Origin of the sequence: Klebsiella sp. HC6, from assembly GCF_022605325.1 — a bacterium.
Lineage (GTDB): Bacteria > Pseudomonadota > Gammaproteobacteria > Enterobacterales > Enterobacteriaceae > Klebsiella > Klebsiella terrigena.
Genome location: NZ_CP093276.1, coordinates 3,237,551 through 3,352,893 on the forward strand (window position 1 = coordinate 3,237,551; position 115,343 = coordinate 3,352,893).

At 59.4% G+C, this 115,343-nt stretch carries 102 protein-coding genes and 1 pseudogene; 48 read left to right on the plus strand and 55 right to left on the minus strand.

Going from position 1 to position 115,343, the window contains the following annotated elements:
• Positions 1-78: 78 nt before the first annotated feature.
• Positions 79-627, minus strand: a complete 549-nt coding sequence (locus MMW58_RS15730; RefSeq protein WP_133599920.1) for a helix-turn-helix domain-containing protein — start codon at positions 625-627, stop codon at positions 79-81.
• A 259-nt stretch (positions 628-886) separates the two neighbouring features.
• Here MMW58_RS15730 and MMW58_RS15735 point away from each other — a divergent pair, with 259 nt between their 5' ends.
• Positions 887-2,053 (plus strand): benzoate/H(+) symporter BenE family transporter, encoded by a 1,167-nt coding sequence (locus MMW58_RS15735; protein WP_241721574.1) that lies wholly within the window; start codon positions 887-889, stop codon positions 2,051-2,053.
• Here the strand turns inward: MMW58_RS15735 and MMW58_RS15740 are convergent.
• Positions 2,030-2,899 carry a helix-turn-helix domain-containing protein gene (locus tag MMW58_RS15740; protein ID WP_133600010.1) on the minus strand — a complete coding sequence of 290 codons (870 nt, stop codon included), beginning with the start codon at positions 2,897-2,899 and terminating at the stop codon, positions 2,030-2,032. The genes MMW58_RS15735 and MMW58_RS15740 overlap by 24 nt on opposite strands.
• 182 nt (positions 2,900-3,081) lie before the next feature.
• Between MMW58_RS15740 and MMW58_RS15745 the strand changes: the two genes are divergently transcribed.
• Positions 3,082-3,978, plus strand: a complete 897-nt coding sequence (locus MMW58_RS15745) for a DMT family transporter (protein WP_133599922.1) — start codon at positions 3,082-3,084, stop codon at positions 3,976-3,978.
• Positions 3,979-4,063: 85 nt separating this feature from the next.
• Here the strand turns inward: MMW58_RS15745 and MMW58_RS15750 are convergent, their stop codons facing one another.
• A complete protein-coding gene (locus MMW58_RS15750) occupies positions 4,064-4,732 on the minus strand; it encodes a DUF3313 domain-containing protein (RefSeq protein ID WP_241721575.1) in 669 nt (222 codons plus the stop codon).
• A gap of 134 nt (positions 4,733-4,866) precedes the next feature.
• Positions 4,867-6,459 (minus strand): ABC transporter substrate-binding protein, encoded by a 1,593-nt coding sequence (locus MMW58_RS15755; protein ID WP_133599924.1) that lies wholly within the window; start codon positions 6,457-6,459, stop codon positions 4,867-4,869.
• Positions 6,460-6,571: 112 nt separating this feature from the next.
• Between MMW58_RS15755 and pepT the strand changes: the two genes are divergently transcribed.
• Positions 6,572-7,801 carry a peptidase T gene (gene pepT, locus MMW58_RS15760; RefSeq protein WP_241721576.1) on the plus strand — a complete coding sequence of 410 codons (1,230 nt, stop codon included), beginning with the start codon at positions 6,572-6,574 and terminating at the stop codon, positions 7,799-7,801.
• Here pepT and tehB read toward each other — a convergent pair.
• On the minus strand, positions 7,798-8,394 hold the full coding sequence (gene tehB, locus MMW58_RS15765) for a tellurite resistance methyltransferase TehB (protein WP_241721577.1): 597 nt from the start codon (positions 8,392-8,394) through the stop codon (positions 7,798-7,800). The two genes, pepT and tehB, sit on opposite strands and share 4 nt — an antisense overlap.
• Before the next feature lie 2 nt (positions 8,395-8,396).
• The gene (gene tehA, locus MMW58_RS15770) at positions 8,397-9,395 is read right to left on the minus strand and encodes a dicarboxylate transporter/tellurite-resistance protein TehA (protein WP_241721578.1); all 999 of its coding nucleotides are present in this window, start codon (positions 9,393-9,395) and stop codon (positions 8,397-8,399) included.
• 111 nt (positions 9,396-9,506) lie between these two features.
• On the opposite strand from tehA, the gene ydcK reads away from it, so the two are divergent.
• Complete coding sequence (gene ydcK / locus MMW58_RS15775; RefSeq protein ID WP_241721579.1) at positions 9,507-10,493, plus strand: YdcK family protein; 987 nt, start codon at positions 9,507-9,509, stop codon at positions 10,491-10,493.
• A gap of 1 nt (position 10,494) precedes the next feature.
• Here the strand turns inward: ydcK and rimL are convergent, their stop codons facing one another.
• The 5 genes from rimL to ycaC form a co-directional block, all read right to left on the minus strand.
• A complete protein-coding gene (gene rimL / locus MMW58_RS15780) occupies positions 10,495-11,067 on the minus strand; it encodes a 50S ribosomal protein L7/L12-serine acetyltransferase (RefSeq protein ID WP_133599929.1) in 573 nt (190 codons plus the stop codon).
• 63 nt (positions 11,068-11,130) lie between these two features.
• Positions 11,131-12,786, minus strand: a complete 1,656-nt coding sequence (locus MMW58_RS15785; RefSeq protein ID WP_241721580.1) for a glucan biosynthesis protein D — start codon at positions 12,784-12,786, stop codon at positions 11,131-11,133.
• Between the two features lie 189 nt (positions 12,787-12,975).
• Entirely contained in the window at positions 12,976-13,749 is a 774-nt protein-coding gene (locus MMW58_RS15790; RefSeq protein ID WP_045855191.1) for a transporter substrate-binding domain-containing protein, read from the minus strand.
• A gap of 11 nt (positions 13,750-13,760) precedes the next feature.
• A complete protein-coding gene (locus MMW58_RS15795; RefSeq protein WP_133599932.1) occupies positions 13,761-14,930 on the minus strand; it encodes a pyridoxal phosphate-dependent aminotransferase in 1,170 nt (389 codons plus the stop codon).
• Between the two features lie 144 nt (positions 14,931-15,074).
• Positions 15,075-15,698 carry an isochorismate family cysteine hydrolase YcaC gene (gene ycaC / locus MMW58_RS15800; protein ID WP_041145330.1) on the minus strand — a complete coding sequence of 208 codons (624 nt, stop codon included), beginning with the start codon at positions 15,696-15,698 and terminating at the stop codon, positions 15,075-15,077.
• A gap of 189 nt (positions 15,699-15,887) precedes the next feature.
• Here ycaC and MMW58_RS15805 point away from each other — a divergent pair, with 189 nt between their 5' ends.
• Positions 15,888-16,784 (plus strand): LysR family transcriptional regulator, encoded by an 897-nt coding sequence (locus tag MMW58_RS15805; protein WP_159237317.1) that lies wholly within the window; start codon positions 15,888-15,890, stop codon positions 16,782-16,784.
• Here the strand turns inward: MMW58_RS15805 and MMW58_RS15810 are convergent.
• Both MMW58_RS15810 and hglS read right to left on the minus strand, forming a co-directional pair.
• On the minus strand, positions 16,723-18,240 hold the full coding sequence (locus MMW58_RS15810; RefSeq protein WP_241721581.1) for a carboxylesterase/lipase family protein: 1,518 nt from the start codon (positions 18,238-18,240) through the stop codon (positions 16,723-16,725). The genes MMW58_RS15805 and MMW58_RS15810 overlap by 62 nt on opposite strands.
• A gap of 42 nt (positions 18,241-18,282) precedes the next feature.
• Complete coding sequence (gene hglS, locus MMW58_RS15815; protein ID WP_241721582.1) at positions 18,283-19,626, minus strand: 2-oxoadipate dioxygenase/decarboxylase HglS; 1,344 nt, start codon at positions 19,624-19,626, stop codon at positions 18,283-18,285.
• Positions 19,627-19,868: 242 nt separating this feature from the next.
• Here hglS and pcaH point away from each other — a divergent pair, with 242 nt between their 5' ends.
• The 4 genes from pcaH (at position 19,869) to MMW58_RS15835 (ending at position 25,056) form a co-directional block, all read left to right on the plus strand.
• Positions 19,869-20,609: a protocatechuate 3,4-dioxygenase subunit beta gene (gene pcaH / locus MMW58_RS15820; protein WP_241721583.1), complete on the plus strand. Its 741-nt coding sequence runs from the start codon at positions 19,869-19,871 to the stop codon at positions 20,607-20,609.
• A complete protein-coding gene (gene pcaG / locus MMW58_RS15825) occupies positions 20,606-21,226 on the plus strand; it encodes a protocatechuate 3,4-dioxygenase subunit alpha (RefSeq protein ID WP_133599937.1) in 621 nt (206 codons plus the stop codon). The genes pcaH and pcaG overlap by 4 nt, the downstream gene beginning before the upstream one ends.
• 170 nt (positions 21,227-21,396) lie before the next feature.
• Positions 21,397-22,320, plus strand: a complete 924-nt coding sequence (locus tag MMW58_RS15830; protein ID WP_041145324.1) for a LysR substrate-binding domain-containing protein — start codon at positions 21,397-21,399, stop codon at positions 22,318-22,320.
• A gap of 363 nt (positions 22,321-22,683) precedes the next feature.
• On the plus strand, positions 22,684-25,056 hold the full coding sequence (locus tag MMW58_RS15835; RefSeq protein WP_241721584.1) for a membrane-bound PQQ-dependent dehydrogenase, glucose/quinate/shikimate family: 2,373 nt from the start codon (positions 22,684-22,686) through the stop codon (positions 25,054-25,056).
• A 76-nt stretch (positions 25,057-25,132) separates the two neighbouring features.
• Here MMW58_RS15835 and MMW58_RS15840 read toward each other — a convergent pair whose 3' ends face one another.
• The 4 genes from MMW58_RS15840 to cybB all read right to left on the minus strand — a co-directional run bounded on the left by MMW58_RS15840 (position 25,133) and on the right by cybB (position 27,767).
• Positions 25,133-26,251: an S-(hydroxymethyl)glutathione dehydrogenase/class III alcohol dehydrogenase gene (locus MMW58_RS15840; protein ID WP_041145321.1), complete on the minus strand. Its 1,119-nt coding sequence runs from the start codon at positions 26,249-26,251 to the stop codon at positions 25,133-25,135.
• A gap of 24 nt (positions 26,252-26,275) precedes the next feature.
• Complete coding sequence (locus MMW58_RS15845) at positions 26,276-26,551, minus strand: metal/formaldehyde-sensitive transcriptional repressor (protein WP_041147608.1); 276 nt, start codon at positions 26,549-26,551, stop codon at positions 26,276-26,278.
• Positions 26,552-26,655: 104 nt separating this feature from the next.
• A complete protein-coding gene (locus MMW58_RS15850; RefSeq protein WP_133599939.1) occupies positions 26,656-27,129 on the minus strand; it encodes a GNAT family N-acetyltransferase in 474 nt (157 codons plus the stop codon).
• 110 nt (positions 27,130-27,239) lie between these two features.
• Positions 27,240-27,767, minus strand: coding sequence for a cytochrome b561 (gene cybB / locus MMW58_RS15855; RefSeq protein WP_045855179.1), 528 nt, complete (start codon positions 27,765-27,767; stop codon positions 27,240-27,242).
• A 436-nt stretch (positions 27,768-28,203) separates the two neighbouring features.
• Between cybB and MMW58_RS15860 the strand changes: the two genes are divergently transcribed.
• Both MMW58_RS15860 and MMW58_RS15865 read left to right on the plus strand, forming a co-directional pair.
• A complete protein-coding gene (locus MMW58_RS15860; RefSeq protein ID WP_241721585.1) occupies positions 28,204-28,599 on the plus strand; it encodes a hypothetical protein in 396 nt (131 codons plus the stop codon).
• Between the two features lie 235 nt (positions 28,600-28,834).
• Complete coding sequence (locus MMW58_RS15865; RefSeq protein ID WP_159237324.1) at positions 28,835-29,266, plus strand: hypothetical protein; 432 nt, start codon at positions 28,835-28,837, stop codon at positions 29,264-29,266.
• 100 nt (positions 29,267-29,366) lie between these two features.
• Here the strand turns inward: MMW58_RS15865 and MMW58_RS15870 are convergent, their stop codons facing one another.
• Entirely contained in the window at positions 29,367-29,960 is a 594-nt protein-coding gene (locus MMW58_RS15870; protein WP_241721586.1) for a TetR/AcrR family transcriptional regulator, read from the minus strand.
• 141 nt (positions 29,961-30,101) lie between these two features.
• On the opposite strand from MMW58_RS15870, the gene MMW58_RS15875 reads away from it, so the two are divergent.
• The 3 genes from MMW58_RS15875 to MMW58_RS15885 are packed head-to-tail and all read left to right on the plus strand — an operon-like array spanning position 30,102 to position 32,977.
• On the plus strand, positions 30,102-31,157 hold the full coding sequence (locus MMW58_RS15875; protein WP_241721587.1) for a sugar phosphate isomerase/epimerase family protein: 1,056 nt from the start codon (positions 30,102-30,104) through the stop codon (positions 31,155-31,157).
• Positions 31,158-31,182: 25 nt separating this feature from the next.
• Entirely contained in the window at positions 31,183-32,079 is an 897-nt protein-coding gene (locus MMW58_RS15880) for an alpha/beta fold hydrolase (RefSeq protein WP_241721588.1), read from the plus strand.
• Complete coding sequence (locus tag MMW58_RS15885) at positions 32,069-32,977, plus strand: alpha/beta hydrolase (RefSeq protein ID WP_241721589.1); 909 nt, start codon at positions 32,069-32,071, stop codon at positions 32,975-32,977. The genes MMW58_RS15880 and MMW58_RS15885 overlap by 11 nt, the downstream gene beginning before the upstream one ends.
• Before the next feature lie 256 nt (positions 32,978-33,233).
• Here the strand turns inward: MMW58_RS15885 and MMW58_RS15890 are convergent, their stop codons facing one another.
• Together MMW58_RS15890 and MMW58_RS15895 are read right to left on the minus strand one after the other, a co-directional pair.
• Entirely contained in the window at positions 33,234-33,740 is a 507-nt protein-coding gene (locus tag MMW58_RS15890) for a GNAT family N-acetyltransferase (RefSeq protein ID WP_241721590.1), read from the minus strand.
• A 149-nt stretch (positions 33,741-33,889) separates the two neighbouring features.
• Positions 33,890-34,435 carry a cysteine hydrolase family protein gene (locus MMW58_RS15895; RefSeq protein ID WP_241721591.1) on the minus strand — a complete coding sequence of 182 codons (546 nt, stop codon included), beginning with the start codon at positions 34,433-34,435 and terminating at the stop codon, positions 33,890-33,892.
• Positions 34,436-34,929: 494 nt separating this feature from the next.
• Here MMW58_RS15895 and MMW58_RS15900 point away from each other — a divergent pair, with 494 nt between their 5' ends.
• On the plus strand, positions 34,930-35,826 hold the full coding sequence (locus MMW58_RS15900) for an ATP-grasp fold amidoligase family protein (RefSeq protein ID WP_241721592.1): 897 nt from the start codon (positions 34,930-34,932) through the stop codon (positions 35,824-35,826).
• Positions 35,827-35,852: 26 nt separating this feature from the next.
• On the opposite strand, the gene MMW58_RS15905 is transcribed toward MMW58_RS15900, so the two are convergent.
• Entirely contained in the window at positions 35,853-36,935 is a 1,083-nt protein-coding gene (locus tag MMW58_RS15905; protein ID WP_241721593.1) for an ATP-binding protein, read from the minus strand.
• Positions 36,932-37,636, minus strand: coding sequence for a response regulator (locus MMW58_RS15910; RefSeq protein ID WP_045855167.1), 705 nt, complete (start codon positions 37,634-37,636; stop codon positions 36,932-36,934). Before MMW58_RS15910 ends, MMW58_RS15905 begins: the two co-directional genes overlap by 4 nt.
• Before the next feature lie 444 nt (positions 37,637-38,080).
• On the opposite strand from MMW58_RS15910, the gene crrC reads away from it, so the two are divergent.
• The 7 genes from crrC to gap all read left to right on the plus strand — a co-directional run bounded on the left by crrC (position 38,081) and on the right by gap (position 47,106).
• Positions 38,081-38,395, plus strand: coding sequence for a colistin resistant protein CrrC (gene crrC / locus MMW58_RS30450; protein WP_463351434.1), 315 nt, complete (start codon positions 38,081-38,083; stop codon positions 38,393-38,395).
• A 257-nt stretch (positions 38,396-38,652) separates the two neighbouring features.
• Positions 38,653-39,567: an ABC transporter six-transmembrane domain-containing protein gene (locus tag MMW58_RS15915; RefSeq protein WP_241721594.1), complete on the plus strand. Its 915-nt coding sequence runs from the start codon at positions 38,653-38,655 to the stop codon at positions 39,565-39,567.
• 40 nt (positions 39,568-39,607) lie between these two features.
• The gene (locus MMW58_RS15920; RefSeq protein WP_241721595.1) at positions 39,608-42,703 is read left to right on the plus strand and encodes a multidrug efflux RND transporter permease subunit; all 3,096 of its coding nucleotides are present in this window, start codon (positions 39,608-39,610) and stop codon (positions 42,701-42,703) included.
• Between the two features lie 82 nt (positions 42,704-42,785).
• Positions 42,786-43,322, plus strand: coding sequence for a GNAT family N-acetyltransferase (locus tag MMW58_RS15925; RefSeq protein WP_241721596.1), 537 nt, complete (start codon positions 42,786-42,788; stop codon positions 43,320-43,322).
• Positions 43,323-43,446: 124 nt separating this feature from the next.
• Complete coding sequence (locus tag MMW58_RS15930; RefSeq protein ID WP_241721597.1) at positions 43,447-44,019, plus strand: hypothetical protein; 573 nt, start codon at positions 43,447-43,449, stop codon at positions 44,017-44,019.
• Between the two features lie 179 nt (positions 44,020-44,198).
• Positions 44,199-45,770, plus strand: a complete 1,572-nt coding sequence (locus tag MMW58_RS15935; protein ID WP_241721598.1) for a sensor domain-containing diguanylate cyclase — start codon at positions 44,199-44,201, stop codon at positions 45,768-45,770.
• Between the two features lie 337 nt (positions 45,771-46,107).
• Positions 46,108-47,106, plus strand: a complete 999-nt coding sequence (gene gap / locus MMW58_RS15940; RefSeq protein ID WP_241721599.1) for a type I glyceraldehyde-3-phosphate dehydrogenase — start codon at positions 46,108-46,110, stop codon at positions 47,104-47,106.
• Positions 47,107-47,157: 51 nt separating this feature from the next.
• Here gap and aldA read toward each other — a convergent pair whose 3' ends face one another.
• The 8 genes from aldA to MMW58_RS15980 form a co-directional block, all read right to left on the minus strand.
• Complete coding sequence (gene aldA, locus MMW58_RS15945; protein ID WP_241721600.1) at positions 47,158-48,597, minus strand: aldehyde dehydrogenase; 1,440 nt, start codon at positions 48,595-48,597, stop codon at positions 47,158-47,160.
• 201 nt (positions 48,598-48,798) lie between these two features.
• Positions 48,799-49,602: a YdcF family protein gene (locus MMW58_RS15950; protein WP_241721601.1), complete on the minus strand. Its 804-nt coding sequence runs from the start codon at positions 49,600-49,602 to the stop codon at positions 48,799-48,801.
• A gap of 77 nt (positions 49,603-49,679) precedes the next feature.
• On the minus strand, positions 49,680-51,116 hold the full coding sequence (locus MMW58_RS15955; protein WP_241721602.1) for an amino acid permease: 1,437 nt from the start codon (positions 51,114-51,116) through the stop codon (positions 49,680-49,682).
• A gap of 10 nt (positions 51,117-51,126) precedes the next feature.
• A complete protein-coding gene (gene astE, locus MMW58_RS15960) occupies positions 51,127-52,122 on the minus strand; it encodes a succinylglutamate desuccinylase (protein WP_241723736.1) in 996 nt (331 codons plus the stop codon).
• Positions 52,123-52,132: 10 nt separating this feature from the next.
• Positions 52,133-53,473 (minus strand): N-succinylarginine dihydrolase, encoded by a 1,341-nt coding sequence (astB, locus tag MMW58_RS15965; RefSeq protein WP_241721603.1) that lies wholly within the window; start codon positions 53,471-53,473, stop codon positions 52,133-52,135.
• A 22-nt stretch (positions 53,474-53,495) separates the two neighbouring features.
• Complete coding sequence (astD, locus tag MMW58_RS15970; protein ID WP_241721604.1) at positions 53,496-54,962, minus strand: succinylglutamate-semialdehyde dehydrogenase; 1,467 nt, start codon at positions 54,960-54,962, stop codon at positions 53,496-53,498.
• A complete protein-coding gene (gene astA, locus MMW58_RS15975) occupies positions 54,953-55,975 on the minus strand; it encodes an arginine N-succinyltransferase (RefSeq protein WP_166646191.1) in 1,023 nt (340 codons plus the stop codon). The genes astD and astA overlap by 10 nt, the downstream gene beginning before the upstream one ends.
• An 18-nt stretch (positions 55,976-55,993) precedes the next feature.
• On the minus strand, positions 55,994-57,199 hold the full coding sequence (locus MMW58_RS15980; protein WP_241721605.1) for a bifunctional succinylornithine transaminase/acetylornithine transaminase: 1,206 nt from the start codon (positions 57,197-57,199) through the stop codon (positions 55,994-55,996).
• Positions 57,200-57,433: 234 nt separating this feature from the next.
• On the opposite strand from MMW58_RS15980, the gene MMW58_RS30320 reads away from it, so the two are divergent.
• The 7 genes from MMW58_RS30320 to MMW58_RS16010 all read left to right on the plus strand — a co-directional run bounded on the left by MMW58_RS30320 (position 57,434) and on the right by MMW58_RS16010 (position 64,428).
• Entirely contained in the window at positions 57,434-57,520 is an 87-nt protein-coding gene (locus MMW58_RS30320) for a hypothetical protein (RefSeq protein WP_306463078.1), read from the plus strand.
• A gap of 206 nt (positions 57,521-57,726) precedes the next feature.
• Positions 57,727-59,001 carry a Glu/Leu/Phe/Val family dehydrogenase gene (locus MMW58_RS15985; protein WP_241721606.1) on the plus strand — a complete coding sequence of 425 codons (1,275 nt, stop codon included), beginning with the start codon at positions 57,727-57,729 and terminating at the stop codon, positions 58,999-59,001.
• Positions 59,002-59,174: 173 nt separating this feature from the next.
• Complete coding sequence (locus MMW58_RS15990; protein ID WP_041145284.1) at positions 59,175-59,606, plus strand: MarR family winged helix-turn-helix transcriptional regulator; 432 nt, start codon at positions 59,175-59,177, stop codon at positions 59,604-59,606.
• Entirely contained in the window at positions 59,606-61,258 is a 1,653-nt protein-coding gene (locus MMW58_RS15995; RefSeq protein WP_241721607.1) for an MFS transporter, read from the plus strand. Before MMW58_RS15990 ends, MMW58_RS15995 begins: the two co-directional genes overlap by 1 nt.
• Before the next feature lie 28 nt (positions 61,259-61,286).
• The gene (locus tag MMW58_RS16000; RefSeq protein WP_241721608.1) at positions 61,287-62,372 is read left to right on the plus strand and encodes an HlyD family secretion protein; all 1,086 of its coding nucleotides are present in this window, start codon (positions 61,287-61,289) and stop codon (positions 62,370-62,372) included.
• Complete coding sequence (locus tag MMW58_RS16005) at positions 62,369-63,754, plus strand: efflux transporter outer membrane subunit (protein WP_241721609.1); 1,386 nt, start codon at positions 62,369-62,371, stop codon at positions 63,752-63,754. The genes MMW58_RS16000 and MMW58_RS16005 overlap by 4 nt, the downstream gene beginning before the upstream one ends.
• A gap of 14 nt (positions 63,755-63,768) precedes the next feature.
• Positions 63,769-64,428 carry an O-methyltransferase gene (locus MMW58_RS16010; RefSeq protein ID WP_371822939.1) on the plus strand — a complete coding sequence of 220 codons (660 nt, stop codon included), beginning with the start codon at positions 63,769-63,771 and terminating at the stop codon, positions 64,426-64,428.
• A gap of 603 nt (positions 64,429-65,031) precedes the next feature.
• Here the strand turns inward: MMW58_RS16010 and hrpA are convergent.
• Positions 65,032-68,877: an ATP-dependent RNA helicase HrpA gene (gene hrpA, locus MMW58_RS16015; RefSeq protein WP_241723738.1), complete on the minus strand. Its 3,846-nt coding sequence runs from the start codon at positions 68,875-68,877 to the stop codon at positions 65,032-65,034.
• Between the two features lie 258 nt (positions 68,878-69,135).
• On the opposite strand from hrpA, the gene azoR reads away from it, so the two are divergent.
• The 3 genes from azoR (at position 69,136) to nadS (ending at position 70,603) form a co-directional block, all read left to right on the plus strand.
• On the plus strand, positions 69,136-69,741 hold the full coding sequence (gene azoR / locus MMW58_RS16020; RefSeq protein WP_133599964.1) for an FMN-dependent NADH-azoreductase: 606 nt from the start codon (positions 69,136-69,138) through the stop codon (positions 69,739-69,741).
• A 243-nt stretch (positions 69,742-69,984) separates the two neighbouring features.
• Positions 69,985-70,317 (plus strand): type II toxin-antitoxin system RelE/ParE family toxin, encoded by a 333-nt coding sequence (locus MMW58_RS16025; RefSeq protein ID WP_159237347.1) that lies wholly within the window; start codon positions 69,985-69,987, stop codon positions 70,315-70,317.
• 1 nt (position 70,318) lies between these two features.
• Complete coding sequence (gene nadS / locus MMW58_RS16030; protein WP_159237348.1) at positions 70,319-70,603, plus strand: NadS family protein; 285 nt, start codon at positions 70,319-70,321, stop codon at positions 70,601-70,603.
• A 33-nt stretch (positions 70,604-70,636) separates the two neighbouring features.
• On the opposite strand, the gene paaY is transcribed toward nadS, so the two are convergent.
• The 13 genes from paaY to paaA form a co-directional block, all read right to left on the minus strand.
• On the minus strand, positions 70,637-71,233 hold the full coding sequence (gene paaY, locus MMW58_RS16035; protein ID WP_045855144.1) for a phenylacetic acid degradation protein PaaY: 597 nt from the start codon (positions 71,231-71,233) through the stop codon (positions 70,637-70,639).
• A 9-nt stretch (positions 71,234-71,242) separates the two neighbouring features.
• Positions 71,243-72,169 carry a phenylacetic acid degradation operon negative regulatory protein PaaX gene (paaX, locus tag MMW58_RS16040; RefSeq protein ID WP_241721610.1) on the minus strand — a complete coding sequence of 309 codons (927 nt, stop codon included), beginning with the start codon at positions 72,167-72,169 and terminating at the stop codon, positions 71,243-71,245.
• Between the two features lie 117 nt (positions 72,170-72,286).
• Positions 72,287-73,603: a phenylacetate--CoA ligase PaaK gene (gene paaK / locus MMW58_RS16045; protein WP_128878324.1), complete on the minus strand. Its 1,317-nt coding sequence runs from the start codon at positions 73,601-73,603 to the stop codon at positions 72,287-72,289.
• 26 nt (positions 73,604-73,629) lie between these two features.
• Entirely contained in the window at positions 73,630-74,835 is a 1,206-nt protein-coding gene (gene pcaF, locus MMW58_RS16050) for a 3-oxoadipyl-CoA thiolase (protein ID WP_241721611.1), read from the minus strand.
• The gene (gene paaI, locus MMW58_RS16055) at positions 74,835-75,257 is read right to left on the minus strand and encodes a hydroxyphenylacetyl-CoA thioesterase PaaI (protein ID WP_123707723.1); all 423 of its coding nucleotides are present in this window, start codon (positions 75,255-75,257) and stop codon (positions 74,835-74,837) included. The genes pcaF and paaI overlap by 1 nt, the downstream gene beginning before the upstream one ends.
• Entirely contained in the window at positions 75,247-76,674 is a 1,428-nt protein-coding gene (paaH, locus tag MMW58_RS16060; protein WP_241721612.1) for a 3-hydroxyacyl-CoA dehydrogenase PaaH, read from the minus strand. Before paaH ends, paaI begins: the two co-directional genes overlap by 11 nt.
• 3 nt (positions 76,675-76,677) lie before the next feature.
• Positions 76,678-77,466, minus strand: a complete 789-nt coding sequence (gene paaG, locus MMW58_RS16065) for a 2-(1,2-epoxy-1,2-dihydrophenyl)acetyl-CoA isomerase PaaG (RefSeq protein WP_371823013.1) — start codon at positions 77,464-77,466, stop codon at positions 76,678-76,680.
• Positions 77,467-77,468: 2 nt separating this feature from the next.
• On the minus strand, positions 77,469-78,236 hold the full coding sequence (gene paaF, locus MMW58_RS16070) for a 2,3-dehydroadipyl-CoA hydratase PaaF (RefSeq protein ID WP_241721614.1): 768 nt from the start codon (positions 78,234-78,236) through the stop codon (positions 77,469-77,471).
• Entirely contained in the window at positions 78,233-79,303 is a 1,071-nt protein-coding gene (gene paaE, locus MMW58_RS16075; RefSeq protein WP_241721615.1) for a 1,2-phenylacetyl-CoA epoxidase subunit PaaE, read from the minus strand. Before paaE ends, paaF begins: the two co-directional genes overlap by 4 nt.
• Positions 79,304-79,310: 7 nt before the next feature.
• Positions 79,311-79,808, minus strand: a complete 498-nt coding sequence (gene paaD, locus MMW58_RS16080; protein ID WP_045855137.1) for a 1,2-phenylacetyl-CoA epoxidase subunit PaaD — start codon at positions 79,806-79,808, stop codon at positions 79,311-79,313.
• 12 nt (positions 79,809-79,820) lie between these two features.
• Positions 79,821-80,576 (minus strand): 1,2-phenylacetyl-CoA epoxidase subunit PaaC, encoded by a 756-nt coding sequence (paaC, locus tag MMW58_RS16085; protein WP_241721616.1) that lies wholly within the window; start codon positions 80,574-80,576, stop codon positions 79,821-79,823.
• A 7-nt stretch (positions 80,577-80,583) separates the two neighbouring features.
• The gene (gene paaB, locus MMW58_RS16090; protein ID WP_041145265.1) at positions 80,584-80,871 is read right to left on the minus strand and encodes a 1,2-phenylacetyl-CoA epoxidase subunit PaaB; all 288 of its coding nucleotides are present in this window, start codon (positions 80,869-80,871) and stop codon (positions 80,584-80,586) included.
• 11 nt (positions 80,872-80,882) lie between these two features.
• A complete protein-coding gene (gene paaA, locus MMW58_RS16095) occupies positions 80,883-81,812 on the minus strand; it encodes a 1,2-phenylacetyl-CoA epoxidase subunit PaaA (protein WP_241721617.1) in 930 nt (309 codons plus the stop codon).
• A gap of 285 nt (positions 81,813-82,097) precedes the next feature.
• Between paaA and paaZ the strand changes: the two genes are divergently transcribed.
• Together paaZ and tynA are read left to right on the plus strand one after the other, a co-directional pair.
• Entirely contained in the window at positions 82,098-84,143 is a 2,046-nt protein-coding gene (paaZ, locus tag MMW58_RS16100; protein ID WP_241721618.1) for a phenylacetic acid degradation bifunctional protein PaaZ, read from the plus strand.
• Between the two features lie 187 nt (positions 84,144-84,330).
• A complete protein-coding gene (tynA, locus tag MMW58_RS16105; RefSeq protein ID WP_045855134.1) occupies positions 84,331-86,598 on the plus strand; it encodes a primary-amine oxidase in 2,268 nt (755 codons plus the stop codon).
• Between the two features lie 65 nt (positions 86,599-86,663).
• Here the strand turns inward: tynA and MMW58_RS16110 are convergent, their stop codons facing one another.
• From MMW58_RS16110 to MMW58_RS16120, 3 genes are all read right to left on the minus strand, one after another.
• A complete protein-coding gene (locus MMW58_RS16110) occupies positions 86,664-87,623 on the minus strand; it encodes a zinc-dependent alcohol dehydrogenase family protein (RefSeq protein WP_241721619.1) in 960 nt (319 codons plus the stop codon).
• 72 nt (positions 87,624-87,695) lie between these two features.
• Positions 87,696-88,586: an oxidoreductase gene (locus MMW58_RS16115; RefSeq protein WP_133599977.1), complete on the minus strand. Its 891-nt coding sequence runs from the start codon at positions 88,584-88,586 to the stop codon at positions 87,696-87,698.
• 127 nt (positions 88,587-88,713) lie between these two features.
• Positions 88,714-90,243 (minus strand): DUF2235 domain-containing protein, encoded by a 1,530-nt coding sequence (locus MMW58_RS16120; RefSeq protein WP_241721620.1) that lies wholly within the window; start codon positions 90,241-90,243, stop codon positions 88,714-88,716.
• Between the two features lie 184 nt (positions 90,244-90,427).
• On the opposite strand from MMW58_RS16120, the gene MMW58_RS16125 reads away from it, so the two are divergent.
• Complete coding sequence (locus MMW58_RS16125) at positions 90,428-91,132, plus strand: SLATT domain-containing protein (RefSeq protein ID WP_241721621.1); 705 nt, start codon at positions 90,428-90,430, stop codon at positions 91,130-91,132.
• Here the strand turns inward: MMW58_RS16125 and MMW58_RS16130 are convergent.
• The gene (locus tag MMW58_RS16130) at positions 91,129-92,628 is read right to left on the minus strand and encodes an aldehyde dehydrogenase family protein (RefSeq protein ID WP_133599980.1); all 1,500 of its coding nucleotides are present in this window, start codon (positions 92,626-92,628) and stop codon (positions 91,129-91,131) included. The two genes, MMW58_RS16125 and MMW58_RS16130, sit on opposite strands and share 4 nt — an antisense overlap.
• 234 nt (positions 92,629-92,862) lie before the next feature.
• Between MMW58_RS16130 and feaR the strand changes: the two genes are divergently transcribed.
• Entirely contained in the window at positions 92,863-93,771 is a 909-nt protein-coding gene (feaR, locus tag MMW58_RS16135) for a transcriptional regulator FeaR (RefSeq protein WP_133597928.1), read from the plus strand.
• On the opposite strand, the gene MMW58_RS16140 is transcribed toward feaR, so the two are convergent.
• The 3 genes from MMW58_RS16140 to MMW58_RS16150 are packed head-to-tail and all read right to left on the minus strand — an operon-like array spanning position 93,772 to position 96,948.
• Positions 93,772-94,095, minus strand: coding sequence for a YdbL family probable chaperone protein (locus tag MMW58_RS16140; protein ID WP_241721622.1), 324 nt, complete (start codon positions 94,093-94,095; stop codon positions 93,772-93,774).
• A gap of 7 nt (positions 94,096-94,102) precedes the next feature.
• On the minus strand, positions 94,103-94,273 hold the full coding sequence (locus MMW58_RS16145; RefSeq protein WP_370461201.1) for a YnbE family lipoprotein: 171 nt from the start codon (positions 94,271-94,273) through the stop codon (positions 94,103-94,105).
• 14 nt (positions 94,274-94,287) lie between these two features.
• Entirely contained in the window at positions 94,288-96,948 is a 2,661-nt protein-coding gene (locus MMW58_RS16150; protein ID WP_133597924.1) for a YdbH family protein, read from the minus strand.
• Positions 96,949-97,162: 214 nt separating this feature from the next.
• Between MMW58_RS16150 and MMW58_RS16155 the strand changes: the two genes are divergently transcribed.
• The 3 genes from MMW58_RS16155 (at position 97,163) to hslJ (ending at position 99,345) form a co-directional block, all read left to right on the plus strand.
• Positions 97,163-97,663, plus strand: coding sequence for a DedA family protein (locus tag MMW58_RS16155; protein WP_241721623.1), 501 nt, complete (start codon positions 97,163-97,165; stop codon positions 97,661-97,663).
• 147 nt (positions 97,664-97,810) lie between these two features.
• Positions 97,811-98,800, plus strand: coding sequence for a 2-hydroxyacid dehydrogenase (locus tag MMW58_RS16160; protein ID WP_133597920.1), 990 nt, complete (start codon positions 97,811-97,813; stop codon positions 98,798-98,800).
• A 122-nt stretch (positions 98,801-98,922) separates the two neighbouring features.
• Positions 98,923-99,345, plus strand: a complete 423-nt coding sequence (gene hslJ, locus MMW58_RS16165; RefSeq protein WP_133597918.1) for a heat shock protein HslJ — start codon at positions 98,923-98,925, stop codon at positions 99,343-99,345.
• An 85-nt stretch (positions 99,346-99,430) separates the two neighbouring features.
• On the opposite strand, the gene MMW58_RS16170 is transcribed toward hslJ, so the two are convergent.
• Complete coding sequence (locus MMW58_RS16170) at positions 99,431-99,697, minus strand: putative hemolysin (RefSeq protein ID WP_041145253.1); 267 nt, start codon at positions 99,695-99,697, stop codon at positions 99,431-99,433.
• 300 nt (positions 99,698-99,997) lie between these two features.
• On the opposite strand from MMW58_RS16170, the gene MMW58_RS16175 reads away from it, so the two are divergent.
• From MMW58_RS16175 to ttcA, 9 genes and pseudogenes are all read left to right on the plus strand, one after another.
• Positions 99,998-100,996, plus strand: a complete 999-nt coding sequence (locus MMW58_RS16175; RefSeq protein WP_133597916.1) for a LacI family DNA-binding transcriptional regulator — start codon at positions 99,998-100,000, stop codon at positions 100,994-100,996.
• 45 nt (positions 100,997-101,041) lie between these two features.
• On the plus strand, positions 101,042-102,727 hold the full coding sequence (locus tag MMW58_RS16180; RefSeq protein ID WP_241721624.1) for a glycoside hydrolase family 13 protein: 1,686 nt from the start codon (positions 101,042-101,044) through the stop codon (positions 102,725-102,727).
• Positions 102,714-104,111, plus strand: a complete 1,398-nt coding sequence (locus MMW58_RS16185) for a PTS transporter subunit EIIC (RefSeq protein ID WP_241721625.1) — start codon at positions 102,714-102,716, stop codon at positions 104,109-104,111. The genes MMW58_RS16180 and MMW58_RS16185 overlap by 14 nt, the downstream gene beginning before the upstream one ends.
• A gap of 124 nt (positions 104,112-104,235) precedes the next feature.
• Positions 104,236-105,795 carry a carbohydrate porin gene (locus MMW58_RS16190; RefSeq protein WP_241721626.1) on the plus strand — a complete coding sequence of 520 codons (1,560 nt, stop codon included), beginning with the start codon at positions 104,236-104,238 and terminating at the stop codon, positions 105,793-105,795.
• Between the two features lie 253 nt (positions 105,796-106,048).
• On the plus strand, positions 106,049-109,576 hold the full coding sequence (nifJ, locus tag MMW58_RS16195) for a pyruvate:ferredoxin (flavodoxin) oxidoreductase (RefSeq protein WP_241721627.1): 3,528 nt from the start codon (positions 106,049-106,051) through the stop codon (positions 109,574-109,576).
• Positions 109,577-109,957: 381 nt separating this feature from the next.
• Positions 109,958-110,381, plus strand: a pseudogene (locus MMW58_RS30240) (porin); the annotation flags it as partial.
• 147 nt (positions 110,382-110,528) lie between these two features.
• Positions 110,529-110,741, plus strand: coding sequence for a KTSC domain-containing protein (locus tag MMW58_RS16210; RefSeq protein WP_133597903.1), 213 nt, complete (start codon positions 110,529-110,531; stop codon positions 110,739-110,741).
• Between the two features lie 81 nt (positions 110,742-110,822).
• The gene (gene uspF, locus MMW58_RS16215; RefSeq protein ID WP_045855116.1) at positions 110,823-111,257 is read left to right on the plus strand and encodes a universal stress protein UspF; all 435 of its coding nucleotides are present in this window, start codon (positions 110,823-110,825) and stop codon (positions 111,255-111,257) included.
• Between the two features lie 205 nt (positions 111,258-111,462).
• On the plus strand, positions 111,463-112,398 hold the full coding sequence (gene ttcA, locus MMW58_RS16220; RefSeq protein WP_241721629.1) for a tRNA 2-thiocytidine(32) synthetase TtcA: 936 nt from the start codon (positions 111,463-111,465) through the stop codon (positions 112,396-112,398).
• 48 nt (positions 112,399-112,446) lie between these two features.
• On the opposite strand, the gene dbpA is transcribed toward ttcA, so the two are convergent.
• The 3 genes from dbpA to zntB form a co-directional block, all read right to left on the minus strand.
• Positions 112,447-113,820: an ATP-dependent RNA helicase DbpA gene (gene dbpA / locus MMW58_RS16225; RefSeq protein ID WP_045855114.1), complete on the minus strand. Its 1,374-nt coding sequence runs from the start codon at positions 113,818-113,820 to the stop codon at positions 112,447-112,449.
• A 14-nt stretch (positions 113,821-113,834) separates the two neighbouring features.
• Positions 113,835-114,020, minus strand: a complete 186-nt coding sequence (gene ynaL / locus MMW58_RS30325; protein ID WP_071844916.1) for a proline-rich small protein YnaL — start codon at positions 114,018-114,020, stop codon at positions 113,835-113,837.
• Between the two features lie 282 nt (positions 114,021-114,302).
• On the minus strand, positions 114,303-115,286 hold the full coding sequence (zntB, locus tag MMW58_RS16230) for a zinc transporter ZntB (RefSeq protein WP_045855113.1): 984 nt from the start codon (positions 115,284-115,286) through the stop codon (positions 114,303-114,305).
• Positions 115,287-115,343 lie beyond the last annotated feature (57 nt).

Consider the following 115,343-nt stretch of genomic DNA (forward strand, 5'->3'; position numbering starts at 1 on the left):
TAAAGTCACCTCGTATTCCGGATTTTCCTCGTCACGTTGTGGATTGTTTTATCATCAGTCATCTTGATTGGCCGCCGGCTAACCCCCGGCGGCTTTTTCTTTGGGGTAGTGAATGAGCGAATGAAAATGGGCCGTCTGCGCGCCGCCGTTGCGATAGGCGTGCGCCAGGTCGCCGGCAAAGCGCCGCCCTTCCCCCGCCTGCAGGGTGTGCCACTGCCCCTCAAGGCACAGCTCCAGCGCTCCGCTTATTACCACCACGTGCTCGATCACCCCTTTTTCATGCGGCGTTGACTCGCTGAGCGCGCCGGGAGCGAGGGTGATAGAAAAATGGTCAAAGCGCAGCTGCGGATCCCACGGAAAAACGGGCGTCACCACCATCGCCTGCTGCTGCGGGTCGAAGGCGGCCGGCGCGTCGGAATCATCGGCGACGATAAACGTCGAGAAGGCTACGTTCAGCCCGGTGGCAATTTTCCACAGCGTCGCCACGGTCGGGCTGGATTCGTTGCGCTCAATCTGCCCGAGCATCGCCTTCGACACCCCGGTCTCCTCCGCCAGGCGCGACAGGCTCCAGCCGCGCTGTTGACGCAGCGTTTTCAGGGTTGCCGCAAGATGTTGCGCAATATTCATTCCACCTCCTGATTTTCTCAGCGGAAATTATACGCGTATTAATATGATTCTACAGGGCGTTTAATTACCGGAAACATATCGCACAATCTTGAGAAGCGGATGAAATTAGCTGCTGGCAACATAGAGCAATCTGCTATCGCCGCCGGGAGTCGATAGCGATCGCCTTTCTGCAGCGGCAGGCAGTGCCGATCGCCCCCCTTGTGCGCTATAGCGCACGGTGATACATTTTACCGGATGTTATAACGCACAAGAGGTGATCATGCGCCCTTTCTCCCTCCCGCTGCCGACGCTGCTCGCCGGCTTTATCGCGGTGCTGGTCGGCTATGCCAGCTCTGCGGCCATTATCTGGCAGGCTGCCGCCGCCGCGGGGGCCGATGCCGGACAAATCGCCGGCTGGATGACGGCGCTGGGTTTGGCTATGGGGGTCAGCACCCTCGCGCTGACCCTGTGGCGTAAGGTGCCGATCCTCACCGCGTGGTCCACCCCCGGCGCGGCGCTGCTGGTCAGCGGGCTGCAGGGCGTGACGCTGGAGCAGGCGGTCGGGGTGTTTGTTTTCGCCAACGCCCTGATCGTGCTCTGCGGGGTGACCGGTCTGTTTGCCCGCCTGATGAAAATCGTGCCCCACTCGCTGGCGGCGGCGATGCTGGCCGGAATTTTGCTGCGTTTTGGCCTGCAGGCCTTCTCCAGCCTGCAGGGTAATCTGCTCCTCTGCGGCGGCATGCTCGGCGCCTGGCTAATCTGCAAGGCCCTGCTCCCGCGCTTCGCGGTCGTGGCCGCCCTGCTGGTGGGGGGCGCTATCGCCTGGGCCAGCGGCGAGGTGAGCGCTGAACATCTCAGCCTCTCGTTCGCAGCGCCGACGTTTATCGCCCCGCAGTTTACCCCGTCCCTGCTGCTCAGCGTCGGGCTGCCGTTTTTCCTCGTCACCATGGCGTCGCAAAACGCCCCCGGCTTCGCCACGCTGCAGGCCTCCGGCTATCCGGTGCCGGTGTCGCCGCTTATCGTGGCGACCGGCGGCCTGGCGCTGCTGCTGTCGCCGTTTGGCGTCTACTCCATCTGTATTGCCGCGATCACCGCCGCGATCTGTCAAAGTCCGGACGCCCATCCCGACCCTCAGCGCCGCTGGCTTGCGGCGGCGGCGGCCGGCGGTTTTTATCTGCTGGCGGGCATTTTTGGCGGGTCGATCACCGCGCTGATGTCGGCCCTGCCAGCTGCGTGGATCCAGATGCTCGCCGGGCTGGCGCTGCTGGGTACCCTCGGCGGGAGCCTGTTTCAGGCGCTGAATCATGAGAGCGAGCGCGATGCGGCGGTGGTGACCTTTCTGGTCACCGCCAGCGGGGTGACGCTGGCGGGCATTGGTTCCGCCTTCTGGGGGCTGCTGCTGGGCGGAGTGAGCTTCGCACTGCTATCGGCGCTGCGCCGCGCGTAGCTGCGACGGCGTCAGCCCGGTGGCGCTTTTAACGCGGTTGCTGAAATGGCTGGCGGAGCTAAAGCCGCAGGCCAGCGCAATGTCGGTCAGCGAACGGGCGCTGTGGCAGATAAGTTCCTGCGCGCGAACCATACGGCGCTGCATCACGTACTGATGCGGCGCCATTTTCATCGACTGGCGGAACATGCGCGCAAAGTGATATTCGCTGAGCGCCGTCTCCTGCGCCAGATCGGCCAGCGTCAGCGGCTGGTCAAGATTCTCTTCGATCCACGCCAAAAGCGTGCGCAGAACGTGCGGCGCCAGGCCGCCGGTGACCGTCGGTAAGCGCCACTGGACGTTCGAATAGTGCTGGATCAGGTGGGTCAGCAACAGCGTGCTGGCGGAGCTCAGGGTCAGCTGGTTGGCCTGCTGCTGCCAGTCGTAGTCGAGGAGAAACTGACGATAGACCGCGGTGATTTTATCATCCTGGGAAAAGGTTTGTTCCTGCAGGCTAAACGAGGCCGGGCTGCGGTCCCAGATCTGCTCCCCGACGCGTCGCAAATGCGCATCGGTGCAGTAAAGGTGGACAAAAGAGAGGTCGCCGCGGATATCCCAGGTACTCTCCGCCCCTTTTGGCATCAGGCAGAAGCGATCCGGCCCGCCGCCGTTTTTCCAGCCCTGCGGCGTTTTCTGATAGCTTTCGTAACCGTCGGCAACGTACAGGCTCAGCGTGTGGTGGTCGCTACGTACCGTCACCGTATCGAGGTTGTTGTACCACGCCGCCAGCTGAATGCCGGAGTTCAGCTCCACCGTTTCCCGCAGCACGGCTTTTTGTCGACGTAATGTTTCGAAAGTCCCGTAAGCCATAGCCTTCACAAATCAGATTCCGCAAACCCGTAGTCTATGAAGAGTCGACGGTGGATACCAGACCTCCCGCCCTCTTAAAGCAAAATAAGCGCAAGAATTTGCAAGTCCGTAACAAGATGGTGACAGCGGCGCGCGCGATAAGCCGTCACACTGCCCGGGAGTGTTCTTACGGGAGAGATATTTTGAACGCATTACTCTATGGGCTGGTCGTCGTTATCTGGGGCACCACGTGGATTGCCATTTTTCTGCAGCAGGGGCCGGTTGCCGCGCCGGTATCGATTTTTTGGCGCTTCGCCGTTGCCAGCCTCACCATGCTGGCGATTCTGCTGGTTACCCGCCGCCTGCGCCCGCTGGCGTGGCGCGATCATCTGTTCTGCATCCTGCAGGGCTGCTGCGTGTTCTGCTTTAATTTCTGGTGCTTTTACACCGCAGCAGCGCATATCAACACCGGGCTGGAATCGGTGATTTTTTCTATGGCGGTGCTGTTTAACGCCGTTAACGGCTTTATTTTCTTCCGCCAGCAGCCGCCGGGTCGTTTCTGGCTCGCCGCCGCGCTGGGCCTGGCCGGGATCGTGACGCTGTTCTGGGACGATCTGCTGCAAAACGGCCTGAACGCCTCCCTGCTGTGGGGAATTGGCCTTAGCGCGCTGGGGACCTACGGCTTTTCGCTGGGGAATATGCTCAGCATCCGCCACCAGCGCCGGGGTCTGGAAACGCTGACCACCAACAGCTGGGCGATGCTCTACGGAACCCTGGTGATGGGTGCCATCGCCCTGATACGCGGCGACGATTTTTCTCCACAGTGGACGCTGAGCTACATGGGCGCGCTGCTCTATCTGGCCCTCTTCGGTTCCGTTATCGCCTTCGGCGCCTACTTCACGCTGGTCGGGCGAATCGGCGCCAGCAAGGCGGCCTACAGCACCCTGCTGTTCCCGCTGGTTGCGCTGACCATCTCGACCTTTTATGAAGGCTACGTCTGGCACGGCAATGCCGTCGCCGGACTGGCGTTGATTCTGGTGGGTAATCTGGTGATGTTCGCCCGGCCGGAGCAGTTTTTCCTGCGCCGCAGGCTGGCGTAAACGGCGGTCGCTATCCGCGCCTCCCGGCGGCTCAATAGCGCCGGGAAGACGATCGTTCGCGCCGTCGGCGGACGGCACGGCGGGCTTACCTCTGCGTCGAGTCGAATTTCACCGCGTCGATAGCCATGTCGTCGATAACCTGCTTCAGGGTATCCATGGTCATCGGCGTATTTTCGTTGGCCAGGTCTTTCCCCTCACCTTTACGCACCACTTTGATCACCGGCTTGTTGGTGGCGGCATCAATCAGCTCGCCTTCGAAGTAAAGGCTGGTATCCATCGTACGGTGTCCGGTTGCCATTTCGGTCCCCGCAACCACCATCGCCACCGGCACCACTTCATAGAACTGCAGCCCCTCTTTGCTGGAGTCCACGCCGGTGATCGCGCCGCGGAAGATCAGGCTGCGCGGGCCCGCGGTGGTCGCCAGCGGTTTACGCTCGGCAATCGCCTGCTTCATCTGCGTATTGGTGTAGTTAAGAATATCGCTCAGCGCCCTGGCCCCGACCTGGGTAGAGGGTTTCGGGATCGGGTAATAGGTAATTGGGTTGTAGACCACGTTATCGTAGTTCTTCGGATTGTAATCCGGGGAGATCCAGCGCAGTTCCGGTTTACCGGACGCCGAGGTGGTCTCTTTTAAACTGGAATAATCTTTTAAAAAACCTGAATACCGATCCGGTTGGGCAATTTTAGCCGCACAGCCGGTTAAGGCTAACAGACCGGCAAGAGCGGCAGCTTTAAATATAAAATGAGTACGCATGAGGAATCCCTGTAAATGCAGTTGTCGGCAAGGTTTATAGCAAAATAGCAGGGTAAGTGTTGTGACAAAAAGGGTGAAATGCCAGAGGCTGAGAAAAATAAATCCGCCACGATGGGCGGATTGAGATATGCGCTTTATTTTATATCAACCTGATAAAAAATATGCTTGCCAAAAGGGTCAATCTCGTAGCCGGAAACATCTTTACGCACCGGTTCAAAAATAGTCGAGTGGGCAATCATGACCGCCGGCATTTGATCGTGCATCATCTGCTGGGCCTGTTTGTAAAGCGCCTCGCGCTGCGGACGATCGCTTATCGCTTTCGCCTCGCTAATCAGCTTATCGAACGGCGGATAGCACCACTTCGCCGAGTTGGAGCCGCCGTTGGCCGACTGGCAGGTAAACAGCGGGCCGAAGAAGTTATCCGGATCGCCGGTCGCGGTAGTCCAGCCCATCAGGGCCGCCTGATGCTCGCCGTCTTTGACGCGCTTGAGGTATTCACCCCACTCATAGGTCGTGATTTTGGTCTGTACGCCAATTTTCGCCCAGTCCGCCTGAATCATCTCCGCCATGCGCTTAGCGTTGGGGTTATACGGGCGCTGGACCGGCATCGCCCACAGGTCGATGGTCAGGCCGTTGGCCATCCCCGCTTCCTGCAGCAGCGCCTTCGCCTTCTGCGGGTCATAGTCATAATCTTTCAGCTCGGCGTCCGCGCTCCATACGCCCGGCGGCAGCAGATTTTTCGCCGCCGTCCCGGTGCCGTGGAATACGGCTTCGATAATCGCCGGTTTATTAATCGCCAGCGCCAGCGCCTGGCGCACTTTGACATTATCCAGCGGCGGCTTTTGGGTATTGAACGCCAGGAATCCGGTATTCAGACCCGCCTTACTCAGTAAATTAATATTATTATTTTCCTTCATTCTCGGTAAATCCGCCGGGTTAGGGAACGGCATAACCTGGCACTCGTTCTTTTCCAGTTTGGCATAACGCACCGAGGCATCCGGGGTAATGCTAAATATCAGGCGGTCGAGCTTCGCCTTGCCCTGCCAATATTCCGGGAAGGCGGTATAAAGAATGCGCGAATCTTTTTGGTACTGGGCGAGCTTAAACGGCCCGGTGCCGATTGGGTCATTGTCGACGCGCTCAGGGGTTCCCGCTTTGAGCATCGCATCCGCATACTCCGCCGACAGAATAGAGGCGAAATACCAGCCGAGATCGGCCACAAACGGCGCTTCCGGATGGGCCAAGGTAAAGCGCACCGTATATTCATCAGGCTTATCAATTGCGGTGATCAGCTGACCAAATTCGAGGCTTTCGAAATTAGAATAGTTGCCGTTGGAGACGTTATGGTATGGATGCTTCGCGTCCTTTTGCCGCATAAAGGAGAAGATAACGTCATCGGCATTAAAATCCCGCGTGGGGGTAAAGTACTTGTTGCTTTGAAACTTCACGCCCTTGCGCAAATGGAAGGTGTAGGTTTTGCCGTCTTCGCTGACCTCCCAGCTTTCGGCGAGGCTCGGCTGCAGCTCGGTGGTGCCAACCTTAAAGTCCACCAGCCGGTTATAGACCGGGACCGCGCTGGCATCGACGCTGGTGCCGGAGGTGTAGAGTTGAGGATTGAAGTTCTCCGGCGATCCTTCGGAGCAGTAAACCAGGGTTTTGCCCGCGACGGTGGAACTGACCGTCAGAGCGGCGAATGCCAGGGCAAGCGTTGTGAGTTTGCGTTGCATCGGGTTTCCTTTTTAATTTGTCAGCTAATGAATAGCTTGTTGTTTTCCTATCCATACATAACACTAAAGCCTGATTGCAAACACCTGAAAAAATAATAAATAAGGAACGTCTATGTCATCTCCACTCGCCGAACGGCTCACCCAGCGCTTCTTCCGCTATCTCGCGATTAGCAGCCAAAGCGACCCTCGCGCCACCACGCTGCCCACCACCCCAGGTCAGCACGAGATGGCCCGCGAGCTGGCGCAGGAGCTGCGTCAGCTGGGGCTGGACGATATCGAAATTGACGAGCACGCGACCGTCACCGCGGTGAAGAGAGGCAACGTGCCCGGAGCGCCGCGGATCGGCTTTATCACCCATATCGATACCGTCGACGTCGGGCTATCGCCGGACATCCACCCGCAGATCCTGCGCTTTAACGGTGAAGACCTGTGCCTGAATGCGCAAAAAGAGATCTGGCTGCGGGTTGCCGAACACCCGGAGATCCTCGCCTATCCCGGAGAGGAGATTATTTTCAGCGACGGCACCAGCGTGCTGGGGGCCGATAACAAGTCGGCGGTGACGGTGGTGATGACGGTGCTGGAAAGCCTGACCCCGGAGCATCGCCACGGCGATATCGTGGTGGCGTTTGTCCCGGATGAGGAAGTCGGCCTGCGCGGCGCCAAGGCGCTCGACCTGAGCCGTTTCGCCGTCGATTTCGCGTGGACCATCGACTGCTGCGAGCTGGGGGAGATTGTCTATGAGAACTTCAACGCCGCGGCGGCGGAAATCCGCTTTACCGGCGTCACCGCACATCCGATGTCGGCGAAGGGCGTGCTGGTCAACCCCCTGCTGATGGCCACCGAGTACATCAGCCACTTCGATCGCCAACAGACGCCCGAACACACCGCCGGACGCGAAGGCTACGTGTGGTTTAACGGCATTCAGGGGGACCAGAGCAGCACCCTGCTGCAGGCCAGCATTCGCGATTTCGACCTCGACGGCTTTAACCGCCGCAAGCAGCAGATTGGCGAGGTGGCGGCGAAAATCGCCGCGCGCTACCCAACGGCAAAAGTTGACTATCAGGTGAGCGATACCTACAGCAATATCAGCAACGCGCTGGGCGAGGACCGCCGGGCCATCGACCTGCTGTTTACCGCGATGGAGAGCCTGGGGATCGAGCCAAAACCGACGCCAATGCGCGGCGGCACCGACGGCGCGGCGCTGTCGGCAAAAGGCCTGCTGACGCCGAACTTCTTTACCGGCGCGCACAACTTCCACTCACGGTTTGAGTTTCTGCCGCTACGCGCCTTTGAGGCCTCTTACCACACCGCGTTCCAGCTCTGCCTGCTGGCGGCGCGCTAGGCCGGTTTCCGCGCCAGCATGGTGGCGAAGCGCAGCTTGATACGATTACCGTTGGCGTCGGTGCGGTGCAGCTCACCGACCTCTTCGTTGTACCTGAGGAACGTCCAGCCGGCGTAGTAGCTACGCAGCTCTTCCGGCTTAAAGGCAAACGGGAAGCCAACGGTGCACGGATAATCTTCGGTATCCATCGCCGCCACGATCAGGTTATAGCCGCCCGGCCTGGTACAGCGCTGCATGTTGGCGATAAGGCCGGGGATGGTTTTCGCTTCGAGAAACATCATCACCACGGTGGAGAGAATAAAATCGTACTCTCCGTCAAAGCTCAGCGTATTGAGGTCCTTGATTGCCGACTGCAGGTTATCAATCCCCTCCTGCGCGCGAATCGACTCCAGATTATCGATACTCGCCGGATTTTTATCCCAGGCGGTGACCTCAAAACCGTTGGCCGCCAGATAGAGGCTGTTGCGCCCGTTTCCGCAGCCGAGATCGAGGGTTTTGCCCGGCTGCATCAGCGACGCGGCGTGGACCACCTCAGAGTGGGTACGGGTCATGCCATATTTTTCAGTAAAGTAGTTTTCGTCACGGATAGTCATGCTTAATCCTTATTTTTTAACAGAGTGGCGCGCTCGACGCGGATCAGCAGCTTGCCGCGCACCAGCAGCAGGAAAGTGCGAATCAGCAGCAGCCCGATAATCAGATTGGTAAAGACGAACAGCGGGATAGCCAAAAAATGGAAAAACCCGTTTGGCTGGCTATGCCCAAGATGCAGCCCGGTCGTCGCCAGCGCCGAGATGCCGAACGAGAAGCTCCAGAAAGAGGCGTTGAACGGCTGCTGCAGATACCACGGCATCAGCCGCAGCATAAACAGCAGCTGCAGCAGGCCGTAGCCGAACAGCAGCTTAGCGAAGGTGTCCGCCTCCCCGCCGTTGACGCTCAGCCAGGCGCTGCAGGCCACCAGCGCGGGCGCCAGCTGAATGCCCAGCGAGGTACGCAGCGCGGCAGGCAGCTCGCCGTCGCTGCGCAGCCGCTGCAGAATAACAGGCTCCAGGCTCAGCCAGGAGAAAATCCCGGCGCCAAGGAACACCAGTCCGGCATCGCTAAAGCCCAGCGCGCCGCAGGCCATGGCGCTGATGAAGTTATTGGCGACCGTCGGCAGATAGAGACCCGGCGTCGTCGCATCGCTGGGGTGATTGCCGCGCCACAGCCCGGCGCTTTGCCAGGCCGAATAGGCGAGCTGTAGCGCCACGCCGATGATAAACAGGCCCAGCGAGAGCGGGCGGCACCACGGCACGAAGCCGATGGAGACCAGCATGGTGGTTGCCGGAAACAGGCTGACGAAGCTGCTGACGACCGGGTGGCGCATCTCCTGGCGAACGCTCCACGGAAAGCGGATCGCGCGGGTGATAAACGCGACGGCCAGCAGCGCCCATATCGTGGCCGCCAGCACCACCAGGCCATCGCCAACGCTGCGGCTTACCGGCCAAATGGTGCTGGCATAGCGCCAGGCAAAGCCCATTCCGATAATACCCAGCACCATCCCAAAATAGCCCGCGGGTAGATTCAGCACCCGCTGCCCCGACCGTTGTTTATTCATTTTATTTAATTTTTCAATTTATCTTTAAGGTGCATTTTAAAAGAACCTTCAAAAACGCGCTACGGAGATTTTTGCTATGTTTATGTTAAGCAAAAGTAAAGGGAGCCGCAGATGAACAAATATTGCCTGGGCGCGCAGGTTCGCCAGTTTCACTATCAGGAGGACGGGGTTAAACATAGCGTAAATCTGCGGCAAATTGTGGCCTTACGTGATTTCGCCGACGTGAAAGCGGGCAGCGAAGGCGGCTGGCTGGACAACGAGGCCGCCCTGAGCCAGGAGGGAGAGTGCTGGATTGACGATGCCAACAGCGCCGTTTTCGCCGGGGCGCGGGTTGAAGGCAACGCCCGGCTCAGCGGCGCCTGCACAGTCAGCCATTACGCGATTATCGGCGGTAACGCCCGGCTGGAGCGCGTCGACGTCAGCCACCACGCCCATATTAGTGACAACGTCACCGTTACCGATTCACAGGTGCGCGGCCGCTGCCGGCTGGCCGACGAGGCGCGGATCCTCCCCCGCTGCCTGATTATCGCCGCCCAGGGTCTTACCGACGACGGCGAGAAAATCCTGCAAATTTACCAACGGGCCACCGTCAGCGCCTCGCGGATCGTCCATCAGGCGCAAATCTACGGCGACGCCTTTGTCGAACGGGCCTTCGTTGAGCATCGGGCGGAGATTTTTGACTACGCCCGGCTGGAGGGCAACGAGATTAACGACGTCTGGGTTTGCGATAATGCGCGGGTGTATGACCACGCGCGGCTGATCGCCGGGCGCGAAGAGGATGCCATTCCGACCCTACGCTACAGCTCTCAGGTGGCGGAAAATGCCGTGGTTGAGGGCAACTGCCTGCTTAAACATCGGGTGATGGTCGGCGGTCACGCCCGGCTCTGCGGCGGCCCTATCCTGCTGGATGACGAGGTGCTGATTCAGGGCCACGCCCGCATCAGCGGCGACCTGGTGATCGAACATCAGGTGGAAATTACCGATAACGCGCTGATTGAAGCCCTTAACGGGGAGGCAATTCACCTGCGCGGCCGCAAGCTTATCAACGGCGACGAGCATATTACCCGCACGCCGCTGGCCGGCTTTCTGTCACCGTGAATCACTCCTCGCCGGCGCGATAGTCGATAATCCGCCCGTAGATATTCTGGTCGTCATAGGCGCCGTTGAGATACTCCGCCTGCTGCAGGCAGCCCTCGAGGGTAAAGCCATTGCGCAGCGCCACCTGGTTACTTTTGTGGTTGGCCACCCGGCACTTAATCACGAAGCGGCGAACGATACCGCTGCGCGCGTAGTGGTCGATAAAGGCCTGCAGCGCCTGCGAGAGCAGCCCCTGGCCCTGGTGGCTTTCGTCAATCCAGTAGCCGATATAGGCCGTCTTGTTGATCGGTTCAATCTGGTTAAACGACAGGACGCCGACCATCTCATCCTGCAGGAACAGCAGAAACATTTTGGCGTAGCCGCGCTGATGCAGCATGACGTTGCCCTGCACGTGGCGTCGGGTTTCATCTTCGCCGCTCACCGCCGCCGGCCAGCTCAGGGAGTTCTGCAGCCAGCCTTTATTTTTTTCCACCAGCCGGTGCAGGACGGTGACGTAGCGTTCATCAACGGCGCGCAGCACCAGCCGGTCGTTAACGACGATCTCTTCCGCTGCGGGGGTATTTTCTGTGGTCATAGCACTCTCTCACTGCGCGCAGGCCGACCCGGGCGCATTCGTCCAGGTCGGCCTGCCGGGCGGTTACTTCATCACCCGGTCATCGACGTAGCGACGCTCGTCCGCGGCCGGTGGGAAATACTGATACAGCCAGGTTTCGCTGATCGCATCGCCCTGGCAGCGCAGGAACATGCGCATCTCTACCGGGTCGGTGGAGTCGTTAGTCGGGTACCAGTCAAAAAGGATCCGGTAGCCGTCAAAGGGTTCAACGTAGAGGATCTCAACCTGCTTCGCCTCGCCGTTGGAGAGGGTGATCACCGGCTCGATGCCCCTTGGCGCCGCGGCCTTCAGGTCGCCGCCGACAAAATCAATCGCAAAGCGACGGGCCCACTTGTCCGGATAGTGCTCGCCGGGCGCCCAGCCTTCCGGGAAGCCGCCCATGCCGGTGCGGGTTGCCAGCACGCGGGCCAGCGGTGAACGGACCGGCGGCTGCGCGCTCCAGTAGAGGCGGTAGCTGAAGTCGAGCTCATCCCCCGCCTTGATCGCTTTTTCCGGCTGCCAGAAGCAGACGATATTATCCAGCGTCTCGCCGGTGGTCGGGATCTCCATCAGGCTAACCGCGCCCTTGCCCCACTGGTTACGCGGCTCGACCCACAGGCTTGGGCGCTTGTTGTACCAGCCCATAATATCCTGATAGTGCGAGAAATCGCGGTCGAGCTGCAGCAGGCCAAAACCGCGCGGATTTTTATCCTGGAAGGCGTTGAACTGCAGCTTCTGCGGGTTATTCAGCGGACGACACACCCACTCGCCGTTGCCGCGCCACATGGCGAGACGATCGGAGTCGTGAATTTGCGGGTGGATGGTATCGCAGGTCCGTCGCTCGTTGTTGCCGCAGCTGAACATGCTGGTCATCGGCGCGATGCCGAGCTGCTTGATATCCTTGCGGGCGTAGATGTGGTTCTCCACATCCATGATCACCTGCGTCTCCTGGCAGTTGATGACAAACTTGTAGGCGCCGGTCACGCTCGGGCTGTCGAGCAGCGCGTAGACGGTAAAGACGGTGGCGCCCGGCTTGACGGTTTCAAACCAGAACGAGGTAAAGTCCGGGAACTCTTCCGGCGTATCGGTAAAGGTATCCACCGCCAGGCCGCGGGCGGAGAGCCCGTACTGGTAAGTGCTGTCCACCGCGCGGAAGTAGCTCGCGCCGAGGAACGCCACGATATCGCGACGCGCCAGCTCCGGCGCTTTGAAGGCGCGGAACCCGGCAAAGCCAAGGTCGGTCTGCCCGACCAGCTGTTTGGTGTCTACGCCGGCATCGTTGTAGTTAAACAGCTCCGGACGGAAGTGAATTTCACGCGCCTGCTGACTCTGCGTATCCAGCGAGAACATGCGCACCCGGCGACGAAAGCCCATGCCGACGTGGAAGAACTGGATGTCCAGCTGGCGATCTTCGATATTGTTCCACAGCGAGTGCCCGGCATCGTACTGAATGCTGTTATAGGCCTGCGGGGTCAGATTCGCCAGCGTCGGCGGCAGGTCGCGCGGAGCGCCGCCCCAGGGCTGACGGGAGAGATCGTGGGCCATCCCTTGTAACACGGAGAAGTCAAAGCGGCGCGTCAGCCCATCGGCAATGCCTGATTCTTCAGCAAGCGCGGCTTTTGAGAAAAGAGAGGCGACTCCTGACGTTCCGCATACGGCGGCAACTGCCATGGAAGATTTAAGAAAACGTCTGCGGTTCATGCCTGAGAAAGCGTCCTTCTGTTGTGCCAATTGGGAGGCAACGCGACAAACAGATGCGTCGTGAATTTCGCTCACTCTAGACAAAAACGATTAATAATCCAATTGTTGGCGACAGAAAAAGCGTGAAAAAAATATGTCCACCGGACCAGACCGAATTCCCCGCCGGAGAAACCGGCGGAGAATGACGCATTATTTGACGCTAACGTCGATGCCCGGGAAGTATTTCGCCGCCAGCCGGGTGATGGTGCCGTCGGCCCGCACTTTATCAATCGCCGCATCAAGCTGCTTTTTCGTCGCCTCATCGCCCTTGCGCAGGCCGTAGCCAATCCCGCTGCCGAGGATGGTATCGTCAGCCACCGGCTTGCCGATAAAGCCAAAGCCTTTCCCCTGCGGCTTGCTGAGGAAACCGGCCTGCCCGGCGGCAGACATCACCAGCGAAGCGTCGATCCGCCCGTTGAGCAGATCGGCCCACGCCATATTCTGATCTTTATAGGAGACCACGCTGACGCCGTGCTTCTCCCAGTGCTCTTTGGCGTAGGTTTCCTGAATCGAGCCCTGCAGCACGCCGATGGTTTTCCCCTTCAGCCCTTCAGGAGTGGCCTGCATACCGCTGTCGGCTTTCCCTACCAGCTGCGACGGGATGCGATAAATCGGCTGGGTAAAGTCGATGCTCTTGCGCCGCTGTTCGGTAATGTTCATCGCCGAGTTAATGGCGTCGAATTTCTTCGCCACCAGCCCCGGGATCAGCGCATCAAACGAGGTCTCCACCCAGCTGCACTTGAGCTGAGCGGCCTGGCAAATCGCCATCCCCAGATCGATATCGAAGCCTTCGAGCTCTCCGGCCGAATTACGGCTTTCGAACGGCGGGTATTCCGCTTCCACGCCGTAGCGTAATTCGCTGGCGGCAAAGGAGGAGAAGGTGCAAATCATCCCCAAAGCGAGGGTAAGGGCTTTTATTTTCATCGTGTGGCTCCTCAACGCGGCTTAACGTGACACAGCGCCTGTGCGCCGGCTCGTAACGTGGCTTCATCTTTCGCAAAAGAGAGGCGTATCAGTTTGTTATCAGTACCATCCGCGTAAAACGCCGACAGTGGAATAGTGGCGACGCCGTAGTCGACGATCAGCCTCTTCACCATTTCGCTGTCGCTTTCGTCGCTGAAATGGCTGTAGTCCGCCAGCATGAAGAAGGAGCCGGCGCTCGGCAACAGGCGGAACGGCGAATCCGCCAGCTGCTGACGCAGCAGATCGCGCTTTTGCTGATAAAACGGCGCCAGTCCCAGCCAGGATTGCGGGTCGGTCATCTGCTCGGCAAACGCGTACTGCATCGGCGTATCGGCCGAAAACATCAGAAACTGATGCACCTTGCAGATTTCCTCCATCAGCGCCGCCGGCGCAACGCAGTAGCCTACCCGCCAGCCGGTCACGTGGTAGGTTTTACCGAAGGAAGAGACGATTACGCTGCGCTCCGCCAGCTGCGGATGGGTGGCCATCCCGTGGTGCTGCGCCCCGTCGAAGACCACGTGCTCGTAAACCTCATCCGACAAAATAACGATATCGGTATTGCGGGTCAGCGCCGCCAGGCGGGCTAAATCTTCGGCGGAGAGCACCTGGCCGCTGGGATTGTGCGGCGTGTTGATCACGATCATCCGCGTCCGCGGCGTGATGGCGGCGGCAACTTCGTCCCAGTTGATGGCAAAATCGGGCACCGTCAGCTTGATCGCCACCGGCGTGGCGCCCTGCAGGCGTACGATCGGCCCGTAGCTGTCGAACGCCGGTTCGAAATAGATAACTTCATCGCCGGGATGCACCAGCCCGCCGATGGCGGAGTAGAGCCCCTGGCTGGCGCTGGCGGTAATCAGCACCTCGTCGTCAACGTCGTAGCGGGTGCCGTAGAGCGCGGCGATTTTCTCGGCGATACGCTCTTTCAGCACGCGCAGCCCGGTCATCGGCGCATACTGGTTATGCCCTTCGGCCATCGCCCGCGTCACCCCCTCAACCAGCCGGCTATCGCAGGCAAAGTTGGGCGCGCCCTGAGAAAGGTTGATCGCATTATGCTGCGCGGAGAGCTGGCCGATGACGCTAAAAATGGTCGTGCCGACATCGGGTAGTTTGGAGCGGGTGGTCAGCGGAGAACTGAGGCGCATGGTTAATCCTTTCTCATTATATTTGCATAACCATTCAATCTAAAGGTGCTGACGGCGACAAACGAATTGTTGTCATAGTAGCCATGAGCGCCGATCATGGCTGAGGGTGGAGAACGGCCAGCCGCAGGCCGGCCGCGGCAGGAACTACTTGCTGGTTAAGGTGTTAAAGCTGGTCATCAGATTGCGATAGTCCGGGATGTGGTTAGAAAACAGCGTCCCCAGCCCTTCAACATCATTTCTCCAGTCGCGATGCAGCTCACAGGCGGCGCCAAACCACGACATCAGCTGCACGCCGGCCTGCGACATCCGATCCCATGCCGCATCGCGGGTAATCGGATTAAAGGTCCCCGAGGCGTCGGTTATCACGAAGACGTCGAACCCCTCTTCGATAGCCGACAGCGCCGGAAACGCCACGCACACCTCGGTGACCACCCCGGCGATAATCAGCTGCTTCTTGCCGGTCGCCTTCACTGCCTTAACGAAATCTTCGTTATCCCAGGCGTTAATATTCCCCGGTCGGGCGATATAGGGCGCATCCGGGAACTGCGCCTTCAGCTCGGGCACCAGCGGGCCGTTGGGGCCATTTTCAAAGCTGGTGGTCAGGATGGTTGGCAGGCCGAAATACTTAGCCATATCGCCAAGGGCAAGGACGTTGTTCTTGAACTTATCGGGGTCGATATCGCGCACCAGCGACAGCAGCCCGGCCTGATGATCGACCAGCAGCACGGCTGCATCACTCTTATCCAGACGAACGTAGGGTTTAGCCATGACCTTTTCCTCATATCAACATCGGGTGATCCCACCGGAACGGGCGCTCCGGCAGCTGTTTTCGCAATAAGGCTGATAATAGTTTAAGCGCGGGCCGCTGATTAGACGGTGAAAGTGCAACGCATTGTCCCATTCCCGGAACGAAGCGTGGCATACTGCCTATGATCAAAATGCATAGCTGGAGACGACATGTCGCGGAGCGCCCTGCCTTTTAATACCGTCGAGACCTTTCTGGTGACCGCCAGACACCTCAACCTGACCCACGCCGCGCGGGAGCTGTGCCTGACCCAGGGCGCGGTGAGCCGCCAGATTGCGGCGCTGGAAGGCTGGTTCGGTTTTCCGCTTTTTGAACGCCACGCGCGCGGGCTGCGCCTGTCGCCCCAGGGCAGCGCCCTCTACCCGGAGCTCCAGTCGGCGTTTGGTCGCCTGGTGACCGTCGCCGAGCAGGCGCGTCAGCAGCAAACGGTGGTGCGCCTGAAGGCGCCGACCTGCGCCATCCGCTGGCTGGTGCCCAGGCTGGTGGCGATAGAGCAGCGCCACCCGGAGCTGCAGATTGCCCTGACCACCACCACCGAACACAGCGTTAACTTCAAAACGGAGCCCTACGACGCGGCGATCGTTTTCGGCACCCATCACAGCGCCGGCGATCTGCTGTTCGAAGAGGCGCTGACGCCGGTCATCAGCGGCAGTACGCCCTGCGACGCCCGCCTCGACGGCGCGACGTTTTTACATCCGACGCGGGATAAAACCGACTGGTCGCTGTGGCTGACGCACTTCTCCCCCGATGCGCCGCTGGCGATGCGCAAAAACCAGCACTTCGATACCATGGATCTGGCGATCACCGCCGCCATGCAGGGGCTGGGGATCGCCATCGCCGATGCGACGCTGGTGGCGGAAGACCTGCGGGTTGGCCGCCTGCTGCGCCCGTTCGCCCTGAGCGTGAAAACCGGCGCCAGCTACCGCCTGCTGGTGCGGGCATCGCAGAGCAAAGCCGATGGCCTGGCGCGGTTTCGCGAGGAGCTGGTTAATCCAGGGTCACGTGATGGCGCATCACCCGGCGGAACAGCGCCAGCCGCGCGCGCATAAAGCGGTTCTCCAGCTTAAACCCCACCCGTTTATGCAGCCCGATACGCAGCAGCCGATCGCGACCGCGCCGGCAGGCCAGCCAGCGCACCGGGCCCGGCAGCTCGCTGCAGCCGCTGCCGGCGAGGCGGGCGAAGCTGGCCCAGTAGTCGGCTATCTGCCCGGCAAAGGCTCTATCGCCCTCATCGGCGTAGCCGCGCACCGGCTCGGCGAGCGCGAGGGTATCAAAGACGTAGGGAACCTCGTCCCCGTGCCACGCGCCGTGCGGATAGGTCTCATCCACGGCCTGCGGAACATAGTCGAACCAGTAGCGCCAGCAGGGCTGTCCGACCCGCTGCTGGGCCTGCATCACCACGTAGCCAAGGGTGGTGAACGCCATGTCCCGGCACACTTTGCGGCCGAGCGCCGCGTCGCCCTTCACGCCGGGATAGAGCAGCTTAATCAGCCCGAGGCCAAAGCGCCGCTCGCGGCGCAGCTTCTGGATCTGCCCGGCGATATCAACGCCGAAGACCGCCATTACGCTGGCCTCGTCGCTGTTCGAGCCGATCATCACCGGCATGGGATGCTGACGACCGGCGAAGAAGGTCTCCAGCATCGGCTGCGGCAGCACCGCATCGCCGACGATGGGCGCCGGGCCGATACTTAGCGGCGCGGTAAGCGGCCAGAAGGCGTCGGCGGGGATCGCCCGCAGCTGCTCGGCGCTGGCGTCCGGCAGCGAAAAATGCTCCGCCAGCCGCCGCCCCTTCTCCAGCGCCCTGGCGCGCGGAAGGTCCGGCAGCGTATAACCGCTTTGGACGATCGCTTTATGGAATAGCCCTTTGGCCTTCGGCGAGACCATCAGCGACAGCACGCTGCGCGCGCCGGCTGACTCACCAAACAGGGTGACGTTTGCCGCATCCCCACCGAAGGCGTGGATGTTCTCCTGCACCCACTGCAGGGCGGCAATCTGATCGAGCAGCGCAAAGTTATAGAGCCGCTCGCCCTCCTCGCCCTCCTCGCCCTCCAGCGCCGGATGCGCGAAGAAGCCGAGATGCCCCAGCCGGTAGTTCACCGTCACCACCACGACGTCCCGGCCCGCCAGCGCCTGCCCGTCGTACGGCGGCAGGCTGCCGGCACCGATGGTAAAGCCCCCGCCGTGCAGCCAGACCATCACCGGCAGCGGCTGGGTGCGGGCGGCAGGCGCCCAGACGTTGAGATAGAGGCAGTCTTCCGAGAAGCGCCCGGGATCGCCGCCCCCCAGCTCGCGGCAGTACTCAATGTCCTGCCAGCTGGCGGCAGAGAAGGCGTCGGCCCGGCGGACGCCCTGCCAGCGCGCCGGCGGGCGCGGGGCGCGCCAGCGCAGTTCGCCAACCGGCGGCGCGGCGAAGGGGATGCCGCGCCAGATGTGGATCCCCTGCTCGGCGATCCCGGATAACGTGCCCTGGCGGGTTTTCACCAGCGGCGTAGACGGATTCTGCATGACCTGCTTCCTTTTACGGTTTATGCCAGCAGAGTACCGGTTTCAGAGCAGACCGCAACGCCGTTTACTGCGTTCCTCCGCCTGCTGATAGAGCATAAACTCGTCGAGCACCGGGCAGCCGAGGGCCGTTTCGAAGGCGTCGCGGCTGGCGTTGCCGTGGCTGCGGGCCTGCGTTTCGTTACCCAAATTAGACTGGAAAATCCCCGCCGCGCTCACCGGCAAAAAGTCTTCATAAATAATCGGTTGGGCAATCAGCCAGCCGCGCTCAATCAGCGGCTGCGGATCGTCGCCGGGGCCGAAAGCCTGACGATGGGCTTCTCCCGCCGGCGTCAGCCGATAGCGGAACCACGCCAGCCCCTGCTGGCGCAGCAGAAACTCGCTGTCCGGAAACTGGCTGAACACATCCTGCAGGTGGCGCTGATGATGGAGGTTGTCTTTACCCACCCCGGCCTCGTTGAGCAGGCGATCGTACAGCGCCCGCCCCTTCGGCGTCAGCGCGATCCCGCGCTGCTCGATTTCGCCAAAACGCGCGCTGTGGGTGCCTTTATGCTCCCCGGCGAAGATCACCGGCTCCTCCAGCGCCTTAAAGCTGGTCTGGCGCAGCAGGATCGGCACCTCCCGGCGCGGCGGGCCTTCAATCAGCGCCTTCGGCACGATGCCGCACTCCGGCATCAGGGCCTGAACCCGGTCGATATCCAGCGTGCGCGGCGTCAGATGATTAATGTGGCAGCCCGGGAAACAGACCACGTCGGCAATCAGCCGATGTTCATTCTGCAGGGCGTGATAGGTTTCATCATCTACCGTGGCGTGGCTATGCCAGCGGAACGTCTCCAGCGCCTCGCGCACAAACTCCCGCGCTTCAGCGGGCGTGAAAGCGCCGCTCTCTTCGTACTGCGCAATCAGCGCCCGACAGCGCGGGGTAAAAATATCGCGCTTAGCCAGAATCTCCGCCGCCCGCTGACGCAGTTCGTCGCTGGCGATCAGCTCCAGGCGCAGCAGCGAGGTGAAGATACGGAACGGATTGCGCGCCAGGGCGGCGTCGTCAACGGGGCGAAAGGCGGTGGAATGGACCGGCACCCCGGCCTGGGAGAGATCGTAATAGCTCACGGGGAACATCCCCATGATGGCAAACATACGGCGCAGCGTCGCCAGCTCTTCCGCAGTGCCGACGCGGATTGCGCCGTGGCGCTCAACGTTCAGCCGGGCCAGCTCATCGGCATTCGCCAGCTGCTCGTGCAGCCTGGGGTTGTTCTCCAGCACCGCCAGATTGACGTCCGCGACCAGCTCGAGGAGCGTCCCGTACTGCGGAACTTCCTGCTGATACATCGCCGACATAGCCTGTGAAAATTGTTCCCGAATCTCATCAGCCGTGATGGTGTTCGCCATGATGTCTTACCTCCAGTGAATACTTCCTGGAGTGTAGAGAAGGCCTCCCGCGCCAGCAGGAAGAATTTACAAACTGTGATGCGGATAACCTGCCCCCGCCCTTTGTTCCGCGCGGGACATAACCCTGAGTTATGGAATAGACCCTTTAATTTCACTTTAAATTAACAAAACATTTACACACACTGTTTCTGGCGACATTAAAACAACAAGCCCTGTACCGAATAAAACGGAGTACGTACCCTATGAACGATAAATGGTCCCCGCGCGAGGTGGTTCATCGCGACTATAACAGCCATCCTCCCGCTTACGCCCCGGGCTACAAAACCAGCGTTCTGCGCTCGCCGCGCAATGCGCTGATCTCCCTGCAGAACTCGCTTTCTGAAATTACCGGCCCGGTGTTCAGCCACGATGACCTCGGGCCGCTGGATAACGACCTTATCCTTAACTATGCCAAAGAAGGCCTGCCGATCGGCGAGCGTATTATCGTCCACGGCTACGTTCGCGACGGCTTTGGCCGCCCGATGAAGAACACCCTGGTGGAGGTCTGGCAGGCCAACGCCGGCGGCCGCTACCGGCATAAAAAAGATCGGTATCTGGCGCCCATTGACCCCAACTTTGGCGGCTGCGGTCGGGTACTGACCGACGAAAACGGCTACTACTGTTTTCGCACCATCAAGCCGGGGCCCTATCCGTGGCGCAATCAGGTCAGCGACTGGCGCCCGGCGCATATTCACTTTTCCCTCTCCGGAGACGCGTGGGCGCAGCGCCTGATCACCCAGATGTATTTTGAAGGCGACCCGCTGATTAAGCAGTGCCCGATCGTCAAAACCATCAATAACGACGATGCCGTTCGCACCTTGATTGCCGAGCTGGATACCCATGCCGCCGTGCCGCTGGACTGCCTGGCGTACCGCTTTGACCTGGTACTGCGCGGCCACCGCGCGACGCTGTTTGAAAACCGCACTCAGGGGGCCGCCCGATGAAAGACTATTTACCCGAAACCGCTTCGCAAACTGCCGGCCCCTACGTCCACATCGGGCTGGCGCCGGATGCCGCGGGCTTCCACATTTTCGAGAATAACTTTGGCCCGCAGCTCACCGCTGCGGATACCGAAGGCGAGCGTATTACCATTGAGGGGCGGGTTATTGACGGCTCCGGCACGCCGGTGCGCGACGTGCTGCTGGAGATCTGGCAGGCCAACGCCGCCGGGCGCTACGCGCACCCGGACGATCGGCAGGCCGGCAAACGGCGCGACCCGGCGTTTCGCGGCTGGGGCCGCAGCTGCTCCGACTTCGACACCGGGATCTGGCGCTTTGAAACCATCAAGCCGGGCGCGGTTGTCGGCCGCGACGGCCGGATGATGGCGCCGCACGTCAGCCTGTGGGTGGTGGCGAGGGGGATCAACATCGGCCTGAACACGCGGATGTACTTTGCCGACGAAGAGGAGGCCAACCGGGCCGATCCGGTGCTCAATCTGATCGAGTGGGAGGTTCGCCGTCAGACGCTGATTGCCCGGCGCGAAGTACGCGGCGGCGAAATTGTCTATCGGTTCGATATTCATCTGCAGGGCGAGAACGAAACCGTCTTTTTCGATCTTTGAGACCATTACGCCCCCGCATGCCCCGGTTTAGCCCGGGGCATCGACTTTTGGCGTCAGGTAAAATCATTTGTAATATAACAAGAGTAAATGTTAATAATATTTTGCCATTGGGTTATCAAATTTAAACAATATCGCTTGTCACTCATACCGCTCTGTTTTTAGTATCAATTATGGAAAAAAACGCTCTCTTTAGTCAGCGCATTCGCTTGCGCCATCTACACACCTTCGTGGCCGTCGCTCAACAGGGAACGCTGGGGCGTGCGGCTGAAACACTTAATCTTAGCCAACCCGCTTTATCAAAAACGCTGAACGAGCTGGAGCAGCTGACCGGAACGCGGCTTTTTGAGCGCGGGCGGCTGGGCGCGCAGCTGACGCTGGTCGGGGAGCAGTTTCTCACCCACGCGGTAAAGGTCCTCGACGCGCTTAATACCGCGGGCCAGGCGCTCAACCGCAAAGAGGGAATGAATCCCGACGTGGTGCGTATCGGCGCGCTGCCGACCGCCGCGCTCGGCATTCTGCCGACGGTCATCGGCCAGTTTCACCAGCAGCAGAAAGATATCACCCTGCAGGTCGCCACTATGAATAACACCATGCTGCTGGCGGGGCTTAAATCGGGAGAGATTGATATCGGCATCGGGCGCATGTCCGACCCGGAGCTGATGAGCGGGCTCAACTATGAGCTGCTGTTTCTGGAATCCCTGAAGCTGGTGGTTCGCCCCGGCCACCCGCTGCTGCAGGAGACGGTGACGCTCAGTCGGGTGATGGACTGGCCGGTCGTCGTTTCACCGAAGGGGACCATCCCCCGCCAGAATGCCGAAACCCTGCTGCAAAGCCAGGGATGTAAAATTCCCGCGGGCTGCATAGAAACGCTCTCGGCCTCGCTATCGCGCCAGCTGACCGTCGATTACGACTATATCTGGTTCGTCCCCTCCGGGGCGGTGAAGGACGATCTGCGGCGCGGCCTGCTCAGCTCGCTGCCGGTACCGACCCAGGGCGCCGGGGAACCGATCGGTATTCTGACCCGGGTTGATGCCACCCTCACCTCCGGCGCGCAGACCCTGCTCAGCGCGATTCGAAAATCGATGCCCGCCTGAGTCTCTTTTCCGGACGGAGCGCCGCCTCCCGGCGCCTCTTCCGGGCAAACCTGTTACCCCTTCCGGCATTCTTAGCCTCCCGGCCGCTCCCGGTTTGACTCCGGCCAGGCCGGCGGCGCCCGAGCGCGGATAACGCCGCTTGCTTAGCAGCGTAATCAATTAGTGCGAAATTATTTATTAACAATTGCGCAAACTTCGGTAACAGATTTATCATTGCCACGATTTCACCATATGGTTCACATGAAATCAAAATCAGCAAAAAACCCTCTTTCATGAAGCCATTTATCGCTTCACTCAAAAGACACAGTTTTATTTTTTGATTCATTTGGTTCACACCTGAGAACGGGTGGTTAAGGAGACAACATGACAACGGGTCACGCGCCACGAGGATTCCCCCGGATCCTGAAGTGGCTTCTCGCCGGGCTGATGCTGATAATCGGCCTGGCCATCGGTATTCCTGGCATAAAACTCGCCACGCTCGGCGGCAGCCTCTATTTCAGCCTGATGGGGCTGGCGATGGTTATCGCCTCCGTACTCATCTTCCGCAACCGTCGCAGCGGCATCCTGCTGTACGCGCTGGCGTTTGTGGCGTCCATTGTTTGGGCCATCAGCGATGCCGGATGGACCTTCTGGCCGCTGTTCTCGCGCCTGTTTGTCTTCGGCGCGCTGGCGCTCCTTTCGGCCCTCGTCTGGCCTTACTTCTCGGCTAAAGCGACCGCCAAAGGCCCGGCCTTTGGCCTCGCGGCGGCGCTGGCCGTGGTGCTGGCCGTCAGCTTCGGCTGGATGTTCAGGGCGCAGCCGCTGGTGAGCGCCACCGAAGAGGTGCCGGTTAAGCCGGTTGCCGCCGGCGAACAGCAGAAAAACTGGGAACACTGGGGCAATACCACCCACGGCGATCGCTTCGCCGCGCTGGATCAGATTAACAAGCACAATGTTAATCAGCTGCAGGTGGCGTGGGTCGCCCATACCGGGGATATTCCGCAGAGCAACGGCTCCGGCGCCGAAGATCAGAATACCCCCCTGCAAATCGGCGATACGCTGTACGTCTGCACCCCTTACAGCAAGGTGCTGGCGCTGGACGTTGATAGCGGCAAGGAAAAATGGCGCTACGATTCAAAAGCCACCGCGCCGAACTGGCAGCGCTGCCGCGGACTCGGCTATTACGCGGACGGCGTGGCCCAATCGTCCCCGGCGGCTGACGTTCAGCCCGCCGCCTGCTCCCGTCGTCTGTTCCTGCCGACCACCGACGCGCGCCTGATCGCCATCGACGCCGATAGCGGCAAACCCTGTGAAGCCTTTGGTGAACACGGCGTCGTCGACCTGAGCGTTGGGATGGGGGAAATTAAAGCAGGCTACTACCAGCAGACCTCGACGCCTCTGGTGGCGGGGAACGTGGTGGTGGTCGGCGGCCGCGTGGCGGATAACTTCTCCACCGGCGAGCCTCCGGGCGTGGTGCGCGCCTACGACGTCCACAGCGGCAAGCTGGCGTGGGCGTGGGATCCGGGTAATCCGAGCCTGACCGGACTGCCGCCGGAGGGCCAAACCTACACGCGCGGTACGCCTAACGTCTGGTCAGCCATGTCTTATGACGCGAAGCTGAACCTGATTTATCTGCCGACCGGCAACGCCACGCCGGACTTCTTTGGCGGCGAGCGGACCGCGCTTGACGATAAGTACAGCTCGTCGATCGTGGCCGTCGATGCGACGACCGGCCGGGTACGCTGGCACTACCAGACCACCCATCACGATCTGTGGGACTTCGACCTGCCGTCGCAGCCGCTGCTGTACGACCTTCCGGATGGCAAAGGCGGGACCACCCCGGTGCTGGTACAGACCAGCAAGCAGGGCATGATCTTTATGCTCAACCGCGAAACCGGTGAGCCGATTGCCAAAGTGGAGGAACGTCCGGTTCCGCAGGGCAACGTGGCGGGCGAGCGCTATTCGCCAACCCAGCCCTACTCCGTCGGCATGCCGATGATCGGTAACGAAACGCTGAAAGAGTCGGATATGTGGGGCGCCACGCCGGTCGATCTGCTGATCTGCCGCATTGCCTTTAAATCCATGCGTCATGAGGGTATTTTCACCCCGCCGGGCGAAGATCGTTCATTGCAGTACCCGGGCTCGCTGGGCGGCATGAACTGGGGCAGCGTGTCGGTCGACCCGAATAACGGCCTGATGTTCGTCAACGATATGCGTCTCGGCCTGGCAAACTATATGGTGCCGCGCGCCAAAGTGGCAAAAGACGCCAGCGGGATTGAGATGGGTATCGTGCCGATGGAAGGTACGCCGTTTGGCGCAATGCGCGAACGCTTCCTGTCGCCGCTGGGCATTCCGTGCCAGAAGCCGCCGTTTGGTACGATGTCAGCGGTGGATCTGAAAAGCGGGAAGCTGGTGTGGCAGGTGCCGGTCGGCACCGTTGAGGATACCGGCCCGCTGGGGATTCGGATGCATATGCCAATTCCCATCGGCATGCCAACCCTCGGCGCATCGCTCTCTACTCAGTCCGGCCTGCTGTTCTTCGCCGGTACCCAGGACTTCTACCTGCGGGCGTTTGATACCGCCAGCGGTAAGGAAATCTGGAAATCCCGTCTGCCGGTCGGCAGCCAGTCCGGTCCGATGACCTACGTTTCGCCGAAAACCGGCAAGCAGTACATCATCATTAACGCGGGGGGCGCACGTCAGTCGCCGGATCGCGGGGACTATATCATCGCCTACGCGCTGCCTGACCAGCAGTAAGCGCGGCGTCCTGTAAAAGTCATACCTGCCGGTGAAGCCGCCGGCAGGTATTTTTTTGCCCAGGCGTCGGCCGCGGTTACTGGTCGCCGAAATGAATAACGGTACGAATTGATTTACCTTCGTGCATCAGGTCAAACGCTTCGTTGATCTGATCCAGCGGCAGGCGATGGGTGATAAACGGATCGAGGCGAATTTTGCCCGCCATCGCGTCTTCAACCATGCCCGGCAGCTGGGTGCGCCCCTTCACGCCGCCGAATGCGGAACCGCGCCATACGCGGCCGGTTACCAGCTGGAACGGCCGGGTTTTAATCTCCTGGCCCGCACCGGCCACGCCGATAATCACGCTCTCGCCCCAGCCTTTATGGCAGCACTCCAGCGCCGAACGCATAACGTTGACGTTGCCGATACACTCAAAGCTGAAGTCCACGCCGCCGTCGGTCAGCTCAACGATGACGTCCTGTACCGGCTTTTCGTAATCTCGCGGATTGATAAAGTCGGTCGCGCCCATCTCTTTGGCGAGGGTGAACTTATCCGGATTGGTATCGACCGCCAGAATGCGCCCGGCTTTCGCCTGTACCGCGCCCTGAATCACCGCCAGACCGATTCCGCCGAGGCCAAATACCGCCACCGTATCGCCCTCTTTTACCTTCGCGGTGTTGTGAACGGCGCCGATCCCGGTGGTCACGCCGCAGCCCAGCAGGCAGACTTTCTCCAGCGGCGCCTGAGGGTTAACTTTCGCCAGCGAAATCTCCGCACACACGGTGTATTCGCTGAAGGTGCTGGTGCCCATATAGTGATAAATCGGCTCGCCGTTATAGGAGAAACGGGTGGTACCATCCGGCATCAGGCCTTTGCCCTGGGTGGCGCGAACCGCCTGGCAGAGGTTGGTTTTGCCGGATTTACAGAATTTGCACTCGCCGCACTCGGCGGTATACAGCGGAATAACGTGATCGCCCGGCTGCAGGCTGGTCACCCCTTCACCGACTTCAACGACAATGCCGCCGCCTTCATGCCCCAGCACCGCCGGGAACACGCCTTCCGGATCGTCGCCGGAAAGGGTAAAGGCATCGGTATGGCAGACGCCGGTGTGGGTGATTTTGACCAGCACTTCGCCTTTTTTCGGCGGCGCGACGTCAATCTCAACGATCTTCAGCGGCTGGCCCGGGCCAAACGCGACTGCTGCACGTGATTTCATAAGGGTCTCTTCCTTCGTCGTGATTTATTTTAAGTAGGATCGTAGCAGATGGCCGACTTCCGCCATTCTTATCGCTCTCTGGTCGGGGGTGGTTTCGCCGCTTACCAGCTCATCCTGGAGATGAATTTCCACCATCTCCCCCATCAAACCGTTGGTTGCGCCGCGAATTGAGGCGATCTGCTGCAGGATTGTCATACAGGACTCGCCGGACTCCAGCGCGCGCTCAAGCGCCTCGACCTGCCCGCGAATACGGCGCACGCGGCTCAGCGCGCGTTTTTTGTCTTCAGGTGAATGTGGCACGGTGACGCCCTCCATATCATATAGGGGGGTATACTATATTTAATTACGCAAGCTGGCAAATTGAAACGCCGCTTTAACCGTAGCACAGCGGCGCCGTTTTAGGCTCAGTTCAGCTCCAGCGCCATATCCACGCAGCGCAAATCGGCGTTAGCCAGCTTTGATGGCAGCCATTTTTCACCGAGCGCGACAAAACCGTGGCGCAGATAGAAACCGGCGGCGTTGGGCGTGGCTTCCAGCGTGATCCGCGTCAGCCCCCGACGGCGCGCTTCGGCGATTATCGCCGTCACGATTAGCCCGGCGTAGCCCTTACCGAAGCACTCCGGGCGGGTAAAAATCGCCTCCACGCTGCCGGCGCGCAGGTCGAGATAGCCGGTGGCGGCCGTTCGCCCGCCCTCCTCTTCAACCACGTAAAAGGGGTTGTCGCGCACCGCATGACGATAGCCTTCCGGCATCATGTCCGGCGTCCAGGCCCGCAGAACCTCGGCCTCATAGCTTTCACGACAGCCGTGGCGTATCGCCTGATTGCGGATCTCCCATAGCGCCGGCGCTTCGTCCGGCGCGGCAAGTCTGACTCTCATCTTCATTCCCCTTTTCCCATGGATGCCATCAGATGTATCACAACCTGCGGCAAAAGAGATAAAAAAAACCCCGCGCGAGGCGGGGTCTGAAGGTAGAGAGCCAACGGGCGCTAGCGCCTGCGCGGCATCATGCGCAGCAGCGTATTGTCTTTCCACAAATAGTGATGCATCAGCGCCGCCAGCGCATGCAGGCCAACGACGAAGTAGCCGGTATTCGCCAGCAGGCTGTGCACGCCCTTCAGCGTGTCCACCAGCTCAAAATTACTTTGCGCCGCATAGGGCATCGTCAGGCCAAACGCATACCACGGGTTGCCGCGGTTATACATCATGACCATGCCGACGATCGGCAAGGCGATAAACAGCAGATAGATAACCAGGTGCCCGAGGTGCGCGAAGCCGGTCATCATCGGCGATGGCTTCGGCACAATCGGCGGCGCGGGCGACTTCAGGCGCACCAGCAGGCGCACTACCATCAGTACGCAGATGGAAATGCCGCAGGAGACGTGGATCATATTAATCAACGGCCGGTCGCTGCGGGGGAAAAAGCCCCGCAGCTCCATGGCGGCATAGGCGCCAACCACTAATAAAAATACCAGCCAGTGGATGCCTATCTGCAGGCCGGAGTATTTATCGCGCATGGAAAACCCTTAACAAAACTGTGATGCCGACAACATAACGACCTTTTGTTAAAAATTCATTAACTTTTACGTACTTATAAGAAACAATCGCGGGGAATCATGCGTTTATTGGCAATACAAGGAGTTAGGTTGTGCGGTTAACGGACAATAGCGGACGTTCGCGGCCTTTTTAATGCCCCAAAAACGCTCCTGAGGCCCTTTTCGCCCCCCAAAAATGCCCCACCTCCCCTCTAAAATACGACGTATTTTTGCCATCAACTTAACGTGTTTCGGGCAGATTTTTATCTGCGAACGCAGCGTGGTCTCTCGAAGTGAAATCACTCTATTTCCCCACCAGATATGAACATGGCGCGCAACATTTTTTGGAAGACAGGCGCCTCGAAGTTCATAATACGCTTACACGGCTGACATTTTTGACAAAAGGGAATAACTCGCAATGATAAGTAAATGTTTGCTCGGTTTTATCTTACTTCTGCCCGTTTCATCCGCCGATGCCGGATGCTGGGTTATTGGAAACTTACATGGTTTCGGTGCAAATGAGTACAACCAATATGACTTCAAAAAAGATGGTTACACGGGGAAAATATTCGTTGTGAACATCGATAAAAAAGCACCTTCCGTAACCGATAGCAGCATGACCTATACGGTGATAAGCCCAACATCAATGGTTGGAGCCTATGCCACAGATTTGGGGCTGACTCTTCAGACGTGGCAGATTTCGACGGATAAGACGAAAGCGTTAATGACCATAAACAGGACAAACTCAAATGACATCTCGCAAGATGCGGTGTCGTCTTTTGTCGGTGACGTTAAAGCCCAATGCGACCATTAGAATTTCGTGACATTGCGTGACTTACTGGCACTTGAACGCCTGAAATAATGTCCCAGCTGTCGCAATCGCTCTCAAACGGCGCAATGCTTCACGTGCTTGCTGGCCCCATCGCCGCTCTCTGCCCCAACGCATTGATGTATAAGCTGAGGTAAATCTTAAATCCTTTATCGGGCGGGAGTTTTAATATTTCGGCCATAGCTTAAATGGTAAAATTCGCGCCGGTTGTAGACCCCCTATGACCAAGGTCCGCCCTTGTGCTCTTGCACAGGGATCCCGGGCGGACCACCTCATCACGCCCCAGCATCGAACCGGCATGCCGTGCGAAATGCAACCGGGACGGTCAACGTGCGCTGTCGCATGCGAAGCGCAACAAATAGCGACCTCTGGCCTGTGTCAACCCAACGATCTGGCAGTTGCCCGCCGCGCCTTTAATCAGCATGGTTGGGTTCTGGAAAATCAAAGGATGATGACGGTGTTCAACAATCTAAGCGTTTTAAGAGCCTGGCTCTATTTTTCATCGATTTTTACCTGCCTGGCGCTGGGCGACATCATTGGAGAACATTTTTTTGACGGCTCCAGAATTCCATGGTTTATCGCGCTGGTAGCATCATGCGTTATCAACTGGAACCTGTCGGCCCATATAAAGAAGCTCAGCCGCCCTGCTTAACCGCATCGTACCCGGCGCGCCATCGGTACTTGTCGAGCAGCGGCAGCGTGGGGGAAACGTTGCCGCAGGCTGGCTTCACGTCGTTGCCAGCGAAAATCCATTAATCCGCATGCGGTAGCGCGGTCAGCGCCACGTTAACCGCCGCCAGCAGCCGCGATTGCGCAACGCCATCGCGAGCCTGAACCGACAGGCCGTGCAAAAAGGCGGCGAAATAATCACCCAGGCCGTCAGCGTCGGTCGTGGCTGGCAGCTCGCCGCTCTGCACCGCCTGCCGCAGCCGGTCGATAATCTGCTGCGTGCGCTGAAGACGATGCTGGGCCAGCCAGGTTTTGATGTCGTCATTGTCCGCGCTGACGCTGGCCGCGGAGGCGACCACCATACACCCCTGCGGCAGATCCGGCTGGCAGTACAGATACACGGCATCCATCAGCAGCGTTTCAATTGCCTGGCGCACGCTGTTCCCGGCGGCAAAGGCGCGATCCGCAAATCCCCCTTCGCGATTTTCATAGTCAGCGATCGCTTGCCGAAAAAGCTGTTCTTTTGAACCGAACGCCTTGTAAATACGCGCGGAGGCGATACCCAGTTCGGCCACCAAATCCGACATTGACGTCCCTTCATAGCCCTGTCGCCAGAATAGATTGCGCGCTTTCAAAAGCGCCAGCTCACGATCGAATTCGCGCGGTCTGCCTGCCATTACGTTGCTCCAGTTTGCCCGATATTGAGTGCGACAGGATCGCTTAAATCATTGAGATTACCAACGCATTTATAATTTTCGCTTGCGGTTATCGGTTTTTACTCCTATTGTTTGTCGATTGACAAACAATAGGAGTTTACGATGAGAACCCTCAAAGGTCCAGCCCTGCACCTCGCTCAGTTCAACGACGAGGTTGCCCCCTTCAACAGCTTGCCTGCGATTGCCCGCTGGGCCGCAGAAACCGGCTTTAAGGCATTGCAGATCCCGGTATGGGATCGGCGCCTCTTCGACGTGGCCACCGCGGCGGAAAGTCAGACCTACTGCGACGATCTTACCGGTATGCTGGCGGAACACGGCCTGGTGGTCAGCGAACTGACCAGCCATATTTTCGGCCAGCTGATGGCGGTACATCCGGCCTACGACAGCTTATGCGACAGTTTTGCGCCGCCCGAAGTGCACGGCAATCCGCAGGCCCGCGGCGAGTGGGCCCGACAACAGCTGCTGATGGCCGTCAAAGCCTCCGCGCGCCTTGGCCTCAGCGAACTGGGTACGTTTTCCGGCTCGCTGGCCTGGCCTTATCTCTTTCCCTTCCCGCAGCGTCCTGCCGGGCTAATCGAAACCGCTTTCGACGAGCTCGCCAGACGCTGGCTGCCGGTGCTCAACGCCTGCGAGGATTCGGGGATTAATCTGTGCTATGAAATCCACCCCAGCGAAGATCTTCATGATGGCGTGACGTTCGAAATGTTCCACCAGCGGGTGGGCGAACATCCCCGCTGTCGGGTGCTTTTTGACCCTAGCCATATGGTGCTACAGCAGCTCAACTACCTGGAGTTTATTGATATTTATAAGGACGTGATCGGGATGTTCCACGTTAAAGACGCCGAGTTTAATCCCACCGGTCGTCAGGGGATCTACGGCGGCTATCAATCATGGATCGATCGCGCGGGCCGCTTCCGCTCCCTGGGTGACGGTCAGGTTGATTTCAAAGCCATTTTCGCAAAGCTTGCGCAATACGATTACGCCGGCTGGGCAACGCTGGAGTGGGAATGCTGCCTGAAGAATCCGCTGGACGGTGCCCGTGAGGGGGCGGATTTCATCCGCAGCCACATTATTCACATCACCGATAAGGTCTTCGACGACTTCGCCGGCGCGCCGGTAAATCCTCATCAAATCAAAAAATTACTCGGCATTCTCTAGGCCAGAACATTTCAAGGAACCCCTCATGGAACAACAATATGACGAGATCCTCTACGCGGATCTTGAGGCGCAGCACGTCTATCCGAAGGTCAACGGACAGCGCATTCACTGCGTCGTGGCGGGAAAAGGACAGCCGGTACTGCTGATACCCGGCTGGCCCCAGACCTGGTATACCTGGCGCTACGTCCTCCGCGCGCTTGCCGACGCCGGTTTTCAGGCGATCGCGGTTGACCCTCCCGGCATCGGCGATTCCGATAAGCCCCTCGGCGGTTACGACACCGGCAGCGTTGGCGCCGTGCTGCACGCGGTCATGGCGCAGCTGGGGCATCAGCGCTACAGCCTGGTGGGCCACGATATTGGCATGTGGATTGGCTACGCCATGGCGAGCGATTTTCCGCAGGCAATTGAGCGACTTGTGCTGACTGAGGCGGTGATCCCGGGGCTGGCCCCTGCCCCGTCGATTTTTGTCGCCCCGGAGGAGAATATTTTTCTTTGGCACTTCATGTTCAATCAGCTGGCTGATTTACCGGAAACCCTGACCTACGGCCGTGAATCACAGTATCTCAGCTATATATTCAACCGCTGGTCTCATCGCCGCGATCGGGTAGCCGCGGAGGTTTATATCGCCGCTTATTCTGCGCCAGGCGGGCTGCGCGCGGGCTTCGATTACTATCGAGCGATCCCGGAGACCATTCGGCAGAACCAGCGCCGGGCGAAAACGGCCTTAACGATGCCGGTGCTGACGGTGGGAGCTGAATATGCAACGGGTGATGCGCCGCTGACGACCCTACGCGGAAATGCCCAGGACCTGCGCGGCGAGACGGTGGCCGACTGCGGCCATTTTATTACCGAAGAGCGTCATGAGGCGTTTATCGCGCTGATCGTCCCCTTTCTGTCAGAGGAAACTCACTATGCCGCTTGATCCGCATATTGCCGACTTTCTCGCCGCGTCGTCGCAAGCGGGCGCCCCGCCGCCCGCCACGCTGGCCGAGATGCGCGCGGCCACGGAAGCCGGCTTGCTCCAGCTCCAGGGGGAGATGGAAACCAGCGATGGCTACAAAGACTATGTCGCTACCGCTGATGATGGTCACGGTATTGTCCTTCGCGTTTATACGCCAGCCGGCTTAAACGCAGAAACCGCGCGGCCGGCGATGCTGTTTGCTCACGGCGGCGGCTGGTGTCTGGGATCGCTGGCGCTGTACAATCGGCCCTGTCAGGCGCTGGCCAATGCTACCGGACGGGTAATCGTGTCCGTGGATTACCGGCTGGCGCCAGAGCATCCGTTTCCACGACCGTTAGAGGATGTTTACCAGGCGCTATGCTGGGTCTACGAACGGGCGCAGCGTTTAGGCATCGACAGCCGCCGCCTGGCGGTGGGCGGCGATAGCGCCGGCGGAAACCTTGCAGCGGCGACCGCGCTGCTGGCGCGGGATCGCGGCGGCCCTCGCATCGAACATCAGCTGCTGCTGTATCCGGCGTTAAGTCGCGATATGGCAACCGGGAGCTATCGCGCATTCGCTGAGGGCTACTATTTAACGCGCGATGCGATGGCGTTTTGCTGGCACAGCTATCTGGGAGAACGTCGTCATCCTTACGCCGAACCGCTGCACGCGGCTTCACTGCGCGATTTGCCGCCGGCAACCATCCTGAGCTGCGAATACGATCCGCTGCGCGATGAGGCCGAACGATATGCGCTTCGGCTTGAGGAGGCCGGGGTGGCGGTACGCTGCGAACGACTGCCGGGCATGGTGCACGCCTGTATCCATATGTCAGGGTTGACCCCGGCGGCGCGTCGGCTGTTTGAACTGGCACGCAGCTAAGCAAGCCTGGCGGCACGTCCCCGACGCCAGTTATCAACGATGGTCCGGTTCAGCCAGGCTGCTATTGGTGATAAAAATCAGGGACGTGCCGCCTGCCCGCCGCAGCGGCCCGAAGAAGGTTCTCAGATTGAGCCTGTCGCCGCTGCGCGCGGCGTATCGTCAGCACTGCACGATAACTCTCGGTCAAAATAGCGGATCGCGGAGGATCCTTGCGAAACGATTGCCGGCTACGCATTACGGATGAGGATCGTCATCTCTACCGGTTGTTATCGATCGCCCCGCGTGCCTGTGCCTCAGCCTGCGCTCTACTCGTGACTAATACCTTCGAGAAACAGACCGCCTCTTCTCGCCCGATATAGGGGCCGTAGTTCTCAATACGCGCGTAACCATTTTTCTCATAAAAACGTACCGCCCGATGGTTAACTCGCCGGGTCTCAAGCCAAAGCTCGCGGTATCCCATACTCTTTGCCGATGTCTCCAGCAAAGCAAGTAAGGCGTGGCCAATACCATGAGCGCTGCGGTCGGAATACATCCTTTTAAGCTCGGCAATATCCTGCGTTAAGGGCCGGATGGCGCCACATCCTACGGCATCACCGCGCGTATTTCTTGCCAGAACCCAGAGCGTTCTCTCCCCGGCCATTGCATCAACGGTGAAATGGCTCTTGCCGCTGTCGCCGGTAATCGCGGCAAGCTCAGCGGACAAAGATTCGATTAAACCATACGATTCGGGGGAAAATGGATCCGCTTTCTCTACTGTTATCATGGGAACAGGTCCTTTATCAAAGCGTTGGTCAGCATAGAGGATGCTGGCGTAAAAGGCATCATCCCGGAGTCGATAATAATAAATCCCAAAGGCAGCCTTACCGGCTGCCTCGATGGATGGCGTTCGCGATGCCCTGACGCATACGGCACTCACTTGTCAGAATCAAAGTTCCAGTTAGCAGCGGTCGAAAGCGTTACAAACGGGCCCGCCAGCGTTCTGTTGTGGTGGCCAATAATTTCGTTTGCCGATAAATGCGGGTTATCCATTGTGGTATGCGCATCTGAAATCAGCACGGTGCTGAAGCCCAGCTCCGGCGCTGCCCGGCAGGTGGTGTCGACGCAAAACTCTGTTTTGATCCCGGCGATAGTCAGCTGCTTGACGCCTCTGTGGCTGAGCTGAAGCTGCAGTTCGGTATCGCGAAAACAGCTGGGATGCTTTTTAGTCAAAATGCTATCCCGCTCGGCGTCCACGTCGAGTTCGGGTATCAGCTTTGTTAGCGGGCCGTGCTCTGAGAAGGGGGAATCGTCAGGCCCAATGTGGCGAACAAAAAAGACCGGCACCTGAGAGCGCCTCGCTTTGGCGATGAGCAGACAGATATTTGACAGAACCGCGTCTGCACAATGCGGAGCAGCCGGGCCCCGGAAAAGCCCCTCCTGCATATCGATAATGATTAGCGCTTGTTCAGATGAAATCATGATGTGTCTCCATTCAAAATGTGATGAACGGAGAGCCGTGTCTCCCCGTCCGGACCGGCGGGGAGTGGGTATCTGTTTTGTCAGGAGCCAGCCACAGATACGCCCACGCCGCCGCAGGTTGCGGTGGTGGTGGTAGGCGTCGTTGCTGGCTGAACTGACTGAATCATTTTCCGACCTTTACTTATTCATTGAGCGGTAGTAACCAGAAATAGCAGGCATCACTCAAAAGCACTCTCATCTTATAGCACCGCTTAAATACCAAATTCAAGAGAGGGGTACGGCCCTACCGGCCCTCTTTTTTTCGCACCGGGCTGGCATGCCGGACACGATTTTTGGCTCTCTGCCCGACCTGCGCCTGACCTGGACTCCAGGCGGATGCTATTCGGTTTAAATATATCGTTAACTCTGGCACACCACTCCACGCTCCCTCCATAATCTGAGCAATATAAATCAATCATCCCCCGCCAGAATATGCATTCCACTCAGGGGGAACCATGAACAAACTTAATTACTCGCTTAAGTATATCGAATATTTACTCAGAAAAAGCAGAGTCTTTTTTACAACAGATCTTTACTATCATACTGCCGCGCTGACTAAAGTTTCAGGAAACGCATCCAACCTAAGAAACCCAGTAACGCTGAATGAGAAAATTTGTCATCGAATGATATTTGACCACAACTCATTTTATACCTTACTGGCTGATAAGCTGGCGGTGAGAGAGTATGTACATACAAGAACCCAGTTGGTTAAAACCATCCCTTTAATTGGTGTCTACAACAGAACCGATGATATCGATTTTAACAAGCTGCCTGAAAAATTCGTTTTAAAATGTAACCATGATAGCGGCAGCGCGGTGATTTGTACGAACAGAGAAAAGTTCAACCCGGTTAACGCCCTAAAAAAACTACAGCTGGCACTTAAAAAGAACATGTATTATACCACCAGAGAATGGCAATATAAGAATATCATCCCCGTCATCCTCTGTGAAAAATTTATCGACTTATTTTCCGACAAGGAAAAAAGCAATACCCCGGAAATGTTAAGAATTCATTGTTTTCACGGCGTGGCATGCTTTTTAGAGGCGGATTTCACTGATGAAAACGGTGACGAATTCATTAATGTATATGACAGATCGTGGAATTTGCAGCCATTTCAGATGGAATACCCAAATACGCCAGACGTCGTACCGGAACCAACGTCATTTCATAACGCCATCACCGCCGCTCAGGAACTGGCCAAAGAAATTGACTATTGCCGCGTTGACCTGATGTTGCAAGGCGATGACGTTTATTTCAGTGAAATCACATTAAGCCCAAAACGCGGCAAGCTTAAAATTACGCCGGCGCTGTGGGATGCTAAGCTAGGAGAAATGTGGCAATTACCCACCTAAAATAAGGCTCGATGGAGCCTTATTTATCAGTACGTTTGTTCAGCCTTAACCGCTGGCCACGATAGCGTAAACACCGAGTGATTATCGCGTGTTAACGTATAGCTAACGTCACCTCCGTGCGCCAGCATAATAGCCTTGACTACTGATAACCCTAATCCGCATCCATCAGGGTTAACGCTTCTTGCATATTCTCCACGCTGAAAAGGTTGGAATATATATTTCTGTAGCTCTTGCGGGATCCCTGGTCCCTTATCCTGCACCAGGATAAAATTATTTTTCCCTGAAACACCATTTTTCAAAATTAACGTTCGTGATGTTGAATATTTCAATGCATTATCAAAGAGAACCGTCAGGCACTGAATAATCCGCAACGGATCGCAGATGCAGTGCTGCTCTTTGAGTTCAGTTAAAATAGCAAACTGCTCTCGTCGAAACTCCGGTAAAAAAGTATCAAGGACGCTGGTAATGGTGGCGGGAAGATCGACCTTATTGAGCGTAAGAGTATACCCGGCGCCTCCGGAGGAGCTGACAACCCGCAGGTCTTCGATCAGATTAGTTAACCCTTCAGTTTGCTTAAGCAGGTTTCTGAACAGTAGCGGTTCAGGCTCAAACACTCCGTCAACCAGACCCTGAAGCCTTCCTCGTAGAATCGTCACCGGCGTCCTGAGCTCGTGAGCAATCGCCGCATTCCATAAATTCCGCTGAACATCCAGGGTCTGCAGTTTTTGCGCCATTTCATTGAAATCATTCACAAGATTATTCATCTCCCCCAGCTGAGAGCTGGTGCAAGATGCCCGAGCATCAAGATTTCCCTGGGAAATTTGTTTCAGGCTGGAGGCGACAGCGTTTAGCGGAGTCAGTATTCTTGACGACAGCTTAATGGTAAAGAACAGGGAAACAACAAGACTGGTTAGCGAAGCAATCGCGATCCACATCCAGTCCAGCATGGTCATATCATCTTCATTACCTGCGGTTGCGCCCCCCGGCAGATAGTCGATCAAAAAACTATAAAATAAATAAGAACCCACTACGGCGATTGCAATAATAATGAAGGTGAGCAACAGCATATACGTCAATATTTGCCGACTCAGAATCGTTTCTTTATTCATTTGTTTTCACCCAAACGGTAACCCAGACCTCGAACGCTTTCAGGGATCCCCTTAAGGCCCGCTAGTTCGAGCTTTTTCCGCAGCTTACTCATGTGGCTATCCACCGTGCGATCGAGGGTATCACCTTCCGGCAGGCAGGCATCAAGCAGCTCTTCGCGAGAGCACACCTTTCTGGGATATCTTGCCAGATAGGTCAGGAGTTTAAATTCAGTTGTGGTCAGCACCGGGGTGACGGACCGATCCCCAACGGTAATTTCAATAAAAAAATCATCCGGGTAGATTGTCATAAATGACGTTCTTAAGGGCCTTGAATTCACCAGTTCGGTATTCTGCCTGGTTCGTCGGAGCACCGCTTCGACTCTCGCGATAACTTCAGAGGGATTAAACGGTTTTATCACATAGTCATCTGCTCCCAGCCTCAGGCCCATCAGCTTATCGACGTCCTGATCCAGGGCGGTGACCATGATGACCGGAACATTGCTCTCTCTGCGCAAGGTCGTCAGGACGCTCCAGCCATCATACACGGGCAAATGGATGTCCAGTAAAATGAGATCTGGCTTATGTAAACGACTCAGGTTCAGGGCCTGCTCGCCGTCCGCAGCCCTGAGCGCCCTCATCCCTGCCCGATGCAAATAGCTTGTGAGTATGTCGGCAATTTCATCATCGTCTTCAACGACAACGATCAGGTTATTGTTGTTCATTTGATCTCCTGTCCGTACGGATCATCACTATTATTTTACGCTGAAAAGCTGGCCTGTCGTTATTAATTTACCCTCACTGCAGAGGGGAATAAATGCCGCATAATTTACCTGTCTGGTAACGACGTGACAATCTGACTATCGGATTGTAGAAAAGTTGCAACAGAAATTAATTTTTACGGCTGTACAGAAAAACCCATCGGGAAAGCACCAGACGACCTGTCCATACTCGCTACACAATTCAGATATAAATGCTCAACATTGTCATGCAACACTCGGCCATCAATAGCCATTGCTGAATATGATTCATCACATAACGGCAATTCTCGATAATATAATCGAGCGGTCATCGACTACTTCATTATGGTAATGAACATGAATATTATAAAAAACGTCTGCCTCCAAAAAATTATCGACTCTATTTTATTCATTCTTACGTCATGGGGGATGTTGTATGCCTGGCTGATTCTGATACATCATGTCGAAGAGAGGGTCACTACCACAATACTATCATCACCGTTCATATATGTTTGCATAGCCGTATCGGTTCTGTTGTTCATTAAGCAAAAACAAGCGGGGGCGCTTAAAGATCTCTCGATCGTGACGTTCTGGCTTGCAGTGATATTTGTTTATAGCGCTGTCGTTTTTAATCTGCTTTTGGACATAACGCCTGAAATAGCTGATGTCCTGTTTTATTATGAGTTTTTCCTGGTGATATTCTTCTGCGGCTCACCCATGTTTTTACTTATCCGGTTAATTTAAGCCACTCGTTAACATGAGCTCTCCTGACATCCCAACCAGGCGTAAACGCAGTATCGAGGAAAAGCCCATCATTATTTACCTCCACACTGTCTCCATAAACATCTCATACCGGGTCAATATCAGTCTCGTAGAATCAGCGCAGGCTCTCAGTCTAACCCGGGCCGCAACCGGGATTTTGAGCAAAGAACACAACCATTTGGGCCGGTGATGCCCATGACAGACCTAATGCGCTTTCAGGCGCACAAGATGAAATAACTATGATTTATAAAGATACCGCTTATCCACCAGCCCCTTCCGAGGTGGGTAATTCACTTAAAATCCTGGCAATCCGCCACAGGAAAAAACTGTTCGTCACTTTTTTTCTTGTCTTTGCCGAAAATATCGCCTTTCTGCTCTACCCCGTAGCGGCGGGTATCGCGATAAATGCCATTCTTGCCGGACAGACGTTCAGCGCGGCCATATATGGCCTGATGGTTTTGTTTATGTGGTTAATCGGCGCGGCAAGACGCAGTATTGATACCCGAACCTTTGCCAGGATCTACGCCAGGCTTGCCGTGTCGGTAGTGGTCTCTCAGCGTAAATACTCGCTCAATCATTCGACTATTGCCGCCCGCGTGACGCTCTCGCGCGAGTTTGTTGATTTCTTTGAAATGCATCTCCCTCTGCTTATCACCTCGGTCATTTCACTTTTTGGCGCGGCAATAATGCTGCTATTGATTGAGTTCTGGGCAGGGGTTATCTGTTTGATCATTGTGGCAATCCTGATGTGTTTTGTATCCGGATATGCAGATAAAAACGAGTCGTTATACCGACGCCTGAATAATCGCCTGGAAAAAGAGGTCGAATATGTTCACAAGGCGGTGCCGCTGGCGCTGAGCAGGCATTACGCCATCCTTGCGCGTCTACGTATCGCATTATCAGACAGGGAAGCGTGGGGATATTTAGCCATTGGTACCCTGATATCTTTACTTTTTACCATAACCATCATCTGGATGACGCTAACGCCGGGCACCAATGCCGGCCATATTTATTCCGTGATGACCTATATGTGGATGTTCGCGACGAGCCTGGACGACGCGCCGCAACTCCTTGAGAAATTCTCACAGCTCAGGGATATCGGCAAACGAGTCACGGCGGATGATGAGGTTCGTGTATCAAACGAATCATTTTGATTTTCCTGAACGTTATATTTGTTGACTGGAAGTTTATCTGATGCCGCATTTTTTTATTGAACGTCCCATTTTCGCCTGGGTGGTCGCCCTGTTTATTGTGCTGAGCGGAATACTGTCGATCCCGCGCCTGCCGATAGCGCAATATCCGGCTGTCGCTCCGCCGGGTATCATTATTTCGGTCAGCTACCCCGGTGCCAGCCCGGATGTAATGAACAGCTCTGTCGTTTCGCTTATCGAACGCGAAATTTCGGCTGTGGACAATTTACTCTATTTTGAATCCTCAAGTGACACCACCGGTATGGCTTCAATTACGGTCACCTTCAAGCCGGGAACCGATGTCAAGCTCGCCCAGATGGACCTGCAAAACCAGATTAAGATCGTGGAGGCGCGTTTACCGCAGGCGGTGAGACAAAACGGCATAAACGTTGAGGCAGCTAATTCCGGGTTCCTGATGATGGTGGGATTAAAATCCCAAAGCGGAGCATATGAGGAAGCAGATTTAAGTGACTATTTCGCCAGAAATGTGACCGATGAACTGCGACGCGTGCCGGGTGTAGGGAAAGTGCAGCTATTTGGCGGGGAAAAGGCCCTTCGCATATGGCTGGACCCAATGAAATTACACAGCTATGGGCTTTCCGTCACGGAGGTATTAACGGCACTGAGTCAACAAAACGTGATTGTTTCGCCCGGCAGAACGGGAGATGAGCCTGCCGTTCCCGGCCAGGGCGTCACCTACCCGATCAACGTCAGAGGACAGCTCTCAACGGTTGAGGAATTTCGCAATATCACGATTAAATCGGAGGTCTCAGGCGCGCGTCTGAAATTATCTGATATTGCCCGCGTAGAGTCCGGGTTACAAAGTTATGCATTTGGCATTCGTGAGAATGGCGTTCCCGCAACGGCGGCGGCTATTCAGCTTTCGCCGGGAGCAAATGCTATCAGCACGGCATCGGGTATTCGCGCGCGGCTGACGGAATTGTCAGCCGTGCTGCCTGAAGGAATGGAGTTTACGGTTCCTTTTGACACCGCGCCTTTTGTTAAGCTTTCAATCATCAAAGTTGTGCAGACCTTTGCCGAAGCGATGGTGCTGGTCTTCCTCGTGATGCTGCTTTTCCTGCATAAAATCCGCTGCACTATTATTCCCGCTATCGTGGCCCCTGTGGCTTTGTTGGGTACCTTTACGGTGATGTTATTAAGCGGCTATTCGATCAACATACTGACCATGTTTGGCATGGTGCTGGCGATCGGCATTATCGTCGATGATGCGATCGTTGTGGTGGAGAACGTCGAACGTCTGATGGAGGAAAAAGGGCTCTCCCCCAGGGAGGCAACGCGAGAAGCTATGCATGAAATCACCCCGGCCATTATTGGCATTACGCTGGTACTGACCGCGGTATTTATACCTATGGGTTTTGCCAGCGGATCCGTCGGGATTATTTACCGACAATTCTGCATTTCTATGGCGGTGTCCATTTTATTATCGGCATTTCTGGCGCTGACGCTCACCCCTGCCCTCTGCGCAACGCTACTCAAGCCGCACAGTCATGATCGAAGTAAAAAAAGAGCCTTTTCCACGTGGTTCAACGCACGTTTTAATCGCCTCGGCGCCTTTTACGAATCCGGACTGGGGTTTGTTCTGAGGCGGAGCGGACGCATGATGATGCTCTATGCCGCGCTATGCTTTGCGCTGTATGCCGGACTCTCGTCATTGCCTTCGTCATTTTTACCGGATGAAGATCAGGGCTACTTTATGTCGTCAATCCAGCTTCCAGCCGACGCGACGATGCAGCGAACGGTTAAGGTGGTGCAAAAGTTTGAGGATGAAATCGCCACTCAGCAGGCCGTTGAAAGCAACATTATGATCCTCGGATTTGGCTTTTCAGGCTCAGGCCAGAACTCGGCTATGGCTTTTACCACGCTGAAGGACTGGAAAAAACGCGTGGGCACGACCGCGCAGGATGAAGCTGACTATATTCAGTCCAGAATGGAAAACGTGCCTGACGCGGTAACGATGAGTCTGCTTCCCCCGGCTATTTCCGATATGGGGACATCATCCGGGTTTACCTATTATTTGCAGGACCGGGCCGGTAAGGGCTATCAGGCTCTCAAAAAGGCGGCGGACGGTCTCGTGCAGCGCGCGAATCAAAGTTATCAGTTGTCAGACGTCTATATCGATGGGCTTCCGGAAGGCACCAGCCTTGCTCTCGACGTGGACAGAGAAAAGGCGGAAGCGATGGGAGTGTCGTTTGACGAAATTAATCAAACGATTTCTGTCGCCACGGGTTCGAATTATGTCAATGATTACACCAACAAGGGTCGGGTTCAGCAGGTGATTGTCCAGGCCGATGCGCCGCACCGCATGCAGCCGGAGCAATTATTAGCCCTATCGGTCAAGAATCGCTCGGGGCAGATGCTGCCTTTAGCCACCTTTGTGACGCTATCCTGGAACGTCGCCCCGCAGCAGCTGAATCGCTATCAGGGGTATCCTGCCATACGCATTACCGGCAGCGCCGCCGTAGGGCAATCCACAGGCAATGCCATGAAGGCAATGGAGGAGCTGTCGCAACAGTTGCCGTCGGGTTTCGCAGGAGAATGGGCTGGAAGTTCATTGCAGGAAAAAGAGTCCGCATCGCAGTTACCTGGGCTAATTGTGCTCTCGGTGTTGGTCGTATTTATGGTCCTGGCAGCGCTGTATGAAAGCTGGTCTGTTCCATTCGCGGTTATGCTTGTTGTTCCTCTGGGCCTGCTCGGCGCGGTTATCGCCGTTACCGCGGCCAATATGACCAACGACGTCTTCTTCAAGGTAGGCCTGATAACCCTTATTGGACTTTCCGCCAAGAATGCAATCCTGATTATTGAATTTGCCAGGCAATTAATGAGCCAGGGTATGAGTTTGCTCGAAGCAACGCTGATCGCGTCGAAGCAGCGTTTACGCCCAATCCTCATGACATCGCTGGCTTTTACATTAGGCGTCGTACCCTTGATGCTTGCCAGCGGAGCGAGTGACAGCACCCAGCATGCTATAGGAACGGGCGTTTTCGGGGGCATGATTAGCGGAACCTTACTGGCTATCTTCTTTGTTCCCGTATTTTTCGTCGTGATTACGCGGTTTATTAAAACCCGTAAAAAAGGCTAACCCCAGCCCGTTCTCCCGGCCAGCTACCGCACCTGCTGGCCGGAATTAAATTGCATAAGAAATTAAACCATCCGAGATTATTATGAGCATTATAAAAACCCCAGGACTGATTATTCGCCCATTTATGGAAAAGGACGCCGCCGCCCTTTTTGACTACCTTTCCTCGCCGCTGGCCCCTTGTTTTTTGGATGAAAAACTACATTCGTTAGAAGAGGCAAAGCAAGAGGTGCTGAAAAGAGCGAACGATCCGGGACAGTTTGCCGTCTGTATCAAAGAAACAGACCAATTAATCGGGCATTTGTTTGCTGACAATAGCGGCGAAGCAGACAGCAATACCTGGTCGGTAGGATGGCATTTTAACTCACGTTATGCGAAGCAGGGTTTTGCAATACAATCGGCCACCGCCCTGTTTCAATATTTATTCAATGAAAAAGGCGCCAGGCGTTTGTACGCATGGGTTGAAGATTACAATCTGGCTTCGCAAAAGCTTTGTGAACGTCTTCATATGCGACGTGAAGGTTGTTTTAAAGAGTTTGTTTCCTTTGAAAGGGAGAACGGGGAAAAAAGATACGATAATACGTATATCTACGCGCTGCTAAAAAAAGAGTGGGTTCAGTAGCTGATTAAGTGCGATGGACGCACCTGGCAGACCAGCCCCTTCGCCCCTGTTCATGCCGCCGATAGCGAGTAATTAGCGGTATGTTATATTGCCTCTACTTATTTCATTACCAGACTGTACCAATATGGACATTACCTTAATGCGGCACGGGAAGCCTGAAATCGCAGCCCGCCGCGGCGTGCGCTGGCTTAAAGCTCGCGAAATGCATGCCTGGATAGCGGATTACAATGCGGCCACGGTAGCTGAAATGCCCTGCCCGAGGACAAAATCCGCCTGCGAGGCCGCCGACTATATCGTGTCCAGCCCCCTGCCGCGCGCGCTTACGTCTCTATCTACGCTGGGTGCAAACCCGAACGCTATCCTCCACGAACTCAGCGAAGCGCCGCTGCCGGTTATCCAGGTTCCGCTGATAAAATTCCCCTCCGGCATCTGGCTGATACTGTTTCGCCTGCTCTGGCTTGCCGATCTTGCGCGCGGTTCTGAAGCAAAAGCTGAAGTCCGAATGAGAGCCGCCAGGGTGGTGCGGAAGCTGATCGACGCGGCGGAGCGATACGGACACGTGGTCAGCATGGGTCACGGCATTTTAAACAAATTTATTTCGCTGGAATTAACGCGACTGGGCTGGATAAAAATTGAGAGTACCGATTCAGGCTACGCAAGCTATGTCACCTGGCGTTCTCCGAAGGGGACGCTCTGACCGCCCCTGATATCATACAAGCAGCAGCGATTAACGCCCCGCATAACGATGCATCATAATAGCGGGCGGTCGCCCGATTGTCAGAACCTGCTATTAGCCGACGGAGCGGCAGAAGCGGCTTATGTTCTGCGCTAAAAAACTGATAAAATGCGCAAAATTTTTGAGATACGTGAAAACTTATGCCAGGAAAAAAACTGCATCTGCGCACTCTCATGCTGATGTTGTCCGTCGGAGGGATCCTGCTGACATCAATGCTGCTGCTCAGCGCCCTGACGCTTTTCCAAAAGGGCAATATTGAGAACCGGCTGCTTGAGAACAACCTCGCTTACGCCCGTAAGCTGGCGGATACCACCGACCGCTACCTGGTGACGGCGCAGCGGGAGCTGGCCTACAGCGCCGGGCAGATAAAAGCCCTTAACGATCCCCAGCAGCTGAAGAGCGAAGCGGAAAGGCTGCGCCTGCAGTCCGGTTTTTTCAACTCGGTGGTTATCGTTAATTCCAACGCCGTTATTGCCGCCGCCTCCCCGGAGAGCCTCAAGCTGGTGGGGATAAAGCTGCACTCGAGCGCCAGCCAACAGGCCATTGCCGCTAAAAAGCTCTTTATCTCTGAACCTTTCATCTCGGCGGCGGGTAATTACGTGGTGTTTGTCTCTCAGCCACTATTTAGCCCCGGCGGCGACTATATCGGCTATATCGGCGGCAGCATCTACCTGCAAAAAGAGAGCATGCTCAGCGATATTCTCAGCATGCATTTCTATGAAAATACGACGGACGTCAGCGTTATCGATAATGACGGAAAAATCATCTTTAATCGCAATCCGGCGCGCGTTGGGGGCGAGTTTAACTCCGCACCCGGCCTGCAGGAGCAGATTATTAACGCGCAGAACGGCCACTTTTTTGGCGATGACAAAAGCGCAGACAGCCTGGTGGGCTACGCCAGCCTGAAGCAGGCCGACTGGAAGATTATCATCTCGGGGGCGTCGGAAAGCGTATCGCGTATATTAATGCAGACGGTGGTAAACGCCTTCTGGTTCACGCTCGCGATCATCTTCCTGACGGTGACAACCGTGACGTTTTTTGCCGCCATCATTTCGGCACCGCTAGAAAAGCTCGCCGAATTCACCCGCGCGGAAAACAACGAGTCCACGCGCAAAAAGCTGGCCAACATTAACGTCTGGTACAAGGAAGCCGAGCGCCTTAAAGAGGCGTTCAGCCTGCATCTGCAAATAATGGCCCGGCGGGTCAACGCCCTCAGCGATGAAACGATGACGGACCCGCTTACCGGACTCTATAACCGCAAAGGGTTCAGCACCCTGCTGCAACAGTCCCCCCATTGCGCCGGGCGCTGCGTCATTGCGATTGATATCGACCATTTCAAAAAGATTAACGATCTGCACGGCCATGACGGCGGGGATGCGGTGCTGGTCACGTTCAGCGATAAGCTGCGCAACCTCTGCGCCGACGGGCAGGTTGCCTGCCGGTTTGGCGGCGAGGAGTTTGTCGTATTCCTCCCGGATACCGGCCTGACCGCGGCGGCAGAAGTGGCGGAGCGCATCCGGGTGGGGATTGAAAATGCCGATTTCCCGCACGCCGATAGGGTAACCATCTCCCTCGGCGTTGCCGGGTTCAGCGATAGCGTAAACGACGTTTACAGCGTCCTGCGCAGGGCCGATTTGGCGCTCTATGAAGCCAAACGATCCGGCCGCAACGCCGTGGTTATCGCCGACGCCGAAGGCTTTTCCCGCATCTGAACGGCCGAGAATTACTGCGCCACGCAGGTGCCATAATGCTGAGAGGCGAAAATGCCTCCCGGCATCTCCCTATCCCGGCGCGCTGCTCTTTGAGATGGCCGCCGCGGTGACGCAGCCTGCTTCGGTTATTTTCCGCGACAGCAGGCTCGTACCGTGCCAATCAGCCCCGTCGGGCAGTGTTTCCCGGCCCCACTTCATCGCCGAAAGCATGAATGTTTCTGTCGCGTTTTTTCAAAAGCTTAGCCCCTCCGGTCGATTTTGCGGGTTGCCCAAATCGGCCGACTGGAGTATGCCTGTATGAGTTTTACCCTCTAACCGACTCACCAGGAGATTTTCCATGAGCAAGCTTGGAATTAATGGATTTGGTCGTATCGGACGTCTGGTATTACGCCGTTTATTGGAAGTTAACAGCCCGCTGGAGGTGGTGGCCATTAACGACCTCACCTCGCCAAAAGTGCTGGCCTACCTGCTAAAACATGACTCTAACTACGGTCCCTTCCCGTGGAGCGTGGACTTCACCGACGACGCCCTGATCGTTAACGGTAAGAGCATCACCGTCTACGCGGAGAAAGAGGCCCGGAACATTCCGTGGGAAAGCGCGGGCGCGGAGCTTATCGTTGAGTGCACCGGCTTCTATACCTCGACGGAAAAAGCCCAGGCCCACCTCAGCGCCGGGGCGAAAAAGGTCCTCATCTCCGCCCCCGCCGGGGAGATGAAAACCATCGTTTACAACGTCAATGACGACACCCTCACCGCGGACGACACCATTATCTCCGTCGCCTCCTGCACCACCAACTGCCTGGCGCCGATGGCCAAAGTGCTCCACGGTGCGTTCGGCATCAGGCTCGGCACGATGACCACCATTCACGCCTACACCGGCACCCAGTCGCTGGTGGACGGCCCGCGCGGCAAGGATTTACGCGCCTCGCGCGCGGCGGCGGAAAACATCATCCCGCACACCACCGGGGCGGCGAAGGCGATTGGTCTGGTCATTCCGGAGCTCAGCGGCAGGCTGAAAGGCCATGCCCAGCGCGTGCCGACCAAAACCGGGTCGGTCACCGAACTGGTGTCGATTCTTGAGAAAAAGGTCACCGCCGAAGAGGTCAATCAGGCGATGAAGAACGCGGCGGCGAATAATGAATCCTTCGGCTATACCGAGGAGGAGATCGTCTCATCCGACGTGATTGGCAGCCATTTTGGCTCGATTTACGACGCCACCCAGCTTGAAATCGCCGAGGCCGGCGACGTTCAGCTGGTCAAAACCGTGGCGTGGTACGACAACGAGTACGGCTTCGTCACCCAGCTCATCCGCGTGCTGGATAAGTTTGCTAAATAGGTTGTAACCGCAGCGGATAGCCCTCGGCTATCCGCCTTTTCACCCCGCGACTCAGGCCTGCAGATAGACCACCTGGGTCTGCAGGTACTCGTTCAGACCGTGGCGGCCGTCGGCGCCGCCGATGCCCGATTTGCGCCAGCCCGCGTGAAAGCCCTGCATGGCCTCAAAGTTTTCGCGGTTGATGTAGGTTTCGCCAAACTTCAGCCCCTTAATCGCCTTCATCGCCACGTTCAGGTCGCGCGTATAGATCGACGACGTCAGCCCATAGTCGCTGTCGTTGGCCATCGCCAGCGCCTCCTCAAGCGTGTCAAATGCCACCACCGGCAGCACCGGGCCAAAGGTTTCTTCGTGGACGATATCCATCTCCTGGCGCACGTCCAGCAGCAGCGTCGGCGGATAAAAATAGCCGCTGCCGGCGACCGCTTTACCGCCGAGCGCCAGCCGCGCGCCCTGGGCCAGCGCTTTAGCCACCTTCTCCTCGACCCGCTCCAGGGCGGCGGCGTTGATCAGCGGCCCCATGGCAATATCATCCCGCTGCGCCGGGTCGCCGAACTGCACCGCTTTCAGCGCTTCGCCGAGGCGGTTAACGAAGCGATCGTAGATCCCCTTCTGGACGTAAACGCGCTCGACGCAGTTGCATACCTGCCCGCTGTTGATCACCCGCGAATCGACCACCGCCCGGACCGCCAGCTCGAGGTCGGCGTCATCCATCACAATCGCCGGCGCCTTGCCGCCCAGCTCGAGGCACACTTTGGTGATATTTTTCGCCGCGGCGGCCATGATTTTTTCCCCCGCGCCCACGCTGCCGGTCATGCTCACCATCGCCACTTTCGGGTTCGCCGCCAGCTCCTGGCCGACGGTCTCCCCGCGGCCCAGCACGAGGTTAAACACCCCCTTCGGCAGGCCGATATCGTCGACAATCTGCGCGAAGACGACGGCGTTATTAGGGGTGAACTCGCTCGGTTTGATCACAATCGTGTTGCCGGTCAGCAGCGCCGGGGCGAGCTTGCGGGCAATCAGGAAGAACGGGAAGTTCCACGGCAGAATGCCGGTGGTCACGCCGAGGGCGCGTTTGAACACGAGGATGTTTTCACCGGGACGGTCGCTTTGCACGATTTCACCTTCGTAGCGCCGCGCCCACTCGGCCATATAGTCGAGATAATCGGCGGTAAAAGAGACCTCCACCGCCGCCAGCTGCTGGGTCTTCCCGCCTTCGGCAACGATAAGCGCCGCAATCACCCCCGCGCGTTCGCGGATCCCAGCGGCGATTTTACGCAGCCAGCCGGCGCGCTCGATAGCTGGCAGCGCCTCCCAGCCCGGCTGCGCGCGTTCGGCGGCATCAATAGCCCGCCGCGCGTCTTCGGCGCTGCCATCGGGAATGCGGGAGAGCAGCGCTTCGGTGGCAGGATTAAGCACGTCAATCCAGGCGTCGCCGCGCCCGGCAACAAACTGACCATCAATATACATCGGGTGCTGAACGGGTGCTGTCATAGCCTGCTCCTGTGGATTTATTGTTTTTAACAAGTGATTTATTTGTTAAAAATCTATCCATAAGAGACGACCGGAGCGGTTCGCAGGCGTGATTATGTGAATTACTTCATAGAATCGGGCCCAAAGCCCGGAGAAAACGTTACATTCAGACAACACAATCTGCCCGTTTGCGACAAATCCGTCACAAACGGGCAAAACCCATCAGCCTAAGGTGCGATCCCCGAGGGCGTGGGTCAGGAGGCTATCTTCACGCAGCTGGCGCCACGCGCTGACAATCCGGGGAGGCGTATCAACGTGGGCAATAAAATCTTTGCCCAGCGGGCCGTAACCCTGGGGGCTGTCCTGCAGGCGCGGCAGCTCGCCAAGGAGTAGCGCCAGGTAGCGCCCCACCGGCCACAGCCCCTGCGCTGCGCCGCTGAACGCGAGGCCCTGCTCCGGCGTGTTGTGCAGCTGCGGCGCGCAGCCCGGATAGCTGTACCAGCGCGGGAGCGGATCTTCTCCCTGCCAGACCCGGGCGAAGGTCGCCATCGTGCGCCGCTGCATGGTCGGGTCCTGGATAACCACCCCGACGCGGTGCGCCAGCCCCTCGGCCTCGAGCACCTCGCGGGTAAAGCGCGCGTTCTCGCCGCAGTTGGTGGAGCGCGCTTCCGCCACGATCCGCTCGCGCGGTATGTGCCAGTACTGATGGGCGATATCGGCAAGGATATGCGCCTCGGCGCGCCCCTCAACCGGCAGCGAGCCATAGCGCGGGTCGTTGCGTACCGCCTCATAGAGGAACGACGTTGAATGGCCGATCCCGCCGCTTATCAGCAGCGGAACCTCAGCCTCAGCCGTCAGCCGACAGGCGGCATCAATGGTTGGGATCACCGCGTTGCCCGCCAGCACCACCACCTCAAACGGCAGCTTCTGCGCCAGCGTTGTAAAATCGTCCTGCGCCAGCCATGCGCCGACGAGGTTCGCTGCCGCCAGCGTATCGGCGGACAGCGCCGGGAAATTATCTGACATACCCTCTCCTTTTCAATTTGCGCGGCGACAAAGTCGCTCTTTATCGCCGCGCAGCCGATTAGGCCGATTGTATCCCGTCAGGCGTTAAGTTTCTCCAGCCGCGTTTGCCCTTCTCGCTTCTGCTTCATCTTCCAGCACAGCCACAGCGCGATAAACCACAGCGGCGTGGCGATCAGCGCCTTCAGGGTATCGGGGTCGAAGATCATGATAAAAATAGCGAAGGCAAAAAACAGCAGGCTTAGCCAGCTCATCGCCACGCCCGCCGGCATCTTAAAGGTCGAGCTTTCATGCAGGTCCGGGCGCTTTTGCCGATACACCAGGTAGGCCACGAGGATCATTCCCCAGCTGAAGACCACCATAATGGCCGCCAGCGTCGAGACGATGGTGAACAGAGTCATCACGTTCGGCACGAGGAACAGCAGCAGCGTGCCGCTGAGCATGCAGAAGCAGGAGAACAGCAGGCTGCGCACCGGAATGCGGGTATGGCGCGACAGGATGCGAAACTGCCCGTGGGCGTGTTTCTCAACCGACAGGCCGTACAGCATGCGGGTGCTGGAGTAGACCCCGCTGTTGGCCGACGACATCGCCGAGGTCAGGGCCACGAAGTTAATCACCGCCGCGGCGGCGGGCAGGCCGGCTTTGGCGAACAGGGTGACGAACGGGCTGGCGTCGGGCGAGACGCCCGGCCACGAGGCCACGGCAATAATCACCACCATAGACAGCAGATAAAAAATGATGATCCGCAGCGGCAGCGCGTTGATCGCCTTGGGTAAGATCTTCTGCGGATCGCGAGTTTCCGCGGTCATCGTCCCGAGCAGCTCAATCCCGGTAAAGGAGAAAATCGCTATCTGGAAGCCGGCGAGGAAGCCGGTGACGCCGTGGGGCATAAAGACCGCCGGGTCGGTGATATGGTGCAGCGAAGCCTTCACGCCGTCCGGCGAGGTCCAGCCGATGGCGATCATCCACGCGCCGGTCACAATCAGCGCGATAATCGTAATCACCTTGATCAGCGCAAACCAGAACTCAGCTTCGCCAAACATCTTCACCGACAGCAAATTGAACAGGAACAGAATGCCGAGGGTGCTCAGGGCCGGCATCCACGCCGACATCTCGGGAAACCAGTACTGCATATAGCTGCCGCACACCACCACGTCGGCGATACAGGTCACCACCCAGCTCAGCCAGTAGGTCCAGCCGAGGTAAAAGCTCGCCTGCGGCCCCAGATAATCGCCGACGAAATCGGCGAAAGAGCGGTAATCCAGGCGGGTGAGCAGCACTTCGCCCATCGCCCGCATCACCATATAGGTAAAAAAGCCCACCAGCAGGTAGATCAGCAGGATCGAGGTCCCCGCCACCGCAATATTCCGTCCCGCCCCCATAAACAGGCCGGTACCGATAGCGCCGCCCAGCGCAATCATCTGAATGTGCCGGGCGCCAAGGCCGCGTTTGAGCTGCGACGGGCACTCCCCGTCGATGGCAGGATGCTCCTGCCCCTCACGTTGATGTTGAGTCATGTCGATTCCTTCAGAGAGGCAAAGAAAGGCATGGCGCGGCAGACTTCAGCAGCAAACCGGCGCGTTGCCCGTTTGCCACTCCCGCATTTGGAAACAGGATATAGGGAGCCCGGGCATCGATAACCCACGTCTTCTCCGCCTGGCGGGCAACAACCTGCCCGGCGGCAAGCGCGGTGAAGTTTTCGATTTTGGCATCGAGGTGCAAGGTGAAGCGATCGTCGCCCTTGATGATGCTCTCCTGAACCACAAAATGGTGCATCGGCTCCTTCTGACGCGACGGCAGCGCGCCGCCGCCGATCGTCGCCCGCAGCGCCGCATCGGCGGCGGCAAACAGGCGCAGATCGTTCTCGCCAAAGGGCATCACCTTGCCCAGCTCCAGCGTCGCGCTTTCGGCGGCGAACGCCTCGCCGGTAAAGTGGGTAAAGGTCCCGCCGGGTTCGGTATGCCGCACCACCGCATCCATGCCGCTGGCAGAGAGCAGCCGATAAAACCCGGCGCTGTACTCCCCCTCCCGCGCGGGCAGAAGCGCAAACTGGCGGTAGCGCGAGCCGCGGATGGCGGTATGCAGATCGAGATGCGCTCTGGCGACGGGGCCCTGCGCGTCGGCCGCCGTATAGAACGCCAGGACCGCCGCCTCCAGCTCTGCCGCGCGTCGGGACTCGTTGCCCGGCGCCGCGCGCAGATGACGCCCGCCGAACAGGCGGTTGAGGTCGTTATGCAGGTAGCGACGAGAGGCGCGGATCGCCGGCAGGTTGCCGAAGACGATCAGCAGCGCCTGCGACAGCGGCTGCCGGCCCTGGCTTAGCGCATGCACAATCTCCAGCAGCAGCTCTATCGGCGCGGTTTCGTTGCCGTGGATCCCGGCCGAAACGATCGTCGCCTGCCGCCACGGCCTCTGCGGCAGCAGCTGCAGCACGCCGTCCGCCAGCCAGCGCGCCTCGATTTCCGCGGGAAACGCCCACTTCGCCAGCCGGCAGTGCAGCAAATCATTCACCTTGTCGTCCATTCCCGGTCCCTTAGCGCTGGAAGTCATAGATGCAGCCCAGGCGCAAAATCTGCGTCAGTTCATCAAGGGCCTGATAGACCTCGCTCAGGAGCTGCGGGTCGGCCAGGTCGCGGGCGTGGAGGCGATCGCGATAGTGCTTTTCAACCCACTGCGTGAGCTGCAGATAGCGCGCGTCGTCCATCAGGCTATGCGGATTCACCGCCGCCAGCTCGGCGTGGTTCAGCACCACCCGCAGGCGCAGGCAGGCCGGGCCGCCGCCGTTGCGCATGCTTTCGCGCAGATCGAATACCGCCAGCTCGTCGATCGGCGAGGCGCTGTCGCTCACCAGCCCGCTCAGGTAGTGCCAGACGTTCTCCCGCTGGCGGCACTCTTCCGGCACCACGATCAGCATTTTGCCGTCCGGCTTGCTCAGCAGCTGGCTGTTGAACAGGTACGAGGCGACGGCGTCGTTGAGCCCCACCTGCGCCTGCGGAACCTCGACGCTGACAAACGGAATATCCAGGCGGGCCGCTTTTTCCCGCAGGGTCTCCAGCAGCGCCTGCTGCTGCACAAAGGCCTGCTGATGGTGGAACAGCACGTGGCGATTGCTCACCGCAATCACGTCGTTATGGAACACGCCGCCGTCGATGGCCGCCGGATCCTGCTGGGCAAAGACGGTATATTCCGGGTTCAGCCGATGCAGCCTCGCCACCGCCTGGCTCGCCTCCAGGGTCTGGCGCGCCGGATATTTTTGCGGGGCCACGCCGCCGCTGGCGCGCCTGCCGTAGACAAACAGCTGCAGCCCCTTACGGCCGTAGTCGTAGCAGAAGCGGTTGTGGTTTGCCGCCCCTTCATCGCCCAGGTCGCCGTGCTGAGCGAGGGCATGGTGATGGACGAAATAATTTTCGTCGGCAAAGGTTGCGCGCAAAATCGCCGCGGTGGTGGGCGCTTCCTGGGAGCGGTGCAGCTTGTTGGTCAGGTTGGCTACCGTAAAATGCAGCCTGCCGTCGGCGCTATCGGCGGATGGCGATACCGTCGCCGCGTTGGCGGTCCACATCGACGATGCGGAGCTGAAGGCCGAGAGCAGATGCGGCGCGTCGGCGGCGGCGCGAGTAATCACCTGCTCATCGCTGCCGTCGAAGCCCAGACCGCGCAGGGCGGCGATATTCGGCCGCGGCTGCGGGGGTAAAATCCCCTGAATAAAGCCCCTGTCGGCGAGGGCCTTCATTTTGCATAAGCCCTGCAGCGCCGCCTTCTTCGGGTTGGATACGCCGTCGCGGTTATTTTGCGAGGCTTCGTTACCGACCGACAGCCCGGCGTAGTGGTGCGTTGGCCCAACCAGGCCGTCAAAATTAGCTTCAAAACCAGACATAGTGTCCTCACAGAATCCGTTGTCAGAATGGCAGGCCGGGCGACGTTGCCGCCGGCAGCGTCAGCGTTTCGCTAATCAGCGAGGCCATCGGCCAGGCGCAGTAGTCCGCCGCGTACCAGGCCGACGCCCGGTGGTTGCCGGAGGCGCCCACGCCGCCAAACGGCGCTTTGCTGGAGGCGCCGGTCAGCGGCTTGTTCCAGTTGACGATCCCGGCGCGCGCTTCGTCGCTGAACCTGGCGAACAGCGCCGGGTCGGCAGAAATCAGCCCCGCCGCCAGCCCGTAGCGGGTGTTATTCGCCATGCGGATCGCCTCATCAAACTGCTCGTAGCGCGCCACCGTCAGCAGCGGGCCAAAATACTCTTCGTCCGGCACGTCGATCCCGGTGACGTCGATAATCCCCGGCGTGAGCAGCGTGGAGTTCGGGTCCGGCTGGGTCATGCGCAGCAGCACCTTGCCGCCGAGGCGTTCCAGCTTGTCCTGCGCCGCCAGCATTGCCTGCGCCGCCTGCAGGGAGATAACGCCGCCCATAAACGGCTGCGGTTCGGCATCCCAGCGGCCGGCGCGAATGCTGGCGCTGGCGGCAACCAGCCGCTGCAGCAGCGCGTCGCCCTGCTCCCCGTGTCTGACCAGCAGACGGCGGGCGCAGGTGCAGCGCTGTCCGGCGGAGATAAACGCTGACTGGATAATCACGTGCAGCGCCGCGTCGGTATCGGCCGCGTCGGCGACGATCAGCGCGTTGTTGCCGCCCATCTCCAGCGCCAGCATCTTCTCCGGCTGGCCGCCGAGATAGCGGTGGAAGTGGGTGCCGACCGCGGCGCTGCCGGTAAACAGCACCCCGTCGATATCGCGGTTTTCCAGCAGCGCCTGGCCGGTCTCTTTGCCGCCCTGAATCAGGTTGATAACCCCTGCCGGGATCCCCGCCTGCTGCCATAGCTGAACGGTCAGCTCGGCGGTTGCCGGGGTCAGCTCGCTGGGCTTAAAGACCACCGTGTTGCCGGCGATCAGCGCCGGAATAATATGGCCGTTGGGCAAATGGCCGGGGAAGTTGTAGGGGCCGAAGACCGCCATCACCCCGTGCGGCCTGTGGCGCAGCAGGGCCTTGCCGTCCGGCATCGCCGATTCGCGATCGCCGGTGCGCTCGGCGTAGGCGTCGATGGAGATCGCCGCTTTACCGATCATCGCCTGCACCTCGGTGCGGGTTTCCCACAGCGGCTTGCTGGTTTCGCGAGAAATCATCTCCGCCAGCGCCTCTTTATGCGCATCCAGCAGCGCGGCAAAGCGCTGCACGCGGGCAATACGCTCCGCCAGCGCCAGATGGGACCAGGCGTAAAAGGCGCCGCGCGCCGCCGCGCAGGCGGCCTGCACCTCCGCCGCACCCGCGCTGGCCGCCTGCCACAGCGGCGCCTGGTTTTCCGGCGCCACCTTGATTAACGGCGCCCCCGAGCCCTGCAGCCACTCTCCTGCGATAAAATGTGCGTTTATTGCCATGATGTTCTGCTCTCCGGATTGAGTGTTACCGCATGAACCCGGTCAGTCTCGCTAACCTCGAGGGCGTCCAGCGCGGCGTGTTCGCATTGGTGGTTCTCTTCCGGGGTCAGCAGCACCGCGCGGAAGCCTTCAAACTGGTTATTGGCGACGATGATCGGCGCCGCCCGCTGCGCCATGACGTGCATGGCAGGGATAAACTGGCTCTCGCCGATCGCTCTGATGCTGTCGGTTTGCGCTTCAAGCACCGGACCGGCGTCGAAAATGTCGACCGATCCGCGCCAGCTGAAGCCCTCTTTTTCGAGGATCGCCCGCGCCGGTGAGGTATTGGCGTGAACCTCGCCAATCGCCTGGCGGGCGTTTTCCGGCAGCAGCGAGACGTAAATCGGATACGCCGGCATCAGCTCGGCAATGAAGGTTTTCATGCCGGTGCCGGTCAGCCGGTCGGCGTCGGCAAAGGGAATATCGAAGAAGTGGTGGCCCAGGGCGTCCCAGAACGGCGAATTGCCCTGCTCATCGCTGCGCCCGCGCAGCTCGGCGAACAGATGCGGCGAAAACAGCTCCCGGAAGGCGGCGATAAATAAAAACCGCGCTTTGGAGAGGAACAGCCCGTTGCGGTTTTTTTGATACTCCGGGTCGAGAAACAGGGTGCAGAGCTCGCTGTGGCCGGTGTGGTCGTAGCTCAGGTTCAGCAGCTCCTGATTTTTATAGACCCCCAGCTCCTTCGAGGCGCGAACCGTGCGCTGCAGGCGGAAATTGTAAAAGGGTTCGTCGAGCCCCACCGCCACCTCAATGGCGCTGACGCCCACCGCCCGCGACAGGTCGGTATCCTCCAGCACGAACAGGAAGCCCTGCTGCCCGCGGGGAAGCCTGCCGGCGAAGGTGTCAACGCTGCGCTGGATCCGCGCGGCCAGCCGCGCGGGATCGTTGGGGAGCGACGTCATGCCAACCCCCGCCCGTGAGGCGAGGCGGATGATGTCGTCGAGATCGTTTTCCCTGACGGGACGAAATAGCATCATAAACCGTCTCCCAGATTAGCGCGTCAGGCGGGCGACGGCGCAGTCGAGGCGCGCGAAGGCTTCCTCAATGTCCGCCAGCGGAATATTGAGCGCGGGGGCAAAGCGCAGGACGTCAGGCCCGGCAATCAGGGCAATCAGCCCCTCCTGCGCCGCGAGGTTGGTCAGCGCTTTGGCCTGGCCGCGCAGGCGGCTCGCCAGCTCGGCGCCAATCAGCAGCCCGACGCCGCGCACCGCGCTGAAGAGATCGTACTTCGCGTTCAGCGCATTCAGCCCCGCGACGATCGCGTCGTGGCGCTCGCCAACCCCGGCCAGCAGGGCATCATCGAGCTGCGCCAGAACGCCGTTGGCCGCCGTTGCCGCCAGCGGATTGCCGCCGAAGGTGGTGCCGTGGGTTCCCGGCTGGAAAACCTGCGCCCACGCCTCTTTCACCAGCATGGCGCCAATCGGGAAGCCGCCGCCCAGCCCCTTGGCGCTGGTGAGAATGTCCGGGATCACGTTGTAGTGCTGATAGGCGTAGAGCGCGCCGGTCCGCCCGGCTCCGGTCTGAACTTCGTCAAAAATCAGCGTGACCTCATGCCGATCGCACAGCTCGCGCAGCGTCCTGAGGAATGCCGGATCGGCCGGAACCACGCCGCCCTCGCCGATAATCGGCTCAACGATCACCGCGCAGGTTCGCGCTGAGATGGCGGCGGTGAGCGCCGCGATATCGTTATACGGCAGATGGGTAATATCCGGCGGCAGCGGCGCGTAATCGCAGGAGTATTTCGGCTGTCCCCCTACGGATACGGTAAACAGCGTGCGGCCGTGGAAGGCGTTGTTGAAGGCGATAATTTCGCTTTTATCGGCGCCGAACTTGTCGCGCGCATATTTGCGCGCCAGCTTCAGCGCCGCTTCGTTGGCTTCCGCCCCGGAGTTGCAGAAGAAAACCTTATCGGCAAAGGTGGCGTTAACCAGGGTTTTAGCCAGCTGCAGCACCGGCTCGTTGGTATAGCCGTTGCCGATATGCCACAGGCTGTCGAGCTGCGCCTTTAGCGCCTCCACCAGCGCCGGGTTGCAGTGCCCAAGAGCGTTAACGGCGATGCCGCCCGCCAGGTCGATATACTCTTTACCCTGCCGATCCCATACTCTCGAACCCGCCGCTTTCAGCGGAATAAACGGGGCCGGAGCGAAGCAGGGAACCATATAAGAATCAAAATCTTCACGAGTAATACTGCCTGACATAACGCTTCTCCGGAACAATGGTTGACAATAATTAAATTTGTCAGTCGTGGATATTTGAAATTAACAATTCCCGGCCGCCGTTTTTATTGCGAGCGAATCCGTTGCGCGGCGGTGAAATTCAGCGCAGGAAATAAAGCCCTTATCAACGCAGGGGTAATTGTTAAGTCATGGTTAACACCTTGTGTGTTGCGTGCTCTCATGCTGGGGCCTGTTGTGCCGTAAAGTCAATACGGCATCACGGCATTTATTCACTTTTTGAAGATCATCAAGGTAATGAAAAATATAGATAATTTATTTTTATATTCACTAATTTGCATATAATGTGAATATAAATGCACTGCATGAGGTGGCTTTTTAGTGCGTAGTTATTCACTTAAAAAATAAAATTTCTAACAAAAATTTAAAATTCGCCATGGCCGTCAAATACTGCTTTATAAAATTGGTGATATTATTCTTCACACAGAGTTTACTGCTGTACCTATTCCACGGTTTCACACGATATAAATAACATTGAGAACAGGACTCTTATGGAAAAGTTATCTTACGCATCTGAAAGTAGTGCATCTCCATGGACCACCTATCTGCGCCAGATCGACCGCGTAGCGCCTTATCTGGGCGACCTCGCCTACTGGGTGGAAACCCTGCGTCACCCGAAGCGCGCGCTGATCGTCGATATCCCGGTGCAGATGGATGACGGCACCATCCGCCATTTTGAAGGCTATCGCGTACAGCACAATCTTTCGCGTGGCCCGGGTAAAGGTGGTGTTCGCTACCATCCGGACGTTGACCTCAACGAGGTGATGGCGCTTTCTGCCTGGATGACCATTAAGTGCGCGGCGGTCAATATTCCTTACGGCGGCGCTAAGGGCGGCGTTCGCGTTGACCCGTTCAGCCTGTCGGAAGGCGAGCTGGAGCGTCTGACCCGCCGCTACACCAGCGAAATCGGCCTTATCATCGGGCCGCAAAAGGATATCCCGGCGCCGGACGTCGGCACCAACGGCAAAGTGATGGCGTGGATGATGGATACCTACTCCATGAACCACGGCACCACCATCACCGGCGTGGTCACCGGTAAGCCAATCCACCTCGGCGGTTCTCTCGGTCGTGAAAAGGCCACCGGCCGCGGCGTGTTTATCACCGGTCGCGAAGTGGCTGGCCGCTTCGGAATTGAAATTGAGGGCGCGAAAGTTGCGCTGCAGGGCTTTGGTAACGTGGGTAGCGAAGCGGCCCGCCTGTTCTCCGAAGTTGGCGCTCGGGTGGTGGTGATTCAGGACCACACCGCGACGCTGTTCAACGAGGGCGGGATTGATATGGCCGCCCTGACCGCATGGCAGGCGGAGAAGAAGCAGATTGCCGGCTTCCCTGGCGCCCGCGAAATCGACAAAGAAGCGTTCTGGACCACGCCGATGGATATTCTGATCCCGGCGGCGCTGGAGGGTCAGATCACCCGCGAGCGCGCGGAAAAAATCAGCTGCAAGCTGGTGCTGGAAGGCGCGAACGGCCCGACCTATCCCGAGGCCGATGACGTGCTGGCCGAGCGCGGCGTGATCGTGGTGCCGGACGTTATCTGCAACGCCGGCGGCGTGACCGTCAGCTACTTCGAGTGGGTGCAGGATATGGCGAGCTTCTTCTGGAGCGAGGAGGAGATCAACGCCAAAATGGACCGCATCATGACCGATGCGATCGTCCACGTCTGCGAGAAAGCCGCCGACAAAGAGTGCTCTCTGCGTACCGCGGCCTACATCGTCGCCTGTGAGCGTATTCTGATGGCGCGTAAAGATCGCGGGATCTATCCGGGCTAAGGCTCGACGACGATCGCCACGACAGCCCGGGCCCTGGCCCGGGCTTTTTTTGCTCTTTCACCGCCAACCGTACGCTTTTCGTACAACCCATTAACAATTTTTCTATTTCACCTTGAATTCGCCAATCCGTCGGGCATAAACTCATTAGAGCTCTAATGACTTTGCGGAAAATTATGGATAACCGACAGCTCACCTTTTCCCATTTACTCTACCTCACCGCCCATCACTGGCGGCTGGCGGTCAACCGCCGCCTCAAGGACCTCGGCATGAGCCAGGCCAGCTGGGTCGCGGTCTCGGCGATTGCCCGCAACGAGCAGCCGCTGTCACAAAGCGAGCTGGCCCAGGAGCTGGGCGTAGAGAGCGCCACCATCGTCCCGCTGATCAACCGCCTGGTGGAGTTAGCGCTGGTGGAGCGCGTAAAAACCGACAGCGACCGGCGCAAGCGCCTGCTGGTTGCCACCGACAAAGGCCTTGAGCTCTATCTGCAGGTCAAAACGGTGGCCGATGATTTACGCGAAGAGATCTTAAGCGCCATTAGCCCGGAGGAGCGGCAGCAAACCCACCTGGTGCTGGAAAAACTGCTGCGCGAGGTGGAGAAAAAGTAATGCCTCGCCGTCCTGAAAACCCCTACGTGCCCCACGACTGGGCGCCGCATGAAAAGCCGGCGATCCTCGGCTCGCCGTCGACGCCGATTCACTCTACGCCAAAGCGTATCGCCTACGGCATCGTCGGGCTGCTGGTCTGCCTGACCGGCGCGCTGGGCAACGCGGTGGTCACCGCCAACCTGCAGAACCTGCAGGGAACCTTCGCCGCCTGGTCGACGGAGATCGCCTGGCTGCCGGCGGTCTACGTTATGACCAACGTCTCGATCAACCTGCTGCTGGTCAAATTTCGCCAGCAGTTCGGCCTGCGCGCCTTTACCGAAGGCTTTCTGGTTCTGTACGTGCTGGTGACCTTTTTCCACCTCTTCGTCAACGATCTCAGCTCGGCCATGATGGTTCGCGCCGCGCACGGCATGGTGGCGGCGGCGCTCAGCTCGCTGGGCATTTATTATCAGGTGCAGGCATGGCCCGCCCGCCACCGCCTGAAGGCGCTGACCATTGGGATAACCGGCTCGTCGCTGGCGATCCCTCTCGCCCGCCTCTTCTCCACGGAGCTGCTGCAGCTTGACGAATGGCGCGGCCTCTACTTTTTTGAACTGGGGCTGGCGCTGGTCTCACTCGCCTGCGTGATGGTGCTCAAGCTGCCCCCCAGCGATCGGAAGAAGGTGTTCGAGAAAAAGGACTTCATTACCTTTATTCTGCTGGCCCCGGGCATGGCGCTGGTCTGCGCCGTCCTCTCGCTGGGCCGTCTTGAATGGTGGTTTGAGGCCCCGTGGATCGGCTGGGCGCTGGCGGGCGCGGTGGTGCTGATTGTGTCGGCCATCGCCTTCGAGCACAACCGCAGCAACCCGCTGCTCAACACCCACTGGCTCTCCAGCGGCAGCATCCTGCGCCTGGGGTTAATTATGCTGCTGATGCGCATCGTGCTGGCGGAGCAGAACACCGGCGTTATCGGCTGGCTGCAGTACGTCGGGCTCCAGAACGAACAGATGACCCAGCTGGCGTGGTCGATTTTCGCCGGGATCCTCTGCGGAATTATCGCCAGCTGCCTGACGCTGAACCCGCAGCGGCTCTACTGGCCCACCGCCACCGCGCTGGCGCTGATCATGGTAGCCTCGCTGCTCGACAGCCAGTCGACCATCCTGACGCGTCCCGAGCAGCTGATGTTCAGCCAGTTCCTGCTCGGCTTCGGCAGCGCGTTCTTCCTGGCACCGGCGATGCTGGCCGGGATCGGCGGGGTCATTGCCGACCAGCGCAACCTGGTGAGCTTTTCGGTTCTATTTGGCATGAGCCAGAACGTCGGCGGCCTGCTGGGGTCGGCGATCCTCGGCACCTTTCAGACCTGGCGGGAAAAGTTTCACTCCAGCCAGCTCGCCGACCAGATAACCACGCTGAATCCGCTGATTGCCGAGCGCCTTCAGCAATACAGCCAGATGTATCAAAGCCAGATTGGCGACAGCACGCTGCTGAACGTTCAGGCCAGCACGCTCCTGCAGAACGCCTCAACGCTGCAGGCCAATATTCTTGCCTACAATGACACCTATCTGCTGACGGCGATGATTTCCGCCGGCACGCTGATATGGGTGTTCTGGCGCCTGATAAGGCTGCGTATTACCGCTCGCATTGCGCTTAAACGCGCGACGGGAAACAAATAACAAAGATAATTTTTACTCTGGAGTCGTTATGAGTCAGCAGGATGCCGCCAGGCAACAGGCCAATACCCGCAATAATATCCGCGTGGTCTCTATTTTTACCGCCGCCGCCATTGGCCTCGTTGGAGTGCTGGTGATTTTATACGCGTGGCAGCTGCCGCCGTTCACCCGCCACAGCCAGTTTACCGATAACGCCTACGTGCGCGGGCAGACCACCTTTATCAGTCCGCAGGTCAGCGGCTATATCACCGCCGTCAACGTTCAGGATTTTGCCCAGGTTAAACCCGGGCAGACGCTGTTCCAGATTGACGACCGGATCTACAAGCAGCGCGTCCACCAGGCGCAGGCCACCCTGGCGATGAAGGAGTCGGCGCTGAAAAATAACCAGCAGCAGCGCAGAAGCGCCCAGGCGGTCATTGCCCGCAACGAGGCCGCGCTGCAAAATGCCCGCGCGCAGAATCAGAAAACCCAGGCCGACTTAAAACGCGTGCAGGATTTGACCGCCGACGGCTCGCTGTCGATTCGCGAGCGCGACTCGGCAAGGGCCAGCGCCGCGCAGGGCGCCGCCGATATTGAACAGGCGAAAGCCACGCTGGAAATGTCGCGTCAGGACCTGCAATCCACCATCGTCAACCGCGACGCCCTGGAGGCCGACGTTGCCAGCGCCAGGGCCGCGCTGGAGCTGGCGGATATCGATCTGCAGAATACGCGGATCGTTGCGCCAACCGACGGACAGCTGGGGCAAATTTCCGTCCGGCTCGGCGCCTACGTCAGCGCCGGTACCCACCTGACGTCGCTGGTGCCGCCGCAGCACTGGGTGATCGCCAATATGAAAGAGACCCAGCTGGCGCACATTCGCATCGGCCAGGCGGCAACCTTTAGCGTCGATGCGCTCAGCGGCGAGAAGTTCCGCGGCGTCGTCCAGAGTATCTCCCCGGCGACCGGGGTTGAGTTCAGCGCCATTTCACCGGACAACGCCACCGGCAACTTTGTCAAAATTGCCCAGCGAATTCCGGTGCGCATCGCGGTCGATGAGGGGCAGAAAAATAGCCAGCATCTGCGCCCCGGCATGTCGGTGCAGGTCACCATCGATACCCGTGAGGGAGAGAAGCCATGATGCGCCGGCTCACCCTTGCGCTGGCGCTGAGCGTCGCGCTGGCCGGCTGCCGGTCGGCAGACGTGCCGCCCGCAGCGCCGTCGCTGCAGATCCCCGCCGCCTGGCGCGCCGATATCGGTCCCGCCAGCCCGCTTGAGGGCGTGTGGTGGCGCAACTTTCACGACAGCCAGCTCAATCAGTACGTGGAACAGGCGCTGCGCTATAACAGCGATGTGCTGATCGCCCGCGAACGGGTCAATGAATACCAGGCGCGGGCCTACGCCGCCGACGGCAGCCTGTTTCCGTCCCTTGACGCCTCGCTGACCGGCAGTCGCGCCCGCGCGCAGTCCGCCGCCACCGGCCTGCCCGTCCACAGTACGGTCTATAAGGGCGGGCTGACCGCCAGCTATGACGTCGATATCTGGGGAGCCAACCGCAGCGCCGCCGACGCCGCCGACGCCACCCTTGAGGCGCAGAAGGCCGCCGCCGCTGCCGCCGATCTGACCGTCGCCACCTCGGTGGCGGCAGGCTACCTGACGCTGCTCTCTCTGGACGAGCAGCTGCGGGTCACCCGGCAGACGCTGAAATCCCGCGAGGACGCCTACAGCATGGCTAAACGCCAGTTTGAGACCGGCTACACCTCGCGCCTCGAGCTGATGCAGGCCGATTCGGAGCTGCGATCTACCCGGGCGCAGATCCCGCCGCTGGAGCATCAAATTGCCCAGCAGGAGAACGCCCTTAGCGTGCTGATCGGCAGCAACCCGCAGGCCATCAGCCGCCAGGACTTTGCCCATTTGACGCCGCTGGCGCTGCCGTCGCAGCTGCCCTCCAGCCTGCTGAGCCGCCGACCGGATATCGTGCAGGCCCAGCACCAGCTGCTCGCCGCCGATGCCACCCTTGCCTCTTCTCAGGCCCGGCTGCTGCCATCGATCAACTTAACCGCCACCGGCAGCATGCAGGACCGCACGCTGCCCGACCTGCTCGATAACCCGCTGCGGCTGTGGAGCCTCGGCGGCAGTATTCTCGCCCCGCTGCTTAACCGCCAGGCGCTGAACGCCCAGGTCGACGTCTCGATGGCCCAGCGTAACCAGGCGCTGTACGGCTATGAGAAAACGGTGCGCGGCGCGTTTCGCGAGGTCAACGATAGCCTGGACGCCATCACCCGCTACGGCGAGCAGCTCACGGAGCTGCAGGATCAGGAGGCGGTGGCGCAGGAGACGCTACGGATTGCCGGCAACCGCTATCGCAACGGCTACTCCTCTTATCTCGAGGTTCTGGACGCCCAGCGCACCCTGTTCTCGACGCAAACCAGCGTCGTGCAGGTGAAAAATAACCTGCTGCTGGCCCAGGTTGATTTATATCGGGCGCTGGGAGGCGGCTGGTCTGATTCATCAGGGACGTAATACAGGAAATTTGCATGCAACAACAATGGTCTGCTGTAGATAATTATCTTGTTGAAACGCTGATCCCGCACGACCCGCTATTGCAGCAGGTGTTAGAGAATAACCAGCGCGCCGGCCTTCCGGCCTACGACGTTGCCGCCAACCAGGGCCAGTTTCTGGCGCTGCTAGTGCGCATCACCCGCGCCCGGCGGGTGCTGGAGATAGGCACGCTCGGCGGCTATAGCACCATCTGGATGGCGCGCGAGCTGCCGCCGGACGGCGAGCTGCTGACCCTGGAAGCCGACCCGCACCACGCGCAGATCGCGCGGCAGAATCTTCAGCTGGCGGGCGTGGACGATCGGGTCACGCTGCGCGAAGGTCCGGCGCTGGCAGCCCTTGAGAGCCTCGGCGATCGCCCCGCGTTTGATCTGATTTTTATCGATGCCGATAAGCCCAACAACCCGCACTATCTGCAGTGGGCGCTGCGCTACTCCCGCCCGGGAACGCTGATTATCGGCGATAACGTGGTACGGGATGGGGAAGTGGCCAACCCGCACAGCGCCGATGAGCGAGTCCAGGGCGTGCGGCGGTTTATTGAGATGATGGGCAGCGATCCGCGCCTGACGGTGACGGCGCTGCAGACGGTGGGCAGCAAGGGCTGGGATGGGTTTACGCTGGCGTGGGTCAACGGGTAGCTTTTGCGCGGGTCGGGCCTGGCTGATGGATCGCCGTGGAACGATGGTTTGGGTGAAGGCGTTTTTTCTTAGTTTGTTCTGTGAAATGTTCGGTGGAATGTTCCGTTCACCATTGGTCCCGCATGCTTCTGTTTCCAGCAGTGCAGGTGAACGGCCCAGGGCCGGTTTCGCCCGGCCCTGGGGACCCGGCATCCCGGCAAGAAAAATCGTCGCTGCGCGATACCTTCGTCTCCGCCGTCTGGCTATTCGGGGACGGCAAGAGGTAACGTCCCTGTAAGGCTTGCCTCCGCCAGGTTATTCGTCCCATCCATGGGACGAATAAAGCGGCCAGAGAGGCAGGTCGAGACAGGGACGTCGAGTCCTGCCCGGTCCGCCAGATGAAGCCGGAGTGGAGCGTACCGCGCAGCGGCAGTTTTCAGCGCCATGCCGGGGGCCACGGGGGGCGGGCGAAACGCCCCCCGTGCCGTTCACCCGCAGCGGGTTTGAGAATAGCGCCAGATTTACCGTGAACGGAATATTCCACGAAACTGGACGGAATATCCATGCCACGAGCAGCCAACGCGCTTCGCCCAAACCACCCTAAAACGACCATCAGCCCGCCGATCAGGCAACGATCTGCTCCATCGCCTGCAGGATCCGCTTATCGGAAATCGGGTACGGGGTACCCAGCTGCTGGGCGAAGAAGCTAACGCGCAGCTCCTCGATCATCCAGCGGATCTCCTGCACATCCTCATCGTCGCGGCGCGCCGGCGGCAGCTTATTCAACCACTGCTGCCACGCCTGCTGAATGCTCTCAATCTTCAGCATCTGCGCGCGATCGCGATGGGGATCGACGGCCATTTTCTCCAGCCGCTTTTCAATCGCCTGCAGATAGCGCAGCGTATCCCCCAGCCGGCGGAAGCCGTTGCCGGTGACGAATCCGCGATAGACCAGCCCGCTCATCTGCGCCTTGATATCCGACAGCCCCAGCGCCATGCTCATATCCACGCGCCCTTTCAGCCGCTTGTTGACGTTGAACACCGCGGTCAGGATCTGCTCAACCTGTTTGGCAATCTCCACCACCGTATCGTTGAGCTCGGCGCGAACCTTCTCGTGCAGCTTCGCAAAACCCTCTTCGGTCCATACCGGCCCGCCGGCCTCGTCGATAAGCTTATCGACGCCGCAGGAGATGCAGTCGTCAATCAGATCCAGCACCTTGCCGTAGGGGTTAAAATAGAGCCCCAGCTTGGCTTTATTCGGCAGCTTCTCGTGCAGATATTTAATCGGCGATGGAATGTTCAGCAGCAGCAGACGCCGCAGACCGCGCCACATCGCCTGCTGCTGCTCAAGCGGATTGTCGAACAGCTTAATCGCCACGCTGTCACGTTCGTCCACCAGCGCCGGCCAGGCCTTAACCCGATAGTTGCCGCGCTTTTGCTCATAGCTTTCCGCCAGGGTGCCGAAGCTCCAGATATGCAGCCCGCTCTGCTCGATACCGTCATCGGCCACCGCGGAGAGCGTCTCCTGCACTTTCCCCTTCAGCGCATCCTTTAACTCCTGCAGCGAACGGCCTTCGGCGAGCTTCTTGTTCTTATCATCCACCACCCGGAAGGTGATTTTTAGGTGATCGGGCACCTGATCCCACTGCCAGGCCTCGCGGTCGATGGTCACGCCGCTCATCCGCCGCAGCTCGCGCTCCAGCGAATCCAGCAGCGGCAGCTCCAGCGGCGTCGCCCGGCCTAAAAAGGCTTCGGCGTAGTTCGGTGCCGGGACAAAGTTACGCCGCACCGGTTTCGGCAGCGACTTAATCAGGGCGATAATCAGCTCCCGGCGCAGGCCGGGGATTTGCCATTCAAAGCCGGCCTCCTCCACCTGATTGAGCAGCGGCAGCGGAATATGCACCGTCACCCCGTCGGCGTCGGCGCCCGGTTCAAACTGGTAGGTCAGGCGCAGCTTGAGGCTGTCCTGATGCCAGAAGTTCGGGTAGTCCAGCTTGCTGACCTGCTCCGCGCCCTCTTTAATCAGCATGCTCTTTTCGAAGTTGAGCAGATCCGGAGTCTCGCGGCTGGCCTGCTTCCACCAGTTGTCGAAATGGCGCGCCGAGATGACGTCATGGCCGATGCGCCGATCGTAGAACTCAAACATCGTCTCGTCGTCGACCAGGATGTCGCGGCGGCGCGATTTGTGCTCCAGCTCTTCGATCTCTGTTCGCAGCTTGAGGTTATCGCGGAAGAAGGCGTGACGGGTCTGCCAGTCGCCCTCCACCAGCGCGTGGCGGATAAACAGCTCGCGGCACAGCGCCGGGTCAATCTGGCTGTAGTTCACCTTGCGGGCGGCGACGATCGGCAGGCCGTAGACGGTTACTTTCTCCGTCGCCATCACCGCCCCCTGCGCCCGCTCCCAGTGCGGTTCGCTGTACGAGCGCTTAATCAGATGCTGCGCCACCGGCTCCACCCATTCCGGGTCGATGCGCGCGGCGATGCGCCCCCACAGGCGGCTGGTTTCCACCAGCTCGGCCACCATGGTCCACTTCGGCGGCTTCTTAAACAGCCCGGAGCCCGGGAAGATCGAGAAGCGGGCGTTACGCGCGCCGGTAAACTCCTGCTTGTCGGTATCCTTCATGCCGATATGCGACAGCAGCCCGGTCAGCAGCGCGGTGTGAATTTCGCGGTACTCCGCCGGCTCGCTATTGACCGGCAGGCCCAGCTCTTTCACCACCTGGCGCAGCTGGGTGTAGATGTCCTGCCACTCGCGCACCCGGAGGTAGTTAAGAAAATCAAGGCGGCACTGGCGGCGGAACTGGTTCGATGACAGCGCTTTCTGCTGCTCGCCGAGGTAATTCCATAAGTTAACGAAGGCGAGAAAATCCGACTCTTTATCGTGGAAACGGCGATGCTTCTCATCGGAGGCCTGCTGCTTGTCCATCGGACGTTCGCGCGGGTCCTGAATCGACAGCGCCGAGGTAATGATCATCGCCTCGCGCACGCAGCCGTGCTTTTGCGCTTCCAGCACCATCCGCGCCAGCCGCGGGTCAACCGGCAGCTGGCTGAGCTGGCGGCCCATCGGCGTTAGCTTATAGGCGGTCATCTGCTCGTCGGTGGTAATCGCCCCGAGCTCCTCCAGCAGACGCACGCCGTCCTGAATATTACGCTTGTCCGGCGCCTCAACGAACGGGAAGGCGGCGATATCCCCCAGCCCCAGGGCGGTCATCTGCAGAATAACCGACGCCAGGTTGGTGCGCAGGATTTCCGGGTCGGTAAACTCCGGGCGCGACAGGAAATCGTCTTCGGAATAGAGACGAATACAGATCCCGTCCGATACGCGGCCGCAGCGGCCCTTACGCTGGTTTGCGGAGGCCTGAGAAACGGGCTCAATCGGCAGGCGCTGCACCTTGGTGCGGAAGCTATAGCGGCTGATGCGCGCGGTGCCCGGGTCGATAACGTACTTAATTCCCGGCACCGTCAGCGAGGTTTCCGCGACGTTGGTCGCCAGCACGATACGCCGCCCGCTGTGGGACTGGAAGACGCGGTTCTGCTCGCTGTTCGACAGCCGGGCGTAGAGCGGCAGCACTTCGGTATGCCGCAGGTTGAGCTTATTGAGCGCATCGGCGGTATCGCGAATTTCCCGCTCGCCGCTCATAAAGATCAGAATATCGCCGGGGCTTTCATGGCCCAGCTCTTCGACGGCGTCGAAAATCGCCTGCAGCTGATCGCGTTCGGTGTCGTCGGCCTCTTCCACGATCGGCCGGTAGCGAACTTCGACCGGCCAGGTGCGGCCGGAAACTTCGATAATCGGCGCGTGGTTGAAGTGGCGCGAGAAGCGTTCCGGATCGATGGTCGCCGAGGTGATGATGATTTTCAGGTCCGGACGCTTCGGCAGCAGCTCCCGCAGGTAGCCAAGCAGGAAGTCGATATTGAGGCTGCGTTCGTGGGCCTCATCGATAATGATCGTGTCGTACTGCATCAGCAGCCGGTCCTGCTGGATTTCCGCCAGCAGGATACCGTCGGTCATCAGCTTGACCATGGTGTTGTCGCTGACGTGGTCGCTAAAGCGCACCTTGTAGCCGATGCAGCCGCCCGGTTCGCTTTGCAGCTCCTCGGCGATGCGGTTCGCTACGGTGCGCGCCGCCAGACGACGCGGCTGGGTGTGGCCAATTAAGCCTTTCACCCCGCGCCCGAGCTCCATGCAGATTTTCGGCAGCTGAGTGGTTTTACCGGAGCCGGTCTCCCCCGCCACAATCACCACCTGGTGGTCGCGCACGGCTTCGAGGATCTCCTGCTTTTTCTGGCTTACCGGCAGGTTTTCCGGATAGGTAATCGCCGGCCGCGCCGCTTCACGCAGCAGGACTTTCCCTGCCGCTGCCGCAATCTCCTGCGCCATCTCCCGCAGAATAGCCTGCTGGGATTCAGGATTTTTAACCTTCTTCACGCCGTGCAGACGGCGGGAAAAGCGTAACCTGTCGCGCAGCATCAGGCCATCAAGCTGCTGGAAGAGCTGGGGGAAGGTGAAAATTTGTTGTTCTGTCATAGCGTTATCGGGCAGTGCTCTGCCAGGAAAAATCTCTTTTGAAGTATTGCTGTAGATTACCACAGCTGATCATTTCATGCCTTGTTCAAAAAAACTGAACACTGAGTTCGATTTATTGCGCTTTCTCTGCGGCATGATTGTGAATAAAGTGTCAGCAAGCACCAGGGCATCGACCCGTCAATCTCATATAAGGAAACACCCATGAGCAAAGTATTAGTTCTCAAATCCAGTATTCTGGCAGGGTACTCGCAATCCGGTCAGCTGTCCGACTATTTTGTTGAACAATGGCGTGAAAAGCACGCTGAAGACGTTATCACCGTGCGTGACCTGGCAGCAAATCCGATTCCGGTACTGGATGGCGAACTGGTTGGTGCTCTGCGTCCGAGCGATGCGCCGCTGACTCCGCGTCAGCAGGAAGCGCTGGCGCTGTCCGACGAGCTGATCGCCGAACTGCAGGCGAATGACGTGATTGTTATCGCCGCGCCGATGTATAACTTCAACATCCCGACTCAGCTGAAAAATTACTTCGACCTCGTGGCTCGCGCTGGCGTCACCTTCCGTTACACCGAGAAAGGGCCGGAAGGTCTGGTTACCGGTAAACGCGCTGTCGTTGTGACCAGCCGCGGCGGCATCCATAAAGATACCCCGACTGACCTGGTGACTCCGTACCTGTCGACCTTCCTCGGCTTCATCGGCATCACCGACGTGAACTTCGTCTTCGCTGAAGGTATCGCTTACGGTCCGGAAGTGGCTGCCAAAGCGCAGAACGACGCGAAAGCAGCCATCGATAGCGTGGTTGCAGCGTAATTTAGATTGCCACTCCCACCGCCCGGTGGGAGTTTCTTCTCCCCCTCACCCACCTTACGAGACGCCTCGTAAAATCAGCAGCCAATTCTGCCTGTAAATCCTCCAACGTATACGATAGCGCTCACGGCTTGCGGCATTCCGTCTCCGACCTGCGGGCACCCGCCTGACAGATTGCCGTAAAATTAGGGATGGGTACTATGTACACACATTGGTGTACATGGTACCTTAATAAGGAGCGTACTCATGTGCTGTGCGATTGAATTTATCGAAACGCCGCTGTTTACCCGGCAGATACAACAGCTTGCGACTGACGATGAGCTTCGGGCGCTGCAGAAAGAACTCATTGGCAATCCGGATGCCGGGGATATCATCCAGAATACGGGTGGGCTACGGAAAATCAGGATGGCGACCGGCCGGCAGGGAAAAAGCGGCAGCGCGAGGGTAATTTATTTCCTCGCAACCGCCGAGATTATCTATCTGGTTTTGGCTTACCCAAAAAGCACCAAAGATAGCCTGACCGATGCTGAAAAAGCGCAGCTCAAAAAACTAGCCAAACGACTGAAAAATGAGGTGTGATATGAGTTTTTTTGATGAGCTTCAAACGTCTCTCAAAGAAGCCGTTGATATCAAAAATGGCGATAAAGCCCCGGCCCGCGTGACTCGCTATGAGATTGCTGACGTGAAGGCCATTCGAGCGCGGCTGAACGTTTCCCAGACGGAAATGGCGCAAGCGCTGGGAACCAGCGTGGATACCATTAAAAGCTGGGAATCCAGACGACGTAACCCAACCGGGCTGGCGGCAAAAGTGCTGGCGGCGATTCAGGCGAACCCGGCACTCTTTCGCGAGCTGGCTAAATATTAGGCCCTCCATTCCGGAGGGCCGGAGGGCTACTGCTCAGGATGATGATTTCGGCCGCAGGCTTTCATCAAACTCCAGGCGCTTTCTCTGCGGTTCCACCTCTTTCAGCGGCTCCACCTGATGCAGCGTTTGCTGGCAGCGCTCGACCAGCACCTGATACTCCCGCGTCCCCTGCTTTTTCCACGCGATCTCCTGCTCGCTCAGGGTGCGAATCGCCTTCGCCGGACTGCCGACGATCAGATGGTTGGCCGGCATCTCGGCTTTGGCCTTCACGAACGCCGAGGCGCCAACGATGCTGTTTTCGCCAATCGTCGCGCCGTCGATAATCACCGCGCTCATCCCCACCAGCGCGTTGCGGCCGATAACGCAGCCGTGGAGGATCGCCCCGTGGCCGATATGCCCGTCCTCTTCGACCACCGTATCCTGGCCGGGAAAGCCGTGCATCACGCAGTTATCCTGAATGTTGGCGCCGTCTTTCACCAGGATGCGCCCAAAATCACCGCGCAGGCTGGCGTTGGGCCCGACGTACACGCCTTTCCCGAGGATCACGTCGCCAATCAGCACCGCCGTGGGGTGAACGTAGCTTTCATCCGGTACCACCGGGGTCATACCGTCAATCTGATAAATCGGCATCGGCTCTCCTTAAGCGGCGGTCAGGCCGCCAAAACGTTGAAAATAGAGCGGCCCCGGCGCCGGCAGTTCGCCGACCGAGCTCTCCCCGAGCTCACTGACGAAGGCCAGCGCGCCGGGGGCGACGCGTTGATAAATATTGATGCACAGCTGGCGCGCGGTCTGCCCCAGCCAGTGCGCCGGCAGCAGCTCCTCCGGCAGGAGCGGATCTTTGAGCACCACCCGACGATAAAAATGGATTAACAGCAGCTGGATCTGGAAGCAGCGCTCTGCGGTCAGCTCCGCGCTATCGACGTCGCGCAGCAGCGGCAGCAGCGGGCGAAACAGCGAAATAAAGGTTTCGTACATCGCGTTTTGTTCGGTGAGATGCCAGCACTCCTCGACGCGCGCGCGCAGCGCCGCCCGGGAGAGCGCCAGCGGAGAGTGCGCTTCAAAGCAGATGACGTTTTCCGCCACCCCCGCCTCATGCAGCAGCGACTGGACGTCCGCCAGCTTCTGCGCCGGCGAGGCGAGCAGGCTCGGCGCGAGCGCGCCAAAACCCTGCCACAGAAGCTGTTTTTTCACCTCCGCCAGGGTATTTTTTTCCAGCCCCTCGGAGAGCAGCAGCAGCCAGGTGCCGTCCCACTCCGGGGCGCCGGCGCGATAAATTTTGTGCTCCGCGCGGCGGGTCAGGCGCAGCCCCTTGTCGCTCAGACGATAGAAGCTGCGGCGGCCGATGCGTACCACGTCCAGCCACTCCTCCTTGTTGAGGCGAAACAGCGCCGTACGCACAAAGCGTTCGCCGAACCCCAGCCCTTCGAGCAGGGCCGCCACGCTGCCGAGCCACACTTCGCCCCCGCGCTGCAGCAGGGAATCGCCGTACAGGGAAGCGATCAGCGAGGTCCCACTAATCGGCATCGCCGTCACCGCCTGTTGAATAAAATTATCAAGCCTGCTCATCTGATTCATTCCGTTGCGGTTAGTAGTCCATGACGAATCATAGCACAGGGAATTCCCGGCGGGCGCGCGGCGTCCCGCCGGGGAGTTCATCGTCCGGCCGGGCCGGGTGGCGCTGACCTAGCCGTTGGCGGCAACCTTGCGCAGGTCGAACACCCGGCAGGCTTTGCCTTCCGAGCGCGGGATGCTGCCGCAGTTGACGATGCTGATATCGGTGGAGATCCCGACCATCGACTTGATGCGGTGGCGCAGCTGATGGCAGATCTGGCAGCGCTGCTCGTGGCTCAGCGACAGGCTGCTCTCCTTCAGCTCCACGCGTACCGAAAGTGAATCAAGATGCCCGCGGCGATTGACCTCCAGCTGATAGTGCGGCGCCAGATGCTCCACCTTGAGGATCTCCTCCTCCAGCTGCGACGGGAAGACGTTGACGCCGCGAATGATCAGCATGTCGTCGCTGCGTCCGCTGATGCGATCCATCCGCCGCATGCTGCGCGCGGTGCCCGGCAGCAGGCGGGTCAGATCGCGGGTACGGTAGCGGATTACCGGCAGCGCCTCTTTGGTCAGGGTGGTGAACAGCAGCTCGCCGTGTTCGCCATCCGCCAGCGGCGTACCGTCGTGCGGGTTGACCACCTCCGGGTAGAAATGGTCTTCCCAGATGGTCGGGCCGTCGGCGGTTTCCAGACACTCCATCGCCACCCCCGGCCCCATGACTTCCGAAAGCCCGTAGATATCCAGGGCGACGATCCCGAGACGGCGCTCGATTTCCGCCCGCATCGCCAGCGTCCACGGCTCGGCGCCGAATACGCCGACCCGCAGGGAGCAGCGGCTGGCATCGCCGCCCATCTGCCGCTCGAGCTCTTCAATCAGGTTCAGGCAGTACGAGGGCGTAACCATAATCATATCCGGCTGAAAATCGCGGATCAGCTGCGCCTGCTTTTCCGTCTGGCCGCCGGACATCGGGATCACCGTGGCCCCCAGACGCTCCGCGCCGTAGTGCGCGCCAAGGCCGCCGGTAAACAGGCCGTAGCCGTAGGCAACGTGGATTTTGTCCTTCGCCGTGCCGCCCGCCGCGCGTAGGGAGCGGGCGACGATGTTGGCCCAGGTATCAATATCGTTTTGCGTGTAGCCCACCACCGTCGGCTTGCCGGTGGTTCCCGACGAGGCGTGGATGCGCACAATCTGCTCCATCGGCACCGCAAAGGTATCAAACGGGTAGTTATCGCGCAGATCCTGCTTGGTGGTGCACGGGAATTTGCTCAGGTCGCTCAGCTCATGGAAATCGTCAGGATGCACCCCCGCCGCGTCAAACTTGCGGCGGTACATCGGAACGTTGTCGTAAGCGTGTTTCAGCGTCCACTTCAGGCGCTGGGTTTGCAGAGCCTGTAATTCGTCACGAGAAGCGTTTTCAATCGGATCTAATTTTGTATTAGTTATCATTTTAGGGTACTCGCAGGTAAATTAGCTCACACTCGCTCGAGGATCATGGCAATGCCCTGACCCACGCCAATACACATCGTACACAGGGCGTAGCGCCCGCCGCGGCGCTGCAGCTCCAGGCTTGCGCTCAGCGCCAGCCGGGCGCCGCTCATTCCCAGCGGGTGACCGAGAGCGATAGCGCCGCCGTTGGGGTTAACGTGCGCGGCATCGTCCGCCACTCCCAGCTGTCTGAGCACCCCCAGCGCCTGGGCGGCGAAGGCTTCATTCAGTTCAATGACGTCCATATCGTTAATATTCAGCCCCGCGCGCTCCAGCACCTTGCGCACGGCGGGCACCGGCCCGAGTCCCATCAGCCGTGGTTCAACCCCCGCCGTGGCCATCGCCACGATGCGCGCCCGCGGCGTCAGCCCCTGGGCCAGCGCCTGCTGTTCGCTGGCGATAATCAGCGCCGCTGCGCCGTCGTTAACTCCGGAGGCGTTTCCGGCGGTGACCACGCCGCCCTTGCGGAACGGGGTTTTTAGCTGTGAAAGCTGCTCCAGGGTGGTCTCCGCCCGCGGATGTTCATCATCGCGAACGGCGCTGACCGCCCCCTTCTTGCCGATAATCTGGACCGGCACGATCTCCTGCGCCAGGATGCCGTTACGCTGAGCCTTCGCCGTCAGCTGCTGGCTGCGCAGGGCGAAGGCGTCCTGATCGGCGCGGCTAATATTTAACAACTCGGCTACATTCTCCGCCGTTTCCGGCATGCTGTCAGTGCCAAATTGCTGCTGCATGAGCGGGTTCACAAAACGCCAGCCGATGGTGGTATCAAACAGCTCCGCCTGACGCTGGTAAGGCGCGCTGGCCTTGCCCATCACAAACGGCGCCCGCGACATCGACTCCACGCCGCCGGCAATCATCAGGTCGGCATCCCCGGCCTTAATGGCGCGGGCGGCAAAGCCGATTGCGTCCAGCCCGGAGCCGCACAGGCGGTTGATGGTGGTGCCGGAGACGCTCTGCGGGTAGCCCGCCAGCAGCGTCGCCATATGCGCCACGTTGCGGTTATCTTCTCCGGCCTGGTTGGCGCAGCCGAAAATCACGTCGTCAATGCAGCCGGGATCGAGGCGCGGGTTGCGGCTCAGCAGCTCGCGCAGCGGAACGGCGGCCAAATCGTCGGCCCGCACGCTGGCGAGCGCCCCGCCGTAGCGGCCGATCGGCGTACGAATTCCGTCACAAATAAAGGCGTCGCGCATCAAACTTCTCCTGTGATTGTGCCGCCGATGCGGTGCGATTTACCGCGAAACAGGGCGACAATTTTCTGTTGTTGGTTAACGATTTCGATGTCGTAGACGCCGGTCAGTTTGCCCTGCTGCCTGACCCGCGCGGTGGCGACCAGCCGGTCGCCGGCGAAGGCCGGGCGCAGAAAATCGATGCTCGCCGCCGAGGCCACCGCCGCCAGCCCCTGGCTGTTGCAGGCGTAGGCAAAAGCGGTGTCGGCGAGGGAAAAGAGTTGCCCGCCGTGGCAGGTTTGATGGCCGTTAAGCATGTTCGGCGCGACGGTCATGGTCATCTGCGCGTAGCCTTCGTCCATCTCAATGATGTCGATCCCCAGCGCCTGGGCGCAGGTATCAAGTTCGTACATCGCGCGCGCGTTGCGCCAGGCCTTATCGTTCATGACGCATCTCCAGCAGCGCCTTCTGGCGCAGTAGCGAACAGGGGCGATAGCGCTCCTCGCCGTAGTGCTGCTGGAGGTTTTCCAGCAGGTGCAGCACGCGGTTCCAACCCAGTCGGGCACCCCACACCAGCGGGCCGTGCGGATAGTTCACCCCGAGGCGCATCGCGGTATCGATATCCGCCGGCTCGGCCACCCCTTTCTGCACCGCATCCAGCGCCTCGTTTACCAGCATCGCCACCGTGCGCCACACCAGCAGCCCCGGATAGTCGGCAATCTGCAGCACCTTTTTGCCCTGCTGCTGAAAATAGTGCACCGCTTTATCGGTGGCCGACTGCGGGTTAGACTCCGCGCTCGCCAGCACCACCGTCTCCCCGGCGCTGTGGTCATAGACCACCACCGGACGGCCGTAGTGGGCGCTCAGGGCCTCGGCGGTTTGGCCTTCGGTCTCCATCAGCAGCAGCTCGTCAAGCTCGGTGACATTGTCACGTTTACCGCTCACCTTCAGCGCCCCTGCAGGATCGGCCACCGGGCTGAGGGCCAGATCCGCCTCGGCGTCCAGCGGCCAGCGGTACACGCCCTGCCCGCTCTTTTTGCCCAGCCGCCCGGCCAGCGCCAGCTCCTGCTGCAGCAGCGAGGGAAGGAAGCGCCGGTCCTGCCAGAAGGCGTTAAACACTGAACAGGTCACCGCGAAGTTGACGTCCTGGCCGATCAAATCGGTCAGCGCCAGCGGCCCCATCGGGAAACCGCCGCCGTCGCGCAGCGCGGCGTCAATGACCTGCGCGGGAGCCACCTGCTCCTCCAGCGCGCGCCAGGCTTCGGCGTAGAACGGGCGCGCCACGCGATTGACGATAAACCCGGGCGTTGAGCGGCAGCGTACCGGCTGCTTGCCCCACGCGGTGACGCACCGGCACAGCTGTTCGACCACCTCCGGCGAGGTGGCCAGGCCGCTGACCACTTCCACCAGCTTCATCACCGGAGCCGGATTAAAGAAGTGCAGCCCGGCAACGCGCTCCGGGTGCTTAACGTCGGCGGCAATCGCGGTAATCGATATCGAGGAGGTGTTGCTGGTGAGCAGCGCGGAGGGCGAGCAGATCTCCGCCAGCTGGCTGAACAGCGCTTTTTTGACCTCAGGACGTTCGGAAGCCGCTTCAATCACCAGCTGCGCCGGCGCCAGCGCGGCCAGCTCCGTCGTCGGCACGATGCGGGCCAGCAGCGCCTCAGCCTGCTCTGCGGTCAGCCTGCCGCGCGCGACGCGCGAGGCCAGCCGCTGGCGAATACCGTCCACCGCGCGGGTTAGCGCATCGGCGGCGATATCGTAGAGCAGCACCTGATGTCCGGCGCCGGCGGCGACTTCCGCAATCCCCGAGCCCATGGTGCCGCCGCCGATCACGGCGACGATATGCAGTGTTGTGCTCATAGGCTATTTCCCGCTGAACTGTGGAGGACGTTTGGCGAGGAAAGCGCTTACGCCTTCGCGGTAGTCGGCGCTGCGTCCGGCCATGCGCTGGTAGTCGCGTTCCAGGTCAAGCTGGGCATCGAGGCCGTTGGTTTCCGCGGCCAGCAGGGCTTGCTTAATCAGGCCGAGGCCGAAGGTCGGCTGCGCCGCCAGATGGCGGGCCAGCTGAAGGCTGGTGTCCGCCAGCTCGGCGTCTTCCACCAGCTGCCAGATCATCCCCCACTGGGCGGCCTGTTCGGCGCTGAGCTTCTCGCCCAGCAGCGCCAGCCCCATCGCCCTGGCGCGTCCGGCGACCCGCGGCAGGAACCAGCTGCCGCCGCAGTCGGGCACCAGCCCGAGCCTGCTGAAGGCCATCACGAAGCTGGCGGATCGCGCGGCGAGCACTATATCGCAGCCCAGGGCCAGGGTTGCCCCGGCCCCGGCCGCTACGCCATTAACCGCCGCAATCACCGGCTTCGGCAGCGCCGCCAGGCGGCGCACCAGCGGGTTATAAAAACGCTCCACCGACAGCCCCAGATCCGGCGCCGGGCCGCTGGGGTCAACGTTACGGTCGTTCAGATCCTGGCCGGCGCAAAAGCCGCGCCCGGCGCCGGTGATCAGCAGGCAGCGCACGCTGTCGTCGCGTTCGGCCTGGGTCAGACACTCGGCGAGCTGCTGGTGCATCAGGTCATTAAAACTGTTCAGGCGATCCGGACGGTTAAGGGTAATCGTCATCACGCCCTGTTCTACGGTGCTGAGAATAAAAGCTTCCACCATTAGCGTCCTTTAAATTGCGGGGTACGTTTTTGTAAAAAGGCGTCGATGCCTTCGCGACGATCTTCCGTCGCGCTGAGCAGCGTAAACAGCTGGCGCTCCTGCTGGAGCCCGGCCTGCAGCCCCACCTCCTGCGACTGGCGCAGCGCCTGCTTCGCCGCCCGCAGCGCCAGCGGCGAGTGGCGGGCAATGGTCGCTGCCAGCTTCAGTGCATATTCATCGGTTAACGCCGGCGGATAGATGTCGCTCACCAGACCGGCCTGCTGCGCCCGCCGGGCGTCGATGGCTTCGCCGCTCAGCACCATGCGGCTGGCCAGCGCCTTGCCGACGCAGCGGATCAGCCGCTGGGTGCCGCCCGCGCCGGGCATAATGCCGAGGGTGATTTCCGGCACCCCGAAGCGGGCGTTATCCCCCGCGACCACCAGGTCGCAGAGCAGCGCCAGCTCGCAGCCCGCGCCGAGGGCGTAGCCGTTCACTGCCGCAATCAGCGGTTTCGGGAAGGCGTCAATGCGCGCCCACAGGCGGGGGCGAATATCATCGAACGTGGCCGGGAGATCTTTTTCCGCCATTTCGTTCAGGTCGGCGCCGGCGGCAAAGAAGCGCTGGCCGCCGCTAATCACGCAGGCGCTCACCTCCGGGTCGGCCGCCGCGGCTTCCAGCGCCTCGGCAAGCTGCGTCAGCAGCGCATTATTGAGCGCATTGCGCGCCTGCGGCCGGTTGAGGGCCAGGTGCAGAACCCGCCCGTGGCGGCTAATCAGCAGTTCGCTCATGCCATCCCCCGGGCGTCAAAATCCACCACCACGTCGCCGCTGGTCGGCAGCGCCTGGCAGCTGAGCACGTAGCCGGCCGCCAGCTCGTCCGCTTCGAGGCTGTAGTTTGCCGCCATCGCCACTTCTCCGCTCAGCACCTTGCATTTGCAGGTGGCGCAGACGCCGCCTTTACAGGCGAACGGCAGATCCGCCCCCTGGCGCAGCGCCGCGTCGAGAATGCTGTCATCCTCCGCGCTGAGGGCCACCAGCCGGTCGCGGCCGTCCTGACGAATGGTGACGGTGCGGCCCTCGGCCTGCACCCCGGTCGCGCGCTTAACGCTGCTGCCCGGGGTATTAAAACGCTCAAGATGGATGCTGTTCGCCGCCATCCCGAGCGCCCCCAGCGCGGCCTCAGCGTCATCCATCATCACCGCCGGGCCGCAGATAAAGGCCTCATCGAAGCGGCTGAAGTCCAGCAGCCGGCCGGAGAGCGCGCGCAGCTTAGCGCCGTCGATGCGCCCCTGCAGCAGATCGCTGTCCATCGACTCCTGGCTAAACAGGTGCACCACCTGCAGCCGCTGCGGATAGCGGTCTTTCAGGTCCGCCAGCGCCTGGCGAAACATCATGCTGTGGCTGCTGCGGTTGCCGTAGATCAGGGTGAAGCGGCTCTGCGTTTCGGTGGCGAGCGTGGCGCCGATAATCGCCATCATCGGCGTAATGCCGGAACCGGCGGCAATCGCCAGGTACTCCCCGCGCCTTTCGGCCTGCGGCTGATAGCCAAAATGGCCCTGCGGAACCATCACCTCCAGGGCCATGCCCTGGTGGATATCGTGCTGCGCATAGCGGGAGAAGCGGCCGCCGTCGATGGCCTTCACCGCCACGCTAATTTCGGCCGGGGAGCGGCTGCGGCAGATGGAGTAGCAGCGCCGCAGCTCTTCCCCGCCGAGGCGGGTTTTTACGGTCAGGTGCTGGCCGGGACGGAAGGCGTACTCGGCCTGCAGCGCGTCGGGGATAGCAAAGGTAATGGTCACCGCATCGCGGGTTTCCGGCTCCACTCTCGCGACGGTAAGCGAATGAAACGTCGTCATGGCAACCTCAAATACATTTAAAGTAATCAAAGGGTTCGCGGCAGCTGTCGCAGCGGTAGAGCGCTTTGCAGGCCGTAGAACCGAATTCGCTAATCAGCGAGGTGTGGACGCTGCCGCAGCGCGGGCAAACCACCTCCTGCGGCATATCGGCGTGGCAGGCGTGCCCCTGCGGCGGGCTGATCCCGTACTGGCGCAGGCGCTCGCGGGCCGCCTGATTCATCCAGTCGGTGGTCCACGGCGGGTCAAGCTGCAGGACAATATGCACCGGCGTGTAGCCGCGGCGGGCCATCGCCGCGCGGATCTCGCCCAGCAGATGCTCCGTTGCCGGGCAGCCAGAGTAGGTCGGCGTAAAGCCAATCACCCAGCCCTCGCCGCGCGGCGCCACGCTGCGCACCATCCCGAGGTCGGTAATGGTCAGCACCGGCACTTCCGGATCGGGGATCTCGCTGAGCAGGGCCCAGATAGCGTGAACGTCGGCGGGGGCGATCGCGGTCAGTCGTTGCATAGCCACCTCCTGCTACCAGCGCTGGCCGGGATAGGCGCGCTGCAGATACTGCATCTCCGCGAGCATCGGTCCGAGGTGTTCGCTGTGCAAACCCTGCTTGCCGCCGCTGCGAAACGCCGCCTCCTCGGGGATCTGCAGACCCGACTCCAGCAGCGCGGTATGCACCGTGCTCTGCCAGGTTCCCTGCAGCTCGCGCGGGTCGACGGCAATTCCCTGCTCGACCAGGCTCAGCTCCAGCGCGTCGGCCATAAACAGCTCGCCGGTAAAGCGCCACAGGCCATCGACCGCCTGCTGCATTTTTTGCGCAGAAAGCGGCGTGCCGTTGCCCAGCCGTTCGAGCCAGCCGCGGCTAAAGCGTAGGTGGTAGCGCACCTCCTTCAGTCCCTTGGCGGCGATGGCGGCAATTTGCGCATCGCGGCTCTCTACCAGACGGGTGAACAGCGCCACGTGCCAGGCGTCGATAAAGAACTGGCGGACGAGGGTGTCGGCGAAGCTGCCGTTCGGCTGCTCCACCAGCAGCAGGTTGTGAAACTGGCGCTCGTCGCGGCCAAAGGCGAGAGTGTCTTCGTCCCCGCACCCTGCCAGCTCCGCCGCGTAGGTAAGGAAGTTACGCGCCTGGCCGAGCAGGTCGAGACCGATATTGGCCAGCGCCAGATCAATCTCCAGCTCCGGCGCGTGGCCGCACCACGCCCCCAGGCGCTGGGCCAGCACCAGGCCGTTATCGCCCAGACGCAGGGCATAGGTTGCAACGGGATTGAGGTTATTCATCGCTGCCTCACATATGTTCCATGCCGTCCGGCACGCTGTAGAAAGTGGGATGGCGGTAGATTTTGCTCTCCGCCGGGTCAAAGAATTCGCCGCGCTCTTCCGGCTGCGAAGCGATGATTTCGCTGGCCTTGACCACCCACAGCGAGCAGCCTTCGCTGCGGCGGGTGTAGACGTCGCGGGCGTTTTCCAGCGCCATCTGGTCGTCGGCGGCGTGCAGGCTGCCGACGTGGCGGTGCGAAAGTCCCTGTTTGCTGCGGACAAAAACTTCATATAACGGCCAGTAAACGTTGCTCATGGTGGTGCTCCTTACGCCGCGTCGCGGGAGTGTTGTTTTTGCGCGTGGGCCAGCGCGGCTTCCCGCACCCATGCCCCCTCTTCCCAGGCTTTACGCTTGGCGGCCAGTCGTTCGTGGTTGCAGATCCCGCGGCCGCTAATGACCTCGTTCAGCTCCTGCCAGTCAATCTCGCCGAAACGGTAGCGGCCGCTGGCCTCGTCGAAGCACAGCTCGGCGTCCGGGACGGTCATCCCGAGGAGCTCGATCTGCGGCACGGTGTTGTCGACAAAGCGCTGGCGCAGCTCATCGTTGGAGTGCAGCTTGATCTTCCACGCCATGCTGCGGGCGCTGTTGGGCGAGCTGTCATCGCTGGGGCCAAACATCATCAGCGCCGGCCACCAGAAGCGGTCGATCGCGTCCTGCAGCATCCGCCGCTGCTCGTCGCTGCCCTGGGCCAGCACCATGCAGGCTTCAAATCCCTGGCGCTGGTGGAAACTCTCTTCCTTGCAGATTTTGACCATCGCTCTGGCGTAGGGGCCGTAGGAGGTGCGGCACAGTGCCACCTGGTTGACGATGGCGGCGCCGTCCACCAGCCAGCCGATCACGCCGATATCCGCCCAGCTCAGCGTCGGGTAGTTAAAAATGGAGGAGTACTTCATCCGCCCGTCGAGCATCTTCTGATAGAGATCTTCCCGGGCGCAGCCGAGGGTTTCCGCCGCGCTGTACAGATAGAGGCCGTGGCCGGCCTCATCCTGCACCTTAGCCAGCAGGATCGCCTTGCGGCGCAGCGTCGGCGCGCGGGTGATCCAGTTCCCTTCCGGCAGCATGCCGACAATTTCGGAGTGCGCATGCTGGCCAATCTGGCGGATCAGCGTCTGGCGGTAGGCGTCGGGCATCCAGTCCTGCGGTTCGATGGCCGTATCCTGCGCGATGCGCTGGTCAAAGCGTTGTTCTTCTGTCACGTCATCACCTCTATGATTCCTGTAAATTCAACAAATCAATTTTTGTGAATCACTTTGTTTTGTAAAAGTTACACTCTGGTTAAATAAAACCACAAATTTTGTTTGTTCTTTTTGTGACGATCGCCGCAAAACATTCCACTAACAGCGTAAATACAACAACATATGACACACGCTCACGACATCATCGATCACAATGTTAATAAATTATTAAATATAGGCTTGCATTTAATGATTCATAAAATAACTATTTATAGATATTTCACGTAACACATCTGGAGATTCGCGATGCAGCAGTTAGCCAGCTACTTATCCGGCGCCTGGCAGACCGGCCGGGGCCGCACCCGTACTATTCACCACGCCATCAGCGGCGAAGCGCTGTGGGAAGTCTCCAGCGAAGGGCTGGATATGGCGCAGGCGCGCCGCTTTGCCATCGAGCGCGGCGGCAAAGCGCTGCAGGCCATGACCTTTATTGAGCGCAGCGCGATGCTCAAGGCGGTGGCCAAACACCTGCTGGAGCACAAGGCCGACTTTTACGCGATTTCGGCGCAAACCGGGGCGACCCGCGCCGACAGCTGGGTCGATATCGAAGGCGGCATCGGCACGCTGTTTACCTACGCCGGGCTGGGCAGCCGGGAGCTGCCGGACGATAACCTGTGGCCGGAAGATGAGCTGATTCCGCTATCAAAACAGGGAGGCTTCGCCGCCCGCCACGTGCTGACCTCGAAGTCCGGCGTGGCGGTGCATATCAACGCCTTTAACTTCCCCTGCTGGGGGATGCTGGAGAAGCTGGCGCCAACCTGGCTGGCCGGGATGCCGGCGATCGTCAAGCCGGCCACCGCCACCGCTCAGCTGACCCAGGCGATGGTGAAGTCCATCGTTGACAGCGGCCTGGTGCCGGAAGGCGCCCTCAGCCTGATTTGCGGCGGCGCGGGGGATCTGCTCGAGCGTCTCGATAGCCAGGACGTGGTGACCTTCACCGGCTCCGCCGCCACCGGCCAGCAGCTGCGCGTGCACCCGAACCTGGTGACGAAATCCATCCCCTTCACCATGGAGGCCGACTCGCTGAACTGCTGCGTGCTGGGGGATGACGTCACCCCGGAGCAGCCGGAGTTCGCGCTGTTTATTCGCGAAGTGGTGCGCGAAATGACCGCTAAAGCCGGACAGAAATGTACCGCTATCCGCCGGATTATCGTGCCGCAGGCGCAGGTCAGCGCGGTGAGCGAGGCGCTGATCGCCCGCCTGCAGAAGGTGGTGGTTGGCGACCCGGCGCAGGAAGGGGTCAAAATGGGCGCGCTGGTGAATAGCGATCAGCGCCGGGACGTGCAGGAGAACATCAATACGCTGATTGCGGCCGGCTGCGAGATCCGCCTCGGCGGCCGGGCGGACCTCAGCGCCGCCGGGGCCTTTTTCCCGCCGACGCTGCTGTTCTGCCCGCAGCCGGATGAAACCCCGGCGGTGCACGCCATCGAAGCCTTCGGCCCGGTAGCAACCCTGATGCCGTACCAAAACCGCGAGCACGCGCTGACCCTCGCCCGGGCGGGCGAAGGCAGCCTGGTGGGGACGCTGGTCACCGCCAGCGGCGAGCTGGCACGATCGTTTATTCTCGGCGCCGCCCGCTGCCACGGCCGTATTCAGATCCTCAACGAAGAGTCGTCCGCCGAGTCCACCGGCCACGGCTCTCCGCTACCGCAGCTGGTTCACGGCGGGCCGGGCCGGGCGGGAGGCGGCGAAGAGCTCGGCGGCCTGCGGTCGGTGAAGCACTATATGCAGCGCACGGCGGTTCAGGGCAGCCCGACCATGCTGGCGGCCATCTCCAGACAGTGGGTTCGCGGCGCGCAGGTGGCCGAGGACCGCGTTCATCCGTTCCGCAAATATTTCGAAGAGATTCAGCCCGGCGACAGCCTGCTGACGCCGCGCCGCACGCTGACCGAGGCGGATATCGTCAATTTTGCCTGCCTGAGCGGCGACCACTTCTACGCCCACATGGATAAAATTGCCGCCGCCGAGTCGATTTTCGGCGAACGGGTGGTGCACGGCTACTTCCTGATCTCCGCGGCCGCCGGGCTGTTCGTCGATGCCGGCGTCGGGCCGGTTATCGCCAACTACGGCATGGAAAATCTGCGCTTTATCGAGCCGGTGAAGCCGGGAGATACCATCCAGGTACGCCTGACCTGCAAGCGTAAAACGGTCAAACGCCAGCGCACGGCGGAAGAGAAAGCCACCGGCGTCGTCGAGTGGGCGGTAGAGATATTTAACCAGCACCAGCAGCCGGTGGCGCTCTACTCCATTCTGACCCTCGTTGCCCGCCAGCGCGGCGACTTCCCGGCCTGACGGCAAAACGCCCTCCCCATCGCCCCGGGTCATGGCCGCAGCGCCCTCCCGGGGCATAACTGGCAAATCTGACAAACAACCTGGCAAGAGCAAACAAACGCCCGATGGCCCGGCGCTGATAGCTTAGTGCTACTGAAGCCGACTTTCGCAGCGGCAAGGCACAACACAACAATAAGACGAGGTCACAATGGCAAACGGCTCGATTCTTTCCCCGCGTAAAACGGCTTTGGCCCTGGCTGTCGCCCTGTTTTGCGCCTGGCAAACGCCGGTACTGGCGCACGGTAGCGAAGCGCATATGGTCCCGATGGACAAGACGCTGCAGGAGTTTGGCGCCGACGTGCAGTGGGACGACTATGCCCAGATGTTTACGCTGATCAAAGACGGCGCCTATGTCAAAGTGAAGCCCGGCGCCAAAACGGCCATCGTTAACGGCAAACCGCTGAACCTGCAGGTTCCGGTGGTGATGAAAGAGGGTAAAGCCTGGGTTTCCGAGACCTTTATCAACGACGTGTTCCAGTCCGGCCTCGATCAAACCTTCCAGGTTGAAAAACGCCCCCACCCGCTCAACTCCTTAACCTCGGCGGAAATCAGCGAAGCGGTCACCATCGTCAAAGCGGCGCCGGAGTTCCGCCCGAATACGCGTTTCACCGAAATCTCCCTCCACGAGCCGGATAAGGCGGCGGTGTGGGCCTTTGCGCTGAACGGTACCGCCGTGGACGCGCCGCGTACCGCCGACGTGGTGATGCTCGACGGTAAGCACGTTATCGAAAGCGTGGTCGATTTACAGAACAAGAAGATCCTCTCGTGGAAAGCGATCAAAGACGCCCACGGCATGGTGCTGCTCGACGATTTCGCCAGCGTGCAAAACATCATCAACGCCAGCGATGAGTTTGCCGCAGTGCTGAAAAAGCACGGCATCACCGATACCAAAAAGGTGATCACCACCCCGCTGACCGTCGGCTACTTTGACGGCAAAGATGGCCTGAAACAGGACGCGCGGCTGCTGAAGGTGGTGAGCTATCTGGATACCGGTGACGGCAACTACTGGGCGCACCCGATTGAGAACCTGGTGGCGGTGGTCGATCTCGAGCAGAAGAAAATCATCAAGATTGAGGAAGGTCCGGTGATCCCGGTGCCGATGGAGTCCCGCCCTTACGACGGCCGCGACCGCGTGAAACCGGCGGTCAAGCCGCTGGATATCACCGAGCCGGAGGGCAAAAACTACACCATCACCGGCGATATGATCCACTGGCAGAACTGGGATTTCCACCTGCGCCTGAACTCGCGCGTCGGGCCGATTTTGTCCACCGTGACCTACAACGACAACGGTAAAAAGCGCCAGGTGATGTACGAAGGCTCCCTCGGCGGGATGATTGTCCCGTACGGCGATCCGGACGTCGGCTGGTACTTTAAGGCCTATCTCGACTCCGGTGATTACGGGATGGGCACCCTGACCTCGCCTATCGTGCGCGGCAAGGACGCGCCGGCCAACTCGGTGCTGCTGGATGAAACCATCGCTGACTACACCGGCACGCCGACCACCATTCCGCGCGCCGTGGCGATCTTCGAGCGCTATGCCGGGCCGGAGTACAAGCACCAGGAGATGGGCCAGCCCAACGTCAGCACCGAGCGCCGCGAGCTGGTGGTGCGCTGGATAAGCACCGTCGGCAACTACGACTACATCTTTGACTGGGTATTCCACGAGAACGGCACCATCGGCATCGACGCGGGAGCCACCGGGATTGAGGCGGTGAAGGGCGTGCTGGCGAAGACCATGCACGATCCGAGCGCCAAAGAGGATACCCGCTACGGGACGCTGATCGACCATAACATCGTCGGCACCACCCATCAGCATATCTACAACTTCCGCCTCGATCTCGACGTCGACGGCGAGAACAACAGCCTGGTGGCGATGGACCCGGAAGTGAAGCCGAATACCGCCGGCGGCCCGCGTACCAGCACCATGCAGATTAACCAGTACGCCATCGATACGGAACAGAAAGCGGCGCAGAAATTTGACCCGGGCACCATCCGCCTGCTGAGCAACACCACGAAAGAAAACCGGATGGGTAACCCGGTGTCGTACCAGATAATCCCTTACGCCGGCGGGACGCATCCGGTGGCGACCGGCGCCAAGTTTGCCCCCGATGAGTGGATCTATCACCGCCTGAGCTTTATGGATAAACAGCTGTGGGTCACCCGCTATCATCAGGAGGAGCGCTACCCGGAAGGCAAGTATCCCAACCGTTCGATTCACGATACCGGCCTCGGTCAGTACGCAAAAGATAACGAGTCGCTGGACAACCATGATGACGTGGTGTGGATCACCACCGGCACCACCCACGTGGCGCGCGCAGAAGAGTGGCCGATTATGCCTACCGAATGGGCCCACGCGCTGCTGAAGCCGTGGAACTTCTTCGATGAAACCCCAACCCTGGGCGAGAAGAAGAAGTAGACGCAGCCCTGCTGAAGCAAGACAGCCAGGCGCCGCCGGAGCCCTCTCCGGCGGCGTTTTTCGTCTCAGGCTTCGCCGGGCTCGCTGAAATCGAGCAGGATTTTGCGCGCGCTTCCCTGCCGCCCGCTGGCGACGATAGCCTCCTGCCAGCGCCTAAAAGGCAGCACCTGCGCCGCGGGCATGGCGGTCTGCGGCAGCAGCTGCCAGATGTCGCTAAACGCCGCCCGCCACTCGCCGACGTACAGCGGCGGCAGCGCCTCGCGCAGATGAAATTTACTCACCCGCGCGCCGTGGCGCGATTGCGTCAGCGGCGCGCCGGAAAGTAAGCCCCAGGAGATAAGCGTCGAGGATGCCGGCAGCATGGCCAGCAGCTCGCTGGAGGATTCGCCGCCCACCGCATCAAACAGCAGATCGGTCTGCTGAAGCACCTGCCCAAGCATGCCGCGATCCGTCGTCATCAGCGGATAGATCCCCTGCAGCTCCAGCCGTTCACGATGCTGCGGCGAACGAATCACCCCGCATACCGAACGCGCGCCGCTCCGCAGCGCCCACTGGCCCAGCAGGCTGGCGCCGGATGAGGCGGCGGCCGTAAGGACAATATTTTTACCCGCCACCGGCCAGCGCCTGAGCATCAGCAGCGCGGTCAGCGGATTGATATAGCCCCGCGCGGCGAGCCTGTCGTCAATCCCGTCCGGCACCGGCACCAGCCACTCGCCGGCGATATCGAGATAGCTCTGCCAGGTTCCTTCGCCGCGCAGCGGCAGCACACGCTGACCGGGCGCTATGCCCGAGCCCGGCGATGCGGCAACCACCACGCCAACGCCTTCATAGCCGGCCACGGCGGGAAGCGTCGTGCGGTGGCGATAGGCGCCGGTGACGGGAATAAGATCGGAAGGGTTGAGCGGTGCATAGCGCATTTGCACGCGCACTTTCCCCGCCGCCAGCGTCGGCAGAGGCCGCGTGTGCAGGGCCAGCACGCGCTCCGGCGGCCCGTAGCGGTGGTAGCAGATGGTATGGTTGAGCATATTCAGTACGGCACGATAAAAGCAGGATGATAGCAGAGTTTGCTCAGCGGCTCCCTGCCATCCTTTTGCCCCTCAGCCCGGCCCGTCGCTGGCGGCGGCCAGCAGCGGTACGATAAGATCGCTCAGCGGCGTCGGGATAGCGTGCCGGCGAGCGCGTCGCTGCACTACGCCGTTGCGAATATCCCACTCCAGCGGCAGCCCGGCCTCGCGGTCGATAAGAATGGAGGTGCTCAGATCGGCGGGCGCGCGGTGAAAGACCTCAACGATCTCCTGCGGCACGCTGTCGCTCAGTTTTGCACCCTCGGCGCGCGCGACGCTCAGGCACTCGCGCAAATAGGCTAAGGCCACGGCGGTAATATCCTCCCGAGAAAACATGCCGGCGCGACGCCCCGCCAGCACCATCAGGCCGGCGACGGCGTTCTGCAGCAGCTTGCGCCACGCAACGGTAGTGAAATCCTCGGCCAGATCCACGGCGCAGCGGGTCCCGCGCAGCGCGTCCTGCACCAGTTTGGCCTGCGCGGTGTCGGGTATCGTCAGCCTCGGGGCCGCGCGCAGCCAGACGGAGGCGGCTTCTTCCCGCAGCGCCGGGAACCACACCACCGCAGGCAGCACCGTGGCGCCCGCAACCCTGGCGGCAAACTGCTCCTGCTGTTCAACGCCGTTTTGCAGCACGCAAACCAGGGTATTTTTATCGCACAGCGCCGTCAGCCATGCGCTAATGTCGTCAATCTGCGTCGCCTTCACCGCCACGAAAACCAGGTCGAACGGACGCGCAACGGTCGCGGGATCGGTCAGTACCGGACCGGGAACGGTAATCTGTCCGCCGTCAAAGCGCAGCGATAGCTGCGGATGCGCGGTACGCCCGCACACCGTCGGCGTACGACCGACCTCGTGCAGCGCTGCCGCGATGGTGGTACCGATGGCGCCGGGGCCTATCAGCGCAACTGCAGGTTCTTTCGACATGACGATCGCCTCCTGTTGAGTCAGTTCCCGCCCTGACGGCGGGAAAGAAAACAAACAGTAGCGATAAATCATCGCTTTCAGCAAGCCCCGCCGGCAGGAAAACGATTGTTGGCGGCCCGCGGCCGGTTTAGCGGCTGACGGTCAGGGCGACGCTGCCGCGGTTGTTATCGTACATCTGCCAGGCGTCGTTGGCGTAAGCGTATAGATAGCCGCTCCTGGCCGGCGTAAAGCAGCATCCGCTGCCAATGACGAAGATCTGATGCCGCTGCTGAGGGACGGCGGGAACGGCGCCGGCGCCGTTGGCGACCACGCCGATCAGCGCGAACCACGGCGCCGTGCCAACGCGCCTGCTCAGCCAAAAGTCGACGTCCTGATTTTTGGTCGCCCCCTTCCACAGCATCTCCAGCTTATCGGCGACGGAAGCCAGAATCTGCGCCGCCTCGCCGGGGTAAAACTTCCCGTCATCGGTGCCGTCGGCATCGCAGGGTATCGAGCTGTCCATCCATTTTCCCGAGGCGCTAAACCGGTACTCGACGCCCGCCTCCAGCCAAACCCCGGTTTCATTCCAGCGCTCACGAGAAAAGACGTCGAACGTTACCGGATGCTCTGGCGTCAGCGCCCTGAGGCGCCGGTAGCCGCCGTGGAGCAGCGACGGCTGGCTTTGACGCTGCAGGACGCTGCCATCAACGTCGGCGCTGCCCGCTACAATCTGCGGCACCCCGCGCGGGCAGGTGTGCAGCAGCTTAAACACCCCGGTCACCGAATCGTGCAGCAGGCCCTGAGCATCGGGCCTGAGCTGGGTAGCGATATCCGGATGCAGCTCAAGGCCGAGATCGCGCGCTTCGGACATCATCCACTGCAGAGGGATATCCGATAGTCCGCACTGCGCGTAGCCACCGCCAACGTCGGAGTGCACGCCGACGAACCAGCGCTGCTTCACCCGCGGGTTTGCCGCCACGTTATCCCACAGCGTCGGGATAAAGCTTTGCCGCTGCTCGTCCAGCGCCAGCGCGTGGCGGGCGTTTTTGACGATCGGGCTCAAGGAGGTATCGTGGAACGCATACTTTTTCGGGTCATCCAGCAGGTTGGCTAAGGCCAGGTCGTCAGGGATCCCCAGCGACCCCACCGTTTCCCAGACGCCAATAAAATAGATCGGCACGCTCTCTTTGGTGGGATTTCCCGTGGCGACCTCATAGAAGGGCCGCCCGACGCTGGCTATCACCGCCGGCGCGCTGGCCGCCGGCTGTCGGTAAAGGCTGAACAGCGCGTTGATGTCCTCCCAGACTTTATCGTCGCCGGTTCCGGCTCCGCCGGCATTTAATAAACCGCAGCGCGAGATCATTCCGCCAAGGCTTCTCACCGTATAGGCCCCACGGCTAAAGCCAAATAACCATATTTTATCGCCGGGTCGATAGTTGGTGGCGAGCCAGTAATAGGCGCTAATAATATTTTTATCCAGACCGTCGCCTATGCCACCGCCAATATAACGATCGACAACGCCGCCGTCGGTACCGACGCCGGGGTGATAATAGACGCGCTGGGCGCTATTTTCCGTCACGGCGTTGCGCAATTTGACCACGTTCGTCGGCGCGGGTTTGCCATCATCAAGCTGCTGGGGGGTATTCCAGGTACCGTCACAAAAGACCAGTAAGTTCATATGAACCTCATCGACAGGCCGCATTAAAAGGGGATGTTTGACAAATTAAAAATAGCAGACTGTAATCGGATCGGCAGAACAAATGAAAAGACGCCCTCTTACTCCCCGCGCGGTTTAGCGGCAGGCGCTGACGGCGACATTTGGCTAGCATGCTAATCAAGTCAACGTTATTGCGGGGATCATCATGGGGACAGAAACTCACCGGCCCGCCGCGCTGAGCGATATAGGAAAGCTGAGTTCATTGAACCAGCCGCAAAAGCTCGAGGCTATTTTTAAAACCTGTAACGAATACGAAGAAAATATAATTGGCTGGTATCAAAAGGAAGTAAAGAAAAAACGCTGGCTCTCGTTGCTTCTTTTATTCACGGTATTCACGGCGATTGTTGCTATTGCCGCTATTCAAATTTTCAGGCTCCCATTTACGCAAACTGACGCGGGTAAGCTATGGTTAACCCAAATTTCACTGGGGCTGCTGACAATTGCGATGCTGCTATTTATTGCCGACCGCGTGTTTCGCCTGACCGACGGCTGGCTGTACTATATTCGAACCATTATTGCCATTGAGACGCGCTATGCGGAGTTTATTAGCGGATGGATCCAAAACGATGCCTCCAGTCACGCAGACGCGGATTTGCATTATATAAACGCCGCCGGGATTGCCGCGGCGTTTATTAATGACATCCACCGCATCCAGCAGCAGGAAACCCAGGCGTGGTCAAGCCAGCTTACGGAATCTATCGGCCTGCTGGGATCGCTGCTCAAAGAGCAGCAGAGCAAGGCGTCGGGGCAGAAGCAAAATCAGCAGCAGAACGGCGGCCAGCGCCACGCGACGCCCGAAATTCGCGGCCGGGGTAAGCGGTCGAACCTCAGGCGCCGGGTCAGCGGCTAATAGCGCACGCAGACCGATTTGGTTTCACACCAGTCGTCCAGCCAGTCCGGGCCGAAGTCGCGGCCGGTACCGGACTGCTTCATGCCGCCAAACGGCAGGTTGGCGTCGATAAGCGTATGGCTGTTGACCCATACCGTGCCCGCCTGCAGGCGCTCGGTGTAGCTCAGCGCCTGGCTCAAATCGCCGGTCCAGACGCTGGCCGTCAGGCCAAAATCGCTGTCGTTGGCGAGACGCAGCGCCTCTTCGCCATCGGCGACGCGCACCAGGTTCACCACCGGGCCAAAGACCTCCTCTCTGCTGAGCCGCAGCCCGGCATCGGGGTTAATCACCAGCGTCGGCGCAATGTAGTAGCCCTTGCCGTCCGGCCCGCTGCTGCCGGTAATCAGCTCGGCGTTCTGCTGCCGCGCCTGATCGAGATAGGCGGCGACCTTGTCGCAGTGCGTCCGGGAAACGACCGGGTTAATGTGGGTTGATTCCTGCATTCCGGGGCCGACCTGCAGCGACTTCACCGCCTGCTCAAAGCCGCTCACCAGGGTATCGAACAGCGGCGCTTCGATATAGATCCGTGAGCTGGCGGCGCACACCTGCCCCTGATTGAGGAAGCTGCCGGTCATCAGCCCTTCAATGACCCACTCCGGGTTGGCGTCTTTCAGCACGATGGCCGGGTTTTTACCGCCCAGCTCAAGGGTCACGCGGGTCAGCCGGTCGGCGGCCACGCGGGCAATCTGTTTGCCGGTCGCCGTCGAGCCGGTAAAGCTCACCTTTGCCACCTGCGGATGCGAGGTTAACGCCGCCCCGCACTCCGCGCCGCTGCCGGTGACCACGTTAAATACGCCGTCCGGCACGCCGGCTTCGCTCGCCAGCTCCGCTACGCGCAGCAGGGTCAGCGGCGTGGTCTCCGAGGGCTTAATCACGATGGAGCAGCCCGCCGCCAGCGCCGGCATCACCTTCCACATGCCGATCATCAGCGGGAAGTTCCACGGCACGATCCCCGCCACCACGCCAACCGGCTCCTTGCGGGTCCACGCCTGGTAGCGCGCGCCCTGCGGGAACGGAATCGACACGTCCAGCGTGCGGCCGCTAATTTTGGTGGTCAGCCCGGCGGTGTAGCGCATCCAGTTCAGCGTACAGCCGACTTCAAAGGCGCGGGAGATATTAATCGACTTGCCCTGCTCGAGAGTCTCCAGCTGCGCCAGTTCCTCGCCGTGCTGCTCAACCAGGTCGGCAAAGCGCAGCAGGATACGTTCGCGATCGGCCGGCGTGCGTCCGGCCCAGCTGCGGGAGACAAACGCGCGCCACGCCGACATCACGGCGCGGTCGACGTCCGCGGCACCGGCGTCCGCCGTGCTGGCTATCGCCTCCCCGGTCGCCGGGTTCCAGACGGTCAGCCGCTTTTCGCTCTGCGCCGCCTGCTGGGCACCGTCGATATACACGCCATGCTGTCTGTCTAAAAACTGCTGTACGCTGGCAAGCAGCGCTACCTGTGCTGTGGACATATCGCTTCCTTATTCCTCACGGATCGTGAATTCAGTCTACGACGCGCTCAGGCTTCACGCTTTTTTCTCTGTGACATTCGTTTTTGCCGCTGTGACAGCCGCCGCAATTAGGCATATTGCGCGGGCAAAAATGTGCCTCAGGTAATAGTTCTTTCATATACTCCGCGCTTCGCTCTTGTTTGGCGCAGCGTAAATGCAACAATGCGAAAACATTATTATTACAAGAGACGAGCTATGGCGGCGGCAGATAACGGACAGGACTACCAGCGCTGGTTGGCGAAAATCAATCAGGTCTGCGGAAACTTTGCCGCACGTCCGCTGGACAGCGACTTTCACGGGGAGATTGACGCCAGCTATGCCGGCAATCTCAAGGTCAGCACCGTCACCGCGCGCGGCGTCAACCTGTACCGCACCCGCAACGAAATCAGGCGCGATAACGATGCCTGGTTTTATACCGTATTCCAGCTCTCCGGCCAGGCGGCCATTGAGCAGGACGATCGTCAGGTGGTGCTCGAAGCCGGCGATATCACGCTGATCGATGCCTCCCGCCCCTGCTCTATCTTCTGGCAGCAAACCTCGCGCCAGGCGTCGCTGCTGCTGCCCCGCCAGCTGCTGGAGCAGCAGCTGCGCGGGAGCGAAATCAGCATCGCCACCCGCCTGGGCAAGTCCCTGCCGATGGTGCAGCTGAGCCAGCGTCTGCTGCACGAAAGCATGAGCAGCCCGGCGCTTTCGCAGAGCGAGAGCGAGGCCGCGCTGGAAGCCATCGTCTGCCTGCTGCGCCCGATGCTGCACCATCACGAGGCCCAGCCGTCGCGGCGCGAGAAGCAGTTTCAGAAAATTATGGCTTTGATTGATGAGTCGATTCAGGCGGAACATCTGCGCCCGGAGTGGCTGGCCGGCGAGACGGGGATGTCGGTGCGCAGCCTCTACCGGCTGTTCGCCGATAAGGGGCTGGTGGTGGCCCAGTATATTAAGAACCGCCGTCTGGATCTGTGCGCGCGGGCGCTGAGCAACGCCCACGATGATGAAAAGCTGGCGGGGATCGGCTACAGCTGGGGCTTTAGCGACCACAGCCACTTCTCGACCGCCTTCAAGCAGCGCTTCGGCGTTTCACCGGGAGAGTACCGCAAGCGCTGCCGCTGATTACTTACGCAGCCATTTGCCATTCAGACCCTGCACGTATTCACCCGGCTGCGCCCGCGCAACCAGCTTCTGGCCGGCCATTTTCGCCACCTCATCCACCGGCAGGTTGTTCTCATCCGCCAGCCGCTGATAGCTTTCGCTGCGCGCGGCGTTGATCTGCTTCACCAGACCCAGGGTTTCCCGATCCTGGCGCAGCGGGGCAAGATAGCCGCTCTGCGTTTCGCCAACCCGTCCCTGCTCCCGCGCCTCGCCGAGCGTCAGGGCCATCGCCGAGGTGCTAAACAGCGCCAGCGCCAGGGCGGTCGTCAACAGTCGTTTTCTCATCGCTACCTCAGAACAGGTCGCTACGCGACTTGAGCAAATCCTCGACGTCCTTATCCACTTTGATATGAATCTCATGTTCAATTTTGACATTCATATTGATGGTGATCGGCTCCTTCGATGCCGCAATCTCAATCCGCGGCGTACAGCCCGTCAGCAGTATCGTCGTTGCCAGCAGCATCGTTAGCAGTTTTATCATCGTTGTTCCTTAGCGCCTGTCCCAACAGGCGTACAGTGTTGCTTATCCTTACAGCGCTGAGCGGGAAGCACCGCATTCTGTTCAAGCCATGCCTGCAGGTTGTCGCCGAAGCGCAGGCTGCGCCACAGGTCAAAAATGTTCTCTTGATGAGAGTAGTTGAGATGGACCGTATTACTTCTCTCCCCGACGCGGCTGGTGCCGCTAATCGTCGCCTGCAGCGTCAGGACGCCGAGATTATCGAGATTAATGCGCGTCCACGAGCGGGCGATCTCCATATAGCGCAGCCAGTTGATCGCCGCGCCCGCTGAAATATTGTCCTTCACCATCGCATCGGCCATATCCGGGTCAAGGCGCAGGGTCATCGGACCGGGGTTACTCAACCAGCCGTCCTTGACTATCCATTTTTCGTTATCCAGCCACAGCGGCAGCGCGCCGTTAAACGCGCCGGACATGGCGAACTGTTTGATATTCACCGCGCTCACCAGCTCGCTGCTGGAGATGTGCCGCAGGCGCAGCAGCGCCGGATCGTGCTGCGGCATACGCAGCTGCTGCATGGTCAGCTGGCCGCCAAGAATATCGACGCTGACGTTGCTGAGCTGCAGCGGGCTGCTTTCGCTCCAGGGATACGAGCCCTGCAGGTCGGCGGTGAGATTCCGCGCCGTCACCTGGTTAACTATCTCGCCGATGCGCAGCGAAACCGGCCGCCGGGTGCCGAGCTGCCAGGTCCCCTGGCTAAAGCGAAACGGCAGCACAAAATCGACGCCGTTGATCTGATTATCCGGCATCCAGGCGCTTCCGCCTTTCAGCACCCCGTGCCCGCCGGCCTCAAAGCCCTGATCGGCCGCGGCGGAGAAGGCCACCTGGGCGTACAGCGCCCCTTCGCGCAGGTTCATTTTCCACTCCGGCGGCAGCAGCGGCTGGAAGACGGTCAACGACTGCTTCGGCCACCACGCCTGGCCGCGCAGGCGCTCGCCGTCCCAGCGGCCGGTCAGCCGCACGGGGCCGATTTTATTGGCGTGCAGCGACCCGTTAAACTGGAACCAGGTCGGGTCGCGCCCGTCGAGGCTAAATTTCAGCGTTGAGGGCGGCAGCTCGCTGCCGCTGCTAAAGCTGGTTTTGCCGGCATCCAGCGACAGCGCGCCGGTCAGCTTCGGATGCTGTTCGTCGCGCAGCCAGCGAATCGGCTGTTCCAGCGTCAGCCGCGGGGTGCTGACCAGCATGGTGCCGTACTGCAGCTTATCGAAGCCGGTTGACAGGCTGTTCAGGACGATGGCGCTGTCCACCCACTCTCCCGCGCCCTTCACGTCCCAACGCGCCTGCATCGGCGTGAAGTGCCCCTCTCCCCAGTAGCGCCACTGCCAGCGGCCGCGGTCGGGCATAAAGTTGTCGGCCTTGCCGTCAAGATGCAGGACGAAGTCGCCCATCTCCTGCTCGTGGGCGCGCAGAATCGCCTGCAGCCGGCCGTCGACGCCCTGCTGGGTAACCTTGACCCCCGCCAGCGGCAGGCGTATTTCATCGATATTAAGGGAGTCAATCACCCTCCCTCGCGAGCGCAGCAGCGCGCCGGGATGGAAAGTCAGCTCCGGGGTGGTGAGCGGACCGCTCAGCCTGGCCGGCAGCGCGGCGTAGACGATAAGATCCCCGAGCTTCGCCTCGCCGGTGAGCCGCAGCGGCATATCGCTGCTATCCATGCTCAGCTTACCGGGTCCGACGTTGAGAACCGCGTTGCCTTTTCCGGCCTCCCCCTGGGTCAGCACGTTCAGGCGCCCGCTGACCTGCATATTCTCGGTTCCCTCCTGCCAGTCGTCCACCGACAGCGCCACGCGGCCGCTCAGCGGATAGCCGGCATATTCGGTGCTCCAGCGACCGTCGCTGATCGCTATGCGTTCGGGGGTAATTTCCCACGGCAGGTCGAGCATCGGCTGCACCTCGCCCCGCGGCGTCACCAGCAGCTGGCCGCGGTTTTTCTGCCACTCCAGCTCGGCGTCAACCAGCCCCGGCTCCTGCGGAAATTCAAAGGTGCTCAGCAGATGGCCGTCAACCGGGAAGCCGTCCGGCACCAGCGGCATATGGAACTCACCGACCAGCCTGACCGGCGCCTGGCCTTCAACCAGCCGCGCGGAGAAGTCGCTGACGGTCAGCGCCTGGCCGCGCAGGCGGGCCTGCACGGTGACTTCCGACCCGCTGTAGCCGATATCCTGCTGCGTCGGCGTCAGCGACATCACCAGCCGCCCCTGCCATTTTTCCCACGGCGACAGGCGCAGATTCTCGATGGTCAGCCAGCTATAGGGCAGCATCGACTGCCATTCCGCCAGGGTGCGCGGCGCGCCGGGGGCGGGTTCACTCTCCGGAAGTTTGCTCAGGCAGGCGCTGTTGATATCCAGCTCATCGAGATGCAGGCGCCAGCGGCTGGGGTGGGAAAGCTGGGCGTTGGTGACCCTTGCCAGCTCGCAGTCGCCAACCATGTAGCGTAAATCGGGGATACGCAGCGCGGTGCGCGTCAGGCGCGGGCTGTCGGTTAGCGAGATCCGGGTCCCCGCCGGCAGCCAGATCCCGGCGAGCGTCGGCACCCAGTGGGTTAGCGTCGACAGCAGCGCCAGCGGGAGCAAAAGGAGTGCTAACACCAGCGCGATAGCGGCTTTATATTTACCCTTCATGGGCGCTTAATATCCTGAATCAACAATAGTATATGCCGAATGTAGCGCGTATTGTGGCACGTTCGACCAGTGAGTTAAAGTTTGCGTCCTGCCTAAGAATAGCCGCTGCGCCGCCATCGTTGCGGCGATTTTTGACCCGCCGCTGATTTAGCCTTCATTTAGCCAGTCCCTGTCACACTGGCAAATCATCATCAGAGCAGGCCGGAGGGAAAGCGTGGCGTTTATCTACTCGCTGATTGAGTCGGCGCAGGACCACTACGCGCTGCTGTTGCTGCTGGTGTTCCTGCTGACGTTCAGCAAATCCTGCGCGATCGTCTCGCTGCTGGTGCCCGGCACCTCCGGTCTGCTGCTGCTCGGTACCTTCGCCTCCGCCAGCCTCGGGCATTTCTTGCTAATGTGGCTCAGTGCCGGGCTTGGAGCAATCGGCGGATTCTGGCTCTCCTGGCGGGTGGGGCGCCGCTATCAACACCATCTTCACCGCCTGCGCTGGCTTAGCGCCGAGCGTCTCTCTCGCAGCCGGCGGTTTTTACGCCGCCACGGGGCCTGGGCGGTATTTTTCAGCCGCTTCCTTTCTCCGCTGCGCGCCACCCTTCCGCTCGCCAGCGGAGCCAGCGGTGTCTCTTTCTGGCGTTTTCAGCTCGCCAACGTCAGCTCCGGCCTGCTGTGGCCGCTGATCCTGCTGGCGCCAGGCGCCTTCAGCTTCAGCCTGTGGTAAAAACACATTATCTTTTAAAGCGATACCTCCACGCAGAGATATACTCTAGAATTATGATTATAACCTGTTATTTAAACTAATTTTTAAGAATTGTATGATTATTTTAAATATGCTACCGTGACGGTATAATCACTGGAGAAAAGTCTTATGAAAATCGCTGTTTATAGTACGAAGCAGTACGATAAAAAGTACCTTCAGCATGTTAATGATACATATGGCTTTGAACTCGAGTTCTTCGATTTCCTGTTAACCGAAAAAACCGCCAAAACGGCCAACGGCTGCGAGGCGGTGTGCATTTTCGTTAACGACGACGGCAGCCGCCCGGTGCTGGAAGAGCTGAAGTCGCACGGCGTGAAGTACATCGCCCTGCGCTGCGCTGGCTTTAATAACGTCGATCTGGACGCGGCCAAAGAGCTGGGTCTGCGGGTGGTGCGCGTGCCGGCCTATTCGCCGGAAGCGGTCGCCGAGCACGCTATCGGCATGATGATGTCGCTGAACCGCCGCATTCACCGCGCCTATCAGCGTACCCGCGATGCCAACTTCTCCCTCGAAGGCTTAACCGGCTTCACCATGTACGGTAAAACCGCCGGCGTGATCGGTACCGGGAAAATCGGCGTGGCGGCCCTGCGGATCCTCAAAGGATTTGGCATGCGCCTGCTGGCGTTCGATCCATACCCAAGCGCCGCCGCGCTGGATCTCGGCGTCGAGTACGTTGATCTGCAGACGCTGTACGCGCAGTCGGACGTGATCTCTTTGCACTGCCCGCTGACCGATGAGAACTATCATCTGCTGAACCATTCGGCGTTCGATCGGATGAAGGATGGCGTGATGATCATCAACACCAGCCGCGGCGCGTTGATTGATTCACAGGCGGCCATCGACGCCCTGAAGCATCAGAAAATCGGCGCGCTGGGGATGGACGTCTATGAGAACGAGCGCGATCTGTTCTTCGAAGATAAATCCAACGACGTGATTCAGGATGACGTGTTCCGCCGCCTGTCGGCCTGCCATAACGTGCTGTTCACCGGGCATCAGGCGTTCCTCACCGCCGAGGCGTTAATCAGTATTTCGCAAACCACCCTCGACAACCTGCGCCAGGTTGACGCCGGTGAAACCTGCGCCAACGCGCTGGTCTGATATCCTTCCCCTTTTGTGCCCTCCCCCTGCGGGGGGCACATTCAGATAAGCCCCACAGAATTTGCCTGCAGTACAGTTACACTCCGCTTACCTAAAAGATGTGAAATATTTCTGGAGAAAAAATGAATAAGTTTGCTGCACTGCTGGCGGCAGGAATGCTGCTTTCCGGCTGCGTATATAACAGCAAGGTGTCCACCAGCGCGGAGCAGCTTCAGCACCATCGGTTTGTCCTGACCAGCGTCAACGGTCAGCCGCTCAAGGAGGGCTCGAAGCCGCTGGAGCTGAGCTTTGGCGAGAAGACGTTCGTCTCAGGCAATATGTGCAACCGCTTTAGCGGCGAAGGCAAGGTGTCGGATGGCGAGCTGAAGGTCAAAGCGCTGGCGATGACCCGGATGCTGTGCGCTGACCCGCAGCTTAACGAGCTCGACGCCACGCTCGGCAAAATGCTGCGCGACGGGGCGCAGGTCGATTTAACCGAAAATCAGCTGACGCTGGCGACCGCCGATCGCACGCTGGTGTATAAGCTCGCCGATCTGGTTAACTAATTACCCGTCCGGCAGGCACCCAAGGGAGCCTCAATGCAGCGGGCACGAGGGTAGCTCACGGCGCCCGCAGAGGCAGGAGTGCGGCTTAGTAGTTACCGCAGCTGCCGCCGGCCAGAGCCTGCTCGCTGCAGCGTTTGCCGTTAGGCAGCGCGCACATCCCTATCGCCGAGCCGTCCAGCTGACGCGCCACCGACAGCGAGCCGCCGATCATCGCGCAGTTTGCCTGCCCGGTGCTGCTCATCGCAGCGCGCATGCCCGGTGATACGTGGGCCGCCGTCGCCTGCTGAACGGGTTCACTACTGCAGGCCGACAGTAATAACGCGGCACACCCAACTAAAAACGCAGCTCGCATCGTCTCTCCCCTCGGAAACATCTTAAAATAAACAAACCCAAGAATAATAGGCAGCCCGGCGCCCAACGTCGAGAGGCGAAACCGCTATTTATGCGCTCCATTAACATTTTCTAGCAAATTTCCCGCCGGATCGGCGATTCTCGCAAAGTATCCCCTCACTCCCCCGCAGCTGAATAACCGCGGCGGCTCCCGACGGATAAAATTGTTGTGAGATCGATCATATTTTAAAACATGCGGGTTGACTTAAGCGGCGGCTGAAAATAGCTTACCGAACTATGATATCGTTTTCATAAAAATTCTATGGCCACCATAAAAGACGTAGCAGAAAAAGCCGGGCTTTCCGTCACCACGGTCTCCCGCTTCCTGAATAATCATCCCTATATCTCTGATGATAAAAAAGAGAAGATTCTGGCGGCGATGCAGGCGCTCGATTACGAGCCAAGCACCGTTGCCCAGCAGATGCGCGGCGTCAAAACGCACCGTATTGGGGTGCTTATCTCGCGCATTACCAACCCCTTCTTCGCAAGCCTGGTCGATGCCCTGGAAGTCACCGCGCGCAAAAATGGCTACTCGGTGCTGATCGTGCAAAACCACGACAGCGCCGGGGAGGAGAAAAACTGCCTCGACCTGCTGAAGAAAAAAATCATCGATGGCCTGATTTTATGCGCGGTAGAGAGCAATAAGAACGTGCTGGAGAAATACCAGCAATACGGTCCGATCCTGCTGTGTAATACCAGCCTCGAAGCCACCAGCCTGCCGGTGGTTAAAGTGGACGATCGCCGGGCGACCTATGGCGCCGTGACCTACTTGATCAACAAGGGCTATAAAAATATCGCCTATTCGACCGGCGGCACCTTCGAGCAGAAAGGCCACGGCAGCCGCAGAAACCAGGGCTTTATCGACGCCATGCAGGCCGGAAAGCTGGATATCAATCCCGCGCTGATTTTCCGCCAGATGCATACCTATAAAGACGGGCAAGGTCTCGCCACCAAAATGCTGCAAATGGCCGCCAGCGAGCGCCCAGACGCGATTTTTGCCGGCAGCGATGAGGTCGCCTGCGGCCTGATTGCCGGCCTTACCGCTGGCGGCGTGAGCGTGCCAGCAGATCTTGCGGTGGTGGGCTTCGATAATTTGCCGGTGGCGGAGATGATCAACATCCCTCTCACCACCGTCAGCCAGCCGATTGAGCAACTGGGCAGAATTTCCGTAGAACGCCTGCTCGCGCTCATCAGCGGCGCCCGCTATCAGTACGACGAGCAGGATTTGCACTCTGAATTGATTATCAGAGCGTCCGCTTAATTTTTTTATTTCAATATGGTATCGATATCATATCAAGGAGAAGTGATGAACACACCCCAGCAGCACGCATGGTGGAAGGAATCCGTCGTCTATCAGATTTACCCGAAGAGCTTTTATGACAGCAACAACGACGGGACCGGCGATATTCGCGGCATCATTGCGAAACTCCCCTATCTCAAGACCCTGGGAATTACCCTCATTTGGGTGTCGCCGTTTTACCAGTCGCCGATGGCGGATAACGGCTATGACATCGCCGATTACTTCGCGGTGAATCCTGATTTTGGCGATATGCGGGACGTGGACGACCTGATAGCGCAGGCCGGAGAGATGGGGATAAAGGTGATGATCGATCTGGTGGTCAATCATACCAGCGACGAGCACCGCTGGTTCCGCCAGGCGTTGGCGAACCCGGACTCCCGCTACCGCGATTACTACATTTTTAAACCGGCGGTTAACGGTGCGGCCCCCAACAACTGGCGCTCTATTTTCGGCGGCAGCGTGTGGGAAAAAGTGCCCGGCGAAGAGACTTACTATCTCCACGTGTTTCATAAAAAACAGCCCGACCTGAACTGGGAAAACCCGGCGCTGCGCGAAGAAATTTACGCAATGATTAACTGGTGGCTGGCAAAAGGGATCGCCGGGTTCCGCATCGACGCCATTACCTTTATCAAAAAGGATCAGGACTTCAGCCCGCTGCCATCAGACGGTATCGACGGCCTGGCCTCAGTCAAAAGCAAGGCCCGCAACCGGCCGGGGATTGAGCTTTTCCTCAACGAACTGAAGCAAAAGACCTTTAACAAATTCGGCTGCGTGACCGTCGGTGAAGCCCCCGGCGTTCCGCTGGAAGAGTATGAGCGCTTTATCGGGCCGGAAGGCTATTTCGACATGATATTTGACTTCCACGCCGCCGATATCGACGTTGAAAATGGTTCAGAGTGGTTCAGGGAATGCGACTGGAGCGTCAAGGCGTTCAGGGAAACCCTGTTTGCCAGCCAGCTGGCCTTCGCCCGGGCGGGATGGGGTACCACTTTTATTGAGAATCACGACCAGCCTCGCGCCCTATCGAAACTGGTGCGCGACGCTGACTATCAGAACGAGATCGGCGCCAAGGCCCTCGCGGCCATGTACTTTTTCATGCGCGGCACGCCGTTTATCTATCAGGGACAGGAGCTGGGGATGAAGAACTTCTGCCGCAGCGAGATTAACGAATTTAACGATATCTCAAGCCTCGATAACTACTACCGCTCGCTGGCGGAAGGCTTTAGCACCGAGGAGGCTATGGGCTTTGTTAACCACCGCTCAAGAGATAATTCGCGCACGCCGTTCCCGTGGTCCGACGGCGTCAATGCAGGCTTTAACAACGGCGCTAGGCCATGGCTGGCGCTGTCCACTGACGATACGTCGCTGAACGCGCAAAGCCAGCTGGCGCAAGCCGATTCGGTATTCTCTTTCTACAAAAAGATGATTGCCCTGAGAAATATCGACTTCCCTGAAACGCTGATTTACGGCACCTTCACCCCGCTGGAGGAGGCTGCCGAGAACGTTATCGCCTATGCAAGAAGCTCGGCAACCGAGCGCCTTATTTCCATCACTAACCTCAGCGCCAAAGAGCAGCCGTTTACCCTGCCTGACGGGGAAATCGTGCTCAGTAATTACACCAACGTAACTTCTACCCTCAAACCGTACCAGACCATTCTCATTAAGGGATGCGTTAAAAATGAACAAATATAAAAATATCGCCATTGATATTGTTAATACGATTGGCAAGGACAACATTGCATCGGCCACCCATTGCGCGACGCGTTTGCGCTTACAGGTGAAGGATCGCGAAGCCATTGATGACGAAAAAATTCGCCAGATCGGCGAAGTGAAAGGCGTGTTTTATAATTCAGGTCAGTATCAGATCATTCTCGGCACCGGTATCGTCAACAAGGTTTACCAGGCGTTTGTGGAAGAGTTCCAGGTTGCCGAAGTTAGCAAAGACGAGATGAGTCGGCAGAGCACGGGCAGGCTGCAGCGAGGCATCAGAAACCTCTCTGACGTGTTCGTGCCGATCGTCCCGGTGCTCGGCGCCACCGGCCTGTTTCTCGGCCTGAAGGGGGTAATTTTTAACGATACGGTACTGGGCTGGTTTGGCAGAAACGTGCAGGATATCCCGGTTTACCTGCAGACGTTAACCACCGTCCTTTGCGATACCGCCTTTGCCTTCCTCGCGGCGTTTATCTGCTGGTCGGCATTTAAAAAGTTTGGCGGCACACCGATTATCGGCTTTTTAATTGGCCTGATGCTGGTTTCCCCGGCGCTGCCCAACGCTTACGATGTGGCATATGGCCACGCCGCGCCGATATATATATTTGGCTTTATTCCGCTGGTCGGCTATCAGGGTTCGATCCTCACCGCGCTCATTACCGGTATTATCGGCGCGAAACTCGAGATCTATTTCCGCAGAGTCATGCCGAACTCGATGGATCTTATTTTCACGCCCTTTATCGTCATCCTGATTGCACTCGCCATTGCCCTGCTGGTATTAGGCCCGCTGGTGCACGGATTCGAACATTATGCGGTGATGGCGATTGGGCAGTTCCTCGCCCTGCCGGCTGGAATTGGCGGCCTGCTGATCGGTTTTATTTATCCCATCGCCGTGATGACCGGGATGCACCATATGTTCATCATGATTGAAACGTCGCTGATTGCCGGCACCGGCTTTAATCCGCTGATTACGGTCTGCGCGATGTACGGCTTTGCCAACGCCGCCGTGTGCCTGGCTATTTCGCTGAAATCAAAGAACCTGGCCTTTAAGACCGCCGGCATCTCCGCCACTATAACGCAGCTGCTGGGGGTCTCAGAGCCGGCCCTGTTCGGGATTGTGATGCAGTCGGGGATCCGGGCCATTGTCGTGATGCTCACCAGCTCCGCGCTGGGCGGCATGGTGCTCTCGCTGATGGCGATCAAGGCTAACTCTTACGGCCTGGCGGTCCTGCTCTCTCCGCTGATGTACCTCTACGACCGCTACCAGTTTATTAGCTATATCACCGTCGGCATCGCGGTATTTATTTTTTCCTTTATTGCCGCGACTCTTTTTGTTAATACCAAGAAACCCGTGGCCAAAAAATGATAACCCGCAGCTAGCCGCCACCTGACGGCTTAATAACAGCAACATAATTTTTGCTGGCACACTCTTCCGTGCTGCAGGCTTGCCTATGCCCGCAGCGCGGGAATTCTCTGCACAGGGATTAATAATGAAAATCTATACCCTTACGCTCTGCGCGCTGGCGCTGCCGTTATCCGCGCACGCCGCCGATATTACGCTTAATGACATCAACGCCCGTCTGGAAAAACTTGAGGCTGAATTAAAACAGTCCAAAATAGATTTACGCTACGCTGAACAAAAGATTGATAAAGCGGAAAAGAGAGCCGCCGCCGCCGAGAATAATGCCAGCCAGGCCCGGCAGCGCCTGCTGGCCGTTGAGCAAAAAACGGATCGCGATATTGCTTCAATAAAAAATAAGTCGCTTAACCAGGACCCGGCTGAAATTAAAATCGGCGGCTATGCCCGCACCGGGATTCTCACCGGAAAGCAAGGGGCCACCAGCACCGTCGGCCCTTCCCTGACGCCCGCCGGAAGCACCGGCGGCAGCGTCGGCCGTCTCGGCAATGAATCAGACACCTACGTCACCGCCGATATTAACTATCTGCGTCGCTATGATAATAACGCTAAGCTGCGTTATTACATGAAAATTGCCGAATGGGATAAAACCTATAATACCGACAGCGCCTTTAACGGCCAAATGAACCTGCGTCAGGCGTTTGCCGAAATGAGCGACCTTCCATCCTTTTCCGGGGCGTTCAAGCACGCAACCCTGTGGGCAGGTAAGCGCGAGGATCGCGATAACTTTGATATTCACTGGCTCGACTCCGACATGATGAATTTAATCGGTACCGGGGCCGGTATTTATGACGTTAACCTGGCCGGCGACGTCAAAACCAATCTGGCGATTTACGGGCGTAACTTTAATGATATTGATGCCATGGAGAACGTTGAATATAACAACATGACCGGGGCCGCCAATACCTATATTCAGAACTATACCCTGTCGCTCAATAATAAATTAGGCCCGTGGCAGTGGATGGTCAACGGCCTCTACTCTAAGGATAACGATAAGCGTATTAATGATGGCCTGGCGACGGATAAGGCGGCGTCCAAAGGCTTCAACACCATGATGGCGTATCATGGCGACACTTTCTATGGGCTCCGGCCCGGACTGTCCAAAACGGTGCTGCTGTATGGCCAGGCGCTGGGGGCGGAAGTGCGCGGCCCGGGGTCGGACGGTTATCTGATCGATGACGCCTGGACCGTTAAATTCGCCTCCTACGGCATCACTTCCCTGACCGACCGGCTTAGCCTGGCGCCACTCATCGTCGCCCAGAGCAGCAATAGCCGCTACCTGGACGGCGATCGCTACGACTGGGTCACCCTCAACGCCAGGGTTATCCAGGAGCTCAATCAGAACTTTGCCCTGCAGTACGAGGCCAGCTACCAGTATATGGATATCGACCCCAGAGGCTTTAACGGCAACCGGCCCGCCCGCGGAAGCTACTACAAGCTGACCTTTGCTCCGACCTTTAAAATGCACAAGGTGACCGACTTTTTTGAGCGCCCGGAAATTCGCTTCTTCGCCACCTGGATGAACTGGGACAAAGCCCTGGATAGCTACTCCACCACCGACACCTTTGGCAGTGCCGGCTACCACAGCGGAGGCACGCTGATCTTCGGCGCCCAGCTCGAGACCTGGTTTTAAGCGCAGCGCTTTGTTGCCAAAGCACCCGCAACGTTCAGACTAACGGCATAGTAATCAGCAAGATAGCAGCCACTGGTTCTCCTCGCCCGGCGCACAGGCAGGGAGAGCCTCATGGATCAATTTGTGCACTCGAAAGCCGCACAACTTCAAGGGCATAGCGAAAGCCCCTATACTCACTCCATATAATTACAGGATCCGCCGCCGTTTTGCGGGTCCCTTCTTTTTTGTTTGCGCAATGTTAGGGTCTCTTTTTATGATTACTATCGACGGTAATGGCGCGGCCGCTTCTGTCGCGTTTCGCACCAGTGAAGTTATCGCCATCTACCCCATTACCCCCAGCTCAACGATGGCCGAGCAGGCGGACGCCTGGGCAGGTAACGGGCTCAAAAATATCTGGGGCGACGTGCCCCGGGTGGTCGAAATGCAGTCGGAAGCCGGGGCTATCGGCGCCGTGCACGGGGCGTTGCAAACCGGGGCCCTTTCGACCTCCTTCACCTCCTCGCAGGGTCTGCTGCTGATGATCCCGACGCTGTACAAGCTGGCCGGTCAGCTGATGCCGTTTGTCCTGCACGTCGCCGCGCGTACCGTCGCGACCCACGCGCTCTCTATTTTCGGCGATCACTCCGACGTGATGGCCGTGCGCCAGACCGGCTGCGCGATGCTCTGCGCCAGCAACGTCCAGGAGGCGCAGGATTTCGCCCTGATTTCGCATATTGCGACCCTCAAAAGCCGGGTGCCGTTTATCCATTTCTTTGACGGCTTCCGCACCTCGCACGAAATCAACAAAATCGCGCCGCTGGCGGATGACACCCTCCGCAGCCTGCTGCCGCAGGCTGAGATCGACGCGCATCGCCTGCGCGCGCTGAATCCCGAACATCCGACGATCCGCGGAACCTCGGCTAACCCGGACACCTATTTCCAGTCCCGTGAGGCCACCAACCCGTGGTACGACGCGGTCTACGACCACGTCGAAACGGCGATGGACGATTTCGCTGCCGCCACCGGCCGTCGCTATAAACCGTTCGAATTCTACGGCCATCCGCAGGCCGAACGGGTGATTGTAGTGATGGGTTCCGCCATCGGCACCTGCGAAGAGGTGGTGGATGAGCTGCTCAGCCGCGGCGAGAAGGTCGGCGTGCTGAAAGTGCGGCTCTATCGCCCCTTCTCCGCTGCTCACCTGCTGGAAGCGCTGCCGGAAAGCGCGCGCGCCGTCGCCGTGCTGGACCGCACCAAAGAGCCCGGCGCCCACGCGGAGCCGCTGTACCTCGACGTGATGACCGCGCTGGCGGAGGCGTTTAACCGCGGCGAACGCGAAACGCTGCCGCGCACCATCGGCGGCCGCTATGGCCTGTCGTCAAAAGAGTTCGGCCCGGAGTGCGTGCTGGCGGTGTTTAACGAGCTGAGCGCGGCGAAACCGAAGCCCCGCTTCACCGTCGGTATCTATGACGACGTCACCAACCTCTCTCTGCCGCTGGGGGAAAACACCCTGCCGTCGGAGGCGAAGCTGGAGGCCCTGTTCTACGGCCTGGGCAGCGACGGCAGCGTGTCGGCGACCAAGAACAACATCAAAATCATCGGCAACTCGACGCCGTGGTTCTCGCAGGGCTACTTCGTCTACGACTCGAAAAAGGCCGGTGGACTGACCGTTTCGCACCTGCGCGTCAGCGAGAAGCCGATTCGCTCCTCCTATCTTATCTCGCAGGCCGATTTCGTCGGCTGCCATCAGCTGCAGTTTATCGACAAATATCAGATGGTGGAGCGGCTAAAGCCCGGCGGGATTTTCCTGCTGAACACGCCGTACGCCGCCGATGAGGCGTGGTCGCGTCTGCCGCAGGAAGTGCAGGCGACGCTCAACCAGAAGCAGGCGCGCTTTTATATCGTCAACGCCGCCAAAATTGCCCGCGAATGCAGCCTCGGCGCGCGTATCAACACCGTGATGCAGATGGCGTTCTTCCATCTAACGCAAATTCTTCCGGGTGACAGCGCGCTGGCCGAACTCCAGGGCGCGATTGCCAAAAGCTACAGCAGCAAGGGCAAGGAGCTGGTTGAGCGCAACTGGCAGGCGCTGGCGCTGGCCCGCGAGTCGCTGGCCGAAGTGCCGCTGCAGCAGGTCAACGCCGCCAGCCCGAACCGCCCGCCGGTGGTCTCCGATGCCGCGCCGGACTTTGTCAAAACCGTCACCGCCGCCATGCTGGCCGGCCTCGGCGATGCGCTGCCGGTCTCCGCCCTGCCGCCGGACGGCACCTGGCCGATGGGCACCACCCGCTGGGAAAAACGCAATATCGCCGAAGAGATCCCTATCTGGAAAGAGGCGCTGTGCACCCAGTGTAACCACTGCGTCGCGGCCTGCCCGCACTCGGCGATCCGCGCCAAGGTTATCTCCCCAGAGGCGATGGAAGCGGCCCCGGCCAGCCTGCATTCGCTGGACGTGAAATCCCGCGATATGCGCGGACAGAAATACGTTCTGCAGGTGGCGCCGGAAGATTGCACCGGCTGTAATCTGTGCGTTGAGGTTTGCCCGGCCAAAGACCGGCAGAACCCGGAGATCAAGGCCATCAATATGATGTCGCGCCTTGAGCACGTTGAGGAGGAGAAGGTCAACTACGACTTCTTCCTCAGCCTGCCGGAGATCGACCGCAGCGCGCTGGAGCGCATTGATATTCGTACCTCTCAGCTGATAAGCCCGCTGTTTGAGTACTCCGGCGCCTGCTCCGGCTGCGGCGAAACGCCGTACATCAAGCTGCTAACCCAGCTCTACGGCGATCGGATGCTGATCGCCAACGCCACCGGCTGCTCGTCGATTTACGGCGGTAACCTGCCGTCAACGCCGTATACCACCGACGCCAACGGGCGCGGCCCGGCGTGGGCCAACTCGCTGTTTGAAGATAACGCCGAATTTGGCCTCGGCTTCCGCCTCTCCGTGGACCAGCATCGTCAGCGCGTGATGCGCCTGCTGGAGCAGTTTGCCGACGCGATACCGGCGGAGGTCAACGATGCCCTGCACGCCGAGGCCGCCCCGGACGTCCGCCGCGAGCAGGTGGCGGAGCTGCGCCGCGCGCTGGCCGGCGTTGAGGGAGCCCAGGAGCTGCTGACCGACGCCGACGCGCTGGTGGAAAAATCCATCTGGCTGATCGGCGGCGACGGCTGGGCCTACGATATCGGCTTTGGCGGCCTCGACCACGTGTTGAGCCTGACCGAAAACGTCAATATCCTGGTGCTCGATACCCAGTGTTACTCCAACACCGGCGGCCAGGCCTCGAAGGCCACGCCGCTCGGCGCGGTGACCAAATTTGGCGAGCACGGCAAGCGTAAATCGCGCAAAGACCTCGGCGTCAGCATGATGATGTACGGTCACGTCTACGTGGCGCAGATCTCGCTGGGCGCCCAGCTGAATCAGACGGTGAAAGCGATTCAGGAAGCGGAGGCCTATCCGGGGCCGTCGCTGATTATCGCCTACAGCCCGTGCGAAGAGCACGGCTACGATCTGGCGCTAAGCCACGATCAGATGCGTCAGCTGACCGCCACCGGATTCTGGCCGCTCTACCGCTTCGACCCGCGCCGGGCGGATGAAGGTAAGCTCCCGCTGGCGCTGGACTCTCGCCCGCCGTCGGACGCGCTGGCGGAAACGTTGCTCAACGAGCAGCGCTTCCGTCGCCTCAACGCCCAGCAGCCGGAGGTGGCGGAGCAGCTGTGGAAGGATGCCGCAGCCGATCTGCAAAAACGCTATGACTTCCTTGCGCAGATGGCCGGTAAAGCGGAGAAACCCACCGTCGAAAGCTAATTTGTACCGCGCCTGAGCGTTGCCATAAAAAAAGCCCGAATAGATATTCGGGCTTGTCATTTTACCGTTTAAATAGCCCGCAAGAGGACCGCGGGCGGCGGCAGCAAAAATGCGGCTGACAATAAACAAAGGCATATAACGCGCGAATAATATCCCATTAACTCCCCGCCGTATAATTTTTATTTTATATGTATTGCATTGATAGATTCACTAAAATTATTACCACAGTGGCGGGGTGTTTATTTTAGACTTTACTTATAGTGAAGCATTTTATATTTATTTTACTTTAACAGCCTTCACCTATAATAATGAAGCGTCTTCGAAGTAAGTTAAAAAACGTCAAAGAATTCTCCAAATGAAAGAACGTGCTGGCCATCATGAGTCGATAATTTACATTATTTATCCGATGATGCGTATTCTGCTGACGATATGAGCGATATCCATCCCGGCTTCAAAGGCGAAACTCATATTCGCGATCTGCTGACCGGCTACGGCCAGTGGGGATATCACGTTCAGGCCAATAGCAGCGAATCCGATACCAACAACGCCTGGGTCCGTCCGGCATTCGCCGGTCTGAAATTTAGCGAGTGCCGGGCGCACCAACGAGCAGACTCATCGCTCGACCGCCAACGGCGACAAGGATCTGGTGAAATATGCCGATATCGGCGCGACCTTTTACTTTAGCCGCACTAGGTCCACCTACGCTGATGACAAAATCACCCTGCAGGACGAAGACCATAGCGGCTACGCAAACCACGGCATCGGCACCGATGACGTCGTGGCGCCAGGCCTGGCTTATCCGTTCTGCGGCCGTGGCCTGCTGGGAGCTGCGGGCCTGGCCCCTCTTTCTGCCGATATTTTAACCAAATCAAAACAATATACCTGTTGCGTTAAAATAGTCGTCCAGTGGATGATATATTGCTTATAAGACCGCTCGTAAAGGACGCCAGCCATGCATCATCATCCCGTAAAATCATCACGAATCCGCTCCGTCGCCTACGACGAAGCCTCCGGCATCCTTGAAATACGCTTTCGTGACAATAAAACGCTGCAGTACTGCGACGTTCCGCCGCGGGTGTTTCACAACTTTCTGCAGGTCGTTTCCAAAGGTCGTTTTTATGACGGGGTTATCAAAGGTAAATTTACCGAACGTTCTGCGGTCTGAAGCCAAAGTGTGACCCTGGTCATTGTACATATTGCCCCTGAATGTCGTACACTTTTAAAGGTTAATTAAACAGGAGGTTTTATGACCAGAATAATTCTTGTACCCATAGATATTTCTGATACAGAATTAACTCAACGCGTTATCAGCCACGTTGAAGCCGAAGCACGGATTGATGATGCTGAAGTCCACTTTCTGACCGTGATCCCCTCTCTTCCCTATTATGCCTCGCTGGGCATGGCCTATACCGCAGAGATGCCGCCGATGGATGAGTTCAAGGCGGATTCCGAAACCCGACTGAAAGAGGTGGTGAAGCAGTTTGCCATCCCTGAAGACCGGGTGCATTTCCATATTGCCGAAGGTTCGCCGAAGGACAACATTCTGGGACTGGCGAAGTCGCTGCCGGCAGATTTAGTCATCATCGCCTCGCACCGCCCGGATATCACGACCTACCTGCTTGGCTCTAACGCCGCGGCCGTCGTGCGTCACGCAGAGTGCTCCGTACTGGTTGTCCGCTAACCTCTCCAGCCCGCCGCCGGTGCGGGCTTTTTATCTTAATCCTTCGCCGCTTAAACTCTCTTAAATGTGCTGACATCCCCGGCGCGAATCCGTACCATACACGCCACAGACTGATACTCATCGACGTCAGACGCCATAAGTTGCCGCCGTCAGCAACGCTGCTGGCAGAATGCGTGCGCCACACTACGAACTGAGCCATTATTAAATGCTGCAGAATCAAGACATTAGTAAGAAAGAAAAGTACAACATCGATAAGTTGCAGAAGCGCCTGCGCCGCAACGTCGGCGAAGCCATTGCCGATTTTAATATGATTGAAGACGGCGACCGGATTATGGTTTGCCTGTCCGGCGGGAAAGACAGCTACACCATGCTGGAAATCCTGCGCAGCTTACAAAAAAGCGCCCCCATCTCTTTCTCTCTGATCGCGGTAAACCTCGATCAGAAGCAGCCCGGCTTCCCGGCGCACATTCTGCCGGAGTACCTGCAGCAGCTCGGCGTCGAGTATAAGATTGTCGAAGAGAACACCTACGGGATCGTCAAAGAGAAGATTCCTGAGGGTAAAACCACCTGTTCACTCTGTTCGCGCCTGCGTCGCGGGATCCTCTATCGCACGGCCACCGAACTCGGCGCGACTAAAATCGCCCTCGGCCACCACCGCGACGACATCCTGCAGACGCTGTTCCTCAACATGTTCTATGGCGGCAAGATGAAGGGCATGCCGCCGAAGCTGATGAGCGACGACGGCAAGCATATCGTTATCCGCCCGCTGGCATACTGCCGCGAAAAGGATATCGAGCGCTTCTCGCAGGCGAAGGGTTTCCCAATTATCCCATGCAACCTCTGCGGCTCCCAGCCTAACCTGCAGCGTCAGGTGATCGGCGACATGCTGCGCGACTGGGATAAACGCTATCCGGGGCGCATCGAGACCATGTTCAGCGCCATGCAGAACGTCGTGCCGTCGCATCTTAGCGACGTCAGCCTGTTTGACTTTAAAGGCATTACCCACGGTTCTGACGTGGTTGACGGCGGCGACCTCGCGTTCGATCGCGAAGAGATCCCGCTTCAGCCTGCCGGCTGGCAGCCGGAAGAGGATGATGCCCAGCTGGACGAGCTGCGGCTGAACGTGGTGGAAGTGAAGTAAACCGCGAACGGGCGTCTCAGCGCGGTGGCTGAGACGCCCTTGCCTACTCTATTTCAGTAAACGAACCCGGCAGTTCTTGCCCTTAATCTTACCGTTCTGCAGCAGCTTAAACGCTTTGTGGGCCACGCCCTGGCGCAGCGCCACGTAGACGTGCGCCGGATGAACGTTGATCTTGCCGATATCGGCGCCATCGAATCCCAAATCTCCGGTCAGCGCCCCCAGAACGTCCCCTGCGCGCATTTTGGCCTTCTTACCGCCGTCAATGCACAGGGTCGTCATTTCGGCTTCCAGCGGTACGATCGTGCCGCCGGCCGGTGCGTTCATCCAGTTCAGCTTCAGCTGCAGCATTTCCGCAAGAATATTGGCGCGCTGGGCCTCTTCCGGCGCGCAAAGGCTGATCGCCAGCCCGCTTGCGCCGGCGCGTGCGGTGCGGCCGATGCGGTGAACGTGAACTTCCGGGTCCCAGGCCAGCTCGTAGTTAATCACCAGCTCCAGGGATTTAATATCGAGACCGCGCGCCGCCACGTCGGTTGCGACCAGCACGCGCGAGCTGCCGTTCGCAAAGCGGATCAGGGTTTGGTCGCGATCGCGCTGCTCGAGATCGCCATGCAGCGACAGCGCGCTCTGCCCGGCGGCGTTGAGCGAATCGCAAACGGCCTGGCAATCCTTTTTGGTATTACAGAACACCACGCAGGAGGCCGGCTTGTGCTGGCTGAGCAGCTTTTGCAGCAGCGCGATTTTGCCTTTCTGCGAGGTTTCGAAGAACTGCTGTTCAATTGCCGGCAGCGCGTCAACGGAATCGATCTCGATGGTTTGCGGGTCGTTCTGCACGCGTCCGCTAATCGCCGCAATGGCCTCAGGCCAGGTCGCGGAGAACAGCAGCGTCTGCCGCTCGGCGGGCGCAAAGCGAATCGCTTCATCAATGGCGTCGCTGAAACCCATATCGAGCATCCGATCCGCTTCGTCCATCACCAGCGTCTGCAGCGCGTCCAGCGAGACGGTGCCCTTCTGCAGGTGATCGAGCAGGCGTCCCGGCGTGGCGACGATAATGTGCGGCGCGTGCTGGAGCGAATCACGCTGGGCGCCAAAAGGTTGGCCCCCGCAGAGGGTGAGAATTTTAATATTCGGCAGAAAGCGCGCCAGGCGGCGCAGCTCACCGGCGACCTGATCCGCCAGCTCCCGCGTCGGGCACAGCACCAGGGACTGCGTCTTGTACAGCGTGGCATCAACCTGCTGGAGCAGGCCGAGGCCGAATGCGGCCGTTTTTCCACTGCCGGTTTTTGCCTGCACGCGCACATCTTTACCGGCCAGAATCGCCGGCAAAGCCGCCGCCTGGACCGGGGTCATTGCAAGGTATCCCAGCTCGTTCAGGTTATCGAGCTGGGCGGCGGGCAAAACGTTTAGTGTTGAAAAAGCGGTCACAATTTTTTCTCGTGTTAAAGGGCGCGCAATTGGCAGGCGCGTATCCTCGCAGAATTGCGCCTCTGATGCGACAATTTAATCGGTTCGTCGTCCGGCGGCGGGTCGGGTAAAGGATGCGGACGAGGCCGCGGGTCCGGCACCGGCGTCGGGTCGTTAGGTTCAGGTGAGATGGGTATGGAATTTAACGGCTGATATCGCATTTTGACTCTCCCGGTTATGAGCGGGTGTACCACCCATTAAGCGTAGAAGCTGGCCGCCGGAGAGCAAAAAAAAAGCCGACTCAATAAAGTCGGCATCGTACGAATCAATTGTGCTATGCAGTAATTCAAAAAAGGAAGTAAGACAATATGGAGCGCAACGCCCATCGCTTGACGTTGCATTCACCTGCGAGAGAGATATTGCCCCGAATGGGTAGATGGTTTATTGATTTCGCTCAAACATTGCCGGGTTTTCGCAATCAGACGCTGATAAAAGGCGATTATTTACAGCCATTTACTGCGATGTAACCACCACGCAACACCGCCAATCAGAACAACTAACATTACGCAAAAGATAGAAAAGCCCAAATGCCACTCATTGCCGGGGATCCCGCCGAGGTTAACGCCGAACAGGCCGGTCAGGAAGGTGCTGGGCAGAAAGACCATGGCCATCAGCGACATGGTATAGGTTCTGCGCGACATCGCCTCCTGCATAATTTGCGCGATCTCATCGCTCATTATCGCCGTGCGGGCAATGCAGCTATCGATCTCATCCAGGCCGCGGCCGAGGCGATCGGAGATATCCTGCATGCGCCGACGCTGGTCGTCATTCATCCACGGCAGACGTTCGCTGGCCAGCCGGGAGTAGGCATCGCGCTGCGGAGCCATATAGCGGCGCATCACAATCAGCTGCTTACGCAGCAAAGCCAGGAAGCCGCGCGGAGGGACCTGCTGATCCAGCAGATTATCCTCAAGGTCGATAATCCGGTCATGCAGCTGTTCGATAAATTCGCTGGCATGATCGGTCAGCGCATCGCAGATATCCACCAGCCAGCTGCCGCAGTCCACCGGGCCGGTGCCTTCACGCAGGTCGCCGAGCACGTCGTCCAGCGCCAGCACCCGCCGCTGGCGGGTAGAGACGATTAGGCGCTCGTCCATATATAAGCGCATCGCCACCAGCTGATCCGGCCGTTCGTCGGTGCTGCCGTTAATGCAGCGCAGCGTAATCAGCGTCCCGTCGCCGACCCGCGTCACCCGCGGCCGGGTGCTTTCGCCCGCCAGCGCATCCCGCACGCTGTTCGGCAGCAGCGGCGTTTCCGCCAGCCACTGTGCGCTGTCGGCGTGGGTGTAGTTGAGATGCAGCCAGCAGGGATGCTCTTTATCAATAGTGTCGCTATTCGTCAGCGGTTTTACGCCGCCCTTGCCGTCAAACTGCCATGCAAAAACGGCATCCGGTACACTCAGTTCCGCACCTTTAATCGCCTCCACCAGACCTCCGTCAACTCAGGCTTAATTTTCGTAGTCTAGCCTGACGCCTCCGTTAAG

Bases quoted from the DNA above. Each gene is read 5' to 3' on its own strand.
- rimL (WP_133599929.1), bottom strand. From the start codon at position 11,067: ATGACCACAGAAAATACCCCCGCAGCGGAAGAGATCGTCGTTAACGAC.
- tehA (WP_241721578.1), bottom strand. From the start codon at position 9,395: ATGAATAAACAACGGTCGGGGCAGCGGGTGCTGAATCTACCCGCGGGC.
- MMW58_RS16000 (WP_241721608.1), top strand. From the start codon at position 61,287: ATGAGTCAGCAGGATGCCGCCAGGCAACAGGCCAATACCCGCAATAAT.
- MMW58_RS16175 (WP_133597916.1), top strand. From the start codon at position 99,998: ATGGCCACCATAAAAGACGTAGCAGAAAAAGCCGGGCTTTCCGTCACC.
- MMW58_RS15920 (WP_241721595.1), top strand. From the start codon at position 39,608: ATGCCGCATTTTTTTATTGAACGTCCCATTTTCGCCTGGGTGGTCGCC.
- MMW58_RS15990 (WP_041145284.1), top strand. From the start codon at position 59,175: ATGGATAACCGACAGCTCACCTTTTCCCATTTACTCTACCTCACCGCC.
- MMW58_RS15905 (WP_241721593.1), bottom strand. From the start codon at position 36,935: ATGAATAAAGAAACGATTCTGAGTCGGCAAATATTGACGTATATGCTG.
- MMW58_RS15890 (WP_241721590.1), bottom strand. From the start codon at position 33,740: ATGATAACAGTAGAGAAAGCGGATCCATTTTCCCCCGAATCGTATGGT.
- MMW58_RS15810 (WP_241721581.1), bottom strand. From the start codon at position 18,240: ATGCAGAATCCGTCTACGCCGCTGGTGAAAACCCGCCAGGGCACGTTA.
- MMW58_RS15735 (WP_241721574.1), top strand. From the start codon at position 887: ATGCGCCCTTTCTCCCTCCCGCTGCCGACGCTGCTCGCCGGCTTTATC.
- cybB (WP_045855179.1), bottom strand. From the start codon at position 27,767: ATGCGCGATAAATACTCCGGCCTGCAGATAGGCATCCACTGGCTGGTA.
- paaB (WP_041145265.1), bottom strand. From the start codon at position 80,871: ATGAGCAACGTTTACTGGCCGTTATATGAAGTTTTTGTCCGCAGCAAA.
- nifJ (WP_241721627.1), top strand. From the start codon at position 106,049: ATGATTACTATCGACGGTAATGGCGCGGCCGCTTCTGTCGCGTTTCGC.
- MMW58_RS15895 (WP_241721591.1), bottom strand. From the start codon at position 34,435: ATGATTTCATCTGAACAAGCGCTAATCATTATCGATATGCAGGAGGGG.
- MMW58_RS15785 (WP_241721580.1), bottom strand. From the start codon at position 12,786: ATGAACCGCAGACGTTTTCTTAAATCTTCCATGGCAGTTGCCGCCGTA.
- MMW58_RS15930 (WP_241721597.1), top strand. From the start codon at position 43,447: ATGGACATTACCTTAATGCGGCACGGGAAGCCTGAAATCGCAGCCCGC.
- MMW58_RS15860 (WP_241721585.1), top strand. From the start codon at position 28,204: ATGATAAGTAAATGTTTGCTCGGTTTTATCTTACTTCTGCCCGTTTCA.
- crrC (WP_463351434.1), top strand. From the start codon at position 38,081: ATGTTGTATGCCTGGCTGATTCTGATACATCATGTCGAAGAGAGGGTC.
- MMW58_RS16010 (WP_371822939.1), top strand. From the start codon at position 63,769: ATGCAACAACAATGGTCTGCTGTAGATAATTATCTTGTTGAAACGCTG.
- ynaL (WP_071844916.1), bottom strand. From the start codon at position 114,020: ATGCGATATCAGCCGTTAAATTCCATACCCATCTCACCTGAACCTAAC.
- hglS (WP_241721582.1), bottom strand. From the start codon at position 19,626: ATGGCGAACACCATCACGGCTGATGAGATTCGGGAACAATTTTCACAG.
- MMW58_RS15795 (WP_133599932.1), bottom strand. From the start codon at position 14,930: ATGCGCCTCAGTTCTCCGCTGACCACCCGCTCCAAACTACCCGATGTC.
- MMW58_RS15910 (WP_045855167.1), bottom strand. From the start codon at position 37,636: ATGAACAACAATAACCTGATCGTTGTCGTTGAAGACGATGATGAAATT.
- MMW58_RS15755 (WP_133599924.1), bottom strand. From the start codon at position 6,459: ATGCAACGCAAACTCACAACGCTTGCCCTGGCATTCGCCGCTCTGACG.
- MMW58_RS15850 (WP_133599939.1), bottom strand. From the start codon at position 27,129: ATGAGAGTCAGACTTGCCGCGCCGGACGAAGCGCCGGCGCTATGGGAG.
- MMW58_RS16110 (WP_241721619.1), bottom strand. From the start codon at position 87,623: ATGCTCAACCATACCATCTGCTACCACCGCTACGGGCCGCCGGAGCGC.
- ttcA (WP_241721629.1), top strand. From the start codon at position 111,463: ATGCTGCAGAATCAAGACATTAGTAAGAAAGAAAAGTACAACATCGAT.
- feaR (WP_133597928.1), top strand. From the start codon at position 92,863: ATGGCGGCGGCAGATAACGGACAGGACTACCAGCGCTGGTTGGCGAAA.
- paaY (WP_045855144.1), bottom strand. From the start codon at position 71,233: ATGCCGATTTATCAGATTGACGGTATGACCCCGGTGGTACCGGATGAA.
- MMW58_RS15980 (WP_241721605.1), bottom strand. From the start codon at position 57,199: ATGTCAGGCAGTATTACTCGTGAAGATTTTGATTCTTATATGGTTCCC.
- MMW58_RS16115 (WP_133599977.1), bottom strand. From the start codon at position 88,586: ATGTCGAAAGAACCTGCAGTTGCGCTGATAGGCCCCGGCGCCATCGGT.
- MMW58_RS15875 (WP_241721587.1), top strand. From the start codon at position 30,102: ATGAGAACCCTCAAAGGTCCAGCCCTGCACCTCGCTCAGTTCAACGAC.
- astD (WP_241721604.1), bottom strand. From the start codon at position 54,962: ATGGCAATAAACGCACATTTTATCGCAGGAGAGTGGCTGCAGGGCTCG.
- MMW58_RS15740 (WP_133600010.1), bottom strand. From the start codon at position 2,899: ATGGCTTACGGGACTTTCGAAACATTACGTCGACAAAAAGCCGTGCTG.
- MMW58_RS15925 (WP_241721596.1), top strand. From the start codon at position 42,786: ATGAGCATTATAAAAACCCCAGGACTGATTATTCGCCCATTTATGGAA.
- paaF (WP_241721614.1), bottom strand. From the start codon at position 78,236: ATGAGCGAACTGCTGATTAGCCGCCACGGGCGGGTTCTGCACCTGGCC.
- MMW58_RS16170 (WP_041145253.1), bottom strand. From the start codon at position 99,697: ATGCGAGCTGCGTTTTTAGTTGGGTGTGCCGCGTTATTACTGTCGGCC.
- MMW58_RS16190 (WP_241721626.1), top strand. From the start codon at position 104,236: ATGAAAATCTATACCCTTACGCTCTGCGCGCTGGCGCTGCCGTTATCC.
- MMW58_RS16210 (WP_133597903.1), top strand. From the start codon at position 110,529: ATGCATCATCATCCCGTAAAATCATCACGAATCCGCTCCGTCGCCTAC.
- MMW58_RS16025 (WP_159237347.1), top strand. From the start codon at position 69,985: ATGTGCTGTGCGATTGAATTTATCGAAACGCCGCTGTTTACCCGGCAG.
- tynA (WP_045855134.1), top strand. From the start codon at position 84,331: ATGGCAAACGGCTCGATTCTTTCCCCGCGTAAAACGGCTTTGGCCCTG.
- MMW58_RS16120 (WP_241721620.1), bottom strand. From the start codon at position 90,243: ATGAACTTACTGGTCTTTTGTGACGGTACCTGGAATACCCCCCAGCAG.
- MMW58_RS15950 (WP_241721601.1), bottom strand. From the start codon at position 49,602: ATGTCAGATAATTTCCCGGCGCTGTCCGCCGATACGCTGGCGGCAGCG.
- MMW58_RS16145 (WP_370461201.1), bottom strand. From the start codon at position 94,273: ATGCTGCTGGCAACGACGATACTGCTGACGGGCTGTACGCCGCGGATT.
- MMW58_RS15880 (WP_241721588.1), top strand. From the start codon at position 31,183: ATGGAACAACAATATGACGAGATCCTCTACGCGGATCTTGAGGCGCAG.
- MMW58_RS16180 (WP_241721624.1), top strand. From the start codon at position 101,042: ATGAACACACCCCAGCAGCACGCATGGTGGAAGGAATCCGTCGTCTAT.
- MMW58_RS16185 (WP_241721625.1), top strand. From the start codon at position 102,714: ATGAACAAATATAAAAATATCGCCATTGATATTGTTAATACGATTGGC.
- MMW58_RS15995 (WP_241721607.1), top strand. From the start codon at position 59,606: ATGCCTCGCCGTCCTGAAAACCCCTACGTGCCCCACGACTGGGCGCCG.
- paaI (WP_123707723.1), bottom strand. From the start codon at position 75,257: ATGAACGATAAGGCCTGGCGCAACGCGCGCGCGATGTACGAACTTGAT.
- MMW58_RS15790 (WP_045855191.1), bottom strand. From the start codon at position 13,749: ATGAAAATAAAAGCCCTTACCCTCGCTTTGGGGATGATTTGCACCTTC.
- gap (WP_241721599.1), top strand. From the start codon at position 46,108: ATGAGCAAGCTTGGAATTAATGGATTTGGTCGTATCGGACGTCTGGTA.
- MMW58_RS15870 (WP_241721586.1), bottom strand. From the start codon at position 29,960: ATGGCAGGCAGACCGCGCGAATTCGATCGTGAGCTGGCGCTTTTGAAA.
- paaZ (WP_241721618.1), top strand. From the start codon at position 82,098: ATGCAGCAGTTAGCCAGCTACTTATCCGGCGCCTGGCAGACCGGCCGG.
- paaK (WP_128878324.1), bottom strand. From the start codon at position 73,603: ATGATAACTAATACAAAATTAGATCCGATTGAAAACGCTTCTCGTGAC.
- MMW58_RS15840 (WP_041145321.1), bottom strand. From the start codon at position 26,251: ATGAAATCACGTGCAGCAGTCGCGTTTGGCCCGGGCCAGCCGCTGAAG.
- MMW58_RS16125 (WP_241721621.1), top strand. From the start codon at position 90,428: ATGGGGACAGAAACTCACCGGCCCGCCGCGCTGAGCGATATAGGAAAG.
- pcaF (WP_241721611.1), bottom strand. From the start codon at position 74,835: ATGCGCGACGCCTTTATTTGTGACGGAATTCGTACGCCGATCGGCCGC.
- azoR (WP_133599964.1), top strand. From the start codon at position 69,136: ATGAGCAAAGTATTAGTTCTCAAATCCAGTATTCTGGCAGGGTACTCG.
- MMW58_RS15900 (WP_241721592.1), top strand. From the start codon at position 34,930: ATGAACAAACTTAATTACTCGCTTAAGTATATCGAATATTTACTCAGA.
- paaE (WP_241721615.1), bottom strand. From the start codon at position 79,303: ATGACGACGTTTCATTCGCTTACCGTCGCGAGAGTGGAGCCGGAAACC.
- MMW58_RS16130 (WP_133599980.1), bottom strand. From the start codon at position 92,628: ATGTCCACAGCACAGGTAGCGCTGCTTGCCAGCGTACAGCAGTTTTTA.
- ydcK (WP_241721579.1), top strand. From the start codon at position 9,507: ATGAACAAATATTGCCTGGGCGCGCAGGTTCGCCAGTTTCACTATCAG.
- MMW58_RS15915 (WP_241721594.1), top strand. From the start codon at position 38,653: ATGATTTATAAAGATACCGCTTATCCACCAGCCCCTTCCGAGGTGGGT.
- MMW58_RS16140 (WP_241721622.1), bottom strand. From the start codon at position 94,095: ATGAGAAAACGACTGTTGACGACCGCCCTGGCGCTGGCGCTGTTTAGC.
- paaC (WP_241721616.1), bottom strand. From the start codon at position 80,576: ATGAATAACCTCAATCCCGTTGCAACCTATGCCCTGCGTCTGGGCGAT.
- MMW58_RS15830 (WP_041145324.1), top strand. From the start codon at position 21,397: ATGGAAAAAAACGCTCTCTTTAGTCAGCGCATTCGCTTGCGCCATCTA.
- paaH (WP_241721612.1), bottom strand. From the start codon at position 76,674: ATGAGCACAACACTGCATATCGTCGCCGTGATCGGCGGCGGCACCATG.
- pcaG (WP_133599937.1), top strand. From the start codon at position 20,606: ATGAAAGACTATTTACCCGAAACCGCTTCGCAAACTGCCGGCCCCTAC.
- MMW58_RS15835 (WP_241721584.1), top strand. From the start codon at position 22,684: ATGACAACGGGTCACGCGCCACGAGGATTCCCCCGGATCCTGAAGTGG.
- MMW58_RS15865 (WP_159237324.1), top strand. From the start codon at position 28,835: ATGACCAAGGTCCGCCCTTGTGCTCTTGCACAGGGATCCCGGGCGGAC.
- paaD (WP_045855137.1), bottom strand. From the start codon at position 79,808: ATGCAACGACTGACCGCGATCGCCCCCGCCGACGTTCACGCTATCTGG.
- pepT (WP_241721576.1), top strand. From the start codon at position 6,572: ATGTCATCTCCACTCGCCGAACGGCTCACCCAGCGCTTCTTCCGCTAT.
- tehB (WP_241721577.1), bottom strand. From the start codon at position 8,394: ATGACTATCCGTGACGAAAACTACTTTACTGAAAAATATGGCATGACC.
- astA (WP_166646191.1), bottom strand. From the start codon at position 55,975: ATGCTATTTCGTCCCGTCAGGGAAAACGATCTCGACGACATCATCCGC.
- MMW58_RS16160 (WP_133597920.1), top strand. From the start codon at position 97,811: ATGAAAATCGCTGTTTATAGTACGAAGCAGTACGATAAAAAGTACCTT.
- MMW58_RS15730 (WP_133599920.1), bottom strand. From the start codon at position 627: ATGAATATTGCGCAACATCTTGCGGCAACCCTGAAAACGCTGCGTCAA.
- MMW58_RS15985 (WP_241721606.1), top strand. From the start codon at position 57,727: ATGGAAAAGTTATCTTACGCATCTGAAAGTAGTGCATCTCCATGGACC.
- MMW58_RS15955 (WP_241721602.1), bottom strand. From the start codon at position 51,116: ATGACTCAACATCAACGTGAGGGGCAGGAGCATCCTGCCATCGACGGG.
- nadS (WP_159237348.1), top strand. From the start codon at position 70,319: ATGAGTTTTTTTGATGAGCTTCAAACGTCTCTCAAAGAAGCCGTTGAT.
- uspF (WP_045855116.1), top strand. From the start codon at position 110,823: ATGACCAGAATAATTCTTGTACCCATAGATATTTCTGATACAGAATTA.
- MMW58_RS16150 (WP_133597924.1), bottom strand. From the start codon at position 96,948: ATGAAGGGTAAATATAAAGCCGCTATCGCGCTGGTGTTAGCACTCCTT.
- aldA (WP_241721600.1), bottom strand. From the start codon at position 48,597: ATGACAGCACCCGTTCAGCACCCGATGTATATTGATGGTCAGTTTGTT.
- astB (WP_241721603.1), bottom strand. From the start codon at position 53,473: ATGTCTGGTTTTGAAGCTAATTTTGACGGCCTGGTTGGGCCAACGCAC.
- MMW58_RS15935 (WP_241721598.1), top strand. From the start codon at position 44,199: ATGCCAGGAAAAAAACTGCATCTGCGCACTCTCATGCTGATGTTGTCC.
- hslJ (WP_133597918.1), top strand. From the start codon at position 98,923: ATGAATAAGTTTGCTGCACTGCTGGCGGCAGGAATGCTGCTTTCCGGC.
- MMW58_RS16005 (WP_241721609.1), top strand. From the start codon at position 62,369: ATGATGCGCCGGCTCACCCTTGCGCTGGCGCTGAGCGTCGCGCTGGCC.
- hrpA (WP_241723738.1), bottom strand. From the start codon at position 68,877: ATGCTGCGCGACAGGTTACGCTTTTCCCGCCGTCTGCACGGCGTGAAG.
- pcaH (WP_241721583.1), top strand. From the start codon at position 19,869: ATGAACGATAAATGGTCCCCGCGCGAGGTGGTTCATCGCGACTATAAC.
- astE (WP_241723736.1), bottom strand. From the start codon at position 52,122: ATGGACGACAAGGTGAATGATTTGCTGCACTGCCGGCTGGCGAAGTGG.
- MMW58_RS15750 (WP_241721575.1), bottom strand. From the start codon at position 4,732: ATGCGTACTCATTTTATATTTAAAGCTGCCGCTCTTGCCGGTCTGTTA.
- MMW58_RS15885 (WP_241721589.1), top strand. From the start codon at position 32,069: ATGCCGCTTGATCCGCATATTGCCGACTTTCTCGCCGCGTCGTCGCAA.
- ycaC (WP_041145330.1), bottom strand. From the start codon at position 15,698: ATGGCTAAACCCTACGTTCGTCTGGATAAGAGTGATGCAGCCGTGCTG.
- MMW58_RS15805 (WP_159237317.1), top strand. From the start codon at position 15,888: ATGTCGCGGAGCGCCCTGCCTTTTAATACCGTCGAGACCTTTCTGGTG.
- paaX (WP_241721610.1), bottom strand. From the start codon at position 72,169: ATGAGCAGGCTTGATAATTTTATTCAACAGGCGGTGACGGCGATGCCG.